The sequence below is a fragment of the Gemmatimonas sp. genome (assembly GCF_046594945.1).
Taxonomy (GTDB): Bacteria; Gemmatimonadota; Gemmatimonadetes; order Gemmatimonadales; family Gemmatimonadaceae; genus Gemmatimonas.
On record NZ_JBKJRB010000124.1, the window covers coordinates 1 to 90,981 of the forward strand.

Annotated in this window: 81 protein-coding genes; 44 read left to right on the top strand and 37 right to left on the bottom strand. The window is 65.0% G+C overall.

Annotation, left to right across the window (positions count from 1 at the left end; all coding sequences use genetic code 11):
- A partial coding sequence (locus tag ACLL97_RS14905; protein ID WP_411281266.1) for an AMP-binding enzyme occupies positions 1 to 540 on the top strand: 540 nt, incomplete at its 5' end.
- Between the two features lie 471 nt (positions 541 to 1,011).
- Complete coding sequence (locus ACLL97_RS14910; RefSeq protein ID WP_411281267.1) at positions 1,012 to 1,386, top strand: hypothetical protein; 375 nt, start codon at positions 1,012 to 1,014, stop codon at positions 1,384 to 1,386.
- Between the two features lie 30 nt (positions 1,387 to 1,416).
- Here the strand turns inward: ACLL97_RS14910 and ACLL97_RS14915 are convergent, their stop codons facing one another.
- Positions 1,417 to 2,124, bottom strand: a complete 708-nt coding sequence (locus tag ACLL97_RS14915) for a DsbA family protein (RefSeq protein ID WP_411281268.1) — start codon at positions 2,122 to 2,124, stop codon at positions 1,417 to 1,419.
- A 241-nt stretch (positions 2,125 to 2,365) separates the two neighbouring features.
- Here ACLL97_RS14915 and ACLL97_RS14920 point away from each other — a divergent pair, with 241 nt between their 5' ends.
- The gene (locus tag ACLL97_RS14920; RefSeq protein ID WP_411281269.1) at positions 2,366 to 3,199 is read left to right on the top strand and encodes an alpha/beta fold hydrolase; all 834 of its coding nucleotides are present in this window, start codon (positions 2,366 to 2,368) and stop codon (positions 3,197 to 3,199) included.
- A 102-nt stretch (positions 3,200 to 3,301) separates the two neighbouring features.
- Positions 3,302 to 3,571, top strand: a complete 270-nt coding sequence (locus ACLL97_RS14925; protein ID WP_373064440.1) for a hypothetical protein — start codon at positions 3,302 to 3,304, stop codon at positions 3,569 to 3,571.
- Between the two features lie 353 nt (positions 3,572 to 3,924).
- On the opposite strand, the gene ACLL97_RS14930 is transcribed toward ACLL97_RS14925, so the two are convergent.
- Positions 3,925 to 4,458, bottom strand: a complete 534-nt coding sequence (locus tag ACLL97_RS14930) for a CDP-alcohol phosphatidyltransferase family protein (RefSeq protein ID WP_411281270.1) — start codon at positions 4,456 to 4,458, stop codon at positions 3,925 to 3,927.
- A gap of 65 nt (positions 4,459 to 4,523) precedes the next feature.
- Between ACLL97_RS14930 and ACLL97_RS14935 the strand changes: the two genes are divergently transcribed.
- Entirely contained in the window at positions 4,524 to 6,047 is a 1,524-nt protein-coding gene (locus ACLL97_RS14935) for a hypothetical protein (protein WP_411281271.1), read from the top strand.
- A 2-nt stretch (positions 6,048 to 6,049) separates the two neighbouring features.
- Here ACLL97_RS14935 and ACLL97_RS14940 read toward each other — a convergent pair whose 3' ends face one another.
- From ACLL97_RS14940 to ACLL97_RS14965, 6 genes are all read right to left on the bottom strand, one after another.
- Positions 6,050 to 8,716: a M16 family metallopeptidase gene (locus ACLL97_RS14940; RefSeq protein ID WP_411281272.1), complete on the bottom strand. Its 2,667-nt coding sequence runs from the start codon at positions 8,714 to 8,716 to the stop codon at positions 6,050 to 6,052.
- The gene (locus ACLL97_RS14945; protein WP_411281273.1) at positions 8,713 to 9,765 is read right to left on the bottom strand and encodes a tetratricopeptide repeat protein; all 1,053 of its coding nucleotides are present in this window, start codon (positions 9,763 to 9,765) and stop codon (positions 8,713 to 8,715) included. The genes ACLL97_RS14940 and ACLL97_RS14945 overlap by 4 nt, the downstream gene beginning before the upstream one ends.
- Positions 9,766 to 9,837: 72 nt before the next feature.
- Entirely contained in the window at positions 9,838 to 10,992 is a 1,155-nt protein-coding gene (locus ACLL97_RS14950) for a tetratricopeptide repeat protein (RefSeq protein ID WP_411281274.1), read from the bottom strand.
- Between the two features lie 176 nt (positions 10,993 to 11,168).
- Positions 11,169 to 12,104 (bottom strand): pseudouridine-5'-phosphate glycosidase, encoded by a 936-nt coding sequence (locus tag ACLL97_RS14955; RefSeq protein WP_411281275.1) that lies wholly within the window; start codon positions 12,102 to 12,104, stop codon positions 11,169 to 11,171.
- 57 nt (positions 12,105 to 12,161) lie between these two features.
- Positions 12,162 to 12,410, bottom strand: a complete 249-nt coding sequence (locus ACLL97_RS14960; protein ID WP_411281276.1) for a hypothetical protein — start codon at positions 12,408 to 12,410, stop codon at positions 12,162 to 12,164.
- 63 nt (positions 12,411 to 12,473) lie between these two features.
- Positions 12,474 to 13,673 (bottom strand): aminotransferase class V-fold PLP-dependent enzyme, encoded by a 1,200-nt coding sequence (locus tag ACLL97_RS14965; protein WP_411281277.1) that lies wholly within the window; start codon positions 13,671 to 13,673, stop codon positions 12,474 to 12,476.
- 147 nt (positions 13,674 to 13,820) lie between these two features.
- Here ACLL97_RS14965 and ACLL97_RS14970 point away from each other — a divergent pair, with 147 nt between their 5' ends.
- Entirely contained in the window at positions 13,821 to 14,237 is a 417-nt protein-coding gene (locus tag ACLL97_RS14970; protein WP_411281278.1) for a hypothetical protein, read from the top strand.
- Here ACLL97_RS14970 and ACLL97_RS14975 read toward each other — a convergent pair.
- The 3 genes from ACLL97_RS14975 to ACLL97_RS14985 are packed head-to-tail and all read right to left on the bottom strand — an operon-like array spanning position 14,227 to position 19,923.
- Positions 14,227 to 17,352 carry an efflux RND transporter permease subunit gene (locus ACLL97_RS14975; RefSeq protein WP_411281279.1) on the bottom strand — a complete coding sequence of 1,042 codons (3,126 nt, stop codon included), beginning with the start codon at positions 17,350 to 17,352 and terminating at the stop codon, positions 14,227 to 14,229. The two genes, ACLL97_RS14970 and ACLL97_RS14975, sit on opposite strands and share 11 nt — an antisense overlap.
- Positions 17,353 to 17,356: 4 nt before the next feature.
- Positions 17,357 to 18,604: an efflux RND transporter periplasmic adaptor subunit gene (locus ACLL97_RS14980; RefSeq protein ID WP_411281280.1), complete on the bottom strand. Its 1,248-nt coding sequence runs from the start codon at positions 18,602 to 18,604 to the stop codon at positions 17,357 to 17,359.
- A complete protein-coding gene (locus tag ACLL97_RS14985; RefSeq protein ID WP_411281281.1) occupies positions 18,601 to 19,923 on the bottom strand; it encodes a TolC family protein in 1,323 nt (440 codons plus the stop codon). The genes ACLL97_RS14980 and ACLL97_RS14985 overlap by 4 nt, the downstream gene beginning before the upstream one ends.
- Positions 19,924 to 20,116: 193 nt before the next feature.
- Here ACLL97_RS14985 and ACLL97_RS14990 point away from each other — a divergent pair, with 193 nt between their 5' ends.
- Entirely contained in the window at positions 20,117 to 20,470 is a 354-nt protein-coding gene (locus ACLL97_RS14990) for a hypothetical protein (RefSeq protein ID WP_411281282.1), read from the top strand.
- 26 nt (positions 20,471 to 20,496) lie between these two features.
- Here the strand turns inward: ACLL97_RS14990 and ACLL97_RS14995 are convergent, their stop codons facing one another.
- Both ACLL97_RS14995 and ACLL97_RS15000 read right to left on the bottom strand, forming a co-directional pair.
- Entirely contained in the window at positions 20,497 to 21,858 is a 1,362-nt protein-coding gene (locus ACLL97_RS14995; RefSeq protein WP_411281283.1) for a sensor histidine kinase, read from the bottom strand.
- Positions 21,859 to 21,871: 13 nt separating this feature from the next.
- On the bottom strand, positions 21,872 to 22,549 hold the full coding sequence (locus ACLL97_RS15000) for a response regulator transcription factor (RefSeq protein ID WP_411281284.1): 678 nt from the start codon (positions 22,547 to 22,549) through the stop codon (positions 21,872 to 21,874).
- A 17-nt stretch (positions 22,550 to 22,566) separates the two neighbouring features.
- On the opposite strand from ACLL97_RS15000, the gene ACLL97_RS15005 reads away from it, so the two are divergent.
- Positions 22,567 to 23,802 carry a patatin-like phospholipase family protein gene (locus ACLL97_RS15005; RefSeq protein ID WP_411281285.1) on the top strand — a complete coding sequence of 412 codons (1,236 nt, stop codon included), beginning with the start codon at positions 22,567 to 22,569 and terminating at the stop codon, positions 23,800 to 23,802.
- A gap of 592 nt (positions 23,803 to 24,394) precedes the next feature.
- Here the strand turns inward: ACLL97_RS15005 and ACLL97_RS15010 are convergent.
- On the bottom strand, positions 24,395 to 24,730 hold the full coding sequence (locus ACLL97_RS15010; protein ID WP_411281286.1) for a hypothetical protein: 336 nt from the start codon (positions 24,728 to 24,730) through the stop codon (positions 24,395 to 24,397).
- A gap of 174 nt (positions 24,731 to 24,904) precedes the next feature.
- Here ACLL97_RS15010 and ACLL97_RS15015 point away from each other — a divergent pair, with 174 nt between their 5' ends.
- Positions 24,905 to 25,414 (top strand): hypothetical protein, encoded by a 510-nt coding sequence (locus tag ACLL97_RS15015; protein ID WP_411281287.1) that lies wholly within the window; start codon positions 24,905 to 24,907, stop codon positions 25,412 to 25,414.
- Positions 25,415 to 26,062: 648 nt separating this feature from the next.
- Positions 26,063 to 28,810 (top strand): aconitate hydratase AcnA, encoded by a 2,748-nt coding sequence (gene acnA / locus ACLL97_RS15020; RefSeq protein WP_411281288.1) that lies wholly within the window; start codon positions 26,063 to 26,065, stop codon positions 28,808 to 28,810.
- 108 nt (positions 28,811 to 28,918) lie between these two features.
- Here acnA and ACLL97_RS15025 read toward each other — a convergent pair whose 3' ends face one another.
- On the bottom strand, positions 28,919 to 29,833 hold the full coding sequence (locus ACLL97_RS15025) for a hypothetical protein (RefSeq protein WP_411281289.1): 915 nt from the start codon (positions 29,831 to 29,833) through the stop codon (positions 28,919 to 28,921).
- Positions 29,834 to 30,083: 250 nt separating this feature from the next.
- Here ACLL97_RS15025 and ACLL97_RS15030 point away from each other — a divergent pair, with 250 nt between their 5' ends.
- Positions 30,084 to 31,046, top strand: coding sequence for a diacylglycerol/lipid kinase family protein (locus tag ACLL97_RS15030; RefSeq protein ID WP_411281290.1), 963 nt, complete (start codon positions 30,084 to 30,086; stop codon positions 31,044 to 31,046).
- A 112-nt stretch (positions 31,047 to 31,158) separates the two neighbouring features.
- Here the strand turns inward: ACLL97_RS15030 and ACLL97_RS15035 are convergent, their stop codons facing one another.
- Positions 31,159 to 32,154, bottom strand: coding sequence for a protochlorophyllide reductase (locus tag ACLL97_RS15035; protein WP_411281291.1), 996 nt, complete (start codon positions 32,152 to 32,154; stop codon positions 31,159 to 31,161).
- Between the two features lie 176 nt (positions 32,155 to 32,330).
- The gene (locus ACLL97_RS15040) at positions 32,331 to 32,903 is read right to left on the bottom strand and encodes a YMGG-like glycine zipper-containing protein (RefSeq protein ID WP_411281292.1); all 573 of its coding nucleotides are present in this window, start codon (positions 32,901 to 32,903) and stop codon (positions 32,331 to 32,333) included.
- Between the two features lie 194 nt (positions 32,904 to 33,097).
- On the opposite strand from ACLL97_RS15040, the gene ACLL97_RS15045 reads away from it, so the two are divergent.
- Both ACLL97_RS15045 and ACLL97_RS15050 read left to right on the top strand, forming a co-directional pair.
- Positions 33,098 to 33,682: a peroxiredoxin family protein gene (locus ACLL97_RS15045; protein WP_411281293.1), complete on the top strand. Its 585-nt coding sequence runs from the start codon at positions 33,098 to 33,100 to the stop codon at positions 33,680 to 33,682.
- Positions 33,683 to 33,727: 45 nt separating this feature from the next.
- Positions 33,728 to 35,179: a DUF4147 domain-containing protein gene (locus ACLL97_RS15050; RefSeq protein ID WP_411281294.1), complete on the top strand. Its 1,452-nt coding sequence runs from the start codon at positions 33,728 to 33,730 to the stop codon at positions 35,177 to 35,179.
- A 16-nt stretch (positions 35,180 to 35,195) separates the two neighbouring features.
- Here the strand turns inward: ACLL97_RS15050 and ACLL97_RS15055 are convergent, their stop codons facing one another.
- Positions 35,196 to 35,525 (bottom strand): hypothetical protein, encoded by a 330-nt coding sequence (locus tag ACLL97_RS15055; protein WP_411281295.1) that lies wholly within the window; start codon positions 35,523 to 35,525, stop codon positions 35,196 to 35,198.
- 137 nt (positions 35,526 to 35,662) lie between these two features.
- Here ACLL97_RS15055 and ACLL97_RS15060 point away from each other — a divergent pair, with 137 nt between their 5' ends.
- The 8 genes from ACLL97_RS15060 to ACLL97_RS15095 all read left to right on the top strand — a co-directional run bounded on the left by ACLL97_RS15060 (position 35,663) and on the right by ACLL97_RS15095 (position 42,675).
- A complete protein-coding gene (locus tag ACLL97_RS15060; protein ID WP_411281296.1) occupies positions 35,663 to 36,481 on the top strand; it encodes a TetR/AcrR family transcriptional regulator in 819 nt (272 codons plus the stop codon).
- 44 nt (positions 36,482 to 36,525) lie between these two features.
- Complete coding sequence (locus tag ACLL97_RS15065; RefSeq protein ID WP_411281297.1) at positions 36,526 to 37,449, top strand: carbon-nitrogen hydrolase; 924 nt, start codon at positions 36,526 to 36,528, stop codon at positions 37,447 to 37,449.
- A gap of 38 nt (positions 37,450 to 37,487) precedes the next feature.
- On the top strand, positions 37,488 to 38,537 hold the full coding sequence (locus ACLL97_RS15070; RefSeq protein ID WP_411281344.1) for an agmatine/peptidylarginine deiminase: 1,050 nt from the start codon (positions 37,488 to 37,490) through the stop codon (positions 38,535 to 38,537).
- Complete coding sequence (locus tag ACLL97_RS15075; RefSeq protein WP_411281298.1) at positions 38,534 to 39,220, top strand: hypothetical protein; 687 nt, start codon at positions 38,534 to 38,536, stop codon at positions 39,218 to 39,220. Before ACLL97_RS15070 ends, ACLL97_RS15075 begins: the two co-directional genes overlap by 4 nt.
- 76 nt (positions 39,221 to 39,296) lie before the next feature.
- On the top strand, positions 39,297 to 39,833 hold the full coding sequence (locus ACLL97_RS15080; protein ID WP_411281299.1) for an RNA polymerase sigma factor: 537 nt from the start codon (positions 39,297 to 39,299) through the stop codon (positions 39,831 to 39,833).
- Positions 39,826 to 40,449 (top strand): isoamylase early set domain-containing protein, encoded by a 624-nt coding sequence (locus tag ACLL97_RS15085; protein ID WP_411281300.1) that lies wholly within the window; start codon positions 39,826 to 39,828, stop codon positions 40,447 to 40,449. The genes ACLL97_RS15080 and ACLL97_RS15085 overlap by 8 nt, the downstream gene beginning before the upstream one ends.
- Positions 40,446 to 41,201, top strand: a complete 756-nt coding sequence (locus ACLL97_RS15090; RefSeq protein WP_411281301.1) for a hypothetical protein — start codon at positions 40,446 to 40,448, stop codon at positions 41,199 to 41,201. Before ACLL97_RS15085 ends, ACLL97_RS15090 begins: the two co-directional genes overlap by 4 nt.
- Before the next feature lie 91 nt (positions 41,202 to 41,292).
- A complete protein-coding gene (locus ACLL97_RS15095) occupies positions 41,293 to 42,675 on the top strand; it encodes a glycogen-binding domain-containing protein (RefSeq protein ID WP_411281302.1) in 1,383 nt (460 codons plus the stop codon).
- Between the two features lie 84 nt (positions 42,676 to 42,759).
- Here the strand turns inward: ACLL97_RS15095 and ACLL97_RS15100 are convergent, their stop codons facing one another.
- The 3 genes from ACLL97_RS15100 to ACLL97_RS15110 form a co-directional block, all read right to left on the bottom strand.
- Positions 42,760 to 44,589 carry a hypothetical protein gene (locus tag ACLL97_RS15100; protein WP_411281303.1) on the bottom strand — a complete coding sequence of 610 codons (1,830 nt, stop codon included), beginning with the start codon at positions 44,587 to 44,589 and terminating at the stop codon, positions 42,760 to 42,762.
- 159 nt (positions 44,590 to 44,748) lie between these two features.
- Positions 44,749 to 45,423, bottom strand: a complete 675-nt coding sequence (locus tag ACLL97_RS15105; RefSeq protein WP_411281304.1) for an outer membrane beta-barrel protein — start codon at positions 45,421 to 45,423, stop codon at positions 44,749 to 44,751.
- 225 nt (positions 45,424 to 45,648) lie between these two features.
- A complete protein-coding gene (locus ACLL97_RS15110) occupies positions 45,649 to 46,404 on the bottom strand; it encodes a TerC family protein (protein WP_411281305.1) in 756 nt (251 codons plus the stop codon).
- A 30-nt stretch (positions 46,405 to 46,434) separates the two neighbouring features.
- Here ACLL97_RS15110 and queC point away from each other — a divergent pair, with 30 nt between their 5' ends.
- The 6 genes from queC (at position 46,435) to ACLL97_RS15140 (ending at position 52,603) form a co-directional block, all read left to right on the top strand.
- Entirely contained in the window at positions 46,435 to 47,175 is a 741-nt protein-coding gene (gene queC, locus ACLL97_RS15115; protein ID WP_411281306.1) for a 7-cyano-7-deazaguanine synthase QueC, read from the top strand.
- Between the two features lie 3 nt (positions 47,176 to 47,178).
- Positions 47,179 to 47,817, top strand: a complete 639-nt coding sequence (queE, locus tag ACLL97_RS15120; protein WP_411281307.1) for a 7-carboxy-7-deazaguanine synthase — start codon at positions 47,179 to 47,181, stop codon at positions 47,815 to 47,817.
- Positions 47,818 to 47,955: 138 nt separating this feature from the next.
- Positions 47,956 to 48,531, top strand: coding sequence for a C40 family peptidase (locus ACLL97_RS15125; RefSeq protein WP_411281308.1), 576 nt, complete (start codon positions 47,956 to 47,958; stop codon positions 48,529 to 48,531).
- 84 nt (positions 48,532 to 48,615) lie between these two features.
- The gene (locus ACLL97_RS15130; RefSeq protein ID WP_411281309.1) at positions 48,616 to 50,679 is read left to right on the top strand and encodes a S9 family peptidase; all 2,064 of its coding nucleotides are present in this window, start codon (positions 48,616 to 48,618) and stop codon (positions 50,677 to 50,679) included.
- A gap of 18 nt (positions 50,680 to 50,697) precedes the next feature.
- Positions 50,698 to 51,546, top strand: a complete 849-nt coding sequence (locus tag ACLL97_RS15135) for a YdcF family protein (protein WP_411281310.1) — start codon at positions 50,698 to 50,700, stop codon at positions 51,544 to 51,546.
- Between the two features lie 106 nt (positions 51,547 to 51,652).
- Complete coding sequence (locus ACLL97_RS15140; protein ID WP_411281311.1) at positions 51,653 to 52,603, top strand: hypothetical protein; 951 nt, start codon at positions 51,653 to 51,655, stop codon at positions 52,601 to 52,603.
- A 90-nt stretch (positions 52,604 to 52,693) separates the two neighbouring features.
- On the opposite strand, the gene ACLL97_RS15145 is transcribed toward ACLL97_RS15140, so the two are convergent.
- Together ACLL97_RS15145 and ACLL97_RS15150 are read right to left on the bottom strand one after the other, a co-directional pair.
- Positions 52,694 to 53,143: a DUF983 domain-containing protein gene (locus ACLL97_RS15145; protein ID WP_411281312.1), complete on the bottom strand. Its 450-nt coding sequence runs from the start codon at positions 53,141 to 53,143 to the stop codon at positions 52,694 to 52,696.
- Positions 53,140 to 54,261 (bottom strand): alpha/beta fold hydrolase, encoded by a 1,122-nt coding sequence (locus tag ACLL97_RS15150; protein ID WP_411281313.1) that lies wholly within the window; start codon positions 54,259 to 54,261, stop codon positions 53,140 to 53,142. The genes ACLL97_RS15145 and ACLL97_RS15150 overlap by 4 nt, the downstream gene beginning before the upstream one ends.
- A 227-nt stretch (positions 54,262 to 54,488) precedes the next feature.
- Here ACLL97_RS15150 and ACLL97_RS15155 point away from each other — a divergent pair, with 227 nt between their 5' ends.
- On the top strand, positions 54,489 to 55,874 hold the full coding sequence (locus ACLL97_RS15155; protein WP_411281314.1) for a serine/threonine-protein kinase: 1,386 nt from the start codon (positions 54,489 to 54,491) through the stop codon (positions 55,872 to 55,874).
- Between the two features lie 144 nt (positions 55,875 to 56,018).
- On the opposite strand, the gene ACLL97_RS15160 is transcribed toward ACLL97_RS15155, so the two are convergent.
- Entirely contained in the window at positions 56,019 to 56,678 is a 660-nt protein-coding gene (locus ACLL97_RS15160) for an outer membrane protein (protein WP_411281315.1), read from the bottom strand.
- Between the two features lie 137 nt (positions 56,679 to 56,815).
- Positions 56,816 to 59,833: a M14 family zinc carboxypeptidase gene (locus ACLL97_RS15165; RefSeq protein ID WP_411281316.1), complete on the bottom strand. Its 3,018-nt coding sequence runs from the start codon at positions 59,831 to 59,833 to the stop codon at positions 56,816 to 56,818.
- Positions 59,834 to 59,977: 144 nt separating this feature from the next.
- On the opposite strand from ACLL97_RS15165, the gene ACLL97_RS15170 reads away from it, so the two are divergent.
- The 3 genes from ACLL97_RS15170 to ACLL97_RS15180 all read left to right on the top strand — a co-directional run bounded on the left by ACLL97_RS15170 (position 59,978) and on the right by ACLL97_RS15180 (position 62,513).
- On the top strand, positions 59,978 to 60,760 hold the full coding sequence (locus ACLL97_RS15170; protein ID WP_411281317.1) for a DUF1028 domain-containing protein: 783 nt from the start codon (positions 59,978 to 59,980) through the stop codon (positions 60,758 to 60,760).
- The gene (locus ACLL97_RS15175; RefSeq protein ID WP_411281318.1) at positions 60,757 to 61,863 is read left to right on the top strand and encodes a hypothetical protein; all 1,107 of its coding nucleotides are present in this window, start codon (positions 60,757 to 60,759) and stop codon (positions 61,861 to 61,863) included. The genes ACLL97_RS15170 and ACLL97_RS15175 overlap by 4 nt, the downstream gene beginning before the upstream one ends.
- Before the next feature lie 191 nt (positions 61,864 to 62,054).
- Entirely contained in the window at positions 62,055 to 62,513 is a 459-nt protein-coding gene (locus ACLL97_RS15180) for a cupin domain-containing protein (RefSeq protein ID WP_411281319.1), read from the top strand.
- A gap of 442 nt (positions 62,514 to 62,955) precedes the next feature.
- Here ACLL97_RS15180 and ACLL97_RS15185 read toward each other — a convergent pair whose 3' ends face one another.
- Complete coding sequence (locus tag ACLL97_RS15185) at positions 62,956 to 66,273, bottom strand: WD40/YVTN/BNR-like repeat-containing protein (RefSeq protein WP_411281320.1); 3,318 nt, start codon at positions 66,271 to 66,273, stop codon at positions 62,956 to 62,958.
- A 356-nt stretch (positions 66,274 to 66,629) separates the two neighbouring features.
- Positions 66,630 to 67,241 carry a hypothetical protein gene (locus tag ACLL97_RS15190; protein ID WP_411281321.1) on the bottom strand — a complete coding sequence of 204 codons (612 nt, stop codon included), beginning with the start codon at positions 67,239 to 67,241 and terminating at the stop codon, positions 66,630 to 66,632.
- 192 nt (positions 67,242 to 67,433) lie between these two features.
- On the opposite strand from ACLL97_RS15190, the gene ACLL97_RS15195 reads away from it, so the two are divergent.
- Genes ACLL97_RS15195 through trxA form a run of 6 tightly spaced genes read left to right on the top strand, consistent with a single transcriptional unit; the run spans position 67,434 to position 74,466 of the window.
- Positions 67,434 to 68,066: an alpha/beta hydrolase family protein gene (locus ACLL97_RS15195; RefSeq protein WP_411281322.1), complete on the top strand. Its 633-nt coding sequence runs from the start codon at positions 67,434 to 67,436 to the stop codon at positions 68,064 to 68,066.
- Complete coding sequence (locus ACLL97_RS15200) at positions 68,063 to 69,460, top strand: TolC family protein (RefSeq protein WP_411281323.1); 1,398 nt, start codon at positions 68,063 to 68,065, stop codon at positions 69,458 to 69,460. The genes ACLL97_RS15195 and ACLL97_RS15200 overlap by 4 nt, the downstream gene beginning before the upstream one ends.
- Positions 69,461 to 69,492: 32 nt before the next feature.
- The gene (locus tag ACLL97_RS15205; RefSeq protein ID WP_411281324.1) at positions 69,493 to 70,575 is read left to right on the top strand and encodes an efflux RND transporter periplasmic adaptor subunit; all 1,083 of its coding nucleotides are present in this window, start codon (positions 69,493 to 69,495) and stop codon (positions 70,573 to 70,575) included.
- A complete protein-coding gene (locus tag ACLL97_RS15210; RefSeq protein WP_411281325.1) occupies positions 70,572 to 73,781 on the top strand; it encodes an efflux RND transporter permease subunit in 3,210 nt (1,069 codons plus the stop codon). Before ACLL97_RS15205 ends, ACLL97_RS15210 begins: the two co-directional genes overlap by 4 nt.
- Positions 73,774 to 73,983 carry a DUF2892 domain-containing protein gene (locus ACLL97_RS15215; RefSeq protein ID WP_411281326.1) on the top strand — a complete coding sequence of 70 codons (210 nt, stop codon included), beginning with the start codon at positions 73,774 to 73,776 and terminating at the stop codon, positions 73,981 to 73,983. Before ACLL97_RS15210 ends, ACLL97_RS15215 begins: the two co-directional genes overlap by 8 nt.
- Positions 73,984 to 74,019: 36 nt before the next feature.
- Positions 74,020 to 74,466 carry a thioredoxin gene (gene trxA / locus ACLL97_RS15220; protein WP_411281327.1) on the top strand — a complete coding sequence of 149 codons (447 nt, stop codon included), beginning with the start codon at positions 74,020 to 74,022 and terminating at the stop codon, positions 74,464 to 74,466.
- On the opposite strand, the gene ACLL97_RS15225 is transcribed toward trxA, so the two are convergent.
- Positions 74,453 to 74,785: an ArsR/SmtB family transcription factor gene (locus tag ACLL97_RS15225; RefSeq protein WP_411281328.1), complete on the bottom strand. Its 333-nt coding sequence runs from the start codon at positions 74,783 to 74,785 to the stop codon at positions 74,453 to 74,455. The two genes, trxA and ACLL97_RS15225, sit on opposite strands and share 14 nt — an antisense overlap.
- Positions 74,786 to 74,890: 105 nt before the next feature.
- Positions 74,891 to 75,322, bottom strand: coding sequence for an OsmC family protein (locus tag ACLL97_RS15230; RefSeq protein WP_411281329.1), 432 nt, complete (start codon positions 75,320 to 75,322; stop codon positions 74,891 to 74,893).
- Positions 75,323 to 75,598: 276 nt separating this feature from the next.
- On the opposite strand from ACLL97_RS15230, the gene ACLL97_RS15235 reads away from it, so the two are divergent.
- From ACLL97_RS15235 to ACLL97_RS15245, 3 genes are read left to right on the top strand one after another with little or no spacing between them, the layout of a single operon-like run.
- Entirely contained in the window at positions 75,599 to 76,849 is a 1,251-nt protein-coding gene (locus ACLL97_RS15235) for an amidohydrolase family protein (RefSeq protein ID WP_411281330.1), read from the top strand.
- Positions 76,846 to 77,508 (top strand): twin-arginine translocation signal domain-containing protein, encoded by a 663-nt coding sequence (locus ACLL97_RS15240; RefSeq protein ID WP_411281331.1) that lies wholly within the window; start codon positions 76,846 to 76,848, stop codon positions 77,506 to 77,508. The genes ACLL97_RS15235 and ACLL97_RS15240 overlap by 4 nt, the downstream gene beginning before the upstream one ends.
- Positions 77,505 to 79,106: a GMC family oxidoreductase gene (locus tag ACLL97_RS15245; protein ID WP_411281332.1), complete on the top strand. Its 1,602-nt coding sequence runs from the start codon at positions 77,505 to 77,507 to the stop codon at positions 79,104 to 79,106. The genes ACLL97_RS15240 and ACLL97_RS15245 overlap by 4 nt, the downstream gene beginning before the upstream one ends.
- Positions 79,107 to 79,203: 97 nt before the next feature.
- Here ACLL97_RS15245 and ACLL97_RS15250 read toward each other — a convergent pair whose 3' ends face one another.
- Positions 79,204 to 79,413, bottom strand: coding sequence for a DUF2892 domain-containing protein (locus ACLL97_RS15250; RefSeq protein ID WP_411281333.1), 210 nt, complete (start codon positions 79,411 to 79,413; stop codon positions 79,204 to 79,206).
- Positions 79,414 to 79,597: 184 nt separating this feature from the next.
- Between ACLL97_RS15250 and ACLL97_RS15255 the strand changes: the two genes are divergently transcribed.
- The 3 genes from ACLL97_RS15255 to ACLL97_RS15265 are packed head-to-tail and all read left to right on the top strand — an operon-like array spanning position 79,598 to position 82,993.
- Positions 79,598 to 81,793 (top strand): DPP IV N-terminal domain-containing protein, encoded by a 2,196-nt coding sequence (locus ACLL97_RS15255; protein ID WP_411281334.1) that lies wholly within the window; start codon positions 79,598 to 79,600, stop codon positions 81,791 to 81,793.
- Between the two features lies 1 nt (position 81,794).
- On the top strand, positions 81,795 to 82,163 hold the full coding sequence (locus ACLL97_RS15260; RefSeq protein ID WP_411281335.1) for a DUF423 domain-containing protein: 369 nt from the start codon (positions 81,795 to 81,797) through the stop codon (positions 82,161 to 82,163).
- Positions 82,164 to 82,195: 32 nt separating this feature from the next.
- A complete protein-coding gene (locus ACLL97_RS15265) occupies positions 82,196 to 82,993 on the top strand; it encodes a sulfite exporter TauE/SafE family protein (protein ID WP_411281336.1) in 798 nt (265 codons plus the stop codon).
- Positions 82,994 to 83,018: 25 nt separating this feature from the next.
- On the opposite strand, the gene ACLL97_RS15270 is transcribed toward ACLL97_RS15265, so the two are convergent.
- The 7 genes from ACLL97_RS15270 to ACLL97_RS15300 all read right to left on the bottom strand — a co-directional run bounded on the left by ACLL97_RS15270 (position 83,019) and on the right by ACLL97_RS15300 (position 90,502).
- Positions 83,019 to 83,894, bottom strand: coding sequence for a hypothetical protein (locus ACLL97_RS15270; RefSeq protein WP_411281337.1), 876 nt, complete (start codon positions 83,892 to 83,894; stop codon positions 83,019 to 83,021).
- A 145-nt stretch (positions 83,895 to 84,039) separates the two neighbouring features.
- Positions 84,040 to 85,404: an alpha-L-fucosidase gene (locus ACLL97_RS15275; protein WP_411281338.1), complete on the bottom strand. Its 1,365-nt coding sequence runs from the start codon at positions 85,402 to 85,404 to the stop codon at positions 84,040 to 84,042.
- Positions 85,405 to 85,502: 98 nt separating this feature from the next.
- On the bottom strand, positions 85,503 to 86,822 hold the full coding sequence (locus tag ACLL97_RS15280) for a metal-dependent hydrolase (protein WP_411281339.1): 1,320 nt from the start codon (positions 86,820 to 86,822) through the stop codon (positions 85,503 to 85,505).
- Between the two features lie 44 nt (positions 86,823 to 86,866).
- Positions 86,867 to 87,550: a YqjF family protein gene (locus ACLL97_RS15285; RefSeq protein WP_411281345.1), complete on the bottom strand. Its 684-nt coding sequence runs from the start codon at positions 87,548 to 87,550 to the stop codon at positions 86,867 to 86,869.
- Between the two features lie 105 nt (positions 87,551 to 87,655).
- Positions 87,656 to 89,743 (bottom strand): prolyl oligopeptidase family serine peptidase, encoded by a 2,088-nt coding sequence (locus tag ACLL97_RS15290; protein ID WP_411281340.1) that lies wholly within the window; start codon positions 89,741 to 89,743, stop codon positions 87,656 to 87,658.
- A 10-nt stretch (positions 89,744 to 89,753) separates the two neighbouring features.
- Positions 89,754 to 90,056, bottom strand: a complete 303-nt coding sequence (locus ACLL97_RS15295) for a zf-TFIIB domain-containing protein (protein ID WP_411281341.1) — start codon at positions 90,054 to 90,056, stop codon at positions 89,754 to 89,756.
- Positions 90,057 to 90,139: 83 nt separating this feature from the next.
- Positions 90,140 to 90,502, bottom strand: a complete 363-nt coding sequence (locus ACLL97_RS15300) for a TraR/DksA family transcriptional regulator (protein ID WP_411281342.1) — start codon at positions 90,500 to 90,502, stop codon at positions 90,140 to 90,142.
- A gap of 201 nt (positions 90,503 to 90,703) precedes the next feature.
- Between ACLL97_RS15300 and ACLL97_RS15305 the strand changes: the two genes are divergently transcribed.
- Positions 90,704 to 90,981: hypothetical protein (locus ACLL97_RS15305; RefSeq protein ID WP_411281343.1), on the top strand; the 278-nt coding region annotated here is incomplete at its 3' end.

Below are 90,981 nucleotides of genomic sequence, written 5' to 3' on the forward strand. Positions count from 1 at the left end.
ATGCTGCGCACGATCTGGGGCGACGACGCGCGCTACGTGGAGACGTATTTCACGAAGTGGCCGGGTCGTCCCGACCTCTACTTCCCGGGTGACGGCGCGAAGCGTGACGAGGACGGGTATCTCTGGATTCTGGGTCGCGTCGACGACGTACTGAACGTGGCGGGTCACCGCATCGGTACGATGGAAGTGGAGAGCGCGCTGGTCGATCACCCGGCGGTTGCGGAAGCGGCGGTGGTGGGCAAGACGCACGAGATCAAGGGTCAGGCGATCGCGGCGTTCGTGACGTTGCGCGCTGGATTCACGCCAAGCAGCAGCTTGCGCGACGAGTTGCGCGAGCACGTGGCGATGAAGATCGGCGCCCTGGCCCGGCCCGACGACATTCTGTTCAGCGCGGATCTGCCGAAAACGCGCTCGGGCAAGATCATGCGTCGCCTGCTGCGGGATATTGCTGAGGGTCGCGCACTCGGTGACACCACCACGCTGGCCGATCCGTCTGTGGTGGCGAGCTTGAAAGATCAGTATGAGGCGCAGGAGAGCTGACGGCACGGCTCACAGCGCTGGTGTGCGGCGAGCGCCCGGGCCGCTCCGGGTCGATCCCGCGCGCCGCTTGCTGCGGAGGGACGAGCTTGGGATCGCCGAGCGAGTGTGGAGCGGCCCCCCGCAGAGATCGGCTCACTGGACGCCCGTCGCGCCCGTGCTTGCGTCGGGGAGAGCCGCAGGTTGGCGCGGAGGGACACGCTCTCCTGCGTGCGGGAGGGCATCGCTTAGTGGCGCGACGGGGGGGGTGTCACGCGTGAGGCCATTCGTTCCGCGCGGGTCTTGGCGGCAACACCACCTCCGGGTCACGCGTGCGCCGCTCGCCGTTCACGCCCCTTCGCGCGATTTACCTGCGCGCGGCGCGCCGCCCGTACCACGATGCCAGTTCGACGGCATCGGCACGAGATTCGCAAGGGGAGTGATTGTGGTCACAGCCGCGGTAACCCTCATGCGTTCACATTCGTCAGTACCCATATGTCCATTCTGAACAAACTGTTTCCCGAGACGCTGTTCCCGCGCAAGCTGTCGGCCGACGCCGAACAGCGGCTGCGTCTCGTGCAGGCGCGCGCTGAAGAAGCGCTGATCCGCACCCACGTGGAGAACGCCCTGCTGTTCGTGGACACGCTGTCCACCGATGTGGGCTACGAGCGCGCGCTCGACATCTACGTGCGTGAACTGGGCGTATCCGACCCGCTGGCGGCCGTCGTGGCCACGCGTGCATTGGTAGCGCTGGGCGAAGCGCTGGTGCCGTTTGCGACGATGAACGCCGCCAACGACGAAGGCACCGCCGAAGCGGTGCCGATGCCACGACTGCGTCTTGATGAAGCGGCGGCGAGACGGCGGGCGTAACCCGCTCGCCACGCCGTTCCGCTCTGATTGCTACTTCTTCGCGGTGTCTGACGCGACCGGAGCAACCGTTCGCAAACTGTCCACCAGCTTCTTCAGCTGGTCATACGTCAGACCGCCCGCGTACACCTTGTTGCCCACGACCAGCGTTGGCGTGCTGCTCACCCCACGCTCCGTACCCGCCGCCGCGTTTGCCTGAATTTTCGGCAGATTCTTCTGCGTGTCGAAGCAGCTGTTGTACGTCGTCATGTCGAGACCGAGCTCGCCGGCATACGTATCGAACACCTTGCGTGGGCTCGTGGTCGCCTGGGTGTTCCAGTCCATCTGACCGTTGAAGATCTTGTCGTGCATTTCCCAAAACTTGCCTTGATCGGCCGCGCACGACGCCGCAAGATGAGCCGCTAGGGTGTTCTGGTGAATCGACGTGAGTGGAAAATCGTAGAACCGGAAGTTCGCCAGCCCCGCGTCGATGATGCGCGTCTTGATGTCGGGCCCCTGCAGGGCGGCGAACTGGCCACAGCCCGGGCACTCGAAGTCCGCGAACTCGATGATCGTTACCGGTGCGTTCGGATCGCCACGCAGATAGCCTTCCGCCGTGGGCAGCGCGGTGCCGGGCGCGAGCTCGATCGGCTTCGGCTTGTCCTGCACTTTGTAGTAGATGGCGGCGCCGCCGACGGCGAGCACGACCAGCACGATCGGTAAAAACGCGCTGTTCGACTTCTTTTTCGTTGCCTTGACCACTCGATCTCCTCGTCGTCTTCCGGCGTCCCGCCGGTCGGTTCCCATACGCTCTCGTCGGAACGACGGCCTTCGTCGACCAGACGGCGATGTTCAGCCACTTCAGGTGTGTCGTGAGTGCAGCGCATTGGGTAGCGTACGAGCTCGCGGCGCACACTTATAGTTGCTGCGGCGGTAAGCTATCTGTCGGACCGGCGTCGGCGCTATCCTGCAGCGTCGGTTCGATCCCCGCTGCCTTGAGGCCATGTACACGGAACATCTTCGAATTCCCGTTGGCGCGGGCTCTCTCCACGTGGAACGCGTGGGGCGGGCGGGACCAGCCGTCGTGCTCCTGCACGGCTTCGGTAGCTGCAGCTTTTTGTGGCGGGCGATCGCGCCGCGCTTGGCCGAGGCGGGGTTGACGGTGCTCGCCATCGACCTCATGGGTCACGGGGAGTCAGATCGGCCGATCGACGTGTCGTACGGCCTGGGGGCGCAGGCCGAGTACGTGGAACGGGCCCTCACCGCCCTGCGGCTGGGTCCGGTGACCGTGGTGGGACAAGACATGGGCGCGTTGGTGGGGCTTCTGCTGGCGGCCCAGCGACCGGAGCGGATTGCGAAGTTGGCGCTGCTGGAACCGCTCGATCCCGACGACCTGCCCGGACCAGCCATCCGCTCGCTGCAGCGCACGTCCGCCCTGTCGGCGCTCACCGCCAACACGCTATTCGGTGCCCGTCCGCTGCTGGAACCGCTGCTGCGCGACGCCGTGGCCGACCCATCCCACATGCCCGACCTGCTGGTGGCACGCTATCTGGCCCCCTTCGTGGGACGCGGCGGCGCGGCGGCGCTGCTGCAGCGCGCAAGTGCCGTCACCCTAACCGACGAAGAGCGCCAACGTCTCGGCGGCGCACGCGGTGATACCCTGCTCTGGACCGGCGCACGGGCGGCGGATGACGACCTCGCGGCGCGCATTGCACAGTGGCGCCGCGTACTCCCCTTGGCATCGGTGCGTCCAATCACCGTACGCCCCTGTGGCGGGCTCGTAGCGGAGGATGCGCCCGCAGCATTGGTCGCAGCGCTACTGGCGTGGATTGCGTAAAACCGAAGGGACGCCACTAGGAAGCCGGTGTCTCATTGGTTAAGTTTTGCAGGCTAGCCCGGAGTTACCCGGCAGCGATGTTCGACGTACTACCCAGAGGAAATGGCCAAGCCCAAGCTTCGTCCGCGTCGTGACGCCATGGTGCCCTCTCCGTATCAGGAGGCCCGTGACGAGCTCTTCCAGCAGATCATGCAGTGTGGTGTGATCGGGTGTCACCCCGACGACCAGAAGGAGTGGTTCGACGGTACCATGGAGTATCTCACGGGTCGTTACCCGGAGATCAAAGCTCCTGAAATTGCCGAACTGCGCACGTTGGGCGAACGATTTGCCCAGCCGACCAGAAAGCAGGCGCAGGAAGCGGCTGCAGTCTGATTGCTTCATTCGGCGCCGGACCCAACGGGTCCCTGGCGTCTAGCTCACACTGACGTATCTGCCTCAGCTACTGCTGACGCGAAATACGAGATCAATCGACCGCCTCCTCAGGGAGGCGTTCGTCGTTTGTATCGTGTCGCGAGCACTGGCTCAGCAGAACTGGATCGTTGCAACTGCATCACCAGAACAGATCACGCGAGACAACGAGAAGAAAAGGGAAACAGAACCACCGCGCGTATGAGGCGCGGTCCTCCTTTCTTCCTCGTCTCTTTTCCGCTGTGTGATCAGTGCTGCCGTGCGAGCAGTGCTGCTGGGCGAGCAGTGCTCACCGTGTGATCCGTTAACGGCTCAGCTCACCGTACCCGCTCGCGCCAGAGCATCAACGTGTAGTCCACCGTCGCGATCAGGCCCAACACGCCGACAAGGATGACGAGCGGGTCGACGGTGGAGGGGGCCAGCAGCACGGCAATAAACGTGAGCAGTTGCAACCCCGTCACCACTTTGCCGAGCGGACGTGCGCGGAAGCGGATGGGGCGCAGCCAGCTCACGTTGCGCGCGGTGAACCACCCAATCAGCGACATGATGTCGCGGAAGAAAATCGCGACCGCCTGCCACACCGTGAGCTGTTCGCCCATCACGTAGGCGATTACCACGCACAGCACGAAGAAGCGGTCGGCCACGGGATCAATCAACGCGCCGAAACGTGACACGACTTTGGTACGACGAGCGATCCACCCGTCGAGAAAGTCAGTGAGCGAGGCCACGCCGATCAGGGCCAGCCGCACCGGGACGGCGTCCATCGCCAGAAAACCCACCGCCAATACCACGCGCGACGTGGACACCAGGTTGGGCACCGTGAGAACGGTCGGAGTTTCCGTGTGGGCCATGTCGGAAACTACCGACGACGAGGGTCGGGGTGCCAGCGACGCCGCGCGCCGTTTATCGTGCCCGCATGACAGATCCGCTTGCACTGTTCGTGCTGGGCGTGGCGTTGGCCGTCTTGGCGTGGGATATCGCGCTCGCCGGCTGGATCGCCGCCCGCCGTGAAGCACCGCGGGTCTTCACCAATCTCACCGCGTTTTGCGGACTGCTGGTGGCGCCCGCCCTCCTCGTGGCCGTCGCCACCGGCACCGAAACCGGCGCGCGAACGATCTCAGGCATAACGTGGCTCATGCCGATGATTGCCTGCGCCTTCGTGCTGCAGGTGCTCTACTCCCTTCTCTCGCGTTTAGTCTCGGTGGTCGTCGCGTTGCCGATCCTGTTGTACGATGTCGTGATCGCCGTGATTGCCATCGGTGACTATCTCGCGTCGCAGCACGGCGTGGCGCCGCTCCCGTTACAGGCGGCGGTGTCGGCTCGCGATGTCATCCTCGGCATGACCGCCGGACGCGCCGCGCTCGTGTCACCACTCGCGATGCTGGTACCCATGATTGCGCCGGCCTACCCGGCCCGTTGGAGGCTCTCTGGTGCCGCGCGCGCGATGCTCGTACTCGTGGCCACCGCACTGGCCACGCTACTCACGATAGAGTGGCCACGCGGCATTGCCGCAGTGCGCAGTTACGAGCGCGCGTACACCGAACCGATGCAGGCGCGGCCCACGGGCGACTTCGTGATCGGGCTGCGGATCTTTCCCGTGCTCGACGGTGCGCCGCCGGCGCGTGCCGTGCAGGCCGATCGCCGTCTCATCGAGCAACTCGCGCCGGAAGTCGTGCTGGTCGTGATCGATGAAGACGGCTGGCGCGGTGGCGCGCTCGACTCGTTGTCGCGTGTGCTGCAACCGCTGCGCGACGACAGCGTACGGATCGCCGTGGCCCTGCGCATCCCACGCGGCGTAATCGCACCTGACGACGCCGAGCGACAAGCGGCGGTGGAGCGCGTGCTGCTTCGCATCCGACCTGATGTGATCTTCCCCGGACTTATCGACCCACTGCCGTCCATCCTCGGCACGACTCCGCGTTCGTCCGATTGGTGGCGTGCGCTGCTGCTGCGGAGCGCCGCCACGGTGAAGCGGGTGCGTCCACGGACGCTCATGGGCTGGAGCGCATCGCGTCTCGATGCCACCGACAGCGCGGTGTACGCCTGGGCGTCGGCGCCGCCGTCGCCGGTGGCACTGCTGGGAGCCGTATCCTTTCCCTCGTTCTCCGGACTGCCAGCGGTCGATGCGCGACTGCGGGCGTTCGATCGATGGCATCAGCGCGCCGTGACCCGGGGCGGCGGCGCGCAACCGCATTGGCTCGTGACCGTGGGTGGGCTACCGCATGCACACGGCGATGCGGCGCAGCTGGCGGCGATTCGGCACGCGCTCGCGTGGGGATCTCGTCGCGCCTGGGTGCGCGCGGCGATCATCGGCGAGCCCGCCGACTACGACGTATGGGTGGGATTGCGCGCCGCGAACGGCCGCATTCGCAGCAGCGTACCGGCGCTGTCGCTTGCCGCACGCCAGATGCGCGACGTGCGACCCGTGTCACCACCCTGAGCTTACCCCGCGAACCCACGCACGACGCCTTCAGCCACGCGCGAAGGATCGAACGACGCACGCGCCATGCGCAGCACGTCGTCTCCCTGAACTGCCGCCAACCGATCGACAACTTCGTGCCGTTCGTGTAATCCTTCACCGAACAGCCACGCGTCGACCAGCTCGCCCAGGACACCGCCACCCGACTGCTGTGCAATGGCGTGCGTGCCGATGAGGTAGCGCCGCGCCCGTTCCATCTCCTCGTCGGTCGGGGCGGCGTCGCACAGCTTGGCAAACTCGCCCAACAAGCCGTTCCGTGCGTCTTCTTCGCGCGCCGGTGACGTCGCGATATACGCCGCGAACGCGCCACCGGCGCGCCGCTCGATGGGGAACGCGCTCACGGTGTACGCCAACGACTGCTTGTCACGCAACTGTTCGAACAACCGCCCACCAAGTCCGCTCGCCACCGCCGACAACACTCGCCCCGCGAAGCGATCATCGTGGTAGCGCGACGGCCCGGGGAACAGCATCGCCAATGCCGTCTGCTTCTTGGCGCGCTCCTCGCGCAGCACGTGCGCTTCAGCCGGCCACGCCACCGGCGCCGGTGCCAGTTCCTCCTGCCAGCGCATCAGCGGAAACGCGCGTCCAATCACGCCGGCGACATCATCGGGGGACACCTCACCCACCACCGCGATCACCGCGGCGCCACGCGCAATGTGATCAACGTGAAACGCACGCACACGTGCGGTGTTGACCTGCGCCAGCGACGTCTCGGTGCCGATCACGGATCGCGCATACGGATGCGTTCCGTAGGCCGCGATCGAAGCCAACCGCATGGGCCAGCGATACATGTCGTCTCGTGCACGCGTCGCTTCTGCCAGCGCGAGCGCGCGTTCGGTGCTCACCCCTTCGTCGGGGAATACGGGATGCTGCAGCACATCGCCCAGGAGCTCCGTGGCGGCCGAGAAATGTCGCACCGGCACCGACATCGTCCAGCCGGCACTCTCGAGTGCGGCGCTCACGCCGATGCTGCTGCCCAATTCCTCTGCCAGTTCGGCGATGCGTGCTCCGCTGCGCTGCTCGGTACCCTTGAGCATCGCTTGCGCGGTGATTCGCGAAAGCCCCTCATGGAACGCCGGCTCCACGCACGAGCCACCACGCTGAAAGACGCCCACGTGCACGAGTGGCGATCCCGGGCGCGGCAGCACAAGCACCGGCACACCCTGCGACGTGCGATACACATGCACGTCGCGCTCCACGCGCTCGGCGCGCATGCTACCGTGCACCGCCGGTGCCCCGATCACTCGACTGGACAACGGCGTGCGCATGTCGGGATCGTCCAGCACACTGCTGCCTTTTCCCTCTTCGGTACGCAGTATCTCGCGCAGCGCCGCCTGATGCTCCGCCAACGGCGCCGTACCATTCGGGCGATACGCGATCACCGCGACCTGGTCGGGATCGAGGTGCTTCTCCAGCGCTTCCTGCACGTCGCGCGGATCGAGTGACAGCAAGGCGTCGTAGTAGCGACTCGCGAGATCGAGCCCGCCCTCGGCTTCCCACGAGGCGAGGTAGGTGGCTTGACCGTCCATGCTCTCAAGCCGTCGCAGCCACCGCGCTTCGATGATGCTCTGGGCGCGGGCCACTTCGCTGCGGCGAAAGCCCTGCGTGCGCGCCGCCTGCAGCTCGCGCCACAGCGCCCGCGTTGCAGTGAGCGCATGCTCGGCAGGCGACTCGGTGTGTGCCACGAACACGCCGATGTTTCCGGCCGTGTAGTCCCATGCCGAGACGGCGGAGGCCAGCTGACGTTCTCGTATGGCGCGATAGAAGCGAGAAGCCCGTCCCGTCCCAAGTGCCAAGCCAGCGATGTCGAGCGCTGGCGTGTCGGGGTGCTCCAGCGGTGGTGTGCGCCAGCCGAAGGCAACATGCTGCTGCGCGATGTCACCGCTCCACTCGCGCAAACGGAATCCAGGCAGCGCCACTTCGATCGGACCGGGCTCGCGCGGCGGCGTCACGTTGTCCAGCTGTCCATGACGCAACGCCACCTCGCGCCGGACTTCGTCGATGTCGACATCGCCGACAATGGAGAGCACGGTGTTGTCTGGCCGATACCAGCGCTGGTAGAACGACAGGAGCTGCTCACGCGTGAGCGCGCGCAACTCCGGTTCATCACCCATGCGCCAGCGCCGGATGCGGTGCCGGTCAAACAGTGTGGCGTACAGCGTTTCGATCGCCATCGCCGACGCCGTGTCGCGCTTGCGCTTGGTCTCCTCGATGATCACTTCGAGTTCGCGCGCCAGCTCGTCGGGGTCGATCACCGATCGCGCGTACGCATCGAACTGAATCTCGAGTCCCTGCACAAACGACGACGATGGCAACACCGTGTAGTACGTGGTGTGATCGTAAATCGTGTGCGCGTTGAGATAGCCGCCGTTGGCCTTCGTTTCGCGGGCGATCTGTCCCACATTGCGCGTCGGCGTGCCCTTGAAGAACATGTGCTCCAACACGTGCGCGATGCCGACGACATCGTCGGTTTCGTCGAAGTAGCCCACCTTCACGTGCGTCACGATGGCCACCACGGGCGCCGACGGATCGCGACGCACGAGCAACGTCAGTCCATTTGGAAGGACTTCGCGAACGGTTTCATGGTGCAGCGCGAGCGCAGCGCTCGGCCGCTGAATACGTGTGGTCATCGCGGGGGCAAAGGCGGATAGCCGGGGATCGGACCGGGCCCCGGGACAAGCAGCGGCATGGGGGTGACACAGCGCGACCAGTCTCCCGGCCCAGCTCGATCGGTCCATCGACGGGACTCGTCGACGCGATTCAGGCGGAACAGAGCGCATCCCAGAAATCCCTGCGCGACGCGATCGGTGGGATCGAGCTGGAGCGCCCGCACGTAAAAGCGCCGCGCAAGTTCGGGCTGACCATCGGCCAGCATCACCGACGCGAGTTCGCGGGCGGCAAGGGCACTGTTGGGGGCGATGCGCACGGCGGTGGTCAGGAAGCGACGCGCCCGTGGCAGATCGCCGTCCTCGCGCGACATGCGCCCGAGGAAGACCAATGGACCGGCGTCGTCGGGATGCTGTTGCGCGGCCTGCGCGAACGCGGTGCGCGCCACCTCTCGGGCCCCGCGACCATACGCCGACACCCCGTCGCGATAGGCGCGATCAGTGCGTTGCGACAGCATCCACCACGCACCGGCCGCGATCACGATGACGGCGAGCAGCACGCCGACCATAAGTCCCGCCGGCACACGCCTCGACGTTCGCGCGTCGGATCCACCGGCACTATACGGTTCCGGTGTCGCGGGCGGATCGAGCCCGATGCGAGGTGTGCCGATCGCGGAGGCGCCGATCGCCGGCATGTCGTTCACCGTGGGGCGGAGTGGGGCGTCTGAGGTGGTCGAGCGATTCATCGGTACGGCGTGATCGAGCGCGCTCCACGCCTCGCGTAACAGGGTGCGCTCCGATTCGCTCTCGGCGGGACGATCGGAGGCGTCGGCCCACGTGACCAGCGCCACCAACGCGTGGGCATCGGTCAGCGTCAGCGCGCCCATGCGTCGCGCCTCACCGATCAACGCCTGTCCGCTGAGTTCAGGGCGCGCCGTGATCGCGCGTAACACCTGCTGAGCGCTCGCCCACACGCCCGGGGCCGGCGTGGTGCTCTCCGGGCTCAAGATGAAACGCGCCGCGTTGAGCGCGGCGCGTGCGTCGGAGTTGGTCGGTTCGAATCCTGTCGTCATGATACTGCGTACCCGTGGTCTGTGACCGTGTTGCGCGGATCGCGCGCCATTCCTCGCCGAGGGTAGCGCACGTTAGCGGTCGATGCGGAGCATACCGGCGTCGGCACCGCCGCGCAGGAAGGCTTCGGGCGCGTCGGACGCAACCTGCTTGCCGGTGGCGCCGTAGAAGCGCCGCGCCTCGGCGGCCATGTATTCGTTGATGGGGCGACCGGCGTCGCGCGCGTCGCGCAGCGCCCGCACGATCTCTTCCCAGGTGCCCTCGAACACGCTGCCATCTCGCATGATCACGCGGTGTGAGGTCTGCGCCGCGAGCACGTCGGTAGAAGCCGGCTCGGCCTGCTCACCCTGGTGTTGGTTCACCAGACCGGTGAGCAGGCTGCCAAGTGCCTCAAGCTGTCCCTGCGCCTCGGGGACTTCCTCGGCGTCCTGTTCCATCATCGACTGCTCGACTTCTTCGAGCAGATCGTCAATATCATCCGACTCGTCGGCCAACTCGGTCAGACGGGCTTCCCACGGCTTCAGTTCGCCGTCGGTGTCGTCGAGTTTATACACCGACTTCTTCAGCTCGACCAGACGCCAGATGCCGAGTTCGTCCCAGTGGTCTTCCGGCTTCGTCTTCTCGAATTCCACGAGCGCCTGATCGAGATCGCCCGCGTCGTACATCAGGTTTGCAAGATAGACTCGCGCCTCCACGAGCTGCGGATCGAGGTCGAGCGCGCGCGTGAGTGACGCGATCGCCTCGGCATCGTGCCCCATGCGGTGCTGCGCGTAGCCGACGCAGGCGACGGCCTCCGCCGAGTCGTCGGCGTGCGCCACCGCGCGATCGAAATACGTCAGTGCGGTATCCACGAATCCTTCGCGGAAGAGCGCGCGCCCGATCTGGAGCATGAGATCGACGTCATCGTCGTATCCCAGTGTGACCGTTTTCTCGAACGCACGAAGTCCCGCGTCAACCTGGCCGAACTTGAGCAGCACCTCGCCGAGACCGGCCAAGGCGTCTTCATGGTCTGGATCGAGCACCAGCGCTTCCTCGAAGCTGCGTCGAGCCCAAGCGTACTCCTCCCGGGCCAATCGCGCGTACCCGAAGCCGACATGGAGCTCGACCGCATTTGGATACAGCGCCACGGCTTCGCGCAACAGGGTGAGCGCCTCATCGTAGTTACCCTCGTTGTAAAGGGTATGAGCGCGCTCGTCGTATTCCTCGGAACTCAGGAACGGGGTGGGCATCGTCTTTCAAACCTCCGGAGCGAGCGGGATACCAGATAGTACCGTGCGCTTCGTGCTTCGTTCACTTGTGGTCCCTCGTCGTGCGCTCGATTCCCATGAGAAGCCCGACGGGGAACCCCACGGGAAAACGCCCTCGTCATGCCCTTCGACTACCCCAGCACCACCACACCGGCGACTCATATCGCAGCCGCTTCGGAACGCGCCGCGACCAGCGCCACGGCGATTTGAGCGGCCAACGTCGCGTTGCTTTCGAGCAATGCCAGATTCGCCACCACCGATCGTCCGTCGGTGCGCCGCTGAATGTCCGCCAGCAGAAACGGCGTAACCGCCGCCCCGCGTACGCCGGCCGCACGTGCGGCAACCAGCGCGGCCTCCGTCGCGTCGTTCACCAAATCGGCCGGGAGCGCGCTGGCGGCCGGCGGCGGCTGGACGACCAACATAGCGCTGCGGCATCCAACCGCGCGATGCGCCAACCATGCGGCGGCAATTTGCGGCGGCGTATCGAGCGACGCCGTGAGCGGGAGGCCGGTGTTCATCGAGAAGAAACCCGGGAGTTCGCGCGTGCGATACCCGACGACCGGCACGCCGAGAGTCTCCAGCCGCTCCAGCGTGGCCGGCAAGTCCAGAATCGACTTGGCACCCGCGCATACCACGATCACGGGGGTGTGTGAGAGGGCGACCAAATCGGCAGACTCGTCGAACGGCGCGTCACGATGGACACCACCGATGCCACCGGTGGCAAAGACTTCGATGCCGGCCAGCGTACACATGGCGAGGGTGCCAGCCACCGTGGTCGCTCCGTCGGCGTGCTCCGCGATCGCGATACCAAGATCGCGCGACGACACCTTTCGCACTCCGTCGCGGGCCAGAAAGCGATCGAGATCGTCGGGCTCGAGCCCGAACGACGGAATGCCCTTCACGATGGACGTGATTGCCGGGGTGGCCCCTGCGGCCTCAACGGCGGCCAGCATTCGCTCTGCCGCGTGGCGATTGTGCGGCGGCAACAGTCCCTGCGCGAGTACCGAGCTCTCGAGGGCGACGACAGCGCTCCCGCGGGCGAAGGCGGCCTCGATGACTACGGTGCTACGCGTGCGCACTCGGGTCTCATGCACACCTCGAGTCTACAGCGGCAACCGCGCGCTCGCAACGTCGCGCGCGCGATGATTTCGTCAAGCGGTCGCGTCGTCGAACGCGTCGCTCTTTTTCGACTCCACCAGTTCCCAATCCTTGGACGTCGGATCGTACACGGCCATCACCTTGATCGTCTCTCCTGACCAGACGTCGAAAACCTTGCCGGTGTTCTGGTAGATCTTGATCTCGTGTCCGTCCTCGAATTTGAGCACCACCATCGGGTACGCGATGTTCGAGTACTGCTTGCGCAGCTTCTTGGGCGGATGACTGCTCGGGGAATTCATCATCTCGGGGTCAGGGAGCCTGAATGATCAGCCAAAACATGGTCAGGTGCCGCGCTCGGCGCCAGTTCACGTGACCGTGCTGTGGACCCCGGAAAAGACCTTCCAAGCCCCGGTCGCGAGAATATCATCCATCGCGGCCACGCACGCCTCCAGCTCGGCATCGGTCGTGTAGAAATGCGGCGCCACACGAATGCCGGCGCCAGGGCGATAGTCGATGACCACATCGCGCGCGAGCAGCGTCTTGGCCACTTCGGCGGCGTGCGGCACGTCGAACGCCACCGTGCCGCCTCGCCGTTCGGCCTCGCGCGGCGCATGCACCCGCCAGCCTCGCTCGTCGGCCATCGTGATCAATCGGCTAGTCTGTCGCGTGCTCTTGGCGCGAATGGCGTCGAGTCCCGCCTCGGCGATAAGGCGAGGCCCTTCGAGACCGGCGAAGAGCGCCGGCACGACTGGCGTGCCACCCAGCCACCGCCAGCCTCCCGACGCGTACTCCATGGTGTCGGCGAACGCGAACGGCGCACGATGCGCCTGCCAGCCGGTGAGTGCAGGGGCCAACCGTTCGCTTGCTGGGGGCGACGCGTACAGAAAACATCCACCAGGGCCGCCACACAGCCATTTCAACACACCACCGCAGAGGAAGTCCGCGCCGAGCGCCTGCACGTTTACCGGGATCACGCCCACGCTGTGATAGGCGTCGAGCGCGATCAGTGCACCCACGGATTTCGCCCTCGCGCAAATCGCGGCGGCGTCCATGATGAAGGCCGAACGAAAAAGCACATGCGAGATCGCCACGAGCCGCGTGCGCTCGGTGATCGCCGCAAGGATCCGATCGAGGTCGATCGCGATGCCGTCGTCGCTGGGCACCACCGTCACCCGCGCGCCAAGACGCGGCGCGAGCGCGTCGTAGGCGTAGCGCACCGACGGAAAATCGAGCGCGGTCATCACCACTTCGTTGCGCTCGGGCGGGAAGTCGATGGCCGAGAGAATGCTGCTCATGGCCTGCGTCACGGTGGGGACCATGACCACCGTTCCGGGTGCCGCGCCGATGAGCGGTGCGATCTCGTTGCCCATTTTCACCGGCAGCTCCCACCAACCTTCCGCCCACGCGCGTACACCGCGCGTTTGCCACTGTCGCACGTAGTCGCCGAGATGATCGGCGACCGCTGAAGGCATGGCCCCGAGCGAATTCGAGACGAGATAGGTGGACGTCCCGAGGATCGGGAAGGCGTCGCGGAAGCGCAGCAGCGTGTCGAGTGAGGTAGTCACCACTCAACGATAACGCGGGAAAGGGGGTGCGGCAGGGCCTCCGAGGGCGCATGCAGCCTCATCGCTGCGCTTCCGCTCGTGGCCGCTCGGCACGATCGTTGCTCCGTACGTCGTCGTTGTCTTCCCACTCAGAACACTGGAGATTCCATGGTCCATCGCGCCCGCACTACCGTTTTGGCGGCCCTCGCGGCAGCCCTGATGCTGCCGTCGTTCGCCGCCGCTCAGGACCTCGCGCCTGTAGCCGCCCCGGCCGCCCCGACGCTTATGATGACGCCGGCCACCGTGAGCGTGCCGGCAGCAGCGCCGTCCACCATGGCGCTCGACCGTGCGGTCGGCCCGTTGACCACCGCACGCGCCGTGGGCTTGCAGCGCTACGTCGTCGATTCGGCAACCGCGCCGATGATGCACATGAAGAAAAGCCGCAACAGCAGCGTAACGCTGATGGTGTTCGGCGTCGCCACTCTGCTGGTCGGCACTGTGGTCGATGGAGATGCCGGCACCGTGATCGTGTTGACTGGCGCCGCCATTGGCCTCGTGGGCTTGTACCGCTATCTCAACCAGTAACGGGTAGTGGAGAGGCATTCGCCTGGCGGGCCGCAGTGCGGCGCGCCAGGCGCGCCTCCCGACGTTCTTCCAGCCAGCCGTACAGCACGGGCAGCACGAACAGGGTGAGTACGGTGCTCGTGATCAGTCCACCGATCACGACGCTGGCCAACGGGCGCTGCACTTCGCTGCCCGGACTCGTACTGAGTGCCATCGGCACGAAGCCGAGGCTCGCCACCAGCGCCGTCATCAGTACTGGGCGCAGCCGATCGGCCGCTCCCAGCAAGATGCGATCGATGATCCGCGTCTGGTGCTGATCGAGCTCGAGGCGCAGCTGATTGAGATGCTCCACCATGACCACGCCGTTCAGCACCGCGATGCCGAACAGTGCAATGAAGCCAATGCTCGCTGAGAGATTGAGATTGAGCCCACGCACCCACAGCGCGGCGATGCCACCGACCAGTGCGAAGGGGACGTTCGCGAGCACGAGCAGTGCCTGCGGAACGGATCGAAACGACAAGTAGAGCAGCCCGAAAATCAACAGCAGCGCGCCCGGCACCACCAACATGAGCCGCGACATGGCACGCTGCTGATTTTCGTACTGCCCACCCCACTCCAGAAACACGCCGGAGGGCAGCGTGACGTCGCGGGCGACGCGCGCACGCACTTCCTCCACGAAGCTGCCCAGGTCGCGTCCACGCACGTTGCTCAGCACCAGCGAACGGCGTTGCGCGTCTTCATGACCGATCATTTCGGGACCCGTGGTCGTCCGCACGTCGGCCACGGCTGAGAGGGGCACCAGCGCACCGCCCGGAGCGCGAATGGTGAGTCGCGACAGTGACGCGGCGTCGGCACGGGACGCTTCGGGTAGACGCACCACGATCCCCACGCGTCGGAAGCCATCGATCAACTCGGCCGCCACCTGTGAACCCATCGCCAGCTCGATCGCGTCGCGCACATCGGCCACCGAGAGGCCGTACTGCGCGAGCGCTTCGCGCTTGACCTCCATGCGCACCTGGCCGCTTCCGTCGGCGATCTCCACGGCCACATCGGCGCTTCCCTGCACCGAGGCCACGACCCGTCGAATGCGCTCGGCGAGCGACTCGTTCTGAGCGAGGTCGGGGCCAACCACTTTGATGCCGAGGTCGGTCTTGATGCCGCTTTCCGCCTCGTCGAGGCGCATGGCGAGCGGTTGGGTAAAGGACACCCACAATCCGGGCACCGCGCGCAACGCCGAATCGAGCGCCGCCACCAGTCCCTCCTGATCCTTCGCCGTGGTCCACTCGTTACGCGACTTGAGGATCACGTACATGTCACCTTCGAACAGACCCATCGCCTCGGTGGCGAGGTCGGGGCGACCTTCCTTCGTCACGACCGTCACGACTTCCGGAAACCGCTTCACGATGCGCTCGGCCGCCATCGACAATTTGGTGGCATCCTGCAGCCCGACGCTGGGCAGTCGGCGAGTGGTGATCAGTATCGAGCCCTCGTCGAGCTTGGGCATGAACTCGGTGCCGATTTTCGACAGCGAGCCGACGGCGATCACGACCAGGACGACGGCTGCGATGAGTAGTGGCTGCGGGCGCGCCATCACCGTCGTGAGCAGTCGACGATATCGCTCGGTGAGTTTCGTCAGCCACGGCGCTTGAGTGGCCTCGCCATCACGGAGCGCCCACGATGCCACCGCGGGTACGTACGTGAGTGCGAGGAACAGCGAACCGAGTACCGCGCACACCACGGTGAACGCCATCGGCTTGAACATGCGGCCCTCCATCCCGTCGAGCGTGAAGATCGGGATGTAGACGGCCACGATGATGGCGATGCCGAACAGAATGGGACGGCCCACTTCGACCGCCGCGCGCTCGAACAATCCCAGCCGGTGCGTATCGCGATGCGATTCAATGCGCCGGATGAAACTCTCGATCATCACGATCGAGGCATCGACGATCAGCCCGAAGTCGAGTGCGCCGAGGCTCATGAGGTTCGCCGAGTACCCGAAGATCCCCATACCGATGAAGGCGATCAACATCGAGATCGGAATCACCGACGCCACGATCAGGGCCGCTCGCACGTTTCGCAGAAACAGGAAGAGCACCGCGATCACGAGCAAGCCACCTTCTACCAGATTCTTGACGATGGTACTCGTGGTGCGCGCAACCAGATCGGTTTGATCATAGAACGGGGTGACTTTCACACTCGGAGGCAACGCGCGCTGTATCTCGGCCATCCGCTCGCGCACCCGCTTGATCACTTCGCGCGAATCCGCACCCTTGAGCTTCAGCACCATACCACTCACGACTTCCTCTTTGCCGTCGTGCGTCACGGCACCATTGCGCGGAAGTGCCCCCAGGACCACGGCGCCAATGTCGCTCACGCGGACAGGCGCACCGAGATACGCACCGACCTGCACGCGCAGTACGTCGTCCGGGCTCTCCACACGACCGAGGCCTCGCAACGTGTAGCGTTCGCCACCTTGCTCGAGGTAACTGCCGCCGAAGGCCAACGTGTTCCGGGCGAGCGCCGTGTGCACGTCGGCAATCGTGAGCCGACGCGCCGATAGCTTCACGGGATCGACAATGACTTCCACGCGCTCGGTAAGACCGCCCCACGAGTTGACCTCCGACACGCCCGGCACCGTGCGCAAGCGCGGACGCACGGTGTAATCATGCAGCGTCTTGAGTTCGGTCAGCGACAACGAGTCGCTGGTGAGTACGTACTGATATAGCTCACCCATGGGCGTCGACACCGGCCCCAATGCGGATTCAACACCGACGGGAAGTGCACCCTTCGCATCGTTCAGCCGTTGCTGCACCAGCTGTCGCGCGAAGTACACATCGACATCGTCGGGGAACGGCACCGTGACCAGCGACAGGCCGAATTTGGATACCGACCGCACGCCTTCGGCATCCGGCACGCCCATCAGCGACGACTCGATCGGATATGTGACCAGCCGCTCCACTTCTTCCGGCGCCATGCCGGGAGCGACGGTGATGACTTCGACCCGCGTGCCGGTGAGGTCGGGAAACGCATCGAACGCGATATGTTGCAGCGCATATAGGCCGGCCACCATCAGTCCCAGCGTAACGCCGATGACGATGCCGCGACGGTGCAGCGCAAAGTGAATCAGGGCTTTCACCGGCTTACGCTCCGTCGGGCGAACGACGTTTGATCAACTCCGCCTTCGCGATCGCGGCACTGCCGGAGATCACGCGGCGTCCCAGGGAGAGTCCAGACAGAATCTCCGTGCGGTCCCCGGCGCGTCGCCCCGTACGAACTCGCACGGCTTCGATGTGCAGCCCTTCACCGCGCTGGTCGGCCACGATAACGACCGTATCGCCCTCCAGCGCCTGCACCGACGACGCCGGCACCACGAGCGCCAGCGCGCCACCACGTCCGGAGATGTCGGCCTGCACGAACGATTCGGCGCGGCCAGGGCGCACACCGCGCGTCGGCACGGCGATCACCTCAATGGTGCGAGTCAGCGTGTCGACGGTCGGCGCCAGGCGAGTCACCGTGGCCGACATCTTCGAGGTCGGCGACTCGGTGAGCGCGAAGCGCACTGTGGCGCCCACCTGCACACCCGCCGCCGCTTCCGCGCTCACGTGCATCTGCAATTGCAGCCGATCGGGATTGCCGACCGACACCAGCGGCGTGCCCGGCAGCACCACCGTGCCTGGCTGCGCCACGCGTGAGGTGACCACACCGCCAATCGGTGTCCGAATGAGCACATCATGCTCATCGGCCAGCGCCGGCACCTTGCCCTTGCCCACGAGATGATCGATCATCGCGACCGCTCGATCACGTTCAGCCAGCGCCTGCGCATAGGTCGCCGCCGCCACACGCCTCACGACGTCGGCGCGCTCCACCTCGGCGCGTGACATGGCCTTGGCCTCGAGCAATCGCGCCGCGCGATCGGCCGCGCTGACGGCCAGATCACGTTCCGCTTCGGCCGCCGACAGCTTGGCGATCGCGCCGGCCAGCGCACCGCGCGCGTCCATGATCTCGTGACTGTGGATGAGGACCAGTACCTGCCCCGCCTGCACGCGGTCCCCCACGCGTACGAGCACGTGCGTGATGCGACCCTCGGTGATCGATCCGATCGTCTCGAGTGCGCTCGGATCGAGCATCAGACGTCCGGGCACGGTCACGGCGGACTGCCACGGGACCATGCGTGCGGTATCGTAGGTAAAACCACCGATCGCGACCGACTGGGCCGACAAGGTGGCGGTATCGACGGTCGGCGGGGCGTCCGCATCCACCGTGGCCGGCGGCGTTCCGGCCGCATCAGACGATCCGCCGCAGTTGGCCAACAGCGCGCTGCTGAGAAGCAGGCCGGCGGCGCCGAGTCGACGGAACAACGGAATGGGTAGCGTCGAGGGCATGATCATGATCCGGTCGTCAACAGGGTGGACAGCAAGGGCAAGTCGAGAGGACTGGAGTCGTCGAGACGCGCGCCGAGGGCGCGTTCGAACTCGAGACGGGCCAGCCAGGCGTCGACGGCCCAGCGGAGGTGGGTGTTCATTGCGTCGGTAGCCGCACGCTCGGCATCGAGCAGTTCGGTGAGCGTGGCGTGCCCTTCGCGATACGCGACCCGCGCAATGCGCGCGATCTCCCGCCCCCGTGCGTCGAAGGTCGAGGCGGACTGCGCGGCCCCGCGCGACGCGACGTAGGCCCGCCACGCGGCACTCACACTTCCCTGGATCTGATTCAGCAGGTCCTCGCGCAGCAGCTGCGCTTCGACGTAGTCGCCACGAGCGCGCTGACGTGCGGCGCTGTTGCGATTGAACAGCGGGAGCGGCATCGCAAGTCCGATCTGGCCCGTCATGACACCGCTGGTCTGCTTGGTTCCACCCTGTAGCTGCATATCACCGATCAATCCGCGACGTTCGGCCGTGTACCGCCGCTGCGCTTCACGGAGCGCCGATTCACGAGCCCGTACTTCCGGACGCGCCCGCAGCGCGATGGCCCGGACGCGGCTGCTGTCCGGTGCGATCGGCATGGCCGGCGCGGCCAAGGTAGCCAGCATTGGAAGCGCGTCTGACGACAGGCCCATCACCCGGGCCAGCTGCGCGCGAGCCCGAGCGACATCACCGGTGGCCGCGACGAGCGAGACGCGGGCGCGGTCGGCCTCGAGCTGGGTACGTAGTCCAACCGATTCCGATACCAGCCCCTCGCGCAACCGCGTGGCATCGACGTGGGCGATCTCGGTGAGCGCCTCCACCTGACGACTTGCTACGGCCAGGGCGCCCTCGGTCGCCGCCGCCTGCAACCAAGCCCGGGCCACTTCAATTTCCGCGTCCCGCCGCTCGGCCACCGCATTGGCCTGCACCCGTTGACGGCCGGCCCCGCTCGCCTGTCGAAGGGCGAGTCGACGGCCGGTGAAGTCGAGCGGGAGATACGCCGTGGCGAAAATATCGGGCTGTAACGAGCTCCCGAGATTCTCTCGACGCCACTCGACGCTCGGGTTGGGCCATTGGCCCGCTTCTCCCACGCGGCCAGTGCCGGACACTTCGCGCGCATCGGCGAGCCGGCGAAGCGGACCGTTCTGGCGCGCCTGCAACAGCGCGCCGGCCAGGTCGAGCGGCGCCGATTGCGCCCAAGCGCTCGAGGAGGGGACGGCGGCCAGCGCGAGGCATGTCGCGAGACATGTCGCGAGGGCCACCAGCGGCGCTATCGGCACAGCCCGGTTTCGTTCGAATACGTTCATACGCCAACGTATCGTGGTTTGATGAACGTTTCGTGAATGGCCCGACTGTCACAGCTGCCATGCGTCATGCCCGTCTTGTGACGTTTTCCCCACGTCCAGTTCGAATTTTCTCAAGTCGAGACGGACCGGAGCCGATGAACCTATGGTGGCGCAGAGAGTCCGCGCCCTGCGAATGACCTCAGCTCTCCGCACAATGTCCGTAGCTACGCCTGTCTTCTCTCATGCGGTGATCGACGTCGATCACCAGGCGCCTGACCCCCTCACCTGTCTGGTGCGTGCCTACGACCGCGCGATCCGCGCGTGCGAAGCATTCGACCATGACGGTTCGCGGGAAGCGATCAGTGTGCTGCGATGCGCACTCGAACTCGACTCCCTCGCCTCCAAAAGCTTCGACGCGCTGTACGCGTGGTGCGAAGAGTCGGTGGACTGCCGTGACTTCGTCGGCGCCGCCCAGTGCCTTCGCTCGCTCCGTGACGCCTGGCATCGCGCCGCGCAGGCCAAGCCCTCCACGTTCGCGCACTTCCGGGCGGGCCAGCAGGTCTGCTGAGGGGCGGGGGGCGGCTCGTACGGTCGTCAGCTCATGGCGAGCGGCACACGGACTTGCATCAACGTGCCACCGCCCACGCCGGCACTCACGGCAATCGTGCCGTGGTGCTGCCGCACGATCCAGGCGGCGATCGCCAGTCCGAGTCCGCTGCCGTCGGGACGCTTGATGCGGGCGGCATCGCCGCGATAGAACCGATCAAAGATACGCGCACGTTCGTTCGGCGGGATCCCGATGCCGTCGTCTTCGACGTCGAGCAGCGCGGCCCCGTTGTCTGGTCGCACCCGCACGCGCACCAGGCCGCCACTCGTACCGTAGCGAATCGCGTTGTCCACGAGAATACTGACCAGCCGCGGCAGCAGTGAGGCGTCGCCGAGTACGGGTGACTCTTCGAGCACACTATAGTCGAGCGACATGCCACGGCGCTGCGCCTCCGGTTGCCACCGCGGGAGTTCGTCGGCGACGATATCGTCGAGGAATAGCGACTCGGTGCGCATGGTGGCCTCGTCGCCGGCGGCATCCGCACGCGCGAGCTGCAACAATTCATCGATGTGTTGCGACACATCCCGCAGCTCCTGATCGATGGCGCGCCAAACGGCGGTGTCATTCGGCGCCGTCGACTCCAACATCGCCACCTCCACGCGTGCGCGCAGGCGGGCGATCGGCGTGCGCAGCTCATGCGCCGCATCGGCCAGAAACTCGCGTTGCTGTGCAAGCGCGCCGTCGAGCCGGTCGAGCAAGGCGTTGAAGCGCACGCCGAGTCGTCCAAGTTCATCGGTGGGATCATCAATCGGCAACCGCGCGCCACTGGCCGGCGCAATGCGCGCCGCCGCGTCGGCCATGCGGACGACGGGGCGCAAGGTACGACCCGTGAGCCACCATCCGGCAACGGCCGCACAGAGCACCAGCAACGGTATCCCGACCCCGAACCAGCGATCGATTCGCGCCTGCAGCGCCATCACATTGGCCGCGCTGGCATCGACTTCGATATCCCACCGGGGCGCGATGTCGGGATCGAGCGCGAAGCGTACCGTACGCACGGGGCCCGACAGCGGGCGGCGGGCCCGGCGCACCGGTGCACCGACAATCTTGAACAGCGCACCATCCGGCTTGCGAATGCGGATGGCGCGATCCTCGAACACCAACTCGCCGGCAATGTGGGCGAGCGTGGCTTCGACGGTGACGTACTCCTCGATCTCAGCACGAAAGAACTGTTGGACGAGGCCCGCCGACGCGAGCACCGACTGGTCGAACTCGCGCCGCAGCGTGGCGCGGAGCGCGTAGCGCAAGGTGCCCGCCGCGCCCAAGAGCACGAGCAGCAGCGTTGCCGCATACAGGGCCGTGAAGCGCAGGCGAATGCGTGGGTGCTGTGGTTCCGTCAAGCGCGGCATCACGGCGTGGACATCAGGGTTTGGGTGCGGCCAGCCGATAGCCGGCCCCGCGAACGGTGGAGAGCAGTGGACGCTCGTCGGGTCCGTCCACCTTTTTACGCAGGCGCGCGATGTACACGTCGATCACGTTGCTCATCGGATCGAAGTTGTCATCCCAGGCGTGTTCGCCGATATACTCGCGCGAGAGGACGCGGCCGCTGGCGCGCATGAGCACTTCAAGCACCGCGAACTCCTTGGTGGTCAGCGAAATGGCGCGCGCGCCACGCCGTCCCTCGCGGGTGGCAGGGTCGAGCACCAAGTCACCCACCTGTAGCAGCGTGGTCGCGGCATGGTCGGGACGTCGCAACAGCGCGCGGACCCGGGCTACGAGTTCGCCCATCGCGTACGGCTTCACGAGATAGTCGTCGGCACCGAGATCAAGACCGGCAATACGATCCTGCACCCCATCGCGGGCGGTCGCCATGAGCACACGCGGGGCGGGAACCTTGGCCCGGAACGCGGTGCACAACGCAAATCCGTCGTCGTCGGGCAGCCGGACATCGAGAATAACGGCGTCATAGGGGCTGACGGCCGCGAGTTCACGGGCCATCTTCCCTGTTGCCGCCGCATCTACCGCGAACCCTGACGCCCGCAGGAAGGCGGTTGCGCTGTCGCGAAGCGTATCGTCGTCCTCTACCAGCAACACTCGCATACCGGAGAATGTACCGCGTGAATGACGGCAGCATGAACAGCGACCCGAACCGCCGGCCGAACGGCAACGGCGCGGAGCGCGAGAGTGACCGCGTCGGCCCCGCGATCGGCTCGACCGGCACGTTCACGTCGGTGTTCACGGCGACCGGGAGTGGGGGAGGCCCGCGCATCCGCCCCCGGATCGGCGTGGTCTTCGGCGGGGGCGCCCTCAAGGGGATGGCGCACATCGGCGCGCTCAAAGCGATCCGCGAGGCCGGCATCAAACCGCGCCTGTACGCCGGCTCCAGCATCGGGGCCATAATCGCGGCGGCCGCCGCCACGGGACGCAGCGCCGATGAGCTGACCGAGCGGGCCCTCCGGTTCCGTCGTCGCGATCTGTTCCGCATCAACCATGTCGGCATGCTGATGGATCGCATGCTGTCACGATCGATCTACCTGGAGTCGCCGCTACGGAGCCTGTGCGACGATTTGGTGCCCGAGGGGACGTTCGAGGAGCTCGAAACGCCGCTGCTGGTGACCGCGGTCGATATCGAGCGCGGCATCCCGCTGGTATTCGGTCGCCCCGGCTTCCGCGATGTGCGGATACGTGATGCGGTGTACGCCTCGTGCGCGCTCCCCGGCTTCTTTCCGCCGGGCGTGGTGGGCCATCGGGTGTGCATCGATGGTGGCACCACCGATAACCTGCCCGTGTCGATCGCCTCGATGGGGATGGACGCGCTGATCGCGGTAGACGTCGGCATCGCCGACGTGCCGATCGCCACCGGCATCGCCGAGCAGGGGTTCGCATCGATATTTATGCGCGCGGCCACCATGATGATGCATGAGCAGCAGCAAGCCACGCTCGAGCACTGGACCACCCCACCGATGCTGCTCGTGCGTCCGAAAGTGTCGCACATCGGCTGGTTCAGCTTCTCGCACGTGGAGGAGCTGCTGCAGATGGGCTACGACGCGATGAAGGCGGCGCTGGTGCATCTGGACACCATGCTGGCGGCCCCTGGTGGCATCTTCCCGCGCACGTCGGTGGAGATCGTGGTCGATCGTGCCAAGTGCACCGGCTGCGCGCTGTGCGTGGCGCGCTCGCCCGGACTGATGGCGCTCGACGCGCAGCGTAAGGCGTACGCACTGGTGCGGGTGCATGAGTTCTCGCCGGCCGACGGGTCGGTGGCGAACTGCTGTCCCGTGGAGGCGATTTCGGTGGTGCCGGTGTCGGCGGAACCTGTTCCGGTGGAAGCGGTGCTGGAGATCAGCGCGTAGGAACAGGCGCGCAGTCGAGCGTCCGACCGTGCCTGTTGCGCGCAGTAGTCAGACTCCACGCTATAGATCCAATGGGGCTGCGGACTGGGAATACACGAACGACCTTAAACAGCTACACCTCACCGAACGCACGCGCCGCTGGACTCCAGTTCGGAGTCCAGCGGCGTTGCTTCATCGAGCAAGGGTCGAACGCTACGCAGTGAGTGAACGGCGTCCGGTGAGCCACAAAGCTAAGTAGCACGCGATCGCTGAGATCGTCCAGACCGAGACGTACGCTCTCTCATGCGCGAGGAAGGCAACCGCGGCGCACGCGAGAGCTCCCGCAGCTATTCCGTACAAGGCAGCGCGCTGAGGTGTGCGCGATATCAGGAGACGAACACCCCACAGCAGCAAACCATACGACGTGCCGAGTAGACTTCGCATAAGCCATGCCTCGACGCCAGAGCCGCCAAGCGTCACCGCGAGAGTGATCGCAAGGAGAAGCAACGCGTTCAGAAAAAGCACGAGCGCGAACTGCCTGGACTTTCGGGGTGTGTTGATCGGCGCTGTCATGTCAACGCCTCATGGATTCGTAGTATTGGCGCATGCGGCGTCAGATGCGTTGCACCCAGGAATGCGTGACGAAGTTTCCGTATTGATCGTAGCCCCACGACGTGTTCCAATTGCAGGTCAACGAGCCACCGGTCCACCCCCCACCGCTCGCGGTGCCGCTCCCTCCTGGTTCGCCTCCGCTGCCGCTGCCATTCGATCCACCACCACCGCCGGAACCCGACTCGCAGGATCCATTCGTCATGTATCCACCGTCGAAGCAGTAGGGATGAAGCGCCGTACACTCGAGGTACTTGTTTTCGGTCCACACAACAAGGGCGAGCGAGGCGAGATAGGCTTGCTCGGCGCCGACAAATGCGGGGCAAGAGAGAAGGACCACCGTACATGCAGCCGCAGTCGTGCCGGCGAAGATACCGGCTACGATTGACGCACTCGCGGCAGCCGTCAACGCCTGTTCCCACCCCGCGCAAGGGTTGTCCTCTACCGCCTGTGCGTGAAGCTGATCTGGTAGTACGAGACTGGCGAGTCCATTCGGCAACCGCGAGGTTAGGCGTTGCTTTTCGAGCTGGTCCGCAGCCGTCAACTTGCTGGCGATGTCCAAGCCACGAAAATCTGCCCTCAAATCTGTCTGGACTTCACCGCGTTCGCCGATCCGTACGATTCGCCCTCCGGTGGGGTTACCGTCGCGAAAATCACTAAATTCGACGAACTGACGGACTCTCCCATCTACCGTTACGATCATGCCGAGAGACGGGCCACGCACGATCTTAGGATTTTTCACCGTGTACACATCGACACGATGACCCTTGATGTCGCGTCGGAGCACACGCGCTGTCGGCAGCATGAGTTCCTGAAATGGCAGACCGCCGCGATCAATTGCGCGTGCTTGGTTGCCGAAGAAAGGCCACTCAGGCGACGCACCGCCCACCCGGGTTCGGCCAGTCGCAGCTCCGAATTGCAAAGCTGTAACTCCAACTGGTGCTGGGCCGCCGCTCTCAGACGAGATCTTCACACTTGCGGTTCCGTTCCGTTCTCGGATGACGCCGTTCTCACCGAATTCTGAAACGCCGAAGGAAACACCTCCGGCAGCCTCAAAGACACCACGGCGAGGGAGTGAATCCACAGCGGCGATTGGCGTCTCAGAGCACGCGAACAGAGCGGAGACTAGCAGCATTCCAATCGATTTCTGCTTTCGCGAAAGACCAACCATCCGCGTCGGCCGAGACTGTGTGAGCCTCATGAAGCGGCCGAGCCTCATTTTTGGGGGGCAACTGCATTTCTTGCAAACTCCTGCTTTTCAGGTGTGGCACATGACCACCGTGATTTCAGCAGTGGTCGACAGGACCCGCGCAATGCGCGCTGCCTGATTGTCTCGCGCGCCTCGCGAACCCGGCGAATTGCGCGCCCGTCGCTTAGCACGCCCATTGTATCACCACGCCCCGGAAAGTCATCGGACACGGTGGGCAACGACCGGACACCATGGGCAAGAACGGGCCGTTCGCCAAAGAATTCTGGGCCAAGTCGCGACATGGGCCGAATTCGGCGAGCCACCCTTCCCCTCGCCTTCCCGCCCTCCCCGCCCGATATTTCCAGTAGCCTCGTCGGAACCGGTCACCGCCACCAATGCGGCGTCACGGCGCGATGAGTGGCTCTGTCCAGCAACGCGTGCGGTCGACCCCTGGGGAAAAGCCCGCGCAGGACCAACCCTTCCATGTCGCATCCCAATTCGTTCGGCAGCCGCTCCACCTTGTCGGTGGGCGTCCGTCAGTACGCATACTTCCATCTCGCCGCCCTCGATGCGCTGCCGGGAAGTACTTCCTCTACGCTTCCGTTCTCGTTGCGCGTGCTGCTCGAGAACCTGCTCCGCGGCGAAGATGGCGCCTTCGTGAAGCGCGCCGATGTGGAAGCACTGGCCCGCTGGAACGTGAAGGCTGCCGTGGACAAGGAAATCGCCTTCCGTACCGCCCGTGTGCTGCTACAGGACTTCACCGGCGTGCCCTGCGTGGTCGACCTTGCCGCCATGCGCGATGCCATGGTGGCCCTCGGCGGTGACCCGACCAAGATCAACCCGCTACAGCCCGTCGATCTCGTGATCGACCACTCGGTGCAGGTGGACGAGTACGGCACCGACGCCTCGCTGCTCATCAACACCGAGCTGGAGTTCGAGCGCAATCTCGAGCGCTATCAGTTCCTCAAGTGGGGTCAGACCGCGCTCCACAATTTCCGGGTCGTGCCGCCGGGCACGGGCATCTGCCATCAGGTCAACCTGGAATATCTCGCACAGGTGGTGTTCACCACCGCCGATTTCAGCGCGGACGGGGCCGAGACGCTGGCCTATTGCGACTCGCTGGTAGGCACCGACTCGCACACCACCATGATCAACGGCTTGGGCGTCATGGGCTGGGGCGTGGGTGGAATCGAAGCCGAAGCCGCCATGCTGGGCCAGCCGGTCAGCATGCTGATTCCGGACGTGGTGGGCTTCAAGCTGCACGGCAAGTTGCCGGCCGGTGCGACGGCAACCGACCTCGTGCTGACCTGCACCGAGATGCTGCGCAAGAAGAAAGTCGTGGGCAAGTTCGTGGAGTTCTACGGCACCGGTCTCTCCAGCCTTGCCTTGGCCGATCGCGCCACGATCGCCAACATGGCCCCCGAGTACGGCGCCACGATGGGCTTCTTCCCGGTAGACGACGAGACGCTCAAGTATCTTCACCTGTCGGGACGCAGCGACGAGCAGGTCGCACTGGTCGAAGCGTACACGAAGGCCCAGGGACTTTTCCGCACCGACGCCACGCCCGATCCGGTATTTACCGACACGCTGGAACTCGACCTGAGCACGGTGGTGCCAAGCCTCGCCGGCCCCAAGCGCCCGCAGGATCGCGTACCGCTCTCGCAGAGCAAGGCGATGTACCGCGAAGCGCTCGCGGCGCAGCGCGCGGCGAATGGCATGGCCAACGGCAATCCGGCGGCAACGATGGTGGCCGAGGGCGGACCCGCCGATCCCACGAGCGTGGTGGTTGAGTATCGCGATCAGACCTTCACGTTGTCCGATGGCCATGTGGTCATCGCGGCCATTACGAGTTGCACCAACACGTCCAACCCGAGCGTGATGCTCGCGGCCGGTTTGCTGGCCAAGAAGGCGGTGAAGCTGGGTCTGAAAACGAAGCCGTGGGTGAAGACGTCGCTGGCGCCGGGCTCCAAAGTGGCTACGGACTACTTCATCAAAGCCGGCGTGATGGATTCGCTCAACGCGCTCGGCTTCAACGTGGTCGGCTACGGCTGCACCACGTGCATCGGCAACTCGGGACCGCTCCCGACCGTGATCAGCGAAGCGATCGACGCGGGTAGGCTGAACGTGGCGGCGGTGCTGTCGGGCAATCGCAACTTCGAAGGCCGTGTGAATCCGCAGACGCGCTTCAACTACCTCGCGTCGCCGCCGTTGGTTGTGGCATACGCCCTGGCTGGACGCATGGACATTGACATGGCCACCGAGCCGCTCGGCATCGGCCGCGATGGACCGGTGTTCCTGCACGACATCTGGCCGTCGGCACAGGAAGTCGAGGACACAATTCTCTCCAGCGTGAAGCGTGAGCAGTTCACCACGCAATACGCGCATGCGTTCCTCGGTGACAAGTATTGGCAGGCCATCGAAGCCAGCACGGGCGCGCGCTACGGCTGGCAGAGCGATTCCACGTACGTGCAGAATCCGCCGTACTTCGACGGCATGACGATGACGCCGCCGGGTATTCGCGCGATCACCAACGCGAAGGTGCTCGGCATGTTCGGCGACTCGATCACCACCGACCACATCTCGCCGGCCGGTTCGATCGCCGGTGCGAGCCCGGCCGGCAAGTATCTGCTATCGCTTGGCGTCGAGAAGAAAGATTTCAACTCGTACGGCGCGCGTCGCGGTAATCACCAAGTGATGATGCGCGGCACGTTCGCCAATATCCGCCTCAAGAACGAACTTACGGGGGGTAAAGAAGGCTGGTGGACGGCCAGAGCGCCGGGCGCCGATCCTGAAGCGTTGTACGACGTCGCGATGGCGCGTCAAGACGCGGGTGTCGCGCAGATCGTGATCGCGGGCAAGGAGTACGGCACCGGCTCGTCACGCGACTGGGCCGCCAAGGGCACGATGCTGTTGGGCGTGCGGTCGGTGATCGCGGAGAGCTTCGAGCGCATTCACCGCAGTAACCTGGTGGGCATGGGTGTGCTACCGCTCGAATTCGTGAACGGCGAAACGCGTCAGTCGCTGGGGCTCACGGGCTTCGAAACGTACGACATTGTGGGACTCGACAGCACGCTCACCCCGCGGGCGACACTCACCGTAACGGCCACGTCCGCCGACGGCTCGGTGAAATCGTTCAATGCGCGGTGCCGCATCGACACGCCGGAAGAGATGCAGTACTACAAGCACGGGGGGATTCTTCCGTACGTGCTGCGAAGCCTTATCGCGAAGTAAGGCGTAGGGGGTCGGGAGTACGGAGTTAACGGGGGTGAGTTCTGCATCGAACTGCAACGCAAGACTCACCCCCTCCCGACTCCGTACTCCCGACTCCGTACTCCTTACTTAGTCTTCACGTCCATCTTTGTTCTTGTCCTTGAACGCTCGGAACGCACTCCGGATGTTGTTTTGCACCTGGGCCCGAACCTGACCCGGTGTATTGGCCGCGGCCGGTGAGTACAGCCCGCCTGACGAGCGCAGGAACCAGGTGCTCAGATCGATCGTGACCGTCACGTCGTCGCCGCCGGTGCCGACGACGAGCGGCGTCGTGAGCGGAACGGTGAGCTTGGCGTTCACATCGTTCACGAACGTGAAGGGCGTGCCGTTGTAGGTACCCACGAGACGCACGCTGATGTCGCGGAAGTCCGGATTGGCCCGACGAAACGCGACGTCGGCAGAGTCGCTGCTGGTGACTTTGTGCAGCCACAGGCGGATCGAGGAGTACGTGCCCGCCGGCACGTTCACGGCCACACGCGCGCCGTCGGCACCGCTCACCGGAACATCAACCAAGTACGGTCCCACGCGGATCGCGGCGCAATCATCATCATCCTTATCGCGTTGCGACGAAGAATTCGAATTCGATCCCGATGACGACTCGTCATCGTCGTCATCCGAACATACCGCCGACGCCGACTTGAGCTTCACGTTGCGCACCACCAGCTGCGCTTTCGAGATAAGCAACACGTCGCCGTCGCGCGTGATCGTCATGCCGGCGGCGGACGTGGTGATCGTGGGCGTGGTGCCGGGCACGCTCGGCGCGCTGCCTTCTACGGACGACGCCAGCAGCGCTTGCGCGTTGGAGGTGCGCGCCAATTGGAAGCCGACGCCGACCTTATATGCCGAGGACGGACTGGTGCCGTCACTGCAGGCGGACACTGTGATTGCCGCGAGGGCGGCCGCGACGCCCGATACAGTGCGCGAGATGGTGCGCGAGATGGTGCGCGAGCGGTGTGCGGTGACCATGGACGGAGTAGTCTGCATAGTGATAGATCTCCTGAAGGTGGATCATCAGCGGCTCCGGCTGGATCGTTGAAAGTGGGCCGCGCGGGTACACAGGTAAGTTGGCGATCATAGGCTGCCGTATCGGTGACGTAACGCACGAGCCGGCAAGGATGCCCGTCACACTGCTGGCATGATCACGCACGACAGGTGATCGCTGTCGCTAAAGCCTCATAGACATGATGTGTTCTCCATTTTCACAGTGCCCTGTCGTCCGTCCAGTCGCCATCATATGACCGCACCGATCGTGCTGCTGGTGAACCCTGTGGCGGGACGTGGCCGTGCCATCCGCGTGGCGCGCGCCGCACTCGACGCGCTCGGTGCGACGGGAGTGCGCGTGGAACTGCGCGAAACGCGCGAGCGAGGCGACGAGGCTCGCATTGCGCGTGACGCGAGTGCGTCGGGCGCGCGGGCACTGGCGGTGGTCGGTGGAGACGGCGCCGTGAGTCACGCTGCACGAGGACTGCTTGACGGTGAAGCACGCGGCGGCGCACGGGTTCCACTGGCGATCTTCGCGGCCGGCACGGGCAATGACTTCGTCAAGTCGCTCCAGCTTCCGGTACACGACGTGCACGCCATGGCAAGACACACCGTAGCCGGCGTCACGCGTGATGTGGACGTGGGCTACGTGGACGACGTCCCGTTCGTGAACGCCGCAGGATTCGGCTTCGACGTCGAGGTTCTTCGGCGCATGGGTACGCCAGGGCTGTTGCGCGGTACGGCCGCCTATGTAGGCACGGCACTTGGCGCGCTCCTGCGCTACCGAGGATTTCACGCTCGGGTCACCTCGGCAACACGTCATAATACAACGCACGCCACGGCACATCATCTCATGATCGTGCTCGCCAACGGGCGCTATTTCGGCGGAGCGTTTCACATCGCCCCCGACGCGAGACTCGACGACGGCGCGATCGATTGCATCAGTATTCGCGATGTCTCGCCACTCGCCCGCCTGTCACTCTTTGCGCAAGCCATTCGGGGTCGGCACCTCGCCTCACCGATGGTGCAGTCACGTCGAGATCGGTCGTTTCACCTGCACTTCGAGACACCGCCCCCATTCGAGGCAGACGGCGAGCTGCAGATGGCGAGCACACGCGATGTCATCGTGCGCGTCGCCCCCTCCGCCCTACGCATCATCTCTGCAACATCCCGCGAAATCACCGCAGCCACCGCAGTTCCCGCCGTTCGTACTTAGCGCCCGTAATTCCTAGCGCCCGTAATTCCTAGCGCCCGTAATTCCTAGCGCCCGCAATTCCTAGCGCCCCTGATTCACAGCGCCCCTCACTCTTGGCGCAGTTCGCCATTCATCACGCCAGCCCTACCATCCCTGCACTGAGCGCCCACAGCCGGTCGTTGCGCGCGTCATCGGTGGCCCGCGCCGACAATCGCTGGGCAAACGCCTTCCGGCCCTCCTGCTGCCGATTGCCCCAGCTCCAGTGCACGCCGCTTTGTGCAGCGAATTCAGGGTCGGCCACCACCTGCGCCACGCGCTCGCCCGACAGCGCCTGGGTGACATACCCCTTCGTGATGTGCTTCTGGAACCACGGGAAGATCACCTGAAACGCCCGCGGCGCATGACGGAACAGCGGCGTGTCCGCCACACACCCTGGATACAGCGTGTTGAACACGATGCCCGACTCGGCGTGCCAGCGGCGATGCATTTCGCGCGACATGATCATGTTGCACAACTTGCTGTCCTTGTACGCCTTGCCGGGTTTGAACGCCTTGCCGTCGATCATCGCCTGCGGCGCCTTAAAGCCCGCTTCCAGTCCCTCGAGGTTCCCTAAATTGGCCGGAGCGGGAATCGGGATCTTGCCACCGAATTCTTCGAGGTTGGCGGTCACGGTGCCCAGGGTGATCAGTCGCGGCGAGGTCGCGCCGCCAGCCCTAGCCTGCTTGAGAGCGGGGAGCAGCAGATGCGACAGCAGAAAGTGACCAAGGTGGTTCGTCGCCACCGAGATTTCGTACCCCTCAGGCGAATACCTCGGCGCTTTCAAGCGCGGCAGATACACCGCCGCGTTCAAAACCAGCGCATCCAGTCGGCGGCCCGTGGCGTGAAAAGCAGCGGCGAACGTCCGCACGCTCGACTGATTTCCTAAGTCGATATGCAACAGCGCGCGCTGCGACTCGGGAATCCCGAGCGAACGCGCCGCGGCCTCACCTTTGGCGAGATCGCGGACCGCCAGTACCACGAACCATCCGCGGGTGGCGAGTGCGCTGGCGGCGTGGAGGCCGACACCGCTGCTGGCACCGGTAATAATCGCGGTCGGGGGCATCGTGTTCTGAGGCGTGGTGGTTGGCATACCGGCAATCGTAATCGACGCCGCGCGCGACGACGAGGCTTCGGCCGAAGGGGTTCCGAAGGGGTTCCGAAGGCGTTCCGAACTCTCGGACGCAGAACACCCCGCCACCGGAATCCCGGTGACGGGGTGTGCGCGCCCCTCCACGAAGCACGTCCTGCAACTCGTAACACTGCGAACTATGGCTTCTTGATCTGATGACCAATGATGCCGCCCAACACGGCGCCTCCCAACGCACCGATCGCACCACCCTTCACCTTGTCACGCGACGTGGCAACACCGATCGCCGCACCCGTGGCCGCGCCAATAATCGCCCCTTTTTGCGTGTTGGCCGGACGGGTGCCCGAGCCGCTCCCTGACCGGCCGGCCGAACCGCCACCGCTCCCGGCGCTGCTCGTCCGCCCTACGGTCGACCGCTGCGGCACATACACCACGCGCGCTTGCGGCTGCGGCGCCGGATATCCCGGCGGATACGCTGCCGGCGGATACCCCTGCGGATACCCGGCCTGGGGATATCCATACGGTGCCGGGTACTGACCCGGATATTGCGGTGCGTACCCCTGCGGATAGCCTAACTCGCCCGGACTGGCGAACTGCGCGCGGTTGCCGGGCGCCTGCGCCGCGGCGGCCAAATCTGCTTTTAACTGCTCATCGAGTCGCTGATCGGCTCCGCCGCAGGCCGTCAGCAGGGCAAAAGCCAACGGCGCCAACAACAACGAGGCATGCCGCATACGCGTACGAATCTGAGTCATGGATCCTCCTGAGATGATCGTGCTTGCACCGTGTCATTAAGCAGGGCGCGTGCCACCATGAATCGCCCGATTTTCGGGCGAAATGGGTCGGAAACCGTCATTCGGAGTAGTACGTTGTCCTCACACGGGGTCAGCGACCCGTCTCTCAACAGCGACACCCGCCGCATCACTGTCCATTCCCTCAGGAGTTCTCGATGTCCATTTGCTCACGTGCGGCTCGCGTCATCGCGGTGCTGGCTGTCGTTTCCGTCGCTCCGGCCATTTCCGGCGCTCAGGCGGCACCGGCCGCCCCGCCGACGCTGCTCAAGGTCGGCGAGATGGCGCCTGATTTCACCGTGACCGTCGTCACGGCCGCCGGCGTCGTGGCCAAACCGTTCAAGCTGTCCGAGCACAAGGGCGAAACCGTCGTGCTGGCGTTCTTCCCGAAGGCGCGCACCAGCGGCTGCACGGTGCAGATGGAGTCGTATCGCGACCAGTACGCGCAGACGTTCCAGAGCGGGAAGAAGGTCACGCTCGTGGGCGTCAGCATCGACAGCGCGACGGCACTCGTGTCGTGGGCCACGGAGGCGAAGTTCCAGTTCCATTTTGCCGCCGACACCGACCGCAAGGTCGGCGTGGCGTACGGCGCCAACGCGGGCACGGGCTACCACAAGCGCACGCTGTACGTGATCGATCCGTCGGGCAAAATCTCGTACGTCACCGCGCAGTTCAACCAGATGTCGGCCGATGCCTACACGGAACTCGCCACCGCGATTTCGCACGCCGGCGGCTCTCACTAAACTCGGCCGAGCCGTGACACGTTCGTCGCCACGCTCGTGAGCAGCATGGAACGTCCCCACGCCCTGCTCTCGGCACTCTATCGTGCCGCGGTCCAGGGCGTGGCGCCGTTTCCCCGCACACGCGACGCCGTGCGCGCCTGGTTCGAGGCGCGTCCGTCGCTATCGGCGCACGTACCGATATACGTGATCGCGCTGGGGAAGGCGGCACCGGCCATGATGGCTGGTGCACTCGATGCGCTCCAGCAACTCTCGCGCACGGTGCACGGCGGACTGGCCGTGGCCGCGCACGAGCCGAAACGCGGCGAGGTGGGCGGCAACCTGCCCGAACGCATTCGTTTGATGGTCGGCGATCATCCCGTGCCCGGGCCGGCCTCACTCGATGCCGCCGACGCGCTCGACGAGTTGACGCTCAGTATCGACCACGGCAGCATTGTGCTCGTGCTGCTCTCCGGCGGAACGACGTCGCTCTGTGCGGCGCCGATCGCCACCGTGTCGCAGGCTGTCGGCGACGCCGATCGCGCGCAGTCGCATCTCGCCAATCTGGCCGAGACCTTGTTGGAGTCGGGGCTGGCGATACACGAGATGAATGCGATCCGGCGTCGCGTGCTGCGCTGGGGCGCCGGACGACTCGCGGTCAGTCTCGTGCGGCACGGGGCTGAGCATGTGCCGGTGTTCGCGATTTCCGATGTGATTGGTGATGATCCGGCGGTCATCGGCTGTGGCCCCTGTACGGCCGATCCGCTCGACCACGCCACGTTTCTGGCGTTGCTTGATGCGCACGACATGCGCTCGCGCGTCGAGCGTGTAATGGGTGCCGTGCTCGGCCTCGAAGGGGCCGGTGATCCGCCGCGCGTGCCGGCGATTGCTCATCCTGCCTTCGCGAGTGTGGACTACACGCTGGTGGCGCGCAACGCCGATGCAGTACAGGCGTTGGCCAGCGAAGCGCGGGCGATGGGTATCGCGAAGGTGGTGGTACAGCGGACGCCGCTCGAAGGTGACGCAGCGCCATTGGGCAATCAGCTGGCACGACTCGCCCTGCAAACCGCGCCCGGCGTGGGCGGTGACACGCTGCTGGTCTTTGGCGGCGAGCCCGTGGTGCATCTGCGCGAGACGGCCGATCGGGTGATGTCGCGCCATGAGGACGAATCGATGCCCGTGCCGTGGTCTGATGAACCACTGCGTGGCGGTCGCATGCAGGTGCTCGCGCTGTCGGCCGCGCTGGCACTCGAGGAAGCGGCGGCCCAGGGCGACGTGCGCGCCTGGAAGATCAGCGTGTTGGCCGCCGGGACGGACGGTCGCGACGGCCCTACGGATGCCGCCGGCGCAATAGTGGATGCCGCCGTACCCGCGCTGGCTCGTCGAGCCGGCCGACAACCGGAAGAAGACCTCTCTCTCGGACGCTCGTGGTTCCCGCTCGATGCGGCCGGCGCGCTGCTGCGCCCCGGCCCCACCGGCACCAATGTGATGGACGTCGTCGCGCTGTTGATCCGCGCCTAACGACGGTAACCGACGCTTACGGACAGTCGGTGCTGTACGGGTCGCGCGAGAAACCGGCATCCTGCGCGTCCTTCATCGAGACGAAGCCAACTTTGTCTTCCAGCTTGATCAATTTCACCGTGTGGCAGCTCTGCGCGTAGTACTTCTTCGTCTTGAGCGAGCCCACGAATGGCGCGCTGGCGGCGTCGATCGCGTTGGCAATGGCTTTCTGCGATGCGGTGGGAACGCTGTTCGGCGGCCTCTCGGTGCGGGCTGCCGTGCCAGCACCGCCCGAGGCGCAGGCCGTGAACACAAACGCCGCCGACGCGACGACAGCCATGGTCGTGAGATGACGGAGAGAACGCATGGGACCTCTGAGCAGTGGCGCGTGAAGAGCGAGGAGCGGCGCCGCGGAAATGCGACGCGACCGTCATGACCTAACATCGTTAAATCTTGACGGTGCCGTCGCATTGTCAAGGTCCCAGTATCGCGGTATCGTTGGCCATGCCAGCGAAACGCGCGTCCCGTCCCACCGCTCGCCCCTCCATCGACGAGTCGTCGCTCGCCGCCACTGCTCAGGCCGCGGTGGCGCCTCGCCCCGAAGCCGCGTCGCCCGACGCGTATCGCCGGCGGCCCCGGCAGTCCCGCGGACAGGCGCGGGTGGAACTGCTGCTCGACGCGGCGGCGGCGGTGATCGCCGAGCACGGACTGCAAGCCGCGACGGCCGAGGCCATCGCGCTCCGGGCCCGGACCGCCAAGGGCTCGCTGTATCAGTTCTTTCCGAACCGTGATGCCGTACTGGCCGCGCTCGCCCTGCGCTACGCCGACGAGATGCGTGCCATTCACGAGCGCGCGTTCCCGGTCGACCCGCACGGCCTCCCGCTGGATCGCCTGATCGATCGTATCGTGAAGCCGCTGGCTGAGTTTCACGACACGCACCCTGCCTTCCGCCGGGTATTCGCCACGGTCGAGGGTCCGGGCGACGACACGCGTTCCGCTCCGACGCGGCTGCGAGCGCAGCTGTTCGATTCGTTTGTGGACCGGCTCGACGTACTCTTTTCGGCGCGCAACCCCAAGCTCACGACCCGCGATCGGCGGCGCATTGCGCTCGTGGCTGCTTCTCTCGGGCAGTCGTTGCTCGCTCGGCGCGGACGCGCCGTCGCAGCCGACAAGAAACCGTTACTCGATGATCTTCGGCGTATTCTGCTGGCCTACCTACAACCCGTGCTCGAGCCCCTCGAGGCCAAGACCACCGGTAGGCCCAAAGTGCAGACGAAAGCAGAGACAAAGGCAGCGCCCACGACTGCACCGAAAAAACGGTGATCCAACCACGTTGCCCTCGGCCTGCGTATCGATGACTTTTCGGTATGGCCAACATCGTGAACATTGGTGTCATTCAGGATACCGCCTCGGATGATCTCGCCAGCAACGTGACGCGCGCGGTAACGCGTGTGCGCGAAGCCGCCGCGCGAGGCGCGCAAATCATCTGCTTGCAGGAGCTCTTCAACGCACCGTATTTCTGCAAGAGTGTCAAGCCAGAGCGCTTCGACATCGCCGAGCCGGCAAACGGCCCGACGGTGCAGACGTTTCAGCTCCTCGCCAAGGAACTCGACGTCGTCATCGTCGTGCCGTATTACGAGCGCGAGGCCGCGGGGCTGTATCGCAACTCAGCCACCGTGATCGATGCCGACGGCAGCGTGCTTGGCACGTATCGCAAAATGCACATCCCACACGATCCGCTCTTCGAAGAGAAGTACTACTTCGCCCCCGGCGACGTGACCGGAGATCTGCGGCACGATGCGCATCCTGGGATCAACGGCTTCCGCGTGTGGCGCACGAAGTATGCGGATATCGGCGTGCTGATCTGCTGGGATCAGTGGTACCCGGAGGCGGCGCGCATCACGTCGCTGCTCGGCGCACAGGTGCTGTTCTACCCAACCGCGATCGCTTGGCATCCCGGCGAGAAAGCGACGTTCGGCGACGCGCAGGTCGATGCGTGGCGCACGGCGCAGCGCGCCCATGCGATTGCCAACGGCGTGTTCGTGGCGTCGCCGAATCGCGTGGGGTTTGAAGCAGAGCCGGGCACCGACGGTCTGGAATTCTTCGGGCAGTCGTTCATTGCCGATCCGTTTGGTCGCTATCTCGCGCAGGCTGGCACGGAGCCGGAGATTCTCGTTGCGGCCTGTGACCTTGGCCTGATCGAAGAGACACGGCGTAACTGGCCGTTCTTGCGTGATCGTCGCATCGACGCGTACGGACCGATCACGCAGCGCTGGCTGGCGGGGCGTTGAGTCACCGGATCGAGTGGTCCGCGCTGGGTTCGGTGCGGATGCCCGCCGAGTGGGAGCGTCACGACGCGACCTGGATCGGCTGGCCGACGCACGAACCTGATTGGCCCGGCAAGTTCGCGCCCATCCCGTGGGTGTACGCCGAGATCGTGCGCGCGCTCGCACCGTATGAGCGCGTAGAGATCCTGTGTCAGGACGACGCGGTGTGCGACGGCGCGCGGGCGGCATTGTCGCTGCACGGTGTGGATGCCGCGCGGTATCGCCTGCACGTGCAACCGACCGATCGGGTGTGGCTGCGTGACTCGGGGCCGACGGGAGTCCAGCGCGCCGATGGCAGCGTGGCGCTCGTACACTGGGGCTTCGATGCGTGGAGCAAGTACGACAACTACGCGCTCGACGTGCATGTACCCGAGGCGGTGTCGCGAGCGACAACGCTACCGCGGGTGGAAGCGATGCGTCACGACAACGGGCAGCGCCTGATACTCGAGGGCGGCGGCATCGAAACCGACGGACTCGGCACCATGTTGGTGACCGAAGAATGGCTGCTGTCGGATGTGCAGGTTCGGAATCCGGGATTTACGCGTGCCGACTACGAGCGTGCGTTTCACACGTACCTCGGCATCACGCACACTATCTGGCTCGGAGAAGGATGCGTGGGCGACGATACGCATGGTCACGTGGACGACATCGCGCGTTTCGTGGCGCCTGGTGTGGTCGTGCTAGCGCACGAAGAGGATCCCACCGACGAGAATCACGCGCGGTCGCTCGACAACCTGCACCGGTTGCAGCGCGCGAAGGATGCGCGTGGCGACGCGCTGCGCGTGGTGACGTTACCGTATCCGCGTGCGGTAATCATGGACGGCATACGATTGCCGGCCAGCTATGCAAACTTCTACATCGCGAACGGCGTGTGCATCGTGCCCACCTTCAACGATCCGAACGATCGCACCGCATTGAACATTCTGGCGTCGTTGTTACCTGGGCATCGCATCGTGGGCATTCACGCGGTGGACTTGGTGTGGGGACTCGGCACCCTGCATTGTCTTAGCCAGCAGCAGCCGGCGGCCGCGGCGGTGTCGGTGGCGTCATGACCATTCCGCCGATGCCCTCCGGCTCCGACACGCCGCCGGAGCTTCCGCCCGGGTCACCGCCCGGGTCACCGCCCGGGTCACCGAACGCGACGCCGAACGGGTCACCGCAGAGCGAGTCGCCGAAAAACGAGTTGCCGCGCTGGGCGCAAAAGCAGCATCAAGCGAGAACGCTTGAGCAGCCGAGCGAGGCGGAGATGGTGGCGTTTATCGGGCCGAAGTGGGAGAAGGTGTACCGTCGAAAGCTGGCGCCGTTCTTCGAGGACGCGTCGTTTGTGCCCACGTGGAACTGGAGCGCCGCGATTGCCTTCCCGCCGGCTTGGTTCCTGTATCGCAAGTTGTATCTACCGTTTGCTTTCTTCTTCTTGTTGCCCGGTATCGCGTTTCGGCTGCTCACCGGCACCGACAAGCCGCTCACGATGGCGGCAATGCAGCTGCCGGAGAATGAGTGGCTGCTCATGATGAACGTGGCGGTGTTCGTGTCAACGATGCTCGCGTCCGGTGGCACCGCCAATTGGTTCCTGTACCGTCGCGCGCGCGCGGCGAACCGGCTGGTGGTCCAGCAGCAGTTGCCGGCGGCGGAAGCTCAGCTGTTGCTGCGTCGGGTTGGTGGCGTGAACAAGTTGGCGACGTCGCTGTTCGTGGCGCTGTCGATGATGCTTGCCATAGCAACGATCGGTGGCTGACCGATGCCCTGGGGTCGCGTTTGTTCGAAGCCGGGGATTCTGGTGACGCGCATCGCGGCTGGACTGTTGTTCGTCGATGACTGACGCGGAGCTGGTTGTACGGACCCGCTCAGGAGACCCCGACGCCTTTGGAACCTTGGTGTCGAGGTATTACGACGCGTGCTGGCGTTTTGCGTACCACATGCTGGGGGAGCGGGCAGATGCAGAGGACGTGGTTCAGGACTCCTTCTTGCGCGCGTATCTCGCCATCGGCCGGTACGACGAGCGTGATCAGTTCCGCGGGTGGCTCTTTCGCATCCTCACCAACCAGTGTCGCAACGCCCTTACTTCCCGCGGCCGTCGCACGCGTCGGTTCGTGCAAGACGAGATCGCTCTTGAGTCCGCACCAGCCCCTCCGCTCGGGCTCGCGACCGGCGTCGAAGACGCCGCACTCGTGCGCGCGCTTGGCCAGCTCGACCCGCTCCAACGGGAAGCGCTGCTGCTCAAGTACGCCGAGGGATTGGAGTACGGCGAGATGTCCGCGATGACCGGCGCCGGCGAGTCCGCGCTGAAGATGCGCGTAAAGCGTGGGAGCGAACGGCTGCGCGCCTTGCTCGGGCGGTCGCTTGACTAACGACCGCTCGACCGGGCCAAACGAGCCCAACGACCTCGACCTCTCCACCGTTACCGACGACTCGGCGCTGACGGCGCGGCTACGAGCCTCGTACGCGTCGCTGCCGACACCGGATGCGGCGCAGATCGCCCGTTGCACCACGTCGGTGCTGGCGGGAGCGATGCACGCGCCGGCGCGTGGTTTCGGCGGGTCGCTGCGCCCTCGCTGGTGGTGGGGGGCGGCTGCTGCGGCGGTGCTGGTGGTGTCGGTCAGCACCGTCGTGGTGCGGCGCGGTGGCAGTTTGGTCGGAATAATGGTGGGTACTTCGCGCGTGGCTCAGCCGATCGGCGCGACGTCGGAGAGTGGAGATCGGACGCGATTCGACCTCACGCTGCCGAGCTCGGCGCGCGAGGTCGCCTTGGTCGGCGACTTTAATGGGTGGGATGAGCAGGCCACGCCGATGGTTCGTCTCCCGAACGACGGGGCCTGGTCGGCGCAGGTACCGCTTCCTCCCGGCCGGCACGTGTACGCGTTCGTGGTCGACGGAAAGAAATGGCTCGTTGACCCGCTGGCCCCGCAGGTGCCGGACGACGGGTATGGCCCAGCCAATGCCGTCGTCGTGGACCACCCGCAATGAGGGCCCGCGCGAAGTCCACGTTGTGGCTGGCCCTGCAGCTGCTGTCTACCACCGTCGCCTCGCCGCTGGCAGCGGCCACCTTGGCGGCGACGACCCACGGTGACACCGCGCAAGCAGCGGCCTCGCTGGTGGCGTCGATCGACACCATTCTCTTCCGCGATCCACAGGGGCAGTTCGACGCGGCCCGGTTCGACACCCTCACCGCCAACGCCCTGCGCCTCCTGCTCGACGATGCGGCCGCGAAAGGGCTACCCACGGCGCCCCTGATCAACCGAGCGCTGGAAGGCGCCGCGCGGCGGGTGAGCGGCACCCGAATTTTGAGCGTGGTTCGGGCGCATGCGGTGGCGCTGGCCGATGCGAAGGCGGCCTTAGGCGACGGCAGCACCGTCGCCGAGCTCGATGCGGGCGCCTCCGCGCTCCGGGCCGGGATCGACGCAAAGACGCTGACCGTGGTGCGCGGCACGCGCGCAGCGGGCACCGCGGTGACGGCGCTCGTGGTACTGACCGACGTGGTCCGACGCGGCGTGCCGACATCGACGGCGCGCGACGCGGTCACGACGATCGCACGAATTCCTCGATCCGACGATGTACTGCTGGGTCTGCAGTCCACCGTCGCGAAGAATGCGCAACGTGGACCCGGTATGGCTGTCGAGGCGCTGAATCGCTATGTTCGAGGTACGGTTACTGGTGCCGTGTCGCCGTCCACTCCCGCGACGAGCGACCGCAAGCCAGTTCGCCCTCCTGATTCGTGACGCCCGTTCGCCCCTCCTCAGCGCGTCGCGCCGCCGCTCTGTACCGAGCCGCGGGCGGGCGGTGCTACGTACATTTTTGCTGGGTGCGTTCATGACACGTGCGTTGCTACCGTGCGTGTTGGCCAGCCTCACGATCGCGCCATCGCTCGCCGCGCAGGTCCGCGGCGACGCCCCGATCGCACCGGCGGCCACCATTGGCCCGGTCACCGACGCCTCCACGTTGTCGGTGCTTGGCATGGCTGCACTTCGTGACGGCGCGGGGAATTCGCTGACCCAGCGAAACGACCTGTGGCTCGGCGCCACGCAGCCTCTTGGTCGCATCGGGCGAATTCGTTTCGCCGCACTTGGCACCGGCAATTGGCGTGTGCCGCAAGGCGTCGGCAGCGACGGTCAGCTGGAAGGCACCCTCGCGGTCCGCGCTCGGGCCCGCGTCGGCGATCAGCGCGTCTGGAGCGCGATCAGCTACGGACACGCGTCGGTGAACGGCGCCAACCCCACGGCCGACATCCTGGGCAACGCCATGCCGCCCATGATTGCCGGTGGTCTCGATCTTCGTGCGGTCGATACCACGGTTTCCCGACGGGTCGATGTTGGCGCGATCAGTCGCGCCGAAGCGGGTGTAATGACCAACGCGTCGGGCATGGAGTTTTCCTTCGGCTTCTCCGTCGAGCGCGCCACGCGCACCACGACGCAGACGCTCACGATCGATGAGCCCGACGCGATCATTATGCCGACCGTAGGCGGATCTACACGGCTGGTCAGCAATCGCACGACGCGTTCACTACAGCGACGTGACATCGCAACCGGCATCGCGTCACTCGGCTTTCACACCGGCGCGACCACGTGGCTGGTGTCGGTGACGTCGCCGGTGGCGACGTGGATCTCCAGCGACGCGCTCTTGCCCAAGCCAAGCGCGCTGCCCACGGTGGCCTCGCTTGCGGTTGTGCAGCCGATCACCGCGTGGCTGTCGCTGGTCGGTGCCGCGGCAACGAACGCCGCGACCGTTGGCGGCACCGCGCTACGCGACGATCTCGACAATCAACGCGCGCGCAGCTTTGCCCCCGTACTCGCGATTGGCGTGCGCATCGCTCGCCTGCCCTTCCGCGGTACCGACGGTACGCCCGGTGGTATACTCGCTTTCGAGACACGTACGCTCGGCGCGGTCGACTCGCTCGCGGTCGAACAAGGCATCTCGGCTCCCGATGGTGACACCCTGCGCGTGGTGCTGTTGATCGACGCGCCGCGCGCCGAGTCGGTGGAGCTGATGGGTGATGCTACCGAGTGGATGGTCACGCAGATGCAGCGGGGTACCAATGGACGATGGAGAGCAGAGCTCAAACTCGCGCCAGGTATGCACCGGATCACCGTGCGCGCCGACAGAGGCGCCTGGATCTCTCCGCCGGGACTACCGATCGGGAATGATGATTACGGGAGCCCGGTGGGAATGATCATGGTGCGCGGGAAACGGCGCTAAGGAATACTGGAGTTGGTGGTATCTCACCAATTCAGAGGTCAGAGATCAGAGACGCCTATCTCTGCATACAAATCGAAGCACTCCTCACTTCCCCCCCTTCACTCTGATCACCTGTGTCGTGCTATCGGTCGTGCCCGCGCCCGACACCATGAGTGTGAGCTGATAATCTCCCGCCGGAACCTGCGGGAAGTTGATGTTCAGACTACGTCCGGGCCCGCCATCAGGGCGTCCGTTGTCGTTGTACTTGATCGACACCGGGGTAACGGACTTTGACAGACCGATCGAGCTGCCGAACTTCTGAAAGAAGCCCGCGCCCACGCGGGTGGCACGCAGGCTGACCTGCAGGGGCTGACCCGGCGAGGCCTGGCGATACATCTCCCAGTAGATACCGATCGATGTGCCGGCTTCGATTTCGTTGCTGCCGTACGCCTGCAGGGCGTTGCGCTCCAACATCGGCGTGGCCGAGACGTCACCGCGCTGCAGCAGTAGGTACTCGGACAGTCGGGTACCGGCGGGCAACGGCTTGATCACCGTGCGCACGCGCGCGGCGCGCTTCCCAGTCGGTGCAAGCACTTCCAGACTGGCCAGCATCGGGGCGCGGATCGGCAACAGCAACGCGCCGTTGGCTTGCGCACTGTCGCGCTTGGCCTGCACCGGTTCGCGACCATCGAAGGCATCGACGGTGAGGGCGGCCGTGTACGGCGCGCGCCCCATCTCGAGTTCGCGCATGAGTCGATACCCGCCGGCCACGATCGTGGTGTCGCCTCGCAGAAAGCGCGCGAACTGGTTCGGTAGTGCGCCGAAGCCGGTGGCATAGCGCGGCGCGTAGCGCATGCGCGCCTTCTGTCGTCGCGGATTCCAGTCGCCCGGTGTGGCGGCAAGCGGCGTCGCGATCGCTGACGGCACCGGCATGAAGTCGTAGCTCGGCGTCGGCTCGTGGCCGATGACCGACGGCGGACGCGGGTCGGCCACACCGCCGTTCTGCACCGACCACGCGGTGGGCCAGCCATAACGGATCTGCGACTCCAACAGATCATCCCCCCACTGCAGATCGTACGGGATGCGCGCCAGCGAGTGAACGCGCGACATTGTGCGCCGCGCGTACAGTTCGTTTTGAATGTCGTTCGACGGAATCATCCACAATGGCTGCGCGAGGCGCAGCACGCGCAGATTCTCTGCGCCGCGGCTCGCGCAGGGTGTGGCCTTGTAGGCAGCATGCATCGCGGGATCAAGCCACCACGTGAGGTCGGTCCACGTGCACCGCTGCGCGAGCGGCATGGACACGAGCGCACGCGCGAATGTGATCGTAGCATCCTGATGCCGATTGGCGTTGTGCAGGGCGAGCCCTTCCAGCGCTTCGCACCACCACGTCGTGCCGCGGCAGGCCCGTGCGGCATTGATTGCGACGTCAAGCTGCTCCGATTCGATCGCGTAGCGCACGCGCATGCCATTCACCCAATCGTCCTTGGGGTCGGCCGCTTGCGCCTGCGCGAGGAGATCCAGCAGCTGTTCGCGCTCGATCTTCGAGTCGTTACGCTCGGCAGGGGGCGGCACGTCGCCGTTGTTGTTCCAGTAACAAATGCGCCCTAGCTGCACTTCGCAGGACGCATCGGCACCGCCATTGTAGAAGCGCAACCCCGTGCGATGATTTCGCTCGAAGCCATCTTGTACGGTGCGCGCCTGCGACCCGAGTGCGCTCATGGTGGCTGGGTTTCCACGGAGCGGATCGGCCGGGACGTTCGGTGCGGCAGCACCTTGACCCGCGCGCATACTGTCAGTGGGTGGCGTGCCCACTGGCGGCGTCTGCGCCGACAGCACTGGCGACCACCACGCCGTGGACAACGTCACGAGCGCAGCCAGCGCCCACGAGAGCCGCGCGGCAGACACGAACTGGCGGCCAGCAATCTGTTTCACCAAGGGCCTGCTCCTGAGAGAAATCAAGGTCACACCGCGCGACCGGTAGCGGTCGTCGCGGCGCGACATCGACACCATGACATCGACACGACTTCGACGCGCCAAGAATGAAACGGTGCGCGCCGTGCGAAGTTAACGCTCGGAGGAGCGAGCCGGGATTCAGAAGGTCAACTTCACCCCGGCCGTCAGGGCCCAGTTGTGCGTGAGGTTTCCCTCCGCACGGAAGCCCACCGCATCCTCTGAATTGAATCGGCTCACCCAGTCCTTGGCCTGCACGCGGAGTGCGAAGCTTTCAGCCAAGCCGATATCGAGACCTACCCCACCGGTGTAGGCAATGTTCGAGGCGCGCACGTCAAACAGGGAGTTTTTGATGTCGTTGGTCAAACCACCGATGCCCACCTGAACGTAAGGCGCGATGCCGGTCTTCTTGCCCGGTAGTCCGCCGAGCTCAAGGCCGGCGTCGTACAGCCACGTTTTTACCGTCCCCACGTTGACACCACCGAGCAGCGGCAACCCGATGCGGAGATCGCCCGCCGCGTAGGCCAGATTGCCCACCAGCGCGATGCCCTTCGTAAGCGGAATACTGGCCTGTCCACCAACCAGCGGGGCGTTCGTGGTCGACAAATTCGTGCCGATAGGACCGTCGTACCAATTGCCGGTGATCAGGTACCCGGCGTAGGGCGTCAGGGTGGCGCCAACGCCGGTCTGCGCCTTCGCGATGTTGGCCACGAGCGCCGTTGCCAGTAACGACGAGAGGACGAGGACGGCGAGCCGGTGTGCGTGCGCCGCCGGCGAGAGTCGCGAGAGCGAAGCGGTGCGGACGGAATTGGACATAGCAGATCTCCAGAAGGTGTCGCGACTTGTCGATGCACGTCGCGGACCGGCTTGGCCAGCGAGCAGGTCTGGTCCGGCGTGCAACGCCAACACGTTGGTATCCATCCACTTACCGCCCACACTGGGATCGACATTAACGAGCCGAAGCGAAACGATCGTCCCCAAAACAGGACGCTCGTCTGTATCTGCCAACCTACAGTCTATCGAGTCGCCTATTCGCCGTGGCTATTCCGAATCGGGATACTGCGGCACGCTACGAAGCGTCACCGCCTCCGACTTACCGCGTGCGCGGATGTTCAACATCTCGACAATCACGGAGAAGGCCATCGCCATATAGGTGTACCCCTTCGAAATGTGCTGTCCAAATCCTTCGGCCACGAGGTTCGTACCAATCAACACCAGGAACGACAGTGCGAGCATCTTCACGGTGGGGTGCCTGTCCACGAAATCGCTGATCGGCGAGGCCGCGAACAGCATCACGGCCAGCGCGATCAGGTTGGCGGCGATCATGATGACGACGCTGTCGGCCATACCGATGGCGGTGATCACCGAATCGAGCGAGAAGACGATATCGATCACAGCGATTTGGGCCACCGTGGCCCATAGGGAGCGTCCGCCGTTCACGGAAGTCGTGGACCCTTCGGGGCCTTCCAGCTTGCTGTGGATCTCCAACGTGGCCTTGCCGATCAGGAACAGGCCACCAACGATCAGGATCAGGTCACGTCCGGACACGGCTCGACCGAGCACCGTGAAGAACGGTTCGGTAAGGCGCATGACCCAGGCGATCGACAACAGGAGCGCCACGCGTGACACAAAGGCGCCCATGAGGCCGAACCGGCGGGCCTTCGGTTGATCGGCCGGGGCCAGCTTCCCGGCCAGGATCGAGATGAAGATGATGTTGTCGATACCGAGGACGACCTCGAGCACCGACAGCGTCAGCAGGGAAATCCACGCCTGCGGATCAGAAAGCAGATCGATCATGGTGACAAGCTAATGGGCTATCTTTGATAAATGTCTGCTCTCTCGACCACGTCCGCGTCGCCTGACGCTACCGCAATTTCACGTCCCGCCGTCGTCCTGTTGTCGGGCGGCCTCGATTCCACGACCGTGCTTGCCGTCGCGCGTCGTGATGGCTACACGCCCTACGCCATGACGTTTCGATACGGACAGCGTCATTCGCTCGAGATCGACGCGGCGCGACGCGTGGCGGCGGCGCACCGCGTCGCGAAGCACGTGGTGGTGGACATCGATCTGCGGCTGTGGGGAGGTTCAGCCCTCACGGCCGATGTGGCGGTGCCCAAGGACCGCGACGTCGTGCATCCGACCAACGAGATCCCGGTCACGTATGTGCCGGCGCGAAACACGATCTTTCTGTCCTTCGCGCTGGCGTGGGCGGAGACGCTGGACGCGCAGGCCATTTTCATCGGGGTGAATGCGCTCGACTACTCGGGCTACCCCGACTGCCGACCGGAATACATCGCGGCGTTCGAGCAGATGGCAAACCTGGCCACGCGGGCCGGCGTGGAAGGCTCGCAGCGGCTCAAGATCCACGCGCCGCTGCAACACCTCAGCAAGGCGGACATTGTTCGTCTTGGGCACGAGCTTGGCGTGGACTATTCGATTACAACCAGCTGTTACGACCCGACCCACGACGGCACGGCTTGCGGCCACTGCGACGCCTGCCAGCTCCGATTGCGTGGGTTCGCCGAAGCGGAATCGGTCGATCCGATCGCGTACGTCGCGGGAGCCTGATTCATGGCGTACACGGTTCGCGAGTGCTTTTACACGCTGCAGGGCGAGGGTGTGCAGGCAGGACGCGTCGCGGTGTTTTGCCGCTTCTCGGGCTGTAATCTGTGGACGGGGCGCGAGGCCGACCGGGCCACCGCCGTATGCACCTTTTGTGACACCGACTTTGTCGGTACCGGACCCGACGGCGGCAAGTTCGCGACGGCTATCGAGTTGGCCGCTTTTGTGAAGAGTCGCTGGCCGACCGACGCGCCGGAATACGTCCGCCCTTTCGTGGTCTGCACGGGAGGCGAGCCGCTGCTGCAACTCGACGACGAGGCGGTTGCCGCGTTGCATGCTGAGGGATTCGAGATCGCCGTGGAGACCAATGGAACGCAGGTGGCGCCCGAAGGGCTCGACTGGATTTGCGTGAGTCCTAAGGCACGGGCGCCACTGGTGCTGACTTCGGGCCATGAGCTCAAGCTGGTCTACCCGCAGCCCACCGCCCTGCCGGAACGCTTCGCGCGACTCGATTTTCGACATTTTCTGCTGCAGCCAATGGATGGACCGCAGGCGATAGAGAACACGGCAGCGGCCCTGTCCTACTGCCTGGCGCATCCCCAGTGGCGGCTCTCGGTGCAGACCCACAAGGCGCTCGGGATCCGATAACAGAAAGGGGGGTCGAAAACGGGGGCCGTTGGCGAACCGAAGGTTTCCCGCATTGTGATAAAGACCGGTAGCGTGACAGTCACGGTTGGGCTAGGTTCCTCGCTCCGGACCGATCTCGCCCCCCGAGCACCGCGTAACGTGATCTCACTCTCGCGCCAACTTCTTTCGCTCAGCTTGTGCGCCGCGCTCGTCGCGATCGCACCGTGTGCCGAAGGACAGTCGCTGGAGAAACTCGAGTCTCGGAAACCGTTCACCGCGTGGAGTGTTTCAGCGCAGAATCTCCGCGACTCCATCGTTGCAAAGGCGCGTGGACAGATCGGCACTCGCTACAAGCTCGGCGGCACGAAGCCGAACCTTGCGCTCGACTGCAGCGGCCTCGTGAAGTACGTCATGGGTGCGCTCGACGTGATGCTCCCGCGCACCGCGCAGAAGCAGTCGACGGTCGGCCAGGAAGTGCCGAAGGATCTGGCGGCGCTCAAGCCGGGCGATCTGCTCACCTTCGGTCGTGGCAAACGCATCTCCCACATCGGAATCTACGTGGGGGAGGGACGCATGGTGCACGCAAGCACGTCGAAGCGTCGCGTCATCGAAACCCGCATCACCGAGCGCTCGCCGCTCATTCGTCAGTGGAAAGGCGTACGCCGCCTGGTCGGCGGAGCGAACGTCACCATGCGCGACTCGCTGCTCGCCTTCGCCGACTCGCTCAAGCAGTAGCGTCACTTCGTTGTTGCCAAGTAGCCGATCCGCCCCCAGCATTGGGGGCGTTTTTGTTTTCAAGTCGCCCCTGGGGAGGAATTCATGTTCGCACTGATTACCCGTTTCACGCGCGCGGCGCTGTTCGCCGCGCCGCTTGGCGTCGCCGTGATGGGACCCGTTCCGCTGTCGGCGCAGGAACCGTTGCCGAAAGATCGACTGACCATCGCCGATTACTTCAACTGGGAAGACGTGGCCGCACCGAGCATGTCGCCCGACGGTCGACAGATCCTCTACACGCGCACGTGGACCGATCAGCTGAACGACAAACGTGAATCCTCGGTGTGGATCATGAATGCGGACGGCACGAGGAATCGCTTCCTGGTGAAGGGAGCCGACGCGAAGTGGTCACCCGACGGATCGCGCATTTCCTATGTCGCACCTGGTGAACCCGGTGGCGCACAGATCTGGGTGCGCTACATGGATGCGGAAGGCGCCACCACGCAGGTCACACGACTCACGGAAGCGCCGGCCGATCTCGAGTGGTCGCCCGACGGCAAGACGATCGGCTTCGGCATGCTGGTGCGCGGCACCGACTCGTGGCGAATCGCGATGCCGACGCCGCCGCGTGGCGCCAAGTGGACCGAGGCGCCGCGTGTCGTCACAAAAGTGAAGTACCGCGCCGATCGACAGGGGTTTCTCGAAGACGGATTGCGTCAGCTGTTCACCGTGCCGGCCGACGGTGGCACGCCGCGCCAAGTCACGAGCGGTGACTGGGCGGCCAACGGCACGACGTGGATGCCCGATGGAAAGAGCTTCGTGTTTACGTCGCTGCGCACGGCCGACGCTGAATACGCGTGGCGCCAAAGCGACATTTACAAAGTGGATATCACCACCGGTGCGGTGTCCGCGCTCACGTCGCGCAACGGTCCGGACAACTCGCCCGTGCCGTCTCCCGATGGCCGTTTCATCGCGTACACGGGCTACGACAGCACCGATGCGACCTGGAAGGACGCCACGATGTACGTGATGGATGCCGACGGCCGGAACGCCCGGGCACTCACCGGGACATTGGATCGTACACCGAGCGGCATGATGTGGGCGCCCGACGCGAGCGGCGTGTACTTCAATGTGGAGAACGAAGGGTCGCGCAACCTGTACTTCGTATCGCTCAGAGGCGACATCCGGCAGGTTACCAAGGGCGCGCACGTGCTCACGGTGAGCGACATCAACAAGAATTTCACGGCCGTCGGTGTGGCCACATCGTCGACGAAGCCCAACGATATCGTAGCGTTCGATGTGCGCACGCCCGCTATCCGGCAGCTTACCGACGTGAACGGCGACGTGCTCGCCGGCAAGAAGCTCGCGACCACTGAAGAGGTGTGGTATACGTCGGTTGACGGCCAGCGTATTCAGGGCTGGATCGTGAAACCGGCCGACTTCGACGCGACGAAGAAGTACCCGCTGATGCTCGAGATTCACGGGGGGCCGCACTCGATGTACAACGTGGGCTTCAGCTTCTCGCGCCAGGATCACGCGGCGAACGGCTTCGTCATGCTCTACACGAATCCGCGTGGCTCCACCGGCTACGGTTCAGCCTTCGGCAACGCGATCAAGAACGCGTATCCCGGTAAGGACTACAACGACCTCATGGCCGGCGTGGACACCGTGATCAATCGCGGCTTCGTGGATAGCAACCGGCTGTACGTGTTCGGCTGTTCGGGTGGCGGCGTGCTCACCGCGTGGACCGTCGGCCATACCGACCGCTTCGCCGCGGCGGCATCCATGTGCCCGGTGATCAACTGGCTCAGCTTCGTCGGCACCACAGACGGTTCGAGCTGGTACTACAACTTTGCCAAGTATCCATGGGACGATCCCAGCGAGCATCTCAAGCGCTCGCCGTTAATGTACGTGGGAAGCGTGAAGACACCGACGTTGTTGATGACGGGTGTGAACGACCTGCGCACGCCGATCAGTCAGACGGAGGAGTTCTACGAGGCCCTGAAGATCCGGAAGGTGCCCACGGCGATGATTCGCTTCAATAACGAGTGGCATGGCACCAGCTCGTCGCCGTCCAACTTCCTGCGCACACAGCTCTATCTTCGCAGCTGGTTCGACAAGTATCAGATGCCGCCCAAGGGGCAGCGTGTCACGCAGGATCAGCAGTGAGCACTCCGGCGGGCTGGCGTGAGTGATCTGTTGTTTCGGGGGCGCGGCGCCGAGGTGGGCGGCCGCGCCCCTGCGTGGTTGGTGCGCAGCGCGGGCGGCGTCCTCGGCCTCACGATCGTGCAGCTTGCGGCGTCCCTCGGCGTATGGACCGCCGTCGGCGTGTCGTCCGTCACCGCGCGCCTCGTGCTGATGCTGGCCGGCGCGCTGCTGGCCACGTCATCCCGTGGCGCGTGGCTGTGGGTGATCTCCGGGGTAGGTTGCACAGTGCTCATGCTCGTGTCCTACACGCCGCTCGTCACGCCGATGGTCGCCCCGTTCGTGCGCCGTGACACCGCCGTGGCCGCAGGCGAACTCGACGCTCTCATCATTCTCTCGGGCAGCGTGACGTCAGAAGGGCGGGTGGCCGGCGCGGCGCTCGAGCGCCTGATCAGCGGCTTTCAGCACGCGCGGCGGTTGGGCATTCCGGTGGTCGCGCTCTCAGTGGTTGCCGACGACGCCGACCCGTCGGTGGCGAGCTCGGAGCGTGACCAGCGCGAATTGGCCCAGCTAATGGCCCCCGATCTGGAGCTACGCTTTGTTCGGAACGTGCACAGTACTCGCGACGAGGCACTCGGTTTTGCCGCGATGGCGCGCACGCGTGGCTGGCGGCGGGTCGTGGTGGTGACGTCGCCCCTGCACTCTCGGCGTGCCTGTGGCGCGGTCGAGCACGCGGGGCTTTCGGTGCGCTGCGTCCCGGCCGCCTCTCGCGAGTACGCGCTGTCACGCCTCGATCGACCAGAGAATCGACGGCTGGCGTTCGCTGATGTGGTGTATGAATCCGCCGCCATGCTGCTGTACGCAATGCGCGGCTGGACGCCGTCGCAATAGCACCTCACTGAGTGGTTGCTTTTCACATAGGTGATGTTCGACACTTTCATGAGATGCTCGAGATCGGTACGTTTTGCTGGTTGTCTTCCCTCTCGCCACTAATTCCATGAGCTCTTTCTCAGTCCGCAAGCGCGGGACGTCCGCGCTTGCCGTTGTGCTCGCCTTTGCGTTGAGCGCCTGTACCGACACCGCCGCACGTGCCCGTGCCGACTCCTTGTCGGCGGCGCTGGCCAGCGCTAGCGCTGAACGCGACTCGCTGCAGGGGCTGATGCAGGGCTCGAGCGCGGACAAGGACCGGGCGCTGGCGCAGGTTGTCGAGGCCTCCAAGTTTGCCGACGAAGTCGATGCCGAGCTGCGGAAGGTGCGAGGGCTGTCCAGCAAGGTGGGCGTCACGAAGAGCGACGAGTCGGGAAAGACGGAAGCCGCGGCCGCGCAGAAGGACATTCTCGACCGCCTTGCCCAAATGCGGCAACGGTTGGCGGCACGCCAGCGTCAGGTCGCCGCGCTGCTGGACACGATGAAGACGATGCGCGCCGATTCAACGGCGGCCGCAACGCTGCTGGTGGATCTCAACGCGCGTCTCGCCATGCGAGACAAGGAGATCGCGGCCTTTCAGGAAGAGATCCGCGCCCTGCGCACGCAGAATGAGCAGCTTACGGTCGAGAAGGCCGTCCTCACCGACACGGTGAAGGCGATGGACGTGCGAGAGAATAAGGTGTTCTACGTGGTCGGTTCACGTCGTCAGCTCATTGCCGATAAACTGGTGACCGAAGAAGGCGGCTCACGTGGCCTCCTGATCGTAAAGCTCGGGAAGACGTTGGTGCCCGCACGGTCGCTCGACGAATCGCGCTTCATACGTGCCGATCGACGTGAAGTGCTCACGATCCCGCTGCCGCGCAGCGATCGTCCGTATCGCATTGTGTCGCGTCATGACGTGGGTCTACTCGAAGCGGCGAAGAAGGAGAAGGATGGCGCGTTCCGCGGCGAAAGCATCCGTATCACCGACCCGGTGAAGTTCTGGGCGGCGTCCCGCTACCTGATCATCGTCGAGAAGTAACGTCCACGCTGGCAGTCGGTACAACGCAAACGCGGCGCTTACTGGAGTCAGTAGGCGCCGCGTTTCCGTTGTTCGACGTGGGGGCGCCGGTCAGACGTGTGGAAGTTCCCGGTCGCCGACGTCACCATCCTCGCGATGCCAGTACAACTCGTCTGGCGACAGCGGCCGGATGGCGAGATCGACCGCGAGCCACGTAGTCTTGGCAAAGGGATAACAGAACACGCAGCCGGACAGCATCAAGAATGCAGTGACGTACGTGATGAGATCCCACGGCGGATCAGGCCACGTCAGGTACACGAAGCCGCAGACAGAGAAGAACAGGATGAGTTCAACCGCGATGAGGTTGAACAGGTACGCGCCGACAAAGTAGTCATTCTCCCCTCGCTCGAGACGGATGCCGCAGCTGGGGCACTGCTCCTTGAGCTCGAAGAACGACGCGAAGATCTTGCGACCTCCGCAGTGTGGGCATCGCAACTGCAGCGCGCGGAGTACCAGTTGTGTCAGCGACGGTCGAGTGACAGAAACGGTGGCGGAGTTCACCGCCGAGGAAGCGTCGCGAGAAACGCGCTGAGGTAGCCGCCCCAGACCTTTGGCGCCGAGTGCGTGCCGTGTCCGCGCGTGTCCGGCGAAATCGGCAACAGAATGAACTGCGTACGTGGCATCATCGCCGCATAGCGTTCGGCCATCCCCAGCTCTGGCGGATTGACTTGATCGTCGGCCGAGTTGATGAACAACGCGGGCGCGGTAATGCGCGCGAGATTTGCCGATGGATCGTAGTCGCGTGACGCGTCGAACTGGTACAGAAAATCATTGGCGTCGGTCGTGGCCATGCGCGCATCGAGGTACGCCCGGATGACGCTGTCGGCCTTGTCGCGCGTGGGCGCCTGCGCCTGTTGCACCAACGGCGCACTGGACATGATGAACAGCATCATCTGCGCGGCCCGCAGGCCAGACGGCATACTCGTGTACTCGCCACCCTTCCACGCCGGATCATTGCGAATGGCGTCCATCGCCATCGTGCGGATCATGCGATTTCGGCCGGCGATCTGCGCCGGTACGCAAGCATACGGCGCGAGACCGTCCATGAACTCCGGGTAGGTGTAACCCCACACCCAGCCCTGCATGCAGCCCATCGACGTCCCCATGATAAGTCGCAGGTGGTTCACCTTGAGATGTTCGGTGAGCAACCGATGTTGCGCGGTAACCATGTCGTCGTAGGTGTACTTCGGAAAGCGCGCGTGGAGTCCATCGCTGGGCTTGGCAGAGCCACCGTGGCCGATTCCGTCGGGCAGCACGATGAAGTAGGTGGCGGTGTCGAGTAGTTTGCCGGGAGCGAAGAGCTCGCCAGCGTACCCGTTGGAGAGAAAGCTGCGCCCCGTGCCGCCGGTGCCGTGCAGGATCATGACGGCGTTACGGACGACCCCCTTGGCATCGCGTCGGGGCGTGCCGAGGGTGGTGTAGTGCAACCGCAACTCGGGGAGGCGTTCACCCGAGCGGAAAGTAAAATCTTTGACGAGGAAGTCGCCCTGCGTGCCGGAGCGAGCCCAGGCAGCGGGAGAAGATGTGGGCGTCTGGGCGTTGCCGACCGACGCCGCAATGGCAGAGCCCGCAAGGAAAAGCGAGCCGAGCAGGTGGCGAAGAAGCGTTGCACGTGACATTCTGGAAGCTAATGAGTCTCAGCGACTTACGCTGGGATCCGAGAGAAATGCCAAGTCCAAAGCGATCAACCAAACTCTACTATGAAACGGTTCTCACCACGTAGTGCTTGCTTAACGCGGTTCGTCCTTTAGGTTCGCCAATCGTGGACGCGCGCAAGGTGTGCCCCCAGTGTGGGGAAGAGTTCGACAGCTCCGTTGCCTTTTGTGCCAAGGACGGCACGGCACTCGTGTCGCCTGCTGCCCAGGCCGACCTCGTCGGCCATGTGATCGGCGGGCGCTATCGCGTGGTCTCGCACCTGGGCGAGGGCGGCATGGGTCAGGTATACTTGGCCGAGCATGTTCGGATGAAGCGCAAGAGCGCGATCAAGATCATGCGCCCGGCGCTGGTCGGTGATGCGGAAGCCCTGCAACGCTTCACGCGAGAGGCGGAGAACGCCAGCAAGATCTCGCACCCGAACGTCGCGTCGATTTTCGACTTCGGCGAAACGGACGAGGGACTCGTCTATCTTGCCATGGAGTTCGTGGACGGCGAAGCGTTGGCCGCCACTCTCAAGCGCGAGGTGGCGCTGCATCCCGTGGTGGCGGCGGACATTATCGGACAAGCCGCCGACGCATTGCAGGCCGCGCACGACTTGGGCATTCTGCATCGCGATTTCAAGCCCGACAACCTGATGCTCACGAAGCGCACGGACGGCACGTTCGTCGTGAAGCTCGTGGACTTCGGTATCGCGCGTATGATGGAGAAAGGGGCACAGCAGGTCACGCGTACTGGTTTCGCGGTCGGCACCCCGGAGTTCATGTCACCCGAACAACTGTCGGGCGACGTGCTCGACAGTCGGTCCGACCAATACTCGCTCGCGCTCGTGGCGTTCATCGCGCTCACGGGGCACGACGCGTTCACGAACTCATCATCGAAGGAATCGCTGATCGCGCGATTGACAAGCCGTCCGCGTCGTCTCGATGAAGTGCGCAGCGACCTCGAGTGGCCGAATTCGCTGCAGGACGTCTTCGACAAAGCGCTGGCGCCCGATCCAGTCGACCGATTCGAGAGCGTGTCAGATTTTGGTATAACGCTCGGCAACGCCGTGATGGAAATGACGCCATCGCAGACGGCCGAGATTTACCGGCACGCGCTGGGGAATCGCATGTTGAGCGTGGCGTCGCGGACGCCGAGCGACATTACGGGCGTGCGCACGCCGTCATCGAGTGAAGCGACTGCCAAGGCGAAGAAGGCCAAGAAGGAGCCGCAGCGCCGCCGCGATCCGGTAGCCGTGCGCCGTCGCCAATCGGTGGTGCCGTATATCGTGCTGCTCGGCATCGCGACGTGGGGCACGTGGTGGTATGGCTCCAAGCAGGAAAACGGACTCGCGCGCCAAGCCGCCGATAAGATCGGCATTTACGCTGGCGCCGCGCGCGACATGGTCAACGGCTATATCGAGCGTGCCCCGGACAAGGCGCCCGAAGTGGTGCTGCCGACCGATCCGACGCCGACCGCACCCATCAAGAAGGCGAGCACCAAGCGACGCACGAATACCGCGGCCAAACGCGACGCCGATTCGACAACGACGGTGGTGGCGCCTGAGACGACGAAGGTGAAGACGGACAGCTTGTAGATTGGCAACGGCCGCCTGCATGGGACGCCAGACGGAGGATTGCGGGAGGGAAGAATCCGGTGCACCGCGCCACGGTGCTGCTTGCTCCGTCCTGAAACCCTCCCCCCGACACCCTAAGCCGTCGGCCGTTATCCTTCGTTCCGATTAAAAGCCGAAGCGAATACCGACGCTCACCGGAACGATCTGCAGCGCTGCACGGTTACATCCGACGTCGCCAATGCAATTGAGCTTCGGCGTACCGTCGAACACGTGATGAAAGCGCGACTCAACGAAGGCGGCCATCCCGCCCATACCGAACTCGATGCCGGCGCCGCCGTTGAGGCCGAACTTGGTCGTGTTCTCTTCGTTGATGTTCAGGAGCGAACCGCAGCCAGCGCCGGCGCATTTCGGGCTGTTGCGCACGTAGTAGCCGCCCACGCCGCCGGTGACATACGGACGGACCGGTGAATTCTCGAGTGGAATGCCGAGCATCGCGTTGAGCGTGCCGGTCACCATGCTGTACTTGTTCGAGATCGTTACCTGCGTGGTGCTGCTGCCGGTGGTCACGAGATTGCGGTCACCGAAGCCGTGATACATCACGTCGGCACGAAGGCCGAACGGACCTACACGACGGCCAAAGTCGGCAAAACCACCGACGTGAAAACCAGCCGGTGCCACGTCGTTGTAGTCACCGACCGGGAACGTGGCGCCACCGAGGATGCCGAAGCCGACGGCCGGCGCGGGAGTAGTCGAGCTTGCCTGCGCCTGAACGGCGAACGGCGTTGCGATGGCCACTAGGCCACAAAGCACGCGAGTCAATTTCATGGTGTTTCTCCTTGAGATGGGAATACAGACAAGGAGGAGGCATGTCTTGTGCCGCGAGTTTGATGCGCGTGCGCGAGGACACAAAGGGGCCCACCGCCCCCAAGCGCTTGGCCATTCACATCCCGCCGCTCACGCCACTACCGCCCCGCGTCCAGATCATTCCAATTCAGGATCGCGTTGAATCCGAGGAAATACGTGCCTTGGGTCTGCCATCTCCAGAACGGACGGATCGCAAACATCACGACGTGGCCCTTGCCGACGGGGGCGTCGATCAGCTGGGCGCGGTTGGCTAAACCTTCGCCATTGGCCAGCGTACCGGACAGCAACATGTCGCCGGCATTGGCCGGGAACTGCATGATCACGCGCGGTCGGGAGCCGTCGATGCCCGTGGCTCCACCGAACACGGACCCGCCGACTGTATTGGCTCCAGCAGCGGCTCCAGCAGCGGCTCCAGTGCCTCCGGTAACGCCACGGCCACTCTGAGCCGATCCAGCAGCGGTGGCGGGCCCAGCGGGCGCGCCACGCCCCCCCGCAGGCATTGCCGTGCCGGTCGAGTCACTCGCACCGAATGTCCATGGCGAAATGCGCAGCGGCACGGCGTTGGGGGTGATGTTCTGGCTGAGCGCCGAGCCGCGTCCGCCGCCACCGCCGGCGAAGAGGCCGACCGACCCCGCGACTGACAGCACGGGATCCTGATTGAAGTACACCGGCATCTGCGCGTCGAAGCCGTACGCCAACGGGCTCGTGCGATCGATAACCACGCCGCGGAGAATCGTACCGCGGGCGAACAGTCCGGCCGGCGACTCCACGGTGATGCCGCTGGTGAGGTTGTACGCCGGAAAGATCGTCGTCGTCGACCCTTCCACGATCAGCGTACCACCAGCCTGCACAAACTTGTACAGCTCGGTGAGTCCTTCGATCCCCAGGCCGCCGCGGATGTCGTCGGCGCTGTCATTGGCGCCAAGATTCGGCGTGGCCGGAGATTTTTTATAAGGCAACGGGGTACTGCCCGACTTGATGAGGCCGGCCACGTGCGACTGCGCGCTGCCGCCCACGCTGGGATAGATGATCACGTCGTACTTCGCGCGGAGCTTGCCGTCCCTGAGCTTGATGTCGGCGAAGTAGGTGTACGGCACGCCGTAACTGTCGAGCGCGGCCCGCACCCACCCTTCATCCTGCGTTCGCTGCCAGGCATGGATGTAGCCGATGCGCGGAAGATCGAGGTCGTGCAGCTTCACGGCCGGTGCGGCCGCCACCGCGACGCCGCTCAGGCCAAGTTCCTTGAGTGTCGGCTCGAGTTTGGCGCGATCGGCTGCGGGAATGATGAACGCCCCCGCGCGGAACGAGCGACCGGCCGCTTCGAAGTCGGCTTCGGCGGCCTGCATACGTACTCCCGCGTGCGTGGTACGGAATTTCATCAGGTTGTTGTCGGTGGTGTGATCGACGATCAACACCGCGCCCGCGCCCGCGATGCCGCCGGCCGCGTGCACCTTGGCCGTCACGGCCGTCATCGCCTGATCGAGGATACGCTTGTCGCTCACCGGCAGCAGCGCCACGTTGCGCATGTACTGAAACGTCCAACCCGTGTCGTCGTATGGGCTCGGATTGGACGGCGAGTAGTTCTGAATCGAGAAGTACATGTCGGCGAGCGTGCGATACGGTTGGTCGCCGCGCACGATGTAATCACCCGGCTTCACCTCGAGCGAACCCACCGTGAACGCGGTGTTCGCAGTGTGCACTTCGAGCCCCTGCTTGCGCAATTCGTTCACGGCATCGGCGGCGTCGGCCTTCCGACGTTGCGTGGCCGGAATCACCCACGCGAACGGGCCGGCGCCGGACTTCCCCCTCTCCACCGCCCGCTTGTTCTTGATCCAGTAGTTCTCGAGATAGAGCGACTTGTTATCGGCGAAATGCTTGAGCGAGAAGAGCACCGCGGACTGCTGAATGTTCGTGTTGTTGCGCGGCCCCCACTTGATGTACGGCAGCGGCGGATTCGGACGGAACCACTCGCGGCTGGTCGTCGTGGCCGGCGGACGCACTTCGTAGTTGTCCGGGCCGTAGCTCTGCACTTCGTAGAAGCGGCCGATCGCGTTCTTCGTGTGCGCGGCGAAGAACATATAGTTCGGCGTCCACCCGTCGTAGAAACCGTACGTCCACACCCCCGGCACGCCGCGCTTCGTCAATTCCTGCACGTCCACTTGGGCCATCATCCACCACTCGGTCACGGTGATGGGGTCGATGGCGTCGTTGTACGGGCCTGTGCCGGTGCTCGAGTAGAGGTACGTGACCGACTCGTGCAGATCGTGCATTACCTGCGGCTTCCATTGCAGGAAGAAGTCGTTCACGTTCTTCGTGAGCGACAGGAACTGGCCCATGCCGTCGCGATTGTTGTCGTGGGCGACGTACTTCCCCCAGTACATGAGGGGGAGTCGCGCCGCGCCGGGAGGCAGTTTCTTGTTGTAGTAATAGGTGTCGACCTGCTTCTCACGGCCGTCCACCTCGATCACGGGCGTGATGAAGGTGATGATATTGTTGCGGATCTGTTGAATGAACGGCGTCTCTTCGACGATCAGTCGATACGCCAGCTCCTGCAGCATCTCCGGACCGCCAGTTTCCGGCGAGTGGATACCGCTGGTGAGCCAGTACATCGGCTTCGTGGTGCCGATCAGCCGCTTCGCCTCCGCCTCGCTCGTTTTGCGCGGATCGCTGAGGGCGGCGATGTCGCCCTTGAATTGCTCGAGATTGGCAATGGTCGTCGAATCGGCGATCACCAACACCACCATCTCGCGCCCTTCTTCCGTTTTGCCGATCGTCCAGTACTTGGCGCGCGGCGAGGCGTTGTCGAGCGCTTCGAAATAGCGATGAATGTCCTTGGCGTACGTGAGCTCACCGGGCGTGCCGACAATGCGACCGTGAAACCTGAGCGGCGTCGGCACGGTGCTCGACGACGGCAGGTGATCCACCAACTCGGTCGTAATGCGAGGATCCTGTAAAAACTCCTTGATCTTCGCGGTGTACGCCGAATCGACCTGCCGTGCGCTCGCGCTCGGGCCCACCGGTCCCTGCCCCGACGCCGGCAGGGCAACGCTGCACATCGCGGTTGCGGCCACGGAATGAACGAACACCGCGCGCCATCGCTGAATCCTGCCGGCCATGTGCTGTCTCCTCGAAAATGTGAGCCACTCGCTTCCTGGAGACTACGCGGCATCTGGCGTGAGCGCTCACGCGGTGCGGATGTGATGCAGATTGAGCGCAGCGTGCAGCCGCTGGTCGCTCCGGTCCCTCCTCCAATCACCACCATGCGCTCTCTACCGTCCGTCATCCGAACCATTGCGCTCACGCTCGGCATTTTCGGCGCGGCGATGCCAGCCCACGCGCAATCGTCGAGATTCACGACTACCGCGCCGCTCCCTTGGCCCCCGGTAGCGACCTTCTCCATTCTTGGCTACGACCCGGCCACCGGTGAAATCGGCGGCGCGGTGCAGTCGCGCGTCTTTTCCGTGGGCAATGGCGTGCTCTGGGCCGAGGCCGGCGTCGGTGCTGCTGCCACGCAGGCCATTGTGGACGTGAGCTATGGTCCGCAGGCGATTGCGTTACTGCGTCAGGGCGTGAAGCCCGCCGACGTCGTGAAGCGCGTGTGGCAACGTGATCCCGATCCGCGCCCCGTGGACTGGACCAAGGAAGGACGCCAGTTCGCGGTGATCGACGCGAACGGTAACGTGGCCGCGTACACGGGCCCCAAGGCCACCGAGTGGGCCGGCGACAAGCAGGGGAAGTTCTGCACCGCACAGGGCAACATCTTGGCCAGTGCCGAGGTGGTGAAGGCGATGGTGAGCGCGTTCGAGAACACCGAGGGCCACCTCTCCATGCGGCTGTTGGCGGCGCTCGAAGCCGGCCAGATGGCCGGTGGTGACAAGCGCGGCATGCAGTCGGCCGCAATGTTGATCGTGAAAAAGGACGGCGGCGTATGGCTACACAACGATGTCGTGCTACGCCTGCAGGTCGACGACAGTCCAGAGCCGATCAAGGAACTGCGCCGACTGGTGGAGAAGGCGGCGACGATGCGGAGACCGCGCCGATGACACGCGGGATTGCCGGCACGGTAGCAATCACCCTGCTGCTCGGCACCGCCGTGTTGCCGGCGCAGTCCACGCAGTCGCCGCCGACGGCGCTCAAAACGCGGTACGTAATGCTCGTACTTTCCGACGGCGTTCGATGGCAGGAAGTGTTCAATGGCGCCGATGCGTCACTGATGGGAAAGAGTGGCAATGTGTCGGACACGGCCGCCCTGCGACGCGACTTCTGGCGCGAGGCGCCGCAATCACGACGGCAGGCGCTATTCCCGTTTCTGTGGGGCACCGTCGCCGCGCAGGGACAGCTCTTCGGGGACAGCGCCGGCGGCAGTCAGGCGCGCATCACCAACACGATGAAGTTCTCGTATCCCGGATACAGCGAAACGTTCACCGGGTTTGCCGACGCCCGCATCGACAGCAACGACCACCCGCCCAACGTGAACACGACGGTGTTCGAGTGGCTCAATCGCGATGCGGTCTTCCGCGGCCGAGTCGCGGCCTTCGCCACTTGGAACGCGTTCCGCCGCATCATCAACGCCGAGCGGAGTGGCGTACCGGTGTATGACGGGTGGACCCGCGGCGTCGCACCGTCGGCGACGCCACGCGCCGCGTTGCTGCGGGAGCTCTATGCGACCACCATCCGCCTCTGGCCCGACAATGCCTTCGACGCGCTCATGCATCAATCGCTGCTGGAGTACCTCACCGCGCATGAACCGCGCCTGTTGTTCGTGGGTTACGGCGAGACCGACGAGTGGGCACACGCCGGGAAGTACGACCTGTACCTGCGCTCGGCGCGCAACATGGACGGCTATCTCGCGCAGCTGTGGGCGCGGGTCCAGCGTGATCCGCGCACGCGCGACAAGACCACACTGATCGTGAGTACCGACCACGGACGCGGATGGGGACGCGACTGGACCGATCACGGCCAGGATGTGGCCGGCGCCGAATTCATCTGGACCGCAGTGATAGGCCCCGACACGCCGGCCCGCGGCGTGCGCGGCCACACGCCGGTGCAACAGGCGCAGGTGGCCGCCACCATCGCGGCGCTTCTGGGGCGGGATTGGCAAAAAGCCGAGCCCAGAGCGGCCCCGCCCCTTCCCGTCTTTCGTTAGCGCGGTGCTCGCGGCGCTGTACTGACCGCGCGACGGTGCGTCGGGCATCGGGATGCCCGACAGCTGCAGCGACGAGAGCGGCGCCGGCAACTTGTCAGACGTCACCGACGTCACCGACGCCACCGACGCCACGCGCGCGCCGATCATCATCTGTTCGTTCGAAGCACGTCTCATTTGCCCACGGAGCAACGATGAAACAGAATCTTCTGGTCACGATCGCCACGGCGACGATCGCCGTGGCGACTATTGGCGGTTTTTCATATCCAACCGCCGCCGCCACGGCACGGCGAACGAACGCTCCCCGTAGTCGCATTATATTTGAGCGTGCGCTGCCGGCAATGAACGGCGCACATCTCACCTACAAAGTTGTAGACGTTCAGTACGCGCCAGGCGACACGTCAACGCCACATCGTCATGGTTGTGCGGTGGTGGTTTTCGTGATTGATGGTGCTATGCGCATGCAGGTGCGCGGTGGTGTGGACTCCGTCTATCGTCGCGGTGAAACGTTCTTTGAATCGCCGACCGATATTCATCAGCGCTCGGGGAATGCGAGCGCGACAGAGCCCGCGCACTTCACGGCGACAATTGTCTGCGATCGCGATGGGCCGGTGTCGACGCCCGTTCCTCCGGCCGCGGAAATCGGTCATTGATCGGAAGCCCGGCGGAGCACCACGGGCAAGCCCGCGCGCCGTCGACGCGCTGTCATCCTTGGCGGCGGCATGTATTCGGACTGCCACTCGGTAGCTTTCCGACGGAGGCCGCACCGTCGGTCAGTCCGCTACTCGCGCGACGGCTGGCAGCAGCTCGGCAATCGGCAGGCGGCTCTCGGAGGCTCGCTGGCAGGATCGGTGGCAGCGGACAGACCTGCCCTGGTGCGCCGTCTTACCGCTGGCGCCCACCGCGCGCGCGCGGTCGCGCATTTGCTGGGCGCCCCCAAGCGAGGCCGTTGTTTCCGTTGGGCGTAGTGACCCGCTCGCTGCTCAAACAGTGCTGATTCGCACATCTCGACGATCGGAACGCGCCGCGCACGTCGAAGGCCCTCCTGGCGGTGCACCTTGCCAAGGCACCGGCCGCGCTGCGCGCGGATCGACGCTACTGACCGCGCGCCGGTACATCGGGCACCGTGATACCAGCCACCTGCAGCGACTTGAGCAGCGCCGGCAACTTGGCCGACTTCACCGTCGCCACGCGCGCACCGTGCTGCTCGAGTTCGCGCGTGAGGCTCTGCAGCATCGACTGCTGCGCGACCGACAGCGCGAAGCTGCTATTCAGCGCACTGTTCAGTAGCGCGGCACGGCCCGTGAACGAGCCGTCGGCCTGACCCGACGCGCCCACATCGTCGTCGCCACCGGCAGGCGGAGCGCCGGGCGGCGGACCACCCGTACCGCGCACGCGCGCGCCCGGCGCCTGCCCGACCTCCTTCACGTAGCTCTTCAGTTCCTTGTCGATTTCGGCCAGGTTCTGTTTGAGTTGGGGCGTGAGCTTGGACGTGTCCGCGTCGGCCGCCTTTTTCACTTCGGCAAAACGCGTGACGACGCTGTCGCCGCGGGTCTGCTGCGCGGTGATAGCCTTCTGGAACTGTACCACCTTGAAGCGGAATGCGTCGAGCGCCTGGAGCTCACCATCGGACATCACCTGCTCAGCGTCGCGCAACAACGCGAAGCGCTGTGTCAGCACCGTGCTCGAGCCGCTCTTGGGTGTGATAGTGAGCCGCACGGTGTAGGTGCCCGGCGCCGCTGTGTAGCTGGGAATCGCAGCACGTCCGAAGCCACCGAAGCCGCCAGCGCCGAAACCACCACCTCCGCCGCCAGCGCCACCGACCGGCGCACGTCCCGCGGCCACGTTGGTATCAACCGCTGCCGTCAGTGGTGCACCGACGCGCATGTCCCAGACCGGGCGGAACAGGCCGGTACGACGCGGCACCGGAAGTTCGCGCACGATGCGCCCGCCGCCATCGATGACCTCGAGCTTGGCTTTGTCGTCGGGCGCGATGGCGTTGATCAGATACGCGAGCCGTACCCCGTTCTCCGGATTCTGACCGGTGAAGCCGGTGGAGCCCATGCCCGAGTTGCGACTGCTATTCAGCGTCATCGCAATTTCATTGCGCGCCGGAAACAGGTACGCGACGTCGGACCGCTTCGCTTCGGCCAGCTTTTCCAACGGTCCGAGATCGTCGAGGATGTACACACCGCGGCCGTGCGTGCCGAGCACCAGATCGTTCCAACTCTCCTGAATCTGGAGATCCCACACCGGCACGCCGGGAATGCCGGCCTTGAGCTGCGTCCAGTGCACGCCGTTGTCGACGGTGAAGAACGCGCCGAACTCGGTGCCCACGAACAGCAGATTCGGCTGCCGGAAGTGCTCGCGAATGACCTGCACCGAGCCACCGCCGGGGAGATCTCCGGTGATCGACGTCCACGTGCGTCCGAAGTCCGTGCTGCGCAGCACATACGGCGTGAAGTCGTTACTCCGGTGGCCGTCGAAGGTGGCGTACAGCGTCCCTTCGTTGTGTCGCGAGAACTGGACACGGCTCACGAAGGTGGTGTCGGGCACACCGGGAAACGCGGCGGTTCTCGTCCACGAGTTGCCGTCGTTCTGTGTGACATGAATCAGTCCATCGTCGGTGCCGACGGCCAACAGTCCTGCGCGGCGCGGCGACTCGGAGACGGAGGAGATGTTGCTGAATTCCGCCGTACCCTCGTGCAGGCCCAGCACGTCGCGCGACGGGACGGTGCCCCGCATTGGCAGGCTATCGCGATCGAGACCGCGGGTGAGGTCGGGACTGATCGTGGTCCACGAGTCACCACGATCGGCACTCTTGAACAGGTAGTTCGCGGCGATGTACAGCGTGCGTCCGGTGTGCTGCGACGGCACGATCGGCGCGCTCCAGTTCCAGCGATGCCGTTCACCATTCTTCGGATAGGGCTTGATACTCTTGGTCTGGCCAGTCCGGGCATCGTAGCGCACCACGCCACCATTCTGCGATTCGGCGTACGCGATGTTGTGGTCGAGCGGATCGGGCACGTTGTAGAACCCGTCGCCGCCCGCCATACGATACCATTCTGCATTCGAGGGGCCGAAGGCGTTGCGCGTGCGGCTCGGTCCTCCCCATGTCTGATTGTCTTGCAATCCGCCGTACACGTTGTAGAACGGCTTCGCGTTGTCCACCGCGATCGCGTAGAACTGCGCGCCAACGATGTTCTCGACGTTGTACCACGTACGACCGCGATCGTAGGAAATATCGACACCGCCGTCGTTGCCGAGCACGATGTGCTCGCGATCCTCGGGGTTGATCCACAGCGCATGCGCGTCGCCGTGCACGCCACCGCCACCGGCGAATCCGATCCACGACTTGCCGCCGTCGTACGATTCCTGCGAGTTCGCGTTCAGACGATACACATGCTCGGCATCGGTGGGATCGCAGCGCACCTGGCTGTAGTACCACGCGGTGCCGTTGCTGTTGTTCACCAGTTTCCACGTGCTGCCGGCGTCATCGCTTCGATAAAAGCCGTTGGCGGACGCCTTCGCGTGCACCGAGGCGTACACCGTGCTTGGACGCGAGCGACACACCGTGAGGCCGATGCGGCCGATCTCACCGGTGGGCAGCCCATTCGTCAGTTTGGTCCACGACTTCGCGCCGTCAGTCGTCTTCCAGATCGCGCTCTCGGTACCACCGGGGAGAAAACCGTATTCACGCCGTTCCCGCTGCAACGAGGCGGCGTAGAGCACGTCGGGGTTGGACGGATCCATCACGAGTTCCGTGAAGCCCGTCTGCGCGGAAATCGACTTGGTGTTCGTCCAGGTTTTGCCGCCGTCGATGGTTTTGAACAGACCGCGTTCGCCACCCGGCGCCCAAAGCGGGCCCATCGCGGCAACATACACGATGTCTGGATCACGCGGATCGATCACGATGCGGCCGATGTGCTGCGTTTTTGGCAGCATGGGCCTGGACCACGTTTTGCCGCCGTCGGTGGACTTGAACACGCCCACGCCCCACGAGGAGCTCCGCATGTTGTTGGCCTCGCCGCTGCCGACCCAGACTACATCGCCGTTTGACGGGGCCGCGGCCACCGCGCCGATGGAGCCGACGCCAATCGAGTCGGACACCGGCATCCATGCGAGTCCGCCGTTGGTGGTCTTCCAGACGCCGCCGGTGGCGACGGCTACGTACATCGAAGTGCCAAGGCGTCCGCCACGCAGCGTGCGGGGTCCCTCAACCACCGAGATGTCGGCAATGCGGCCGCTCATGGAGGCAGGACCGATGGCGCGAAACGCGAGCGGCCGCACGAGCAGCGAATCAGCCAGCGCGACGGGCGCCTGGGCGGGAAGTACGGCAGGGAGCGCCGAGGCCAGCGCCACGGCGATCAAGGCGACCGTGCGGGCGGGGGTGCGTAAAGACAGGTGAGGCATAGCGGGACGAGGCGGGGACCCGACGGACCGAACGGTCGTCGTTACGAGGAAATACGCTGGAGAGACGGCTCTCGTTGTGCGGGCGAGGCGGGAGTGCTGGCTCGACGGAGCCGAACCTCAGCGCTCAGCACTCTGAGGGTCAGGGTCAGGGACAGGCGTGAGGCCGGGTACCGTGTTCGAAATTCAGCAACAATAGTGCTCAGTACCGAGCGGTTTGATGGGGCGCGCTCCCACCTGTCGCGTTGAGTGCCAAGTTGCTCGGCACTGTGCACCGTCGTTGCTCGTGTCTGAACACTATACCCAGTCTCGCGTCTGTCCGTGACCCTCTGCTTTCTGAGCGTTGAGCTGTGAGCAGTTCAGTGCCCGTGGTCCGTCATCACGTCGCCACGCGCCAGCGCCAAGTGGTGTGCCGCGTGGTGATCACCGTCAGCCATCAGGCCGATGAATCCCAGACCGCGGAGCTTCGCCACGGCCGTCGCGTCGGCCGTGTCCGCCGCGGTCACGATCAGGCGCACACCGTCGGGGAGTTCCGTGCGCACCACGCGCGGACCGCCGCTGTTCATCACCATGGTGACGTGTGCACCCGTCATGCGCTTGATGGCAGCAATCGTTTCACCGGTGCCGCGCACGAGGAACTGCGCGCCGCCGGCGATGGGGGTCGAGACCGCGCGACTGCGCAGCGTGACCAGATCCATATCCACAAGATGCAAGCGAAGTCGCTCGATATTCACCTTCGACCAGTCCGTGCTCGCATTGGCTTGTAGCATAGCGATGATCTCGCTGATCGCCGCAAACGCGGCGTGACCGCCCTGCGTGGGGAGCTGCACCGCCGTCGGATGCGTCATGCCCGGAGTGTGCACCTGCTCTTGGGCGGCGAGTGTCGGGGCGGACAGCATCACCGCCGCGAGCACGCGCAGCACAACGCCGCGCGCGGAGGGGCCGGCCAATGCGGGGACAGGACTGCGCATGATGCGCCTCGTAAACGTGGGTGGACGTTCAACGCAGCCCTTTGGCGACGGCGTATTTATTGGCCCGCCCGAAAGCTATCCTCGACGCCCTCAGCTTACGATAGTGCACGACGGATATCGGTTTCCACCGCGTCGCGTTCACTCCTATCCCGCGACATTACGGCCTGATCTCGACACTTCGCGCTGTGCGCGTTGCTCGTTTCGATCGATCGCCGCCAGCGCGTCTCGGCCCAGGACGAGACGCCGCCCTCGCGTCAGCGCGTGGTGATGGATTCCGCCCGTGCCTCGGCACGGGAGGTGAGCAACCGGCCCGAGGATCATCCGCCGTCGGACTTCGCTCGCGCCATCGCCGGAAAGGCGCGCCCCGACAGCATCTTCGTGGCGCGCCGTGTGGGCGTGATGAAGTTCAGCAAGGTGAAGTACAAGCGCACGGATGGCATGGAGATTCCGGCATCGCTGTTCGAGCCGTTGCCGTCGAAGGGCCCCAAGGCCCATACCGCGCCGGCGTGGGTCCATGGCGGCGTCCACGGCAGCTGGGATCAACACTATCTCCCGTTCATTTTCGAAGCAGTGCAAAAGGGCTACGTGATCGTCGCTCCGGACTACCGAGGTAGCACGGGATACGGCGCGGACCTTCACAACGCCATCGACTATGGTGGCAGGGAAGTGCACGACGCGCGCCTGGGCGTTCTTCGACCGGAATCTCGGACAGCGCTGAGCCCGGTGTTCGGCAAGGGGCGGCGCGGTCGGCCGCCCCGCTTGCTATTGTGCATATTCCTATGTATGTATATCTCCATATGCGAAATTCACGACATGTTCCGATGACGCTGGTGGCAGCCGCGTTCGCGGCCGTTGCCCTGCTGGCCTCCCCGGTGGAGGCCCAGTCGATACCGCTCTCGCTTGGCGACGCCATTCGCGAGGCCGACCAGCGCGCCTTCAGCAACCGGATCACCGCCGCGAGCACCGCCGCCGACCGCGCCCGCGCCCGGCTGCCGCTCAACCGCATTCTCCCCTCGGCGCGAATCGAAGCCGGCGTCGTCCGAACCACCGACCCGATCGGCGCCTTCGGGACCACGTTGCGTCAGCGGCTGGTCACCCCGGCCGCGTTCGAATCCGTCAAGCTCAACTTTCCCAGCGCAGTGACCAACGCGCAGGGAGCTTTGGTGCTGGACGTCCCGCTGTTGAACGGCGACGCGTGGCTCGGACTCCGCGCCGCTCGAGCCGCTACTGAAGCCAGCGAGGCCGCTGGCAAGTGGGCGGCGGTCTCGATCCGCGCCGACGTGGTTCGCGCCTACTATGGAGCCATCCTAGCCGAAGCGAAGGCCGGCGTGCTCGCCCAGGCACAGCAGGCGGCCGACGCGGGTGTGCGTCAGGTACGTGCGATGGTCGCGCGGGGATTGGTCACCAAGTCCGACGCCCTCCAGGCCAGTGTCCGCGCCTCGGACGTGGCGGCACAACTGCTGAGCGCGCGCAGCGACGCGCTCTCCGCGCGGCAGCAGCTGGCCCTACTCTTGGGCCGCACTGGGGGCGCGCTGCCTACGCTACCCGGTGCGCTGCCCGATGATGCCGCGGTGATCGCCCTCGCGGCGCACGACAGCGCGGCCACCGAGGCAACGGTCGACGCAACGGCCGCGACCACCGAGAGTCGCGATGATGTACGCGCGGCGCACGCCGGCGTGACCGCGGCCTGGGCCGACCGTCGTCGCGCCGCGAGCACGCTGTTGCCTCGGGTGAACGGCTTCGCCCGCTACGACTGGAATGACCCACGCACCGTGTTCGCGGGACAGAAGAACTGGACGGTGGGGGTGATGGCCTCGTGGTCGCTCTTCGGCGGCAACACCGAATTGGCCGACGTGGCCGCGACCACGGCCCGCGTCAACGCGGCGCGCGCTGGCCTCGATGCCGCGCGCGCTCACAGCCAACTGGAGCGCGACGACGCCGCGCGGCGCCTCACGCTGTCGCTGCAGCGACTCACCCTGGCCCGCGATGCGGCCGACCAAAGTCGGGAAGCGCATCGCTTGGTGCAGAAACGCTACGACGGCGGCCTAGCCACCATCGCTGAGCTTCTGGCGGCCGAGTCAGCGTCGACCGGCGCTTCACTCGCGCAGGCGGCTGCGCGCTATGCCGTCATCGACGCCATCGCCACGTGGCGACGCGCATCGGGTGGCGACCCCGCCGCTCTGACCGCACTCGACTCTTCCATTACGACGACGCGCTGATGCGTCCGAACCGATATCAGGGAGCACGCCACATGACGTCGACCAAGACACTCTTTACCACGGTGGCACTCGCCACTGTTGCCGGACTCTCACTCGCGGCCTGTTCGGGCGGGACAGACGAGCAGACGCCGTTTACACGTTTAGCGAATTCGACGACGGCCCGCGTCATTGGCACCGCGGTCGTCGTACGCGACACCGTCATTGATGCCACAATCGATGCGTCGGGTGTCGCGGAACCGATCCAGCAGGCCGCGCTCAGCACGAAGCTGATGGGTACCGTGACGGCGGTGCTGGTGCGCGAGGGCGATGTCGTACGAGCGGGACAGACCCTGTTGCGGATCGATGCGCGAGATCTGACGGCCAAGGCGGCGCAGGTCGGCGCGTCGATCGCCGACGCGGAGGCACAGCAGCACGACGCGGCGACGCAGGTAGCGCGGATCCGTGCGCTGTATACCGATAGCGCCGCGACGCGGGCGCAGCTGGATGCGGCCGAGACGGGGCTGGCGCGGGCCGTGGCCGGGTTGCGGGCGGCGCAAGCGGCCGCGGGAGAGATGGATGCTCTACGCAGCTACGCGACCGTGATCGCGCCATTTGCCGGCGTCGTCACTTCGCGTGCGGTCGATCCGGGTGCCTTCGCTGCCCCCGGCGCGCCACTGATCACAGTACAGGATGGCTCGTCGCTGCGTATCAGCGTGAGCGCGGCCGGTGATGCGGTGCGCGAGCTCAGGCGCGGACAAACCGTGGCCGCCACGATCGACGGGGTGCCGGTATCGGCGGTAATCGAGGGTGTCGTGCCGGCCGGCGCCGGGAATCTGTTCACGGTGAATGCGACGGTGGCCAACCAGGCCCACCGGTATCGAACTGGGAGCGCAGCCATGGTCTCCATGCCGGTCGCGCGTACACCCGCGTTGCTGGTGCCAAACCCGGCCATCGTACGCGAGGGCGACCTCACGGGCGTCATCGTGCGCACGGCGGCCGGCGACGAGCGTCGCTGGGTGCGGCTGGGCGCCTCGACGGCTACCCACACTGCCGTCAGCAGCGGGCTCAAGGCCGGTGAGACGATCGTGATACCAAGCGCGCCCGACACGGGCGCATCACAGCCGGCGGCGCGATGAGCACGCCACGCCCGTTGGGCCTTGCCGGCCGGATCGCGAAAGCGTTCCTGAATTCGAAGCTGACGCCACTGGTTACCGTAGCCTCACTGGCCGTAGGCGTGCTGGGTATCCTCGCCACCCCGCGCGAAGAAGAGCCGCAGATTTCGGTACCCATGATCGACGTGATTGCGGCCTTGCCGGGCGCGTCGCCGCAGGAGGCAGAGAATCTGCTGGCGCGCCCCATTGAGCAGCGGATGATGGAGCTACCAGGCGTCGATCATGTGTACACGATGTCGGGCGACGGGTACGCCATGGTGACGGTACGTTTCAAGGTCGGCGAAGATCAGGAGCGAAGCGTTACCAAGGTGCAGGCCAAGCTGGCGGGTGCGATGGACGAGGCCCCCGCGGGCGCGATGCCGCCGGTGATCAAGGCACACTCCATCGACGACGTGCCCGTGCTGGCGCTCACCCTGCACGGCGCTGGGGTTGATGCAAACACGCTGCGCGAAATTGCCGCGCATCTCGAGGACGAAATCCGTACGGTACCCGAGGTGGCCGAGACGTTCGTGATCGGCGGTGCATCGAAGCAGATCCGCGTGGCGATCGATCCCACGCGGCTCGCCGCGAGCGGGGTGACCCCGGGCGACGTCATGATGGCGTTGCGCGGTAGCAATGCGCGCCTGGCCGCCGGTGAGATTGCCGTGCGCGACCGTGTGATTCGCATCGATGTGGGCGCGCCGTTGTCGACCGCGCTCGACGTCGGCAGCGTGGTGGTATCGGCGCAAGGGGGTCGCGCGGTCTATCTGCGCAACGTGGCCGACGTGAGTGAGGACTTCGGCGAACACACGAGCTATGTGTCGCATCGTGAGAAGAGCGGTCCAGCGGAATCCGCGGTCACGATTGCGGTTGCCAAGCGCAAGGGCGCCAACGCGACGGAGGTCACGCATGCGGTCATGCAGCGCGTGGATCAGGCGAAGGGCCGCCTTATTCCCGGCAGCGTCACGCTTTCCGTGACGCGCGACTACGGCGAGACGGCGGGCGAGAAGGCACAGGAACTCATCCTGCACCTGATCATCGCCACACTCAGTGTAACGGCGTTGATCTGGTTGTTCCTGGGCTGGCGCGAAGCGTTGGTGGTGTTGGTGGCCGTCCCGGTCACGCTCGGTCTTACGCTGTTCGTGTACTACGCGCTCGGCTACACGCTGAATCGCATCACACTCTTCGCGCTGATCTTCTCGATCGGTATTCTCGTGGATGATGCGATCGTAGTGGTGGAGAATATCTATCGCCATCTGGCGATGGGTGACCGAAGTGCCGAAGACGCGTCGATCGACGCGGTCGACGAGGTCGGTAATCCGACCATCCTGGCCACGTTTGCGGTTATCGCGGCCATTCTGCCGATGGCGTTCGTGAGCGGTATGATGGGTCCGTATATGCGACCGATTCCCATCGGCGCCTCGGTGGCCATGGTGGCGTCGCTGGCGGTGGCGTTCATCGTTACGCCGTACCTTGCCTATCGCTTGCTCAAGGGACACGTGAAGGCCGCACCTGACGCCACGGCGCACGGGGCGACCGGGCAGACGCGCCCGGCGCATCCGCCCGCGAAGGGTGGCCAGGTCGATCGGATCTACCGGATGATCATGGTGCCGTTGATGGAGCAGCAGGGTCGCCGACGCGCCTTCTACGCGGGCATCATCGCGCTGCTGGTGGTGAGCGTGAGTCTGGTGGGCTTCAAGGCCGTGCAGGTGAAGATGCTGCCATTCGACAACAAGAGTGAGTTCCAGGTCGTCCTGGACTTGCCCGAAGGCACGACGCTCGAGACATCCAACGAAGCCGCATCACGTATTGCGGCCTATCTCAGCACCGTGCCCGAGGTCGTCAGCACGCAGGTGTACGCCGGCACATCAGCGCCATTCAACTTCAATGGACTGGTACGTCACTACTTCATGCGCCGCGGCGCCAACGTGGCCGATGTGCAGGTGAACCTGCTCCCGAAGGGTGAGCGCGACCGGCAGAGCCACGCCATCGCCGTCGCGGTGCGTCCGGGTGTCGACAGCATCGCACGACTCTATCAGGCCTCGGCGAAGGTAGCCGAGATTCCACCGGGTCCGCCGGTGCTCTCCACGTTGGTGGCGGAAGTGTATGCCGGCGACGACTCCACGCGACTGGCGGCGGCGCGTGCGGTGAAGGAAGTGTTTGAGAAGACACCGGGTGTGGTGGACGTCGACTGGACCGTCGAGGCACCACAGGCCAAGCGCACGTTCCGCGTGGACCGCGTGCGGGCGGCCGAGTCGGGGGCGAGTGTCGAGCAGATCACGCAGACGCTGTACCTCGCACTTTCCGGCGCCGCGGCCGGTGTCGCCAGTTCGCCGACGGCGCGCGAAGGCATCGCGATCGTGCCGCGGTTGTCGCTCGAGCAGCGTAGCAGCGTGGAAGCGCTGCTGGCATTGCCGATCGCGACGGCACAGGGTCCGCAACCGCTCGCCCGTTTTGTCACCGTAGTGAACGGCACGCGCGAAGGAGCGCGCATTCGCAAGGACTTGCGGCCGGCGATTTACGTGACCGGTGACGTGGCGCGCGAGATCGAGAGTCCGGTGTACGCGATCCTCGAGATGAATCGCCAGCTCGATGCCATTCGCGTGAATGGCGCGTCGGTGATGCGCTACAACGCGGTGCAGCCGGCGTCGGTAAGCGAAACGGCGATCAAGTGGGACGGCGAGTGGCAGGTGACGATCGAGGTGTTCCGCGATCTCGGTCTCGCCTTCGCGATTGTGCTGCTGTTGATCTACGTGCTCGTGGTCGGCTGGTTCCAGAGCTTTACGATTCCGCTGGTGATCATGGCGCCGATTCCGCTCACCCTCATCGGCATTCTTCCGGGACACGCGATCAGCGGTGCGTTCTTCACCGCCACGAGTATGATCGGCATGATTGCGCTGGCCGGCATCATCGTGCGGAACTCGATTCTGCTGGTGGACTTCATTCAGCTGGAAGAAGCGCGTGGACGGGCACTGGCCGACGCGGTGCTCGAAGCCGGCGCCGTGCGCTTCCGTCCGATCGCGCTGACGGCCGCGGCGGTGGTGGTCGGCGGTCTCGTGATGGTGCTCGACCCGATCTTTCAGGGACTGGCCGTGGCGCTGATGAGCGGGGCCATCGTGGCCACGCTGCTCACGATGGTGGTGGTTCCGCTTCTCTACTGGCAACTCAACCGGAGCAATTCTGATGTGTAACGACAAGATCATCCGCCGCATTGCCGGCTTGTTCGTGATGGCGTCCGTCGCCCTCGGCACCTTCGCGCATCCTGGCTTCCTGTTTTTCACCGCTTTTGTGGGATTCAATCTTTTCCAATCGAGCATCACCAACTTCTGCCCGCTTGAACGCATGCTGGGCCAGGCGGGTATGTTCGGGTGCACACCGCGTCGGAATAACTGACCGTAGATCCTCTCTTCACCGACTCCCCCCATCCCGATGACGACCACCGGCACCAAAAGGGCGGTGTTCCCCTGCACCGCCTGCGGGAAACTCAATCGTGTCGACCTGTCCCGCGCCGAGGCGCAGCCGAAATGCGGGACCTGCCGTGTACCGCTGGTGCTCGATGCGCCGGTGGTCCTCACGGACGCCAATTTCGACATCGTGGTCGGCAATAGCTCGGTGCCGGTGATGGTGGACTTCTACGCCGACTGGTGCGGACCCTGCAAGAGTATGGCGCCCGTGTTCGCGGAGTTCGCGAAACGCCAGCGCGGGCAGGCGATCGTGGCGAAGGTGGACACGGATCGGAATCCGGGCGTCGCGACACGGTTTGCGATTCGGAGCATTCCCACGATCGCGTTGCTACGGGACGGCAAGGAAGTCGCGCGGCAGGTCGGCGCCGTCCCTATGGGCCAGCTGGAGCAGATGGTGATCAGCGCCCGCTGATCACCTTCTTTCGCTCGACCAACTCGCTCTCCAAGCGCCCGCACACCAATTCACACAACTTGAGCACGTCGGCATCGGCCAGTTCGTAGCGCACGTACACGCCGTCGCGCTCCCGACTTACGAGCCCGTGGTTGAACAGAATGGCGAGATGACGCGACACATTCGCTTGGCCCATCCCAGTGGCGTCCACCAGCTCGTTCACGGTGCAGGAGCCGCCCCGCAGCTCCTGCAGCAAACTGAGCCGCGCCCGGTCGCTGAGGGCCTTGAAGCGGTCCGCCACCAAATCGAGCAACTCTGGACGCATCACTTTCTGAGCCATCGCTTCCTCACTCGGTAAATGCACGCATACGCACATATGAATATAAAGTCGAGAGCGCGAGGACGGCTAGGGTTACCGTCCTCGTTTTCTTCCCGCGGTCCCGATTCAGGCCAGCGTCGCTTCGAGGCTGATGTCGGCCTTGAGCACGCGCGACACCGGACAGTTCGCCTTGGCCGTGTCGGCCAGTGTCTGAAACTGCTCCGCGGTGATGCCGGGAATGGTCGCCGACAGCTTGAGCACGATCTTGGTGATCGTCTGGTTACCGTCCACCGGCTCCATGGTGAGCACGGCGGTGGTATTCAGCTCGTCGGCGGTAAACCCGGCTCCCGCCAACTGGAAGGACAGCGCCATCGAAAAGCAGCCGGCGTGCGCGGCCGCGATCAGCTCTTCGGGATTCGTGCCGTTGCGCCCGTCTTCATCCTGGAAGCGGAGCTTGAACGAATACGGCTGCGCATTCAGCACCCCGCTCGGCGTCGTCAGCGTGCCACTGCCTTCCTTTCCCGTGCCCTTCCAGACTGCCTGTGCTGTGCGCTGCATCGACCAACCCTCGCGTGCGAGATCCAGTTCGGATGAACGCCGGACGGCGCCCTCCGTTTCATCGGAGCAATGTGCGATAGGAATATGGGCGGTGGTACACGACGGCGTGCAGCGCAGCACCAGCGCTGCGCCAGGACTGCACTTCAGGCGGCGGTCGACCGGACGGGGCCTTGCCGCTGAGCCCCTCGTGCCATCATTTGTGGAGTTCTCCCACTACCCTGACTTCCGATGCCTGCACCATCTGCTCGGCCCCGCCGCCGTCTGCCCCTCCGCCTCGTGGCGACTCTGCTGACGTGTGCCGCTACAACCCTGCCGGCACAGACGACCCGCCCGCCGATCGCGACGCTCGTCGTCCTGCGCGCCGCGCGGGTCGTCGACGGAAGCGGGCGTACCCTGCGCAATCAGGACGTAACCGTGCAGGATGGCCGGATCACTGCCATGCGCGCGTCGGCCGGCGCGCTGCCGGCTGGGGGCATCGACCTCGGCGCCCGTACGTTGCTGCCGGGGTTCATCGATACGCACGTGCACCTCGGCTGGTACATCACCGACAAACAGCGACTGCACGAAGACCGTGACGGTGACACGCCGGAGGTGAGTACGCTGCAGCGCGCCGGAAACGCGTGGGCGACACTGCGCGCCGGTTTCACCACGGTGCAGAGCATCGGCGAGGCCGACAACGCCGTGTTGCGCGACGCGATCAATGCCGGACGCATTCCCGGCCCGCGGGTGATCACCTCGCTCGGCTCGCTCAACGAACGGTCGGGGGGCGGATCTCCCGATTCCCTGCGCGCCGTGGTGCGTCGATTCAAGGCGCGAGGTGCCGACGTGATCAAGATCTTCGCCTCGAAGTCGATTCGTGACGGCGGCGAAGCCACGATGACGCCTGAGCAGCTCGATGCCGCCTGCGGCGAGGCTACGGCGCAAGGGTTGCGCTCCGTGGTGCATGCACATTCGGCCGAGGCCGTGCAGCGCGTGGCGCGTGCCGGATGCACGCAGGTGGAGCATGGTGTGTTCGCCGACGATGCGACGCGTGCGCTGCTGGTGCAGCGCGGCACGTTCTTCGATCCGCAGTGCGGTCTGGTGTTTCACAATTATCTCGACAACAAGCCGTGGTTCGAGGGGATCGGCAACTACAACGCGGTTGGCTTCGCGTCGATGGAACAGGCGATTCCGCTGGCGGAAAAGGGCATCGGTCTTGCCGCGAAGCTCCCCACGTTGAAGCTCGTGTTCGGGACCGACGCCGTGGCCGGAGCGCACGGGCGCAATGCCGAAGAGTTGGTCTGTCGCGTGCGCCGCGGCGGCCAATCGGCTATGGACGCGCTTATCAGTGCCACGAGTCGCGCGGCCGAATCGCTGGGGCTCGAGAAAGAGATCGGCCGAGTGGCGGTGGGCTACGCCGCCGATTTGATCGCGACCGACGGCGATCCCGTCGCACGGATCGAAGCGTCGCAACATGTGTCGTTCGTCATGAAAGGCGGTCGCGTGTATCGCAACGATGGGGCACGCGTTGCCGGAGCACGGAAATGACCACACGACGCAATTTCCTGAAGACCGCCAGCGCCCTCACGGCCGGTGCGGCGACGGTCGGCACCGTGGCCACCGCCTGTGCGGTGAAGGACCCGACGGCCAGCAACTCGACCGGTCAGGACAATAGCGACGAGCGCCTCCGGGGATTTGATCGCGTGTTGCTTGACGCCGTCGCCACCGCCGTGTTGCCCGCTTCACTGGGCGCGCCCGCCATCCGCACGGCGACCGATGCGTTCGTGGCGTGGGCCGATGGCTACGAACCTGTGGCAGAGGAGATGCACGGTTACGGGTACGCCGACATTCGCTATCTGCCGGCCGATCCCTCGCCAGCGTGGCGTGCACAACTCACGGCGCTGGATCTGCTGGCGCACAAGCACGGCACGGCTGGCTTTTCCACGCTGCCACTGGCCAAGCGCCAGGAGTTGCTTGACGCCGTGTTGCGCAACCAGCGTGGTGACCGGCTGCCGACACCACTTAGCGCGAGCCACATCGCGATCGCGCTGCTGGCGCACTGGTCGTCGAGTCCAGACGCGTGGGACCGTGCGCTCGGCGCGCGCGTGGCTCCCGGCGTGTGCCGCACGCTCGGCGATGCCACGCGCAAGCCACTCCCCGTGACCTCAATCTCGAACCCAACCGCGACTACGGAGCCGCGCGCATGAAGACGCACAGTGCCGACATCGTGATCGTGGGCAGCGGTATTACCGCCGCCCTGATGGCCGCGTCGCTCGCCGAAAAGACCAGCAAGTCAATTCTGGTAATCGAAGCCGGCAAACCGACCACGCCATTCGTTGATCGCGTGAAGGCGCGGGAGCGGTGGCGGGCGTACGGCGAGAGCCCTTGGAAGCAGGATCACCTCGACGACCAGAACGCCACGGGTACAACCTGGGGCTTCTCGCCCAGCATGAACGTGGGGGGATTGGCGATGCACTGGGGCGGTGTGTCGCCACGCTATTCGCCGGAGGATTTCCGACTGCAATCGATGTACGGCGTCGGCAGCGATTGGCCGTTCAGCTACGACGACCTTGATCCGTTTTATCAGGAGGCCGAAGAGCGGATGGGCGTGGCCGGTGAACAAGGGCCGGTTGCCCTCGATCCGCGCGGCAAGCCGTATCCGCTACCGCCGCTTCCGGTCAACTATAATCTCGCGCAGTTACAGCAATGGGCCACGAAGGCCGGCATTGCCACATGGAGCACGCCGAGTGCGAAGAACTCCGTGCAGCACGATGGCCGCGCGCAGTGTCAGCGCTGCGATACCTGCTATCCAGTGTGTCCCACTGGCGCCAAGTACTCGCCCGACTTCACGTGGGAGGCGTTGGTCGCGCGCAAGCGCATCACGCTCGTGACCGAGACGTTGGTGCGCAGGCTGGAGGCGGATCCCCAAACGGGACGCATCACTCGCGCGACCGGCAATCGCACGAACGCCTCAGGCGAGGAGGTCACCATTGAAGGTGGCACGTTCGTGCTGGCGGCAGGCTTCGTGTGGTCGCCGCACTTGCTGTTGCTGTCGAAGAACAGCGCCTTCCCGAACGGACTGGCCAATCGCAGCGGACTGGTGGGCAAGTATCTCGCCGGCCATCGCAATGTGAACGCGTATTTGCGCCTGCCTATGGAGCTGTTCCCGGGCATCAACGTGCAGCACTCGCTCGTGTCGAAGCAATTCATGCGGGTCCCGCGCTCGTCACGCTATCTGCGCCATGATCTGCGCATCTGGGAATCGAGCGTAGGGCGTGAGCCGCGCTTGCGCGACGACGATGGCAGCATCCTGTTCGGCGATGCGCTCATGAAAGACTGGCAGCAACGCGCTCGGGGGGCGACCGCGCGGGTGCGCGGCTATTACGACGTGCTCCCCGACAAGGAGAGTGCGCTGTCGCTCGACGTCGCGACGACCAACCGATTCGGCGACCCGATGCCGAATGTGTCCTTCAAGGACGCGGCGGAGAGTGCGGCGCTGAAGGACTGGCAAGAGGAGCAGCTGCGTGAGCTCTTCCGCACGATGGCCAAGGCCGGCGGCGGTGAAATTCTGCGCATGGAGAACAGCGCCAACGATCTCGGGCAGGAGCATCCGGTCGGTGGTTGCCGAATGGGTACCGATCCTACGGAGAGTGTGGTCGACGCGCACGGACGCGCGCACGACCACGAGAATCTCTGGGTGGCTGGCGCGCCCGCGCAGCCAACGGCGTCGTGCTGTAACGGCACGCTCACGTTCGTGGCGGTGGGGCTCCGCACGGCGGCGGCCATCGCCGGCTCCACCGTGTGAGACGGCGTGTGATCACCGTGATCAGGGTGATCAGGGTGATCAGGGTGATCAGGCGTGTGAACACGTCGGCGCCGTCATGGCGGCAGCCGGCTGTCGCTCACAGGCGTTTCGGGACCGCGCACGTAGAGAAGCCGAGGATCGTGTACAGCGGGCACGATCCGATGGCCGCCGTGAGCAACGGGATGAAGCCGAGGTAGCCCCATGGCGTCTGCGGGCCGGTGAAGGCGAGGGCCAGCAAGCCGATCCCGAGGACAACGCGGATGGCCCGGTCGACGGTGCCGATGTTTTTGGGTAGCATGGCGGACATGGAGGTTTCCAGTAGAAAGGTGAGCCGCGAGCGAACCTGACATCCCTATCGGACAGGGCCGGAAAGCGGCCCAAAGGATTCGCCGGAAAGATTCCTGATGGCAGGTCGCTTGGGATTCGGGCTTTCCCTGACACGGGCCACCGGGGCACCTTTCAGTGGTACGCACCCTCCACCCATTTTGCCGATGCACCGTTCTCTCTTCCGTGCCGTCCTTGTTGGGCCGTTCCTGGCCGCTCCGCTATTCGCCCAGTCGCGTGCGATTACCGCCGCCGACTACGCCCGCGCCGAGCGCTTCCTTGCCTTCAACACGGCGAATCTGGTGTCGCGCACTGGCGTGCAGCCGAGCTGGCTACCCGACGGACGCTTCACGTATCGCGTTCGGCAGCCCGACGGAAGCTCTCCGCTCGTGGTCGTCGACCCGAAGACGCGCACCAAGACCGACTGCACCGCGACGGGCGCCAATTGTCCGGCGGCGCCGGCACGCGGCGACGGGCGACCTGCGGCCCGTCCCGGCGGCCGCCCGCCAGAGCATGTCTCGCCCGATGGCAAGACCGGCGCATTCATCCGCGACTGGAACCTCTGGGTTCGCGACGTGGCCACGAATAGAGAAACGCAGGTCACCACCGACGGCGTGAAGGATTTCGGGTACGCCACTGACAACGCCGGTTGGATTCACTCGGATCGCGCGATTCTCACTTGGTCGCCGGACTCGAAGAAGATGGCCACGTTCCAGCAGGATCAGCGCAACGTCGGCGAGATGTATCTCGTCAAGACGAAGGTCGGTCACCCCGAGTTGAGCGCGTGGAAGTACCCGCTCCCGGGCGACAGCGTCGTGTCGATGATTCACCGGGTGATCGTCGATCTGTCGGCGGCGTCACCGACGGTGGTGCGCTTCAACATGCCGGCCGATCAGCACCGGTCGTCGGTGTGCGACCACATCTCGTGCAGTGGCGGGGAGCTCTCCGACGTGGAGTGGTACGCCGACGGTTCCAAGCTCGCGTTCTTGTCGAATTCGCGTGACCACAAGATCGCGACACTGCGTATCGCCGACGCCCACACCGGCGCGGTACGCGAGGTGCTGCGTGAAGAGGTGGCGACGCAGTTTGAGAGCGGCGATAACGTGGCGAACTGGCGCGTGCTTCCCGCGACGAACGAACTGATTTGGTTCTCGGAGCGCGACGACTGGGGCCAGCTGTATCTCTACGACCTCACCACGGGTGCGCTGAAGTCGAAGATCACGACGGGAGACGGTCCGGTGCTCTCTGTTGAGCGCGTCGACGCGAAATCGCGCATGATCTGGTTCGTGGCGGCCGGAAAGGAAGCGAGCCGCGATCCGTATTTCCGTCACTTGTATCGCATTGGCATGAACGGGAAGGGGCTCACGCTGCTCACGCCGGAAGACGGGGACCACAACACCACGCTCTCGCCCAACGGGGCCGTGTTCGTGGACAGTTGGTCGCGCCCCGATCTGGCGCCGACCGCCGTCCTGCGTAGTGCGAGCACGGGCAAGCTGATGGCCACGCTCGAACACGGCGATATCTCCAAGCTACTGGCCACCGGTTGGAAGCCGCCAACGCGCATCACCGTGAAGGACCGCGCCGGCAAGTGGGACCTGTACGGGTTGATGTGGACGCCGACGACGCTCGACTCGACCCAAAAGTACCCGATTATCAACTACATCTACCCGGGCCCGCAGGGTGGTAGCGTGGGCAGCCGTCAATTCACCGCGGCCACGCGCGACAATCAGGCGCTGGCCGAGCTGGGCTTCATCATCGTCGCCATCGATGGCACCGGCAATCCGACGCGCTCCAAGTCGTTTCACGACGCGTACTATGCTCGGATGAGCGACAATACGCTCCCTGACCAGATCGCGGGTATGAAGCAACTGGCTGAGCGCTATCGCTTCATCGACCTGGAGCGCGCGGGCATGTGGGGCCACTCGGGCGGCGGCTTCGCCACGGCCTCGGCGATGTTCCAGTACCCCGACTTCTTCAAGGTCGGCATCTCCGAGTCGGGCAATCACGACAACCGCAACTACGAAGACGACTGGGGCGAGCGCTACCACGGACTGCTCACGAAGATCGGCGCCGTTGACAACTACGACAAGGAAGCCAATCAGACGCTCGCGAAAAACCTGAAGGGCAAGCTGCTGCTCGCGCACGGCACGATGGACGACAACGTGCCGCCCGACAACACCTGGCTGGTCGTCGACGCACTAATCAAGGCCGGTAAGGATTTCGACCTGCTCATGATTCCGAACGCGCTGCACGGATACGGTTCCGCCTCGAATTACATGATGCGTCGTCGCTGGGACTACTTCGTACAGCATCTCCTTGGCGCGACGCCGCCGAAGGAATACCTGATCGGCCCGAAGCCGTAAGATGGAACGTCTCTTCATCATTATCGGGGCACTCTCCGGCGCGATCGGCGTTGCAGCCGGCGCGTTTGGCGCGCATGCGCTTCGCGCCCGTCTCGAACCGCGCATGCTGGACGTCTTCGAAACCGGCGCTCGCTACCAGATGTACCATGCCATCGCGATGCTGGCCGCAGCCTGGATCGTCAGCCGCTTCCCGGGATCGTTGGCCAACGCGAGCGGCTGGCTCTTTCTGGCCGGCTCTGTGCTGTTCTCCGGCTCGCTGTACGCGATGGCACTCACCGGCATTCGCGCGCTCGGCGCCATTACGCCCCTCGGCGGCGTGTGCTTCATCGCGGGATGGGCGTGTCTCGCCCTCGCCGCGATGCGCCGCTGATGCGTAGCACTGCGCCGTTGACGCCGCGCTGAATGCTGCTGGCCAACCCCTCCGTCTCTCAGCTCGCGGTCATCGCTGCCATCTCGGCCGTGGGTGGTGCCGTGAACTCGATCGCCGGCGGCGGCACGTTGCTCACTTTTCCGGCGTTGCTCGCGCTGGGTGTGCCACCCGTGTCGGCGAACGCCACCAGCACGCTCGCCCTCTGGCCGGGGTCGATGGCGAGCATGTGGGGGTACCGGCGCGAACTGGCCGGCGTCGAGCGCTGGGCGCTGCGACTCGCGGTCCCGAGCCTCCTCGGAGGCGGTGTCGGCGCGGCGCTGCTGCTGGCCACCACCGACGAGCAGTTCCGCACGCTGGTACCGTGGCTCGTGTTTGGCGCGACCGCGCTATTTGCTGTTCAGGGGCCGGTGATGAAGCGGCTGCGCGCCCGGGCCAGTGCCTCGCCCACGGGCGTGATCGAACGCCCGTTGAATCCGACCACCGGCATGCTCATCGCGCAGTTTGCGTTGGGCATTTACGGCGGGTACTTCGGCGCCGGCGCCGGCATCGTCATGCTAGCGGTATTCGGACTCATGGGGCTGACGAACATTCACCAGATGAACGGCCTCAAGAACTTCAATGGCATCTGCTTCAACGGCATCGCCGCCATCACGTTTGCGCTGATGGGTCAGGTGAACTGGCCGATCGGTATCGTGATGGCCGTGGGTTCAAGCGCTGGCGGGTACGTGATGTCGGGGCTGGCGCAGAAGGTCCCGCAGGCCTGCGTTCGCAACGCCGTCACGGCGATCGGATTCGCCAGCGCGCTCTGGCTCTTCGTATCGAAGCGCTAGATCACGCTGGCAACTCCGCGGCGCGCTACTTCACGGATATCTGCTTGATCATGCCGTGCGCGAGGTGCGGTTTTCCGTCCTTCATGTCCGGCGTAAAGCACATGAAGGCGAATTCGCCCTTCGGCACATCGACCTGCAGATAGACGACGTCACCCGGCACGATATCGGTGATGCCACCCATCGGCTTGCCCGGCGGCGCACCGACCGGATTCTCGGCGAACTTCGCCATGTCCATCGGAGACTTGCCGGGCATCAGCTGTGCCATGAAGAACTCGTGCGGCTGCTTGCCCGCGTTGCGTACGGCGATCACGTGCCGGCCCGGTGCCAACGGCTTGGAAAACGCCAGGTCGTAGTCGGACAACGTGAGCGTGACGTCGGCGACTGGCGCGGCGGCTTTGCGCGGCGATGGCGTCACGGTGATGGATTTGATCATCCCCTTCATCACATGGGGCGGACCGCCCGGGCTCGGAATGACGCACAACGCGATGTAGTCGCCCGCTTCGAGATTGCTGGTAAACACCGTCTCTTCACCGGGGGCCGGGGCGTTGGGTCCACCGACCGGCTTCATCCACTTCGGCGGTGGTCCACCGGCCTTGAAGTAGGCCACCACATCGTTGGGCTTCTTTCCCTTCTCCACCTTCACGAGATAGATATGGTGAAGCTCCTTGCCCTTGTTCGAAAAGCGAATCGTCGTGAGACCGGCCGGGACGCTCGACGGCATATCGAACGCGTAGTCGGTCGCAATGGCCGTGATGACGTTCGCACCAGGCAGCGAGGTGAAACGTGCGGCAACAGCGGCTTTTGCGGGCGACTGCGCGCTGAGCAGCGCGGCCGACATGACCGAAGCTGCGGTGGCCAGCAATGACGGCGTGATACGAATCAAAGCAATTCGTCGATGCATGATGACTCCGGCGATAAGGGACCTGCGGGGCGGGGGATTGGTACAGCGGCACAACCGACGGTGAACCTCATACGGGAGTGGTGGCGCGCGAGGTTGCAGCTGAAGAAGCGACATCCTCGGCCAATTATTTCATGCCGCCCTGGCGCTAGGCGTAGAGATTGAGCTCGACAGGCTGCACGGCATCTACGCTCTCCACGTGCAGCGCGAGTGACGAAACAAAGATGTTCGGGATACGGCGCAGTTGACGGTGCCCGATCGTGGTGCCACTCGCCAACAGCCGCCGATCGCGACCCGCGGTGGAGACGCTCCACGACGACACGCGCTGGCCGCGTGACACGGGCTCGCGCAGGTCGAGCAGCGAAACCGATTGCGGCGCTCGTAGTCGAATTGTTCGTACGCCCCCCTGTACGCCATCCGCGCGCCAAGTGCTGTCGCGCACGTCGAGCGGATGTGCAAACAGCCTGTCGAGCGATGCCCGCAGGCTGGCCAGTCGCGCTACATCCACGCCGTGCAGCACGCCATCGCGCGTGGGGGGCACGTTCAACAACAGCTTCGAATTGCGTCCTACACTCGTGAAGTACAACTGCACGAGGTCGTCGAGACTCTTCACCGTCGCATCCTCAGCCGGATGGTAGAACCAGCCGGGCCGGATGGAGACATCGGTTTCGCTCGGGCGCCACACCGATCCATCGGCGTGTCCGTGCTGCAACGCCGCGATCACCTCATCGCCACTCGCGCCGATGTACGGCACCGATTCCGGACGGATCGTACTCCAATGCGTTTCTCCGGCGACACCGCGTTCATTGCCGATCCATCGCACATCGGGTCCCGCGTCGGAAAAGATGATCGCGTATGGCTGCAGCTTCCGCACCAGTGCCCACGTACGCGGCCAGTCGTACGTCTGCCGCTTGCCGTTCGGGCCCTCGGCATTCGCGCCATCGAACCACACTTCGTGCAACGGCCCATAGCGCGTGAGCAACTCGGTGAGCTGCGCCATGTATACATCGTTGTAACGCGCCGAGTCGCCATACGTGGGATGGTTGCGATCCCATGGTGAACAATAGAGCCCTGGCTTGACGCCCTCGATGCGACACGCGTCGACGAACTCGCGCACGACGTCACCGGTGCCGTTCCGCCACGGACTCGACGCCACCGAATGCGAAGTCGTTTCCGTCGGCCACAGACAAAACCCGTCGTGGTGTTTGGCGGTGAGCACCATCGATTTCGCGCCGGCGGCCTTGGCCGAACGCACCCACTGGCGTGCATCGAGCCGCGTGGGATTAAAAATCGACGGCGATTCCGTTCCGTCACCCCACTCGCGATCGGTAAACGTGTTCACACCGAAATGGATGAAAAGCGCCAGCTCATCACGCTGCCAGGCGAGTTGTTGCGCGCTTGGGCGAGGACGTGCCTGGGGCACCGGCCACGAGAGCGACGGGACGGCACCGACACGAGAGATCGCCGCAGCTGCCGTCAGTTGCGTCAGGAAGTGCCGACGACTGAGAGTCATGGAGCACCGATGAGAATTAGACCGCGCCCGCAAAACATGCACTCAAAAAGCCAACTTCGCCGTTCTCGTTTCCTCTTCGCCTCTGAACCTCGGAGTTCTCACTTCCCCCGCGCCAACACATCCGCCCGCGGCGGTACCCATGGCGGGATCCACTTGCCCTCGAGCGAGCAGGTCGCGCTAGGCCCGACCGGAAGGCCCGCAAAGCCGCCGCCGTCAGCGCCGAACCGTGCATCGGCCAGCACCGCAACACCGCGGCCGTCTAGAGACCACACGGGCGTACGCATAAATCGCAGAGCCGCCGCGAACTCGCAACGCGTTGCCGCCAACGTCACGAAATCAGCGCGCGGCACCGCCCAGGTTTCCCCCCACGCCACCGCCGGTGACGCGGCAAACGGTACCGAGCGGAAAACGCCGGTCAGCGAGCCGAGCGTATTTCTTGCCCGTCCCGATCGTAGCGCAACGCAACCCGCGGCGTTCAGTCCGGAGCTCCAGGGAGCGACGGTGGCCAGAGTGACGCGGTACTCCGAGCCGGTGGAGGTGACCACGATGGCCGAAAAGCACCGCGGATCGGCGGCGGCTGGCGTGAGCACGACGTCGCGCAGCGAGCCGTCAGTGACCAACTCCCGCACCACGGCTCGCGACTGTACCGACGAGAGAAAGAACATCGTTGTGACCACGACCCACGCCGCAAGACCGGTGACTGGACGCGCGCGGGGGGCCACGGTGCGCTGCAGCAACAGACCAAGCAACGCCATGACCGTCACGCCCAGCGCGACGGACGACGACACCTCACCGGCGAACCAGCAGAGCGCAAGGACACCCGCCAGCGCCACGAGCAAGAGCACGCGCCCGACCACCCGACGCGGTCCCCAGACGAGCGGGGGAATCGCGACCACCATGAGCCATGGCTCCACGATAAAGATCGCGTCGCCGTAGTACCAGCGATTGTCGAACGGCCAGAACGGGTGCACGCCGTAGCTGTTAGTGAAGTCGAGCAGCAGGTGCGACAGCGTGCCGGCGAGCGCCAATACCAACAGTGCCCGTGCGCCAACCCGTGATACGATCGCCGACGATGCGTCGGCCCGTTCCCGCCCCTTGAGACCCCGCTGCCACCACCACCGCGTGATCGCCCAGAGCACCACCGCACTCGCCAGTGCCCACACCACGGTGTGCGTGTGTCCGCGATGGTGTAGCAGGTAGCCCAGCTTCCCCATCGCCACCATCGGCCCCGAGTACACCAGATCCACATCGGGGAATTCGGCGGCGGCGATCCCGAGCACCACGGCGGCGCGACGGAATCGCGCCAACGACGGCGCCTCTACCCCACCGGGGGAGGCGCGACCGATACGGCGCTGCACATACGAAACGGTGGCGTCGGCCATGAGCAGACCGGCCAGAGCATGCGTGACATTATCCACGCGTGGTAGTTGAGCCCGCGCATATCGGCTGTCAACCGATCGGGCTAGCGCAGGCGTGTGGGTCGGTACACCGTGACCGGAGATCCTTCCGCCACGAACATCGAGCGCGGCGGCAGCGACAGCGGCGCCACGAACGCCGCGCCATACAAACCGCGCACATCCGCGTCGAACGACGGGGCCGACGCCTGCCACACCCGCCACGAAGGATGCGCGACCTGATACTCCACCGTGCCGCCGTTTCGCTGCGCGGTGTACCCCCAATAGTGCTCGGCGATGAACTCTGGCTCCGACCCGCGTACGAGCGGTTGCGGTTCGCCGACCGCGGTCACACTCACCTGTTGGTGCTGCGCGTTCGCGAACCAGCCATACATCAGGCGTCCGGGCGACGGCATGAGCGAGGGCGGCACGCGACTGTGCATCGGCAGGGCCGTATAGGGCTCGTTGTAGCAGAGCCGCGCGGTGTAGGCGATCGCGGCCCGTGGCACGAGCTCGCGCACGAACACCACGCCGCGGCGGGCCGATCCATCGGGCATGGGCCGCTTCACGTAGAAGCGTAGGTTCACTTCGTCGAAATCACGATGGAACGGCACCGGAATGCCGAGCACGCGGGTGTTCAGGAAGCGAAAGCCCACAATGCTCGCCACGGCGCGCCCCTCGAACAGATCGAGCACCGTGTGCTTGGGCACGAGCGGTTCGAGCACCGCCGGCGGGATCTCGAAATTCAGCATCACGAGATATCGCCATTCGGCGGTCAGAAACGGACGGCGGGCGACTTGATCAGGGGTGGTCACACCAGATCAACCCGCCCGCCGCGCTTGCGTTCCCGCATCGAATTACATCGCCGTCTTCACCGTGTTGCCGAGCGTGAAGCGCGCCATCCACTCGTACTCGCGTTTCATGCGGTCCATCTGGTGGTAGTACTCGGTGAATCCGTGCCCTTCACGCGGATAGAACACCAGCTCGGTGGTCTTGCCGCGATCCTTGAGCGCGCGATAGAACTCCATCGGCTGGCCGATCGGCACTCGCTCGTCGTTGCCGCCGTGTAGAATCAGCAACGGCGTGGTGACCTTGTCGCTGTAGCTGATACCCGATCGCTCGAGGTATTTCCGGATGTTCGCGTTCACGATCGAGCCGTCGTACTGCGGATCACCGAAGAACGTGTTGATATAGCCCGGAATGTCGGTCGTGCCGGCCATCGAGAGCAGCGACGGCAACCCGGCACCCATCATGGCGGCCTTGAAGCGCCCGGTCTGCGACACCACCCACGAGGTCATGTAGCCGCCGTAGCTCCAGCCTTCGAACGCCATGCGCGTGGAATCGGCGATGCCGCGCTTGATGAGATCATCGACACCGGTCATGATGTCGCGGTAGTCACCGCCGCCCCAGTCACCGGTATTGGCGTGCATCCACCATTCGCCGTAGCCGGTGGAGCCACGCGGATTCGGATACAACACCGCCCAGCCACGCGCGGCGTACGTCTGTCCCGGGCTGGTGCCTGCCTTGAAGCCGTTCGTGTGCGCACCAGTGGGCCCTCCATGCGCGGACACCACGAGCGGCACCTTGGTGCCTTCGCGATATCCCACAGGAAGCAGCAGTACGCCCTCGACTTCACGGCCGTCCTTCGACTTCCACGTGATCACGCGCGACGCGCCGAGCGCCCGCTCGCTGAGCCACGCGTTCGTGTTTGTGATTCGCTTCGGTGCCGACGCGCCGTCCTGAATGAACACTTCGCCAGGCCAATCCGGCGTGTCGAGCACCATGGCGATCCGGCTGCCCTTCGCGTCGACAGACACCCCTTGTACCAACACGTCCTTGGTGCGCTTGCTGTAGGTCTTGGAGGCGATGTCGTACGCGTACAGCGACGTCCACACGCGATCACTCGCCGTGAACCAAAGATGTGTTCCAAGGGGCGACCAGCGCGGTGCACCCGCTTCCACATCAAAATCCGTTCGTGCGTGATTCGTGACCGTGCGAGTGGCGATGTCGAATGTGACCAATCGCGCATTACGCAGCGTGCGCGGCATGATGCCGTCCTTGTGCGGCGCCATTTCGTGCGGCAGCATCGTGAACGCCAGCGTCTTGCCATCGGGCGAGAACTGCGGCGCCGATTCGGCATCGTTGGTGGTGGTGATTGCATCGAGCGCGAGCGACGCCACATCGACCACAAAGGCGTTGCCGCGTTCATCGCGAATCATCGGCGTCGGCGACGCGCGGAAACCGAGCTTGCGGCCATCGGGCGACCAATTCGGCACACCGCTCACCGTGTACGCACCCGACGTGACTTTGGTGGCTTTCCCCGACGCCACGTCGATCACCCACAGGTGATTGAGACGGAAGTCGTTTTCGTACACCTTCGGATCGTCACGACGGCGGAGCTTCGCTTCCTGCTCACGGGTGAGCGTATCCGTCGTCACGATGGCAATACGCGATCCATCGGGCGACCATACGTACGACGACACGCCGTCGCGCACCGTGGTGAGTTGACGCGATTCGCCGCCGTCGGCCGGCAGCAGCCAGAGCTGCGGCTTTGGCGCGTCGTCGCCAGTGCCTGAACCGCGTGCGGCCACGAACGAAATGGTCCGACCATCGGGCGACCACTGCGCTTGGGCTTCGCCGCGTTCGCCGAAGGTGAGTTGACGCGGCGCGCCACCGACCGCGGGCACCATGAACAGATGCGAGCGACGTTCGTGCTTATCGCCGAGCGCCGTGTCACCCTTGGCGCTCGGATGCTCCCACGCGCTGATGGCGTAGAGCACGCGAGCGCCGTCGGGTGCCATAGCCACGCCGCCGACCGATTTGAGGCGCATAATGTCGCTTTCGTCGAGTCCCTTCGACTGGGCGAACGCCAACGACGGCACGAGCAGAGGCGCGGACACGAACGCCGCACCGAGAACAGCCAACGGACGGAGACGAAGCGACATGGGCGGCCTCCTACTTGAAAATGTTCAGCAAGTTGCCGACGAAGCCGGTATGCTCAGCCTGTCCCTTCGCGAGAATTTCGAGTTCACCCTTATCGAGCCAGATCCCGTCGCAGGTGGGACAGGTATCGATGATGACGTGGTGCGACTCGCGCGGCACCAGCGGCGTGCCATCGCGCGGGCATTTGTTGCGCTCGGCGGCGACCTGAGCCGCGCGGTCGGCGTCGGCCTTGGCGCGTAGCTCCTTGCGCAGGTCGGCGTCGACGCGGGCGAAGTATTCCTCTTCGTTACGACTGGGCGTGTGCTCGATGGCCATGGCTGGGCTTGTGCGTGAGGGAAGCGACGGGCGACTTGCTAAGAAACGCGTCTCTCACTGGCATCCGCAAGGCACCGCGCCAGCTACGATGCCACGTTCACGCGCGCATAGGGGATGATGTCGAGCCGCGCGAAGGGAATTTCCGCCCCCGACTGCTCGTCGAGCCCGAACGTCTCGGGCGACGTGGCCAGCCGTTCTAGCGCGGCGTCGATTTCAGCGATTTCGGCTGAGCGCCGCGTTGAAACGGACGCTTCGAGCTCTTCATTGGCGACGTCGGTGCCCAAGTCGGCCGAATGGGTGGGAAACTTGGAGAGATCGCCAGCAAGCTCCTGACTGTCCTCGGACGACTCCTCGCTCACGAAGTCCTGAAGCTGCTCGAGGAGGCGGGTGCGCTCCTCGTGGAGGCGCTGTTCAAGGTGCTGTAGTTGCTTCGTGGTCAGTGGCATGGGAAGTCCTGGTGAAGGTGATATCATCGCGGCGAGCTGAAGCGCAAGTTGGCGCTCTGCTCGGTTAGTGCAATTGCACGGATCGGTCCAACGGAGCCGTCGACGGCACCGGGTTGTTGCGGAGGGCGCTACGTTCCGTGAGGGTTGTGCCGGTGCGCGCCGCGCCCGACCCGTCCCCATTTCCCGAAGAGGAGCCGCTCGATGTCCGATCAGGGTTCGTTCACCGCTGAGCACCGCTCCTTTGAATGGGAACTCGTGCTCAAATACGAGGACCTGTCGCTCCCGGCGTCCGAATGGAACGAAACCACGCTGGCCGTGGTGGCCGGGTGGTATGCGAAGAACCTGCCCAGTCAACAGGCGGAAGCGCGCTACGAAAAGTCGTATCACCGAAACCGACGTCGCCTCACGAACCGACTGGATCCGGCGTCGGTGGACACCGCCGCGATCGAGAAGCTCGACGAGGTGTGGGAGTCGTTGCT

Bases quoted from the DNA above. Each gene is read 5' to 3' on its own strand.
- ACLL97_RS15045 (WP_411281293.1), top strand. From the start codon at position 33,098: ATGTCCATTTGCTCACGTGCGGCTCGCGTCATCGCGGTGCTGGCTGTC.
- ACLL97_RS15140 (WP_411281311.1), top strand. From the start codon at position 51,653: ATGAGCTCTTTCTCAGTCCGCAAGCGCGGGACGTCCGCGCTTGCCGTT.
- ACLL97_RS15275 (WP_411281338.1), bottom strand. From the start codon at position 85,404: ATGACTCTCAGTCGTCGGCACTTCCTGACGCAACTGACGGCAGCTGCG.
- acnA (WP_411281288.1), top strand. From the start codon at position 26,063: ATGTCGCATCCCAATTCGTTCGGCAGCCGCTCCACCTTGTCGGTGGGC.
- ACLL97_RS15130 (WP_411281309.1), top strand. From the start codon at position 48,616: ATGTTCGCACTGATTACCCGTTTCACGCGCGCGGCGCTGTTCGCCGCG.
- ACLL97_RS14920 (WP_411281269.1), top strand. From the start codon at position 2,366: ATGTACACGGAACATCTTCGAATTCCCGTTGGCGCGGGCTCTCTCCAC.
- ACLL97_RS15035 (WP_411281291.1), bottom strand. From the start codon at position 32,154: ATGCCAACCACCACGCCTCAGAACACGATGCCCCCGACCGCGATTATT.
- ACLL97_RS15180 (WP_411281319.1), top strand. From the start codon at position 62,055: ATGAAACAGAATCTTCTGGTCACGATCGCCACGGCGACGATCGCCGTG.
- ACLL97_RS15225 (WP_411281328.1), bottom strand. From the start codon at position 74,785: ATGGCTCAGAAAGTGATGCGTCCAGAGTTGCTCGATTTGGTGGCGGAC.
- ACLL97_RS15150 (WP_411281313.1), bottom strand. From the start codon at position 54,261: ATGTCACGTGCAACGCTTCTTCGCCACCTGCTCGGCTCGCTTTTCCTT.
- ACLL97_RS15160 (WP_411281315.1), bottom strand. From the start codon at position 56,678: ATGAAATTGACTCGCGTGCTTTGTGGCCTAGTGGCCATCGCAACGCCG.
- ACLL97_RS15245 (WP_411281332.1), top strand. From the start codon at position 77,505: ATGAAGACGCACAGTGCCGACATCGTGATCGTGGGCAGCGGTATTACC.
- ACLL97_RS15205 (WP_411281324.1), top strand. From the start codon at position 69,493: ATGACGTCGACCAAGACACTCTTTACCACGGTGGCACTCGCCACTGTT.
- ACLL97_RS15080 (WP_411281299.1), top strand. From the start codon at position 39,297: ATGACTGACGCGGAGCTGGTTGTACGGACCCGCTCAGGAGACCCCGAC.
- ACLL97_RS14990 (WP_411281282.1), top strand. From the start codon at position 20,117: ATGTCCGTAGCTACGCCTGTCTTCTCTCATGCGGTGATCGACGTCGAT.
- ACLL97_RS15175 (WP_411281318.1), top strand. From the start codon at position 60,757: ATGACACGCGGGATTGCCGGCACGGTAGCAATCACCCTGCTGCTCGGC.
- queE (WP_411281307.1), top strand. From the start codon at position 47,179: ATGGCGTACACGGTTCGCGAGTGCTTTTACACGCTGCAGGGCGAGGGT.
- ACLL97_RS15230 (WP_411281329.1), bottom strand. From the start codon at position 75,322: ATGCAGCGCACAGCACAGGCAGTCTGGAAGGGCACGGGAAAGGAAGGC.
- ACLL97_RS15055 (WP_411281295.1), bottom strand. From the start codon at position 35,525: ATGCGTTCTCTCCGTCATCTCACGACCATGGCTGTCGTCGCGTCGGCG.
- ACLL97_RS15065 (WP_411281297.1), top strand. From the start codon at position 36,526: ATGGCCAACATCGTGAACATTGGTGTCATTCAGGATACCGCCTCGGAT.
- ACLL97_RS15070 (WP_411281344.1), top strand. From the start codon at position 37,488: ATGCCCGCCGAGTGGGAGCGTCACGACGCGACCTGGATCGGCTGGCCG.
- ACLL97_RS15050 (WP_411281294.1), top strand. From the start codon at position 33,728: ATGGAACGTCCCCACGCCCTGCTCTCGGCACTCTATCGTGCCGCGGTC.
- ACLL97_RS15000 (WP_411281284.1), bottom strand. From the start codon at position 22,549: ATGCGAGTGTTGCTGGTAGAGGACGACGATACGCTTCGCGACAGCGCA.
- ACLL97_RS14995 (WP_411281283.1), bottom strand. From the start codon at position 21,858: ATGCCGCGCTTGACGGAACCACAGCACCCACGCATTCGCCTGCGCTTC.
- ACLL97_RS15255 (WP_411281334.1), top strand. From the start codon at position 79,598: ATGCACCGTTCTCTCTTCCGTGCCGTCCTTGTTGGGCCGTTCCTGGCC.
- ACLL97_RS15240 (WP_411281331.1), top strand. From the start codon at position 76,846: ATGACCACACGACGCAATTTCCTGAAGACCGCCAGCGCCCTCACGGCC.
- ACLL97_RS14970 (WP_411281278.1), top strand. From the start codon at position 13,821: ATGGTCCATCGCGCCCGCACTACCGTTTTGGCGGCCCTCGCGGCAGCC.
- ACLL97_RS15190 (WP_411281321.1), bottom strand. From the start codon at position 67,241: ATGCGCAGTCCTGTCCCCGCATTGGCCGGCCCCTCCGCGCGCGGCGTT.
- ACLL97_RS15165 (WP_411281316.1), bottom strand. From the start codon at position 59,833: ATGGCCGGCAGGATTCAGCGATGGCGCGCGGTGTTCGTTCATTCCGTG.
- ACLL97_RS14940 (WP_411281272.1), bottom strand. From the start codon at position 8,716: ATGACCACACGTATTCAGCGGCCGAGCGCTGCGCTCGCGCTGCACCAT.
- ACLL97_RS15170 (WP_411281317.1), top strand. From the start codon at position 59,978: ATGCGCTCTCTACCGTCCGTCATCCGAACCATTGCGCTCACGCTCGGC.
- ACLL97_RS15075 (WP_411281298.1), top strand. From the start codon at position 38,534: ATGACCATTCCGCCGATGCCCTCCGGCTCCGACACGCCGCCGGAGCTT.
- ACLL97_RS15250 (WP_411281333.1), bottom strand. From the start codon at position 79,413: ATGTCCGCCATGCTACCCAAAAACATCGGCACCGTCGACCGGGCCATC.
- ACLL97_RS15270 (WP_411281337.1), bottom strand. From the start codon at position 83,894: ATGCATCGACGAATTGCTTTGATTCGTATCACGCCGTCATTGCTGGCC.
- ACLL97_RS15260 (WP_411281335.1), top strand. From the start codon at position 81,795: ATGGAACGTCTCTTCATCATTATCGGGGCACTCTCCGGCGCGATCGGC.
- trxA (WP_411281327.1), top strand. From the start codon at position 74,020: ATGACGACCACCGGCACCAAAAGGGCGGTGTTCCCCTGCACCGCCTGC.
- ACLL97_RS15200 (WP_411281323.1), top strand. From the start codon at position 68,063: ATGACGCTGGTGGCAGCCGCGTTCGCGGCCGTTGCCCTGCTGGCCTCC.
- ACLL97_RS15295 (WP_411281341.1), bottom strand. From the start codon at position 90,056: ATGGCCATCGAGCACACGCCCAGTCGTAACGAAGAGGAATACTTCGCC.
- ACLL97_RS14910 (WP_411281267.1), top strand. From the start codon at position 1,012: ATGTCCATTCTGAACAAACTGTTTCCCGAGACGCTGTTCCCGCGCAAG.
- ACLL97_RS15095 (WP_411281302.1), top strand. From the start codon at position 41,293: ATGACACGTGCGTTGCTACCGTGCGTGTTGGCCAGCCTCACGATCGCG.
- ACLL97_RS14950 (WP_411281274.1), bottom strand. From the start codon at position 10,992: ATGCCCACCCCGTTCCTGAGTTCCGAGGAATACGACGAGCGCGCTCAT.
- ACLL97_RS15285 (WP_411281345.1), bottom strand. From the start codon at position 87,550: ATGCTGAATTTCGAGATCCCGCCGGCGGTGCTCGAACCGCTCGTGCCC.
- ACLL97_RS15210 (WP_411281325.1), top strand. From the start codon at position 70,572: ATGAGCACGCCACGCCCGTTGGGCCTTGCCGGCCGGATCGCGAAAGCG.
- ACLL97_RS15290 (WP_411281340.1), bottom strand. From the start codon at position 89,743: ATGTCGCTTCGTCTCCGTCCGTTGGCTGTTCTCGGTGCGGCGTTCGTG.
- ACLL97_RS14945 (WP_411281273.1), bottom strand. From the start codon at position 9,765: ATGACGACAGGATTCGAACCGACCAACTCCGACGCACGCGCCGCGCTC.
- ACLL97_RS15060 (WP_411281296.1), top strand. From the start codon at position 35,663: ATGCCAGCGAAACGCGCGTCCCGTCCCACCGCTCGCCCCTCCATCGAC.
- ACLL97_RS15215 (WP_411281326.1), top strand. From the start codon at position 73,774: ATGTGTAACGACAAGATCATCCGCCGCATTGCCGGCTTGTTCGTGATG.
- ACLL97_RS14985 (WP_411281281.1), bottom strand. From the start codon at position 19,923: ATGAACGTATTCGAACGAAACCGGGCTGTGCCGATAGCGCCGCTGGTG.
- ACLL97_RS14925 (WP_373064440.1), top strand. From the start codon at position 3,302: ATGGCCAAGCCCAAGCTTCGTCCGCGTCGTGACGCCATGGTGCCCTCT.
- ACLL97_RS15090 (WP_411281301.1), top strand. From the start codon at position 40,446: ATGAGGGCCCGCGCGAAGTCCACGTTGTGGCTGGCCCTGCAGCTGCTG.
- ACLL97_RS15300 (WP_411281342.1), bottom strand. From the start codon at position 90,502: ATGCCACTGACCACGAAGCAACTACAGCACCTTGAACAGCGCCTCCAC.
- ACLL97_RS14960 (WP_411281276.1), bottom strand. From the start codon at position 12,410: ATGATGAATTCCCCGAGCAGTCATCCGCCCAAGAAGCTGCGCAAGCAG.
- ACLL97_RS15040 (WP_411281292.1), bottom strand. From the start codon at position 32,903: ATGACTCAGATTCGTACGCGTATGCGGCATGCCTCGTTGTTGTTGGCG.
- ACLL97_RS15025 (WP_411281289.1), bottom strand. From the start codon at position 29,833: ATGCAGACTACTCCGTCCATGGTCACCGCACACCGCTCGCGCACCATC.
- ACLL97_RS15030 (WP_411281290.1), top strand. From the start codon at position 30,084: ATGACCGCACCGATCGTGCTGCTGGTGAACCCTGTGGCGGGACGTGGC.
- ACLL97_RS14935 (WP_411281271.1), top strand. From the start codon at position 4,524: ATGACAGATCCGCTTGCACTGTTCGTGCTGGGCGTGGCGTTGGCCGTC.
- queC (WP_411281306.1), top strand. From the start codon at position 46,435: ATGTCTGCTCTCTCGACCACGTCCGCGTCGCCTGACGCTACCGCAATT.
- ACLL97_RS15105 (WP_411281304.1), bottom strand. From the start codon at position 45,423: ATGTCCAATTCCGTCCGCACCGCTTCGCTCTCGCGACTCTCGCCGGCG.
- ACLL97_RS15185 (WP_411281320.1), bottom strand. From the start codon at position 66,273: ATGCCTCACCTGTCTTTACGCACCCCCGCCCGCACGGTCGCCTTGATC.
- ACLL97_RS14930 (WP_411281270.1), bottom strand. From the start codon at position 4,458: ATGGCCCACACGGAAACTCCGACCGTTCTCACGGTGCCCAACCTGGTG.
- ACLL97_RS14980 (WP_411281280.1), bottom strand. From the start codon at position 18,604: ATGATCATGCCCTCGACGCTACCCATTCCGTTGTTCCGTCGACTCGGC.
- ACLL97_RS15265 (WP_411281336.1), top strand. From the start codon at position 82,196: ATGCTGCTGGCCAACCCCTCCGTCTCTCAGCTCGCGGTCATCGCTGCC.
- ACLL97_RS15110 (WP_411281305.1), bottom strand. From the start codon at position 46,404: ATGATCGATCTGCTTTCTGATCCGCAGGCGTGGATTTCCCTGCTGACG.